Origin of the sequence: Pinibacter aurantiacus (genome assembly GCF_019130065.1) — a bacterium.
Classification (GTDB): Bacteria; Bacteroidota; Bacteroidia; order Chitinophagales; family Chitinophagaceae; genus Pinibacter; species Pinibacter aurantiacus.
Genome location: NZ_JAHSPG010000013.1, coordinates 1 through 115,343, shown reverse-complemented (window position 1 = coordinate 115,343; position 115,343 = coordinate 1). Strand labels below are relative to the sequence as shown.

75 protein-coding genes, 1 tRNA gene and 3 pseudogenes (1 of these 79 running past the window's edge) are annotated in these 115,343 nt (G+C 42.1%); 47 read left to right on the top strand and 32 right to left on the bottom strand.

What is annotated here, in order from left to right; genetic code table 11:
• The 8 genes from KTO63_RS16425 to KTO63_RS16390 all read left to right on the top strand — a co-directional run.
• Window positions 1-1,043, top strand: partial view of an SGNH/GDSL hydrolase family protein gene (locus tag KTO63_RS16425; RefSeq protein ID WP_217792476.1) — the 3' portion only. It extends 187 nt beyond the left edge of the window; only the last 1,043 of its 1,230 coding nucleotides appear in the window; its start codon lies off the left edge, out of view; it ends in the stop codon at window positions 1,041-1,043.
• A gap of 80 nt (window positions 1,044-1,123) precedes the next feature.
• Window positions 1,124-2,482 carry a glycoside hydrolase family 43 protein gene (locus KTO63_RS16420; protein ID WP_217792475.1) on the top strand — a complete coding sequence of 453 codons (1,359 nt, stop codon included), beginning with the start codon at window positions 1,124-1,126 and terminating at the stop codon, window positions 2,480-2,482.
• A 402-nt stretch (window positions 2,483-2,884) separates the two neighbouring features.
• Window positions 2,885-5,236 (top strand): glycoside hydrolase family 127 protein, encoded by a 2,352-nt coding sequence (locus tag KTO63_RS16415; protein WP_217792474.1) that lies wholly within the window; start codon window positions 2,885-2,887, stop codon window positions 5,234-5,236.
• A gap of 75 nt (window positions 5,237-5,311) precedes the next feature.
• On the top strand, window positions 5,312-6,052 hold the full coding sequence (locus KTO63_RS16410; protein ID WP_217792473.1) for an SDR family NAD(P)-dependent oxidoreductase: 741 nt from the start codon (window positions 5,312-5,314) through the stop codon (window positions 6,050-6,052).
• Between the two features lie 13 nt (window positions 6,053-6,065).
• Window positions 6,066-8,639 (top strand): glycosyl hydrolase 115 family protein, encoded by a 2,574-nt coding sequence (locus KTO63_RS16405; protein ID WP_217792472.1) that lies wholly within the window; start codon window positions 6,066-6,068, stop codon window positions 8,637-8,639.
• A gap of 99 nt (window positions 8,640-8,738) precedes the next feature.
• A complete protein-coding gene (locus KTO63_RS16400; RefSeq protein ID WP_217792471.1) occupies window positions 8,739-9,773 on the top strand; it encodes a LacI family DNA-binding transcriptional regulator in 1,035 nt (344 codons plus the stop codon).
• A 304-nt stretch (window positions 9,774-10,077) separates the two neighbouring features.
• On the top strand, window positions 10,078-17,361 hold the full coding sequence (locus tag KTO63_RS16395) for a glycoside hydrolase family 98 domain-containing protein (protein ID WP_217792470.1): 7,284 nt from the start codon (window positions 10,078-10,080) through the stop codon (window positions 17,359-17,361).
• A gap of 337 nt (window positions 17,362-17,698) precedes the next feature.
• Window positions 17,699-21,097, top strand: coding sequence for a glycoside hydrolase family 98 domain-containing protein (locus KTO63_RS16390; RefSeq protein ID WP_217792469.1), 3,399 nt, complete (start codon window positions 17,699-17,701; stop codon window positions 21,095-21,097).
• Window positions 21,098-21,166: 69 nt separating this feature from the next.
• Here KTO63_RS16390 and KTO63_RS16385 read toward each other — a convergent pair whose 3' ends face one another.
• The 3 genes from KTO63_RS16385 to KTO63_RS16375 all read right to left on the bottom strand — a co-directional run bounded on the left by KTO63_RS16385 (window position 21,167) and on the right by KTO63_RS16375 (window position 23,924).
• A complete protein-coding gene (locus tag KTO63_RS16385) occupies window positions 21,167-21,985 on the bottom strand; it encodes a helix-turn-helix domain-containing protein (RefSeq protein WP_217792468.1) in 819 nt (272 codons plus the stop codon).
• A gap of 137 nt (window positions 21,986-22,122) precedes the next feature.
• On the bottom strand, window positions 22,123-22,851 hold the full coding sequence (locus KTO63_RS16380) for an SDR family NAD(P)-dependent oxidoreductase (RefSeq protein WP_217792467.1): 729 nt from the start codon (window positions 22,849-22,851) through the stop codon (window positions 22,123-22,125).
• A gap of 80 nt (window positions 22,852-22,931) precedes the next feature.
• Entirely contained in the window at window positions 22,932-23,924 is a 993-nt protein-coding gene (locus KTO63_RS16375) for an SDR family NAD(P)-dependent oxidoreductase (protein WP_217792466.1), read from the bottom strand.
• 612 nt (window positions 23,925-24,536) lie between these two features.
• On the opposite strand from KTO63_RS16375, the gene KTO63_RS16370 reads away from it, so the two are divergent.
• The 16 genes from KTO63_RS16370 (at window position 24,537) to KTO63_RS16295 (ending at window position 55,103) form a co-directional block, all read left to right on the top strand.
• The gene (locus tag KTO63_RS16370) at window positions 24,537-24,989 is read left to right on the top strand and encodes an Hsp20/alpha crystallin family protein (RefSeq protein ID WP_217792465.1); all 453 of its coding nucleotides are present in this window, start codon (window positions 24,537-24,539) and stop codon (window positions 24,987-24,989) included.
• Between the two features lie 89 nt (window positions 24,990-25,078).
• On the top strand, window positions 25,079-25,375 hold the full coding sequence (locus tag KTO63_RS16365; protein ID WP_217792464.1) for a hypothetical protein: 297 nt from the start codon (window positions 25,079-25,081) through the stop codon (window positions 25,373-25,375).
• Window positions 25,376-25,635: 260 nt separating this feature from the next.
• Window positions 25,636-27,021, top strand: coding sequence for a TlpA family protein disulfide reductase (locus KTO63_RS16360; RefSeq protein WP_217792463.1), 1,386 nt, complete (start codon window positions 25,636-25,638; stop codon window positions 27,019-27,021).
• A gap of 296 nt (window positions 27,022-27,317) precedes the next feature.
• A complete protein-coding gene (locus tag KTO63_RS16355) occupies window positions 27,318-28,901 on the top strand; it encodes a carboxylesterase/lipase family protein (RefSeq protein ID WP_232373215.1) in 1,584 nt (527 codons plus the stop codon).
• Between the two features lie 205 nt (window positions 28,902-29,106).
• Window positions 29,107-30,975 (top strand): sialate O-acetylesterase, encoded by a 1,869-nt coding sequence (locus KTO63_RS16350; protein WP_232373214.1) that lies wholly within the window; start codon window positions 29,107-29,109, stop codon window positions 30,973-30,975.
• A 232-nt stretch (window positions 30,976-31,207) separates the two neighbouring features.
• Window positions 31,208-35,332: a two-component regulator propeller domain-containing protein gene (locus KTO63_RS16345; protein WP_217792462.1), complete on the top strand. Its 4,125-nt coding sequence runs from the start codon at window positions 31,208-31,210 to the stop codon at window positions 35,330-35,332.
• A 470-nt stretch (window positions 35,333-35,802) separates the two neighbouring features.
• On the top strand, window positions 35,803-38,976 hold the full coding sequence (locus KTO63_RS16340) for a SusC/RagA family TonB-linked outer membrane protein (protein WP_217792461.1): 3,174 nt from the start codon (window positions 35,803-35,805) through the stop codon (window positions 38,974-38,976).
• Between the two features lie 18 nt (window positions 38,977-38,994).
• On the top strand, window positions 38,995-40,569 hold the full coding sequence (locus tag KTO63_RS16335) for a RagB/SusD family nutrient uptake outer membrane protein (protein WP_217792460.1): 1,575 nt from the start codon (window positions 38,995-38,997) through the stop codon (window positions 40,567-40,569).
• 27 nt (window positions 40,570-40,596) lie between these two features.
• Window positions 40,597-42,102 carry a glycan-binding surface protein gene (locus KTO63_RS16330; protein ID WP_217792459.1) on the top strand — a complete coding sequence of 502 codons (1,506 nt, stop codon included), beginning with the start codon at window positions 40,597-40,599 and terminating at the stop codon, window positions 42,100-42,102.
• 71 nt (window positions 42,103-42,173) lie between these two features.
• Window positions 42,174-43,625: a cellulase family glycosylhydrolase gene (locus tag KTO63_RS16325; protein ID WP_217792458.1), complete on the top strand. Its 1,452-nt coding sequence runs from the start codon at window positions 42,174-42,176 to the stop codon at window positions 43,623-43,625.
• A 77-nt stretch (window positions 43,626-43,702) separates the two neighbouring features.
• The gene (locus tag KTO63_RS16320; protein ID WP_217792457.1) at window positions 43,703-45,820 is read left to right on the top strand and encodes a beta-galactosidase; all 2,118 of its coding nucleotides are present in this window, start codon (window positions 43,703-43,705) and stop codon (window positions 45,818-45,820) included.
• Window positions 45,821-45,899: 79 nt separating this feature from the next.
• Window positions 45,900-47,456: a GH39 family glycosyl hydrolase gene (locus tag KTO63_RS16315; RefSeq protein WP_232373213.1), complete on the top strand. Its 1,557-nt coding sequence runs from the start codon at window positions 45,900-45,902 to the stop codon at window positions 47,454-47,456.
• Between the two features lie 71 nt (window positions 47,457-47,527).
• Entirely contained in the window at window positions 47,528-49,135 is a 1,608-nt protein-coding gene (locus tag KTO63_RS16310; RefSeq protein WP_217792455.1) for an alpha-L-fucosidase, read from the top strand.
• Between the two features lie 9 nt (window positions 49,136-49,144).
• Window positions 49,145-51,547, top strand: a complete 2,403-nt coding sequence (locus KTO63_RS16305; RefSeq protein WP_217792454.1) for a glycoside hydrolase family 2 TIM barrel-domain containing protein — start codon at window positions 49,145-49,147, stop codon at window positions 51,545-51,547.
• Between the two features lie 18 nt (window positions 51,548-51,565).
• Entirely contained in the window at window positions 51,566-53,059 is a 1,494-nt protein-coding gene (locus KTO63_RS16300; protein WP_217792453.1) for an alpha-L-fucosidase, read from the top strand.
• Window positions 53,060-53,144: 85 nt separating this feature from the next.
• Window positions 53,145-55,103, top strand: a complete 1,959-nt coding sequence (locus tag KTO63_RS16295; RefSeq protein ID WP_217792452.1) for a glycoside hydrolase family 97 protein — start codon at window positions 53,145-53,147, stop codon at window positions 55,101-55,103.
• Window positions 55,104-55,759: 656 nt separating this feature from the next.
• Here KTO63_RS16295 and KTO63_RS16290 read toward each other — a convergent pair.
• Together KTO63_RS16290 and KTO63_RS16285 are read right to left on the bottom strand one after the other, a co-directional pair.
• Window positions 55,760-56,473, bottom strand: coding sequence for a LytR/AlgR family response regulator transcription factor (locus KTO63_RS16290; protein ID WP_217792451.1), 714 nt, complete (start codon window positions 56,471-56,473; stop codon window positions 55,760-55,762).
• Window positions 56,470-57,513, bottom strand: coding sequence for a sensor histidine kinase (locus KTO63_RS16285; protein WP_217792450.1), 1,044 nt, complete (start codon window positions 57,511-57,513; stop codon window positions 56,470-56,472). Before KTO63_RS16285 ends, KTO63_RS16290 begins: the two co-directional genes overlap by 4 nt.
• A 234-nt stretch (window positions 57,514-57,747) precedes the next feature.
• On the opposite strand from KTO63_RS16285, the gene KTO63_RS16280 reads away from it, so the two are divergent.
• The 9 genes and pseudogenes from KTO63_RS16280 to KTO63_RS26550 form a co-directional block, all read left to right on the top strand.
• Window positions 57,748-58,872 (top strand): TlpA family protein disulfide reductase, encoded by a 1,125-nt coding sequence (locus KTO63_RS16280; protein ID WP_217792449.1) that lies wholly within the window; start codon window positions 57,748-57,750, stop codon window positions 58,870-58,872.
• A 51-nt stretch (window positions 58,873-58,923) separates the two neighbouring features.
• On the top strand, window positions 58,924-59,817 hold the full coding sequence (locus KTO63_RS16275; RefSeq protein ID WP_217792448.1) for an ABC transporter ATP-binding protein: 894 nt from the start codon (window positions 58,924-58,926) through the stop codon (window positions 59,815-59,817).
• Window positions 59,818-59,823: 6 nt separating this feature from the next.
• On the top strand, window positions 59,824-60,633 hold the full coding sequence (locus KTO63_RS16270) for an ABC transporter permease (RefSeq protein WP_217792447.1): 810 nt from the start codon (window positions 59,824-59,826) through the stop codon (window positions 60,631-60,633).
• A gap of 194 nt (window positions 60,634-60,827) precedes the next feature.
• Window positions 60,828-61,430: an RNA polymerase sigma factor gene (locus KTO63_RS16265; RefSeq protein WP_217792446.1), complete on the top strand. Its 603-nt coding sequence runs from the start codon at window positions 60,828-60,830 to the stop codon at window positions 61,428-61,430.
• 72 nt (window positions 61,431-61,502) lie between these two features.
• The gene (locus tag KTO63_RS16260) at window positions 61,503-62,744 is read left to right on the top strand and encodes a FecR family protein (RefSeq protein ID WP_217792445.1); all 1,242 of its coding nucleotides are present in this window, start codon (window positions 61,503-61,505) and stop codon (window positions 62,742-62,744) included.
• Between the two features lie 112 nt (window positions 62,745-62,856).
• Window positions 62,857-66,354 carry a SusC/RagA family TonB-linked outer membrane protein gene (locus KTO63_RS16255; RefSeq protein WP_217792444.1) on the top strand — a complete coding sequence of 1,166 codons (3,498 nt, stop codon included), beginning with the start codon at window positions 62,857-62,859 and terminating at the stop codon, window positions 66,352-66,354.
• A gap of 23 nt (window positions 66,355-66,377) precedes the next feature.
• A complete protein-coding gene (locus KTO63_RS16250) occupies window positions 66,378-67,853 on the top strand; it encodes a RagB/SusD family nutrient uptake outer membrane protein (RefSeq protein ID WP_217792443.1) in 1,476 nt (491 codons plus the stop codon).
• Window positions 67,854-67,960: 107 nt separating this feature from the next.
• Window positions 67,961-69,088: a TlpA family protein disulfide reductase gene (locus KTO63_RS16245; protein WP_217792442.1), complete on the top strand. Its 1,128-nt coding sequence runs from the start codon at window positions 67,961-67,963 to the stop codon at window positions 69,086-69,088.
• 354 nt (window positions 69,089-69,442) lie between these two features.
• Window positions 69,443-69,706: pseudogene (locus KTO63_RS26550) on the top strand (response regulator); the annotation flags it as partial.
• A gap of 190 nt (window positions 69,707-69,896) precedes the next feature.
• Here the strand turns inward: KTO63_RS26550 and groL are convergent.
• From groL to KTO63_RS16215, 5 genes are all read right to left on the bottom strand, one after another.
• A complete protein-coding gene (gene groL, locus KTO63_RS16235) occupies window positions 69,897-71,519 on the bottom strand; it encodes a chaperonin GroEL (protein ID WP_217792440.1) in 1,623 nt (540 codons plus the stop codon).
• A gap of 53 nt (window positions 71,520-71,572) precedes the next feature.
• Window positions 71,573-71,857: a co-chaperone GroES gene (locus KTO63_RS16230; RefSeq protein ID WP_217792439.1), complete on the bottom strand. Its 285-nt coding sequence runs from the start codon at window positions 71,855-71,857 to the stop codon at window positions 71,573-71,575.
• A 256-nt stretch (window positions 71,858-72,113) separates the two neighbouring features.
• Window positions 72,114-73,142 carry an ABC transporter permease gene (locus tag KTO63_RS16225; RefSeq protein WP_217792438.1) on the bottom strand — a complete coding sequence of 343 codons (1,029 nt, stop codon included), beginning with the start codon at window positions 73,140-73,142 and terminating at the stop codon, window positions 72,114-72,116.
• Window positions 73,096-74,103, bottom strand: coding sequence for an ABC transporter ATP-binding protein (locus KTO63_RS16220; RefSeq protein ID WP_217792437.1), 1,008 nt, complete (start codon window positions 74,101-74,103; stop codon window positions 73,096-73,098). The genes KTO63_RS16225 and KTO63_RS16220 overlap by 47 nt, the downstream gene beginning before the upstream one ends.
• 102 nt (window positions 74,104-74,205) lie before the next feature.
• Window positions 74,206-75,072 (bottom strand): COG1470 family protein, encoded by an 867-nt coding sequence (locus tag KTO63_RS16215; RefSeq protein WP_217792436.1) that lies wholly within the window; start codon window positions 75,070-75,072, stop codon window positions 74,206-74,208.
• A 389-nt stretch (window positions 75,073-75,461) separates the two neighbouring features.
• On the opposite strand from KTO63_RS16215, the gene KTO63_RS16210 reads away from it, so the two are divergent.
• Window positions 75,462-75,914 carry an Hsp20/alpha crystallin family protein gene (locus tag KTO63_RS16210; protein WP_217792435.1) on the top strand — a complete coding sequence of 151 codons (453 nt, stop codon included), beginning with the start codon at window positions 75,462-75,464 and terminating at the stop codon, window positions 75,912-75,914.
• A gap of 87 nt (window positions 75,915-76,001) precedes the next feature.
• On the top strand, window positions 76,002-76,298 hold the full coding sequence (locus KTO63_RS16205) for a hypothetical protein (protein ID WP_217792434.1): 297 nt from the start codon (window positions 76,002-76,004) through the stop codon (window positions 76,296-76,298).
• A 121-nt stretch (window positions 76,299-76,419) separates the two neighbouring features.
• Here KTO63_RS16205 and KTO63_RS16200 read toward each other — a convergent pair whose 3' ends face one another.
• Complete coding sequence (locus KTO63_RS16200; RefSeq protein ID WP_217792433.1) at window positions 76,420-77,121, bottom strand: LytR/AlgR family response regulator transcription factor; 702 nt, start codon at window positions 77,119-77,121, stop codon at window positions 76,420-76,422.
• The gene (locus KTO63_RS16195) at window positions 77,118-78,242 is read right to left on the bottom strand and encodes a sensor histidine kinase (protein ID WP_217792432.1); all 1,125 of its coding nucleotides are present in this window, start codon (window positions 78,240-78,242) and stop codon (window positions 77,118-77,120) included. Before KTO63_RS16195 ends, KTO63_RS16200 begins: the two co-directional genes overlap by 4 nt.
• Window positions 78,243-78,440: 198 nt before the next feature.
• Between KTO63_RS16195 and KTO63_RS16190 the strand changes: the two genes are divergently transcribed.
• Together KTO63_RS16190 and KTO63_RS16185 are read left to right on the top strand one after the other, a co-directional pair.
• Entirely contained in the window at window positions 78,441-79,220 is a 780-nt protein-coding gene (locus KTO63_RS16190) for a CPBP family intramembrane glutamic endopeptidase (protein WP_217792431.1), read from the top strand.
• Window positions 79,221-79,403: 183 nt separating this feature from the next.
• Window positions 79,404-81,575 (top strand): catalase, encoded by a 2,172-nt coding sequence (locus KTO63_RS16185; RefSeq protein WP_217792430.1) that lies wholly within the window; start codon window positions 79,404-79,406, stop codon window positions 81,573-81,575.
• Window positions 81,576-81,703: 128 nt separating this feature from the next.
• Here the strand turns inward: KTO63_RS16185 and KTO63_RS16180 are convergent, their stop codons facing one another.
• The 5 genes from KTO63_RS16180 to KTO63_RS16160 form a co-directional block, all read right to left on the bottom strand.
• Window positions 81,704-82,708: an SDR family oxidoreductase gene (locus tag KTO63_RS16180; RefSeq protein WP_317195777.1), complete on the bottom strand. Its 1,005-nt coding sequence runs from the start codon at window positions 82,706-82,708 to the stop codon at window positions 81,704-81,706.
• A 241-nt stretch (window positions 82,709-82,949) separates the two neighbouring features.
• On the bottom strand, window positions 82,950-83,228 hold the full coding sequence (locus tag KTO63_RS16175; RefSeq protein ID WP_217792429.1) for a SemiSWEET family sugar transporter: 279 nt from the start codon (window positions 83,226-83,228) through the stop codon (window positions 82,950-82,952).
• Between the two features lie 5 nt (window positions 83,229-83,233).
• A complete protein-coding gene (locus tag KTO63_RS16170; protein WP_217792428.1) occupies window positions 83,234-83,722 on the bottom strand; it encodes a low affinity iron permease family protein in 489 nt (162 codons plus the stop codon).
• A gap of 19 nt (window positions 83,723-83,741) precedes the next feature.
• Entirely contained in the window at window positions 83,742-85,226 is a 1,485-nt protein-coding gene (locus KTO63_RS16165; protein ID WP_232373212.1) for an alpha-amylase, read from the bottom strand.
• Between the two features lie 264 nt (window positions 85,227-85,490).
• Window positions 85,491-85,928, bottom strand: coding sequence for a response regulator (locus KTO63_RS16160; RefSeq protein ID WP_217792427.1), 438 nt, complete (start codon window positions 85,926-85,928; stop codon window positions 85,491-85,493).
• Window positions 85,929-86,211: 283 nt separating this feature from the next.
• On the opposite strand from KTO63_RS16160, the gene KTO63_RS16155 reads away from it, so the two are divergent.
• A complete protein-coding gene (locus tag KTO63_RS16155) occupies window positions 86,212-87,414 on the top strand; it encodes an NAD(P)/FAD-dependent oxidoreductase (protein WP_217792425.1) in 1,203 nt (400 codons plus the stop codon).
• A gap of 228 nt (window positions 87,415-87,642) precedes the next feature.
• Window positions 87,643-87,882, top strand: coding sequence for a hypothetical protein (locus KTO63_RS16150; RefSeq protein ID WP_217792424.1), 240 nt, complete (start codon window positions 87,643-87,645; stop codon window positions 87,880-87,882).
• Window positions 87,883-88,011: 129 nt separating this feature from the next.
• Here the strand turns inward: KTO63_RS16150 and KTO63_RS16145 are convergent, their stop codons facing one another.
• The 3 genes from KTO63_RS16145 to KTO63_RS16135 form a co-directional block, all read right to left on the bottom strand.
• Window positions 88,012-88,209 (bottom strand): DUF6496 domain-containing protein, encoded by a 198-nt coding sequence (locus tag KTO63_RS16145; RefSeq protein ID WP_217792422.1) that lies wholly within the window; start codon window positions 88,207-88,209, stop codon window positions 88,012-88,014.
• Window positions 88,210-88,271: 62 nt separating this feature from the next.
• Entirely contained in the window at window positions 88,272-88,802 is a 531-nt protein-coding gene (locus tag KTO63_RS16140; protein ID WP_217792421.1) for an inorganic diphosphatase, read from the bottom strand.
• A 109-nt stretch (window positions 88,803-88,911) separates the two neighbouring features.
• Window positions 88,912-89,412, bottom strand: a complete 501-nt coding sequence (locus tag KTO63_RS16135; RefSeq protein ID WP_217792420.1) for a DUF421 domain-containing protein — start codon at window positions 89,410-89,412, stop codon at window positions 88,912-88,914.
• A gap of 472 nt (window positions 89,413-89,884) precedes the next feature.
• Between KTO63_RS16135 and KTO63_RS16130 the strand changes: the two genes are divergently transcribed.
• From KTO63_RS16130 to KTO63_RS16110, 5 genes are all read left to right on the top strand, one after another.
• A complete protein-coding gene (locus KTO63_RS16130) occupies window positions 89,885-90,910 on the top strand; it encodes a LacI family DNA-binding transcriptional regulator (protein WP_217792419.1) in 1,026 nt (341 codons plus the stop codon).
• A 268-nt stretch (window positions 90,911-91,178) separates the two neighbouring features.
• On the top strand, window positions 91,179-92,525 hold the full coding sequence (locus KTO63_RS16125; protein ID WP_232373211.1) for a family 43 glycosylhydrolase: 1,347 nt from the start codon (window positions 91,179-91,181) through the stop codon (window positions 92,523-92,525).
• 453 nt (window positions 92,526-92,978) lie between these two features.
• On the top strand, window positions 92,979-94,766 hold the full coding sequence (locus tag KTO63_RS16120; RefSeq protein WP_217792418.1) for a glycoside hydrolase family 97 protein: 1,788 nt from the start codon (window positions 92,979-92,981) through the stop codon (window positions 94,764-94,766).
• A gap of 197 nt (window positions 94,767-94,963) precedes the next feature.
• The gene (locus KTO63_RS16115) at window positions 94,964-97,438 is read left to right on the top strand and encodes a tetratricopeptide repeat-containing sensor histidine kinase (protein WP_217792417.1); all 2,475 of its coding nucleotides are present in this window, start codon (window positions 94,964-94,966) and stop codon (window positions 97,436-97,438) included.
• A 1-nt stretch (window position 97,439) separates the two neighbouring features.
• On the top strand, window positions 97,440-98,882 hold the full coding sequence (locus tag KTO63_RS16110; RefSeq protein ID WP_217792416.1) for a sigma-54-dependent transcriptional regulator: 1,443 nt from the start codon (window positions 97,440-97,442) through the stop codon (window positions 98,880-98,882).
• Window positions 98,883-98,979: 97 nt separating this feature from the next.
• Here the strand turns inward: KTO63_RS16110 and KTO63_RS16105 are convergent, their stop codons facing one another.
• The 12 genes and pseudogenes from KTO63_RS16105 to KTO63_RS16050 all read right to left on the bottom strand — a co-directional run bounded on the left by KTO63_RS16105 (window position 98,980) and on the right by KTO63_RS16050 (window position 109,959).
• Window positions 98,980-99,447: a DUF4142 domain-containing protein gene (locus tag KTO63_RS16105; RefSeq protein WP_217792414.1), complete on the bottom strand. Its 468-nt coding sequence runs from the start codon at window positions 99,445-99,447 to the stop codon at window positions 98,980-98,982.
• A gap of 60 nt (window positions 99,448-99,507) precedes the next feature.
• Window positions 99,508-100,098: a DUF4142 domain-containing protein gene (locus KTO63_RS16100; RefSeq protein WP_217792412.1), complete on the bottom strand. Its 591-nt coding sequence runs from the start codon at window positions 100,096-100,098 to the stop codon at window positions 99,508-99,510.
• A gap of 938 nt (window positions 100,099-101,036) precedes the next feature.
• Entirely contained in the window at window positions 101,037-102,482 is a 1,446-nt protein-coding gene (locus KTO63_RS16095; RefSeq protein WP_217792411.1) for a family 43 glycosylhydrolase, read from the bottom strand.
• 26 nt (window positions 102,483-102,508) lie between these two features.
• A complete protein-coding gene (locus tag KTO63_RS16090) occupies window positions 102,509-103,261 on the bottom strand; it encodes a hypothetical protein (protein WP_217792410.1) in 753 nt (250 codons plus the stop codon).
• A gap of 165 nt (window positions 103,262-103,426) precedes the next feature.
• Window positions 103,427-104,016 (bottom strand): annotated as a pseudogene (locus KTO63_RS26545) (chromate transporter).
• A gap of 1,302 nt (window positions 104,017-105,318) precedes the next feature.
• Window positions 105,319-105,528 carry a LuxR C-terminal-related transcriptional regulator gene (locus KTO63_RS26540; protein ID WP_217792408.1) on the bottom strand — a complete coding sequence of 70 codons (210 nt, stop codon included), beginning with the start codon at window positions 105,526-105,528 and terminating at the stop codon, window positions 105,319-105,321.
• A gap of 863 nt (window positions 105,529-106,391) precedes the next feature.
• Window positions 106,392-106,934: a PDDEXK nuclease domain-containing protein gene (locus tag KTO63_RS16070; RefSeq protein ID WP_232373208.1), complete on the bottom strand. Its 543-nt coding sequence runs from the start codon at window positions 106,932-106,934 to the stop codon at window positions 106,392-106,394.
• Window positions 106,935-106,970: 36 nt separating this feature from the next.
• A pseudogene (locus KTO63_RS26535) lies at window positions 106,971-107,027 on the bottom strand (hypothetical protein); the annotation flags it as partial.
• 20 nt (window positions 107,028-107,047) lie between these two features.
• A complete protein-coding gene (locus tag KTO63_RS26530) occupies window positions 107,048-107,344 on the bottom strand; it encodes a DUF1016 N-terminal domain-containing protein (protein ID WP_394371633.1) in 297 nt (98 codons plus the stop codon).
• An 11-nt stretch (window positions 107,345-107,355) separates the two neighbouring features.
• On the bottom strand, window positions 107,356-108,489 hold the full coding sequence (locus KTO63_RS16060; protein WP_217792405.1) for a site-specific integrase: 1,134 nt from the start codon (window positions 108,487-108,489) through the stop codon (window positions 107,356-107,358).
• Between the two features lie 433 nt (window positions 108,490-108,922).
• A tRNA-Leu gene (locus KTO63_RS16055) sits at window positions 108,923-109,004 on the bottom strand.
• Between the two features lie 148 nt (window positions 109,005-109,152).
• Window positions 109,153-109,959 carry a 2,3,4,5-tetrahydropyridine-2,6-dicarboxylate N-succinyltransferase gene (locus KTO63_RS16050; protein ID WP_217792404.1) on the bottom strand — a complete coding sequence of 269 codons (807 nt, stop codon included), beginning with the start codon at window positions 109,957-109,959 and terminating at the stop codon, window positions 109,153-109,155.
• A gap of 139 nt (window positions 109,960-110,098) precedes the next feature.
• Between KTO63_RS16050 and KTO63_RS16045 the strand changes: the two genes are divergently transcribed.
• From KTO63_RS16045 to KTO63_RS16035, 3 genes are all read left to right on the top strand, one after another.
• Entirely contained in the window at window positions 110,099-113,980 is a 3,882-nt protein-coding gene (locus tag KTO63_RS16045) for a DUF7948 domain-containing protein (RefSeq protein ID WP_217792403.1), read from the top strand.
• Between the two features lie 127 nt (window positions 113,981-114,107).
• Window positions 114,108-114,707, top strand: coding sequence for an isochorismatase family protein (locus KTO63_RS16040; RefSeq protein ID WP_217792402.1), 600 nt, complete (start codon window positions 114,108-114,110; stop codon window positions 114,705-114,707).
• An 89-nt stretch (window positions 114,708-114,796) separates the two neighbouring features.
• Window positions 114,797-115,228, top strand: a complete 432-nt coding sequence (locus KTO63_RS16035) for an SET domain-containing protein (RefSeq protein ID WP_217792401.1) — start codon at window positions 114,797-114,799, stop codon at window positions 115,226-115,228.
• Window positions 115,229-115,343 lie beyond the last annotated feature (115 nt).

The following is a 115,343-nucleotide window of genomic DNA, read 5'->3' as shown; positions in this document are numbered from 1 at the left end:
GTCAAATCGTAAGGGTCTCTGTTGGTGGCAACAAAATCCGTTTACGGGTTTCTAATATGTACAGCAAAGATTCATTGTATGTAAAGTCTGTAACTATTGCAAAGCCAACACAGGACGGGAATGTTGATGCTGTCAGTATTACATCGCTTCGTTTTAACGGGAAAAGCGGGTTTGCAATTGCCCCGGGGTCAGATATATACTGCGATCCCGCACAATTTGATCTGCAACCGAATTCATTTCTGGCAATCACCATTTGTTATGGCAATACGACCCAATCCATCACGGGCCACCCGGGATCAAGAACTACCTCTTACCTTGTACCCGGTGAACAAACGCATGACGCTGTATTCAACAACCCGGTAAAAACTGATCACTGGTATTCCATCATGAATATTGACGTGCAAGCAGAAAAGTCGTCAGCAGCCGTCGCCATCATAGGCAATTCCATTACAGACGGCCGTGGCTCGGGAACCAATAAACAGAATCGCTGGACGGACATTCTATCTCAAAGACTACTGGCAAATGACGCCACGAAAAATATCAGTGTACTGAATTTTGGCATTGGTGGCAACTGCGTAGTAAGAGGAGGGCTGGGTCCTACGGCATTGGCCCGCTTCGATTATAATATCCTGGGACAAAGCAATGTAAGATGGCTGATCATTTTGGAAGGGATCAATGACATTGGCGGAATTAAAAAGCCGGAAGATGCACCTATTCGTGCAAAAGAACTGATCGAAGCATACCAGGTAATGATTGATAAGGCACACGCAAAGGGAATTAAAGTGTACGGCGCTACGATCCTGCCTTTTGCCAAATCGTTTTATGATGCTCCATTCCGGCAGGACGCCTGGCGCACTGTGAACGATTGGATCAGGACAAGTGGAAAATTCGATGCGGTCATTGATTTTGACCAACTCATGGAAAGTGATGAAGCGGGCGTTATTCTACCGGATATGCATGATAATGACCACCTGCATCCTAACGAGGCGGGGTATAAAAGAATGGGCGATTTTATTAACCTGGATTTGTTTAAAACGAAATGAAAAAAAGCAAGGGATAAGAAATGGCCCTAAAAAATTTATCTGCTGTTCAATTTAACTGATATCAAAAAAACAACAAAGGCATGAAAAAAATAATATTGTTCATTGTGTGTTGTGTAAGTCTCGTAGGCATTTCGAGCGCTCAAAATCCTATAGTGCAGACAAATTATACAGCGGACCCAGCACCGCTGGTATATAACGGTAAACTGTATTTATATACGAGCCATGACGAAGACAATTCTACCTGGTTCGTAATGAATAACTGGAAACTTTACACCACAGAGGATATGGTTAACTGGACAGATCACGGGGCGGTGGCCTCCTATAAGATTTTTGATTGGGCCATCGGTGATGCCTGGGCCATACAGGTGGTGGAACGGCACGGGAAATTCTATTTATATGCGCCCGTGAAAATGGGTGAAAAAAGACGTTCAGCTATTGGTGTGGCTGTTGCCGACAATCCTTACGGTCCATTTATTGATCCACTGGGAAAACCACTGGTAAGTGTGAGTGCCGGAGACATCGATCCTTCTGTGTTCATTGATGAAGATGGACAGGCATACTTGTACTGGGGTAATCCGGACTGCTATTATGCCAAACTCAATGAAGATATGATTTCTTTAAATGGCGAAGCCGTACCCGTTCCCATGACGGAAGAATCTTTCGGCAAACGCGAAGGCAACGTGAAAGGCAGGCCCACTTTATATGAGGAAGGTCCATGGCTATACAAACGTAAAGACTTGTACTATCTGCTTTGGGCGGGTGGTCCCATTCCCGAGCATATCGGCTATTCGACCAGCAACAGTCCTACGGGCCCCTGGAAAAATGCGGGAACATTGATGCCAAAAGAAGGTAAGAGTTTTACAAATCATCCCGGTATCGCAGATTATAAGGGCAAAACCTATTTCTTTTACCATAATGGAGCATTGCCCGGCGGCGGTGGGTTTACGCGTTCAGTTTGCGTGCAGGAAGCAGCATTTAATAAAGACGGCACTATACTGCCCATGAAAATGACACATGGTATTGAAAAAGCGTTACAAGGTTTAAACCCTTACGAGAAAACTGAAGCTGAGACCATTGCCTGGTCGGAAGGCGTAAAAGCTTCACAGAGCAAAGAAGTGGGCGCTTTTGTAAATGTTATGCAGAACAATGCATTTATACAAGTCAAAAACGTGGATTTCTCAAAACAAGGTGCTACGAAATTCAGGGCAAGAGTAGGTACGACACACAATACAGGCGTAACAATGGAGGTTCGGCTGGACGCAAAAGATGGACCTTCCATTGCAACGTTGAACGTGCCACTGACCGGGGGAGATGACAGGTGGGCCCTGGTTCAATCAGACATAGCAAAAGTTTCCGGAGTACATGATTTGTTTTTTGTGTTTAAAGGCGATAAACCCGGAAGGCTTATGTATTTCGACTACTGGATGTTTTCAAAATAAACATTGGTACGTGCCCGATGAGACAATGAATTAAGCAAAAGAAAATACCAAATCTGTTTCAGTAAAAATAAACGAGTAGAAAAATGTGCATTTCGGCACTCTCAATGAGGCTAAACATTTGTAGCAATCATTTCATCAATTGATCTATTCAATCGACACCCGTCTTTTTACATTTAGTCTTTAGTATTCGACTTTCTTTAACCTCTATGACCCATTTTGGGTTAATGGTTTCTGTACGATGGAAAGCAAATTGAGAGGGTGTAAGAACTCTCTCAATCTTCCATGAAAACAAAGAATTGATTTGGATTTGAAAGCATTGAAGAGATGGGATGGAACGAGCATAAGAAAAAATGACAAAACTTGATTTTTCCTTAGCTGCTTTTATTTAAAACGTTTTGAGCCATGAAATATATTTTATCTGTTATTATTATAGGCCTGTTTGTACCTGTGTATTCTTGGGGCCAGTCTGCTATACTGGAAACTTTTCCACTGTCGGCCGTTCAATTGTCTGAAAGCCCGTTTAGTAAAGCTCAACAGGATGATGACGCCTATATTCTCTCCCTCGATGAGGACCGGTTGCTGGCTCCTTTTATGAAAGATGCCGGGATAACGCCACTAAAAGAAAATTACGGCAATTGGGAAAGCGATGGTCTGGATGGACATACTGGCGGCCATTATCTTAGCGCTTGTGCACAAATGTATGAGGTAACCGGCAAGGCAGTTTACCTTGAGAAATTGAATTATATGCTCGACTGGTTGCAAAAGTGCCAGAAAGCTAACGGCAATGGATATGTAGGTGGTATTCCCAATGGCAAGAAGTTGTGGGCCGAAATAGCTAAAGGAAATGTAGGTGCAATTTATAGCAGGTGGGCGCCATGGTACAATATTCATAAACTTTATTCGGGATTGGTAGATGTTTATCTGTTGACCGGTAACGAAAAAGCAAAAACAATACTTGTTGGACTCTCGCAATGGTGCTGGACATTGACGGCAGGGCTTACTGAGGCACAAATGCAGCAGATGCTCGGCAACGAACATGGTGGAATGAATGAGGTTTTTGCCAATGTTGCTTATATAACAAAAGACCCCAAATATCTTGAACTCGCAAAGCGTTTTTCTCATCAGCAGATTCTGAAACCGCTGCTGGAAAAGAAAGATTCCCTTACGGGCCTGCATGCCAATACGCAAATTCCAAAGGTAGTTGGATTCATGCGCATTGCTCAACTAACCGGTAATCAACAGTGGCAGTCTGCTGCTGATTTTTTTTGGCAAACGGTAACCCATAACCGAAGTGTTGCTTTTGGTGGAAACAGTGTTCGTGAACATTTTAATCCCGTCGACGATTTTATGCCAATGCTGGAATCAAGGGAAGGACCGGAAACATGTAATAGCTATAACATGTTGAAACTTACAAAAGAATTGTTTCTGTCAAAGCCGCTTGCCAGCTATATGGATTACTATGAAAGGACAATGTATAATCATATACTGTCGTCGGAGCATCCCGGCGGTGGGTTTGTTTATTTTACACCTATCAGGCCCAATCATTACAAAGTATATTCTTCCCCGCAACAATCATTTTGGTGTTGCGTAGGAACAGGGATGGAAAACCATGCTAAATATGGCGAATTGATTTATGCCCATAATAGCAGCGAATTATATGTAAATCTTTTTGTTGCGTCCAAACTGCAATGGAAGGAGAAAGATCTTGAACTGAAACAAGAAACCACATTTCCTTTTTCAGAGACGACACAACTTAAAATTTCTGCTCGCAAACCGGTGAAGTTAACCCTTAAAATACGCCAGCCTTCGTGGATAAGCGGCGCGATGGAAGTTACCGTAAATGGGCAACGGGCAAGTGTTATGCCTGCAAACGATGGCTATCTTTCAATTCAACGCAAGTGGAAGCAGGGAGATGTAATTACTGTAAAACTTCCCATGAAAACAACCGCTGAGATCTTGCCTGATAGCAGTCATTGGCTGGCTTTTTTACACGGGCCAATTGTACTTGCAGCGGCAACTGACAGTACCGATCTCAAGGGAATCAAAGCGGATGACAGCCGTTGGGGGCATATTGCAGGAGGGAAACTTGTCTCATTGGCTGACGCACCTTTATTGATTATTGATGATACAGCAAAAAACAGTCTGCCAACCGAAACAGATTCCGGCAAACTGGTATTTTCTGTAAAGGGATTGGTTAGCCAGGAGAAATTCAAACAGTTAAAGCTGATCCCATTCTACCAGGTACAGGACAGCCGCTATATTGTTTACTGGCCGTATGTTTCAAAAAATGAACTGCCGAAGTTTCAGGCTGCATTGCAGCAAAAGGAACTGGAGAAACAACGACTAGACGCGGCTACACTCGATGTGGTATATATGGGCGAGCAACAACCAGAAGCCGATCATAATTTTAAAGGTGAAAATACAAAAACAGGTTTTTTCCGCGAGCGACATTTTAGAAATGGTAACGGATGGTTCAGCTATGATCTAAAAAACATCGACAAGCAGGCTGGTAAACTGGCTTTGGTGCTTTACGGGGCAGATAAGGACCGGCAGGTTGAAATTTTTGCCAATGGTGAATATATTGGTCTGATTGATTTGAAAGGAGCAGATGGCAACGAGTTCGTTACAAAGTTTATAAATCTTCCTCCGAAATTTTTAAACGAACCGCGGATAACTGTTCTATTCAAAGCAAAGGCAGATAAAAGCATCCCCAATATTTACGAGCTGCGTTTGCTCAGGGAATCAACTTTTTAAAATAAGAATCCAAACTGAAATGGAACTTGCGTTGGACCTTTTTTATTTCATTAAAAATTTAACGTCAATCCACGTATGAAAAAAATTGCAATCATTACCGGAGGCGGCTCGGGCATAGGCTTGGCCATGGCTGAAAAATTTGTGACGGCATCTATCCATACAATTATTGTGGGACGAGATAAACAAAAACTGTTTGAGGCTGCACAAAGCCTGGGATCTTATTGTGAAATCATGGTTTGCGACTTAACTGATCTTTCGGTAATTCCAGAACTGGTGGATGATATTTTTCGCAAGCATGGCCGCATCGACATTTTGGTAAACAATGCCGGCATCAATCTTAAAAAAGAATTTACTGAAGTGAGTGATGCAGAATTTCAACAAATACTTCTCACCAATGTAACGGCTGCATTTTCCTTATCCCGCGAAGTTGTAAAAGCAATGCTCACCAACAATAAACCGGGATGCATCATTAATATCAGTTCCATGGCATCTCAATATGGCTTGCCTAAAGTGATCGCTTACACGGCATCGAAAGCTGCCATAGAAGGAATGACAAGGGCTATGGCGGTTGAACTTTCTCCGCAAGGCATCAGGGTTAACTGCATAGCCCCGGGTTTTATTGCTACCAATATGAGCGCAAAAGCCCTGAACAACGATCCCGAAAGAAAGCAGAAAGTAATGTCGCGTACGCCAATGGGATATTTGGGTAATCCCGCTGACATCGGCGACGCTGCTTTATTTCTGACATCAGATGCGGCACAATATATAACCGGTGTTGTTCTGCCTGTTGATGGAGGGAATTCTATTGGATTTTAATAACGAGTGCTTTATGAGAAATTATTTATTAGGAATACTGATTGGATGTTTGTTGTCCCTTCCTTCTTTTGCCCAATCGTTGGTAACAGAAAAAAATGAAGCAGGCGCATTTCCGGTGGTTACTTCATCGGCGACAACGGCCATTTATGTTGACGAAAATGATGACTGGCTTGTTCAAAAAACAGCTTCTTTATTACAACAGGACATAGCCAATGTTACCGGCAAACAGCCGGCAATCGTGCATACTCTTTCTGGTTCCTTAAAAAATGTGATCATCTTGGGAACCATCCAAAATTGTAGTGTATTAAGAGATTGGAAAATGAAAATTTCAGGCCTCAACCGATTGTCCGGACAACGGGAGGCTTTTGCGCTGCAGTCCGTAGCTCATCCTACAGCAGCAATACAACAGGCCTTTGTTATTGCAGGCAGCGACAAAAGGGGCGCGGCCTATGGCGCATTTGAACTCTCTCGCCAAATGGGTGTTTCTCCATGGTACTGGTGGGCAGATGTTCCGGTTAAAAAAAGAAAGGAAGTATACGTTAAAAAAGGAGCAGCATCCTTTGGGCCTCCTTCCATAAAATACAGGGGTATTTTTATTAATGACGAGGCGCCTGCTTTTAGCGGGTGGGCGAAAGAAAAGTTTGGTGGTGCAAACCACCTGGTCTATGAAAAAATGTTTGAATTAATGATTAGACTAAAGGCCAATTATTTGTGGCCTGCCATGTGGGGTAATGCTTTTAACGATGACGATACGCTGAATCCCGTGATAGCCGATAAATGGGGGATTGTGATGGGCACTTCTCATCACGAGCCAATGCTGAGGGCGCAGCAGGAATGGAAACGTTACGGTAAAGGTGCCTGGGACTATACCATCAATGCTACAGGGCTGGATAGTTTTTGGAAAAAGGGGATAGAAAATATGGGATCGCATGAAAGCATTGTCACTATTGGCATGCGCGGAGATGGCGATGAACCAATGACTACCGGTACGGCTACTCATTTGTTGGAAAGGATTGTGGCCAACCAGCGTAAAATTATTGAAGAGGTTACACAGAAACCCGCTTCAAAAACGCCCCAGGTCTGGGCGCTGTATAAAGAGGTGCAGGATTATTATGATAAAGGAATGCGTGTGCCCGATGACGTGACGTTGCTGTTGTGTGACGACAATTGGGGAAATATCCGGCGACTTCCTTCTCTCAAGGAGAAACAACGAGCAGGCGGATATGGCATTTATTATCATTTTGACTACGTTGGCGGTCCCAGGAATTACAAATGGCTCAACACAAATAATATTTCGAGGGTATGGGAACAAATGCATCTTGCTTATCAATACAATGCACGGCAAATCTGGATTGTGAACGTGGGTGATTTGAAGCCAATGGAATTTCCGGTTTCCTTTTTCCTGGACTATGCCTGGAATGTGAATAAGTGGAACCCTGACAACTTGCTTTCTTACTATACGCAATGGGCAACCGAGCAATTTGGTGCTCAATATGGACGCGAGATTGGCAATATTATTCAACTTTATACACAGTACAATGCGAGAAGAAAACCAGAACTGCTCAATGAAACAACTTATAGTATAGACAACTATGACGAATCAAACAGGATAAATGAACAGTGGGACCAACTACTCAAAAGAGCGGAAGGTGTATATGAAGTTATTCCTAAAGATTACCAGGACGCTTTCTTTCAACTTGTATTGCATCCAGTTAAAGCGTGTGCAAACTTACAGCACCTGTATAGTGCGGTTGCTATGAACCGGTCTTTATCCAGGGCAAAGAATGTATTGGCTAACAAATATGCAGACGATGCAAAAAAATATTTTGCGCAAGATTCTGTTATCACCCAACAGTATCATCAAATAGCAAATGGAAAATGGAATCACATGATGGACCAGACGCATATCGGTTACACTTCCTGGCAGGAGCCACGTCGTCAGAAAATGCCTGATGTGTTTTATGTGAGCACTGATTCGTTGCTTGCTGCTGGGAAAGATCCTGGAAAAAGTAAAATCTATGCGCGTGCTGAGGTTCCGGCCAAAAGCAAAGGGCGCCTTTTTTATGAGCTGGATGGTTATATAAGTATGCAGGCATCTCATTATACGCGCCAGACAGCTGCCGATGGTTTACAATACCGGATTATACCCGGCATAGGGCGTGACGGCGATGGCGTTGAATTGTTTGCTGCGAATTATTCCAGCTTCGAATCGGCAGCACAGAAGCCGGTCCTTGAATACGAGTTTTATGCTTACGACACTGGTGCTTTCAAAATTCATACATTCTTTTCTCCCACACTTAACTTTCACAACAGCCTCAACGGCCTGCAATATGAAATTACCGTGGATGAAGAAAACGCTCAAGTGGTATCGATCAATAACAATGATAGCGACGGAAGAATTTGGGGACGTTGGGTATCAGACAACATTATAGAGCAGTCGTCAAGGCATATACTATCTGGAAAAACAAAACATATTATTAGAATAAAGCTGCTCAATCCCGGAATGGTTCTGCAAAAGATACTCATAGATTTTGGCGGCTTACAGAAAAGTTATCTGGGACCCAAAGAAACATTGGTTATACACTAAGCGTGTGTGAACGATTTCGTCCGCTTCAGCTTACAATATAACGATGTACAGTAACAGCAATTGATAAAAGCAAGATACATGAACATCATTTAATCTGTTATGAAGGAAGGTAGAGAGGTGACTATTTATGACATCGCAAAGAGTTTGCACATTTCCCCGGCAACAGTTAGTCGTAGTTTGAGCAATCATCATGCTATCAGTTCCCGCACCAGGAAAAAAGTGTTGGAAGCAGCGCATGAAATGGGTTATCGTTCCAACAGTTTTGCCAGGAATCTCAGAATGCAAAAAATAAATGTCTTAGGCGTTATTGTTCCAAAAATTAACAGCCACTTTATATCTTCTGTTATAGCGGGCATGGAAGAAGTGGCCAGTGAATATGGCTACAGGATCATCATAAGCCAGTCAATGGAGTCCATGCAAATGGAAAAAGAAAGAGTCTACACAATGTTTAATAACAGGGTAGGAGGTTTGTTGGTGTCTGTGGCTTGTGACACAACAAACATGAAGCACTTTAAATTGTTTTTTGACAAGAAAATTCCTGTTGTTTTTTTTGATCGTGTGTTTGAGGGTAACGGTAATTTAAACGTCGTAATTGATAATTATCGAAATGCATATGACATTACGCGTCATTTGATCGGTCAAGGTTGTAAACGAATATTGCATATAGGTGGAAATCAAGCGCGAGCGGAATACAAAGAGAGATACAGGGGCTATAGAGATGCATTGTTGGAAGCAGGGTTGGTATGCAGTGATGAGCTCCTCCTCATTAATAAACTGGACGAGAAAGCCGGCATTGAAGCAGGTGAAAAAATACTGCGGATGGCAGAAAGACCCGATGGTGTTTTTGCGGCTAACGATATTTGCGCGGCGCATTGTCTGCAAACGATAAAGGCAGCAGGGTATAAAGTGCCGGAGGATATTTGTTTTGCAGGGTTCAATAATGATCCTGTTGCCGAAATGATAGAACCTCACCTCACTACCGTGAATTATCCGTGTTATGAAATGGGCGAAATTGCTATGCGCAGCCTCATAAATCAACTTTCGGGCAGCAGGATAATTAATGCAGCCGGTAGCATAATACTTCGATCTGGCATTATCGTAAGAGCTTCCTCGCTGCGACGGAAATCTTCTTAGAAAATAAAATCATTCCAGGTTCAGACCCTCCTTACTGCATGGATGTTTTAAGAGGACTGTTTGATGATCCTTTCGCTTTACAAATTGATATTTACATGATTGATATGTATTTCCCACCTATTGCTGCAATGAATTATTCATATAGAATTAATCAGTTGAACATTTGTGCTACGAATTAAGTTAAGTGTGACCTTCTTCTAATGTTACTTAGGATAGTTTAGAGCTCCTATTTAAAGCTGTGCTTGTTGAAATATGCCGGTAAGCTTTAATTGCCATATCTAAAATCAAAACGAACGCCATTAAAATGAAAAAGACTCTTGCCCTGTTTTTATGGGCCCTTATTGTGCAGCTTGGTGCCATCGCACAGTCTTCAAACGTTACGCTGCGTAGGCCCGTTTCTCCCAATAGCCCCATGTACCTCATGCATATTGATACATGGAACTACCCGGATCCTCAAAAGATCATTGATCTTATTCCCGCAGATATAAAGCCCTATGTGGTCATGAATATCTCACTATCCATCAGTCATGATTCTGTGGGACGCTATAATATCGTTGAATATGGATATGAAACCGCCAAATCATGGTTAAGGGTGTGCGCTGAAAACAGGATGTGGGCCACCATCCAGGTTGCCAGTGGTGGTATGACGCAAATCCGGTTCACTGAAAAAGATCTGTCTGTTTATGAAGATCTCTATAAAAATTATCCAAACCTCCTCGGCTTTAACTATGCCGAACAATTCTGGGGATTTGATGCTGGCAACGACCCTTTGTCCGTAGCCTGGACCGATCGTATAACGCATTTTGCGGATCTGCTGAAACTGAGTAATAAGTATGGTGGTTATGTGATTGCAAGCTGGTGCGGTAACCAGTACAGTCCCAACATCAATCCTATCGGCATGCTCAAACGCAATCCTGCTTTCGCCTCAGCGTGCCAACAGTACACCAGGAATTTTATCCTTTGCGAAAAATACACCACTACAGGTTATCAGAATGACATGGAAAGCATTTGTTTAGGAGCATATCTTTCCGGGTTTAGCGGTAACTATGGTATTCGTTATGACGATACGGGATGGACCGATTCTACCGGCACGCACACCCCGGGAAGTTTTACCATGGGTACTGCTGCAACGCCTGTTCTGGAACATGCCATGCTTACCGGTCAGACAGTTGTCGATGGTCCTGAATTGATCTGGACGCAGTGTTTCGAAGAGACCGGGCCGGTAACAACAAGCAATGGTTATACAGCGCGTAACTGGCACACTTTTTCCCAGTTCGATAATGTAAATATCGATCTGTTTCGCAAAGTACTGGATGGTACCGTACGCATACCAACACGCGAAGAAGTCATTAAGAGAACGAAGGTTGCTATCATCAATAATGTAAACAGCGGCCCTGTGGATTCGGTGTACAGTTCACCGCAAACACTGTTTCAGAACTTGTATCAAATGGATGGTAACTATCAGAATAACAATTCTTTTTTTAAGAAGACAGGACGGTATCCGACCATTCCCACTGTTTACCAATTGTCTGACGCACTGGCCAATTCTTTTTCGGTAAAAATAAACCGTTCTGATTATAACACGCATTGGCCAACTACCGATGCCAAATTGAATGAACTCAATAGCTTGTTTCCACAGGAATATTCGGGAGATATTTTCGCCGGTCGTCACGAAAATGCCTGGATGGTTTATAACCCTTACAAAACGGTTCGAACCGCAAGCGGACGCATTCCCTTCAAGTACAACACCGCTGACAGCCTGGAGTTAACCTTTTCGCAATACTCGGCCGGTGTAGTAAAAGAAACTGCCAACCAGCTTAAAATATATTTGAACAATTACGACAATAAGATCGACCCTGTTCTTAAAAAAGATGTCATCAAAATTTATGGAAGCAGCTCGCAGCCCACATGGTCATATACCGACAGGGCAAACCATCAGGCCAGCAGCCTTTCCGCAAATTGGTCGGGAGGTGTGTTCACTTTAACGATCATGCACAATGGGCCGTTAGACATTACCATCAATTGTTCAGGCACGGCAACAGGTCGTTTAACAACGTACACCCCTGCAACCCTTGCTGCTCCTGATCGTCCGGCTGCATACGCCGGTGCCCGCCAATACGAAGCGGAAATTTTTGAGTATAAAAATATTTCCGGCATCGTAAAAAGTGGTTACTCAGGCAGCATCCGCAATTACACAGGGCAGGGTTATCTGCAACTTGGCACAAGCGCATCTGCTGCGGTTCGCCAAACTGTGAACGTGCTGCAGCCGGGAAGTTATTTGCTGCAAACCAAATATTCTGTGACCGGCGCAGATGTTACCACGCTGGATGTATATGTCAACGATGTAAAAGTTGCATCGCCAACATTTACACAAACAACTTCTGCAAGCGATTGGAAAATCAATGCGCAGCCCGTAACACTAAGAGCAGGCGCCAACACCATTGAGCTAAGAGCAAGAGCTGCCGCTTCATCCAGCATGAATATTGACAACTTTGTACTGTCTGCCGGTTCGGTGGATATCTATCATTTCAACAGTGATACGGCGACAACAACGGCTACAAATCCCGCAGCGCTTGTTACTACCTTAAAAGCAGGAACAGCGGGCGTTGTTTCCTACACGGATGCTTTGGGCAATACCAGCAACGCGTTCAAAGCTTATTCAAACGGAAACGTTAACGGTACCGGTGTGGTAGATCTTGATCTTTTTGCTACAGCTTCTAATTACAACATTACATGGAAGGAGTTTGCAACAACAGCAGGTGGAAAAAAAGCAGTACTGTTGCGCGGCAGTGGTTCGTCCTCTTATGCTACAGGAATGAAGCAGGGTTATCTTTTCGTAACAGAAAACAATGGAGACAACACTGTTACTCTTAGACCTTATATTGTTACCTCATCAGGGATAAATGCAAAGGCAACGTACACTTCATCATTTAACGTACCTTCAAATACACCTACCTGGTGCAGAGCGACAGCTTTTGGCAACACACTGAAGTTTGAATGTTCAAAAGACAGCATCAACTGGGAAGGGGGACAAACTACAACCTTTACCGACAATACTTACGGTAGTGGTACTTCACAACTGTTATGGGGGTTAGGTGCAAACAATTTTGCGTGGGCGATTGATAACATAACATACGATGCGCCTAAACTTTCTTCCAACATCAATGCATTGGATGGATTTAGCTATGCTGAAGGCACAGGCCCATCTTCCAGTCAGCGTTTTATTATCAGTGGACAGTCTCTTAAATCAAATGTTTTATTAACTGCACCTACCGGATATGAAATTTCATTAAGCGATACATCCGCCTATGCCGGTACACTTAACCTATCGCCGGTAGCAGACTCTTTGCCTGCAACATCAGTTTACGTGCGATTGAAAGCTGGATTGTCTTCCAATATTTTTAAAGCAGCAGTGAGTGCTACGGATGGAGAAAATGTAGTGAACGTTAGCGTGAGCGGAAGTGTGACCCTGCAGAAAATTTACAGCTTTACAGATGATGCGGCCGGCACTGCGCCGACAGATCCGCCAGCTGCCAATATCACCATTGGTACTGGCAACGGGGCAACGGCAGGTGTTGTTTCACACACGGACCTGAGTGGCACGAGCAACTACCTGAAAGCTTATAGTGGTGGTGCCAGAAACGCAACAGCGGCATTGAACCTTAACTTGTTTCCTGGTGACGCGGTAAACTATTCTGTAAGCTGGAAACAGGTACTGGAAGCACCCGCTGCAGGTAAAGAATATAAAAACGGTGTATTGCTGAGAGGCACAAACCCTGAAGGCACGGCCACTACCGGCTATGTACAGGGGCTTAAACAAGGCTATCTTTTCATTGTGTACAATTCAGGTGTGGCGAATCCGCAGTTCAGGATCTATCGCTCAACCAGTGCCACTGGTCTTACCATGCTGGTGAACGCAACTGCAGGCCCTGTTCCTGTTGCCAATAAACCGATGTGGTACAGAGCAACCGCAACCGGTACCAATCCTGTTACTTTGAAACTGGAGTATTCAACTGATAGCCTTACCTGGAGCACCGGCGCACAAACTTCCGATGCCGCTTCTCCAGCTTTCACAAGTGGGTCCACACAATTTGTATGGGGCCTCGCGGCTGCCACTTATGATTTTTACATAGACAACATTACGATGAATGCAGCGCCGCAAGCTGCTGATATCTCTGTATCTGATGCCGTACTTTCAGGTTTTGGATACACTGAAGGCAGCGGCCCTTCGGCAAGCAAATCATTTACGGTGTCTGGCACTAAACTTACCGACAGCTTGGTCATTACTACCCCGGCGACCTTCGAAGTGTCAAAAGTTTCCGGCAGTGGCTACGGCAATTCGCTCACCTTATCACCAACAGCCGGCAGTCTTGCTTCTTCAACTGTCTATGTTCGTATGAAACAGGACCTGTCGGCAGCTGACTATGAAGGCAATCTCACGTTTGGTTATGCAAGCCAGCCAAGTGGGTTTGACAAGGTAATATCCCTGAAAGGATCGGTATCAAAACCAATCATTATTGCGACGGCATCTGGTGCCATCAATGATCTCGGATACGTTTTACCAGGCGGCAGTGCCGCGGTTCGTTCTTTCTTTGTATCAGGCAGCAGGCTTGCACAAAATGTTGTCGTAACCGCACCTGCAAACTTTGAAATTTCTTTAAGTGAAGGTTCTGGTTTTGGTAACGCTGTCAGCCTTGCACCAACTGACTCATCACTTGCGTCCACAAATGTGTATGTAAGATTGATTGCTGGATTGTCTGCAGGAAATTATACAGGTGCCATCAATCTTAGTTCGCAAGGAGCAGAAAGTAAAAGCCTCAGCGTAAGTGGAACAGTATCTGCAAACGCTTTTGTGAATACATCTGCAACGACCATTGGAGGTCTTGGCTACAGCACCTTTGCTGCCAACAATTCAACTGCTGTTTCCTTTATTGTATGGGGACATCCGCTAGCAGGAGATGTTACCATTTCTGCACCCGCAAACTTCGAAATTTCACGCACTTCGTCAGATAATTTTGACTCATCGATCGTTCTTGGAAGCAATAACGGTACCGTTGATTCGACGATTATTTTTGTGCGCCTTAAAACGGGCCTTGCAGAAAACAAATACCAGGGAACAATCAATATTACATCCACCAATGCAACAGATAAAACGATCGCGCTTGAAGGAAGCGTAACTTCCAACAGGATCTATACTTTCTCCCAGGACATTGCATCGACCGCTGCACAAAACCCACCGGCTGCCAATATTACCATTGGTACAGCTAACGGAGCTACGGCAGGCGTGGCTTCTTATACAGACGCGCAAGGTAGTACAAGCAATCGCTTCAGAGCGTATACCGGTGGTGCAAGAAATGGTACAGGTATTGTGAATCTGAACCTGTTTCCAACTGATGCTACAGATTATTCTGTTACCTGGAAACAAAGCATCGGCACTTCCGGCACCGATTATAAAGTGGGTTGCCTGCTCAGGGGCTCTTCTCCCGAAGGAACAGCAACAACAGGCTATGTGCAGGGAATTAAAAATGGTTATGTATTTATCGCATACAATGCAGGTACATCCCGCACCGAGTTTAGAATTTATCGTTCTACCAGTGCAACCTCGTTAAGTATGTTAGTGAACACGACGGTGGGAACACTGATTCCGGCAGTAGGTCAAAATATCTGGTATCGCGCTTCTGCAAAAGGCAACGCTCCGGTGAATCTGAAATTCGAATATTCAACCGACAGCATTAACTGGAACATAGGTTCTATTGCCACAGATGCAGCTGTGGATGCATTTACGTCCGGATCTACACAACTTGTGTGGGGACTGAGTTCTCCAGGGTTTAATTTCTACATGGACAACATTACGTACCGCTCACTCGTACCGGTGCCACAAACCGTAACGCTGGATGCTATTCCTGTTAAGACAGCAGGAGACACCGCCTTCCAGTTGCATGCTACTGCTTCATCTGGTCGTGCAGTTACATTTACGAGCAGCGATACGACGGTTGCAAAAGTCGCAGGAGATTGGGTACAGATACTAAAGAAGGGCATGGTCACGATCACCGTCAGCCAACCGGGAGATGATGTATTGCTGCCTGCTTCGGCCTCGACAATACTTACGATTCAAGGCAAGGCACAGCATATTACATTCGACAGTATTTCTCCAAAGCTGATTGGAGACACGGCCTTCCAGCTTAGTGCAACAGCAAGTGCAGGCTTGCCGGTAATTTACAGCATCACCAACACAAGCATTGCAACTATTAACAATGGTTATGTTAACATGCTTGCACCTGGAACAGATACGATCATTGCTATACAACCCGGCAATGACCAATATGCTGCGGACACCGTATCGAGAGTGTTAATAGTGAACAGTCTCAACATTGCATTACAATATAGCGATGGCGATGGAGGCAACGGTTCCAACAACGTTATTAAACCTTATTTCAAAATTGTAAACAACAGTGGCAGCCCGGTTAATTTGCAACAGCTTACGGTTCGCTACTGGTTCACACCAGAAAACTTTACCGGCACTGTTAATGGCTGGATTGATTATGCTCAAATGGGTAACAACAAAGTAACAATGCAATATGTGCCCGCTTCCCCGGTAAGAGAGGGCGGTTACGGATACATGCAATATGCCTTTGCACCATCAGCCGGTAGCATTGCAATAGCTGGAAATACAGGCGTGATTCAAACCCGTTTTGCGAACAGCGATTGGTCTTTGTTCAGTGAAGCAGATGATTATTCTTATGTAGCTGCCGGGCCGTATGCATCGAATGAAAAGATCACTGTGTATCGCAATGGAGTACTCGTGTGGGGTACGGAACCACAAGTAGCAGCGCCATCGCTTATCGTAAAAGCATACACCCAGAGTAAGTCAGGTGCAAACAATACAATGAGTAGCACTTTACAGTTGAAGAACGAAGGCAACCAGCCAATTGCTTACAGCGATTTGAAAGTTCGTTACTGGTTCACCAGAGAAAGCAGCTCAATGCTTAATTATTGGATCGATTATGCGAAAATCGGCAATGACAAAGTGAGTGCTAAATTTGTGACGTTTCCATCTACTACAGATAGCGCCGATACGTACATCGAGTTTAGTTTTTCACCGTCACTGGGCAATCTGTATCCAAAAGCGGGCACCGGTGATATCAATTACCGGATCGCTAAGCAGGACTGGAGTGCATTTGATCAGCGAAACGACTATTCTTACAGGCTGCCTTCTATCTCGCTTTCAGAAAATACGAGAGTAACGGTGTACAACGGAGCCAACCTGATTTATGGCACAGAACCTGCCAGCGGATTGCTATCCACTCAAAGCCTGATGACGCAGAAAACAATACCTGCAGTTACAGTTGCTAGTGTCTATCCAAATCCTGCAAAGCGGACATTCAATATTGTTGCTGCTTCAGGATTAGATGTAAGCCATGGGGTTGTGGTAAAGATTACAAACCTAAGCGGACAGGTAGTGTATGTTGAAAGCATCAAGGGCTATACTTCAGGACCAATTCAGGTCCATCTTACAAAAGACTTGACTCCGGGCTTGTATTTTGTTTCCATTAACAATGAACAGCCTTTGCGTCTGATGATCGAATAAACCATGAATTATAACAGGTGAGGAATTTTTCCTCACCTGTTTTTTATGTTGTACAACCAGGCAGGCATGCGAGATGAAGAGTATTCACCCGTGTCAATGCAGCTTCTATTGTTTTCACGTTCATCACGTAACCTGCGCGTAAAAATTATCTGCTATACTATCTACATCCCGTCACAAATGACGCCTGCTCAATTATGCTTAGACCCCTCAGGTAAAAGTATAGGATGTCCAATTGACTACTATAGACAAAACAATTGGCTACTGTGAAATAGTTCTTTGAAGATGCCACAATAAGAAAGCCAATGAATCATTACTTCAAAACTTAAATATTCACAAAATGCAAAAACGATTTGCGCCATCAGGAAGAATGATACCCGGTATCCATTCTTTTATTCCAGTTTTTTTGTGTGTTTTAATGCTTCAACTTGCTGCAAATGCGCAGAGCTTGCGAAGACCCATTTCACCATCAAGCCCGATGTGGCTTATCCATATCGATTCGTGGAATTATGCCGATCCGCAAAAAATAATAGACCTGGTTCCACCGGATATAAGGCCCTATGTTGTAATGAACATTTCACTTTCTATAAATCACGATGTATCAACGGGTCAATTTAAGGTGGCAGAATACGGCTACGAAACCGCAAAGTCATGGCTGCGGGTTTGTGCACAAAACCGCATGTGGGCGATGATTCAGCCTGCCAGCGGTGGAATGACCCAGTTTACTGATACTGCCCTAAGCGTTTACGAAGAATTTTTCAAAAACTATCCCAACTTTTTAGGGTTTAATTATGCAGAACAATTTTGGGGTTTTGATGATGCCAGTGATCCGGTTTCTACACCCTGGACCACACGTGTGCAACATTTCGCAGATCTATTAAATCTTAGTCATAAGTATGGAGGTTATCTTGTTGTAAGCTGGTGCGGCAACCAGTACAGTCCAAGTATTAATCCGATTGGAATGCTCAAACGCAGTGCAAATTTTGCAACCGCCAGCCAGCAGTATGCGCAAAATTTTATCCTTTGCGAAAAATATACAACCCGTTCGTATAAAAATGATATGGAAAGCCTTTGCCTCGGCGCATACCTTTCTGGATTCAGTGGGCAATACGGCATCCGCTATGACAATACGGGCTGGACAGACAGCACCAACAATAACCAGAATTTTACACTTGCCTCTGGCATTGCTCCACACCTGGAACATCTGATGCTTACAGGGCAAACAGTTATCGATGGCCCGGAAATTATCTGGCAGAATTGTTTTAAAGAAAATAATCGTACCGCTACTACAGATGGCTACAGTATGCGAAGCTGGTCAACATTCGCACACTTCGATAATATAATGACAGATATTTTCAGAAAGGTACTTGACGGAAGTGTACGCATACCAAGCCGGCAGGAGGTTATCAATAGAACAAAACTTGTTGTCGTACAAAACGTAAGTACCGGAGGCAATGATGATATTTATAGTTCGCCCGAACATTTATTTGAAGGCCTTTACAGGATGGACAGCGATGGTAATTACGCCAATAACTACAGTTTTTTCAAGAAGACCGGCCGCTATCCAACCATTCCAACAGTGTACCAGCTTGGCGATGCCCTGGCCAATACCTTTAGTGTAGTGGTGAATAAATCCGATTATGCCACCCGCTGGCCCACAATCGCCAGCAAGCAAACGGAGTTCAATAACCTGTTCCCTTCTGAATATACAGGGGATATATATGCGGGACGCCACGAGAATGGTTGGTTGGTGTACAATCCGTATAAGAATAATAAAGTAGCCACCGGCAATATTCCTTTTAAATACAATACCTGCAGCAGCATCGGCCTGTCACTTTCACAGTACACCGCGGGAGTGATAAAGGAAACGGCCAGCCAATTAAAAATTTATCTCAACAATTACCAGGACGAGTTCAATACCGGTTTAAAAACCGATGTTATTACTATTAATGGGAGCACTGCACAACCAAGCTATTCTTATACCGACCGGGCAAATCACACGGCAAGTGTTTTGTCGGCGTCCTGGTCAGGAGGTATTTACACATTAACCGTAAATCACAATGGCCCTGTAGACATTACCATTAATTGTGCGGGCTCAGGCACCGGCCGTTTAACTTCCTTTACAACGGCAACACTTAGTGCGCCATCAATGCCTGCCGTTTACCTGGGCACCCGTCAATACGAAGCTGAAATGTTTGATTATAAAAATATTGTTGGTCTTGTCACAAGTGGCGCTTCAGGTAATATACGCAACTATACAGGGCAGGGCTATCTTAGTTTTGGCACCAGTTCCACTGCAGCGGTCAGAGATACGGTTTCTGTAGAAAGCGCAGGTAGTTACCAGTTAGGTATCCGGTATACTGTTACAGGCGGCGATGTCGGAACAATTGGTTTATTTGTAAATGGCAGCCAGGTGGCAACGCCCGATTTTACAGCCACCTCCACATTAAACAACTGGGATACCCTAACACAAAACGTTACACTTAACCAGGGAACAAATGTCATAGAATTAAAGGCGCTTTCTTCAGCCCCTCAGCAATTGTACATTGACAACTTCATGTTATCGCCCGGCAATGCTGGCAATGACGTTTGGATGGAGGCTGAATGTGGCACAGTTGGTTCCCTGTTCACTTCCCCTCAAGATGCGACTGCATCAGCTGGAAGATATATTACGGTACAAGCCGGCAACAATAGCACAGCTAATCCTCCTTCCACTGCCGATGGACAAATTACCTATGACTTTAACATCTCCACGGCCGGTACTTATAATCTTTGGGCCCGTGTGAGGGCGTTTGGTCCCAATGATGATTCCTTTTGGATAAAAATGGACAATGGCAACTGGACCGCATGGAACAATATGGATACTGCGACGGTGTGGGCATGGGAGAATTTTCAATCTTATTATTTATCAGCTGGCAATCACACGCTGACACTGGGTTATAGAGAAGATGGAACACATATGGACAAGATCTATATCGGAACAGGGTTGCCGGTTGATAATGGTGGGAATGCCGTCAATTGTTATGCTGTCAGTACCCTGCAGGAAAACGAAACAGGCTTTTGCGGGGTGGACGGCACCATTGATACGAACTACAGTGGTTACACCGGCACAGGCTTCGCCAATACCAATAATTTCACCGGAGCAGGTGTCAATTGGAAAATTAACTTTGCCTCTTCCGGAACAAAAACATTCACCGTTCGTTATGCCAGTACCAATACCCGTCCGGCAAAATTGATTGTAAATGGAGTCGCCGTGGTAACGAATATCTCGTTTACATCCACCGGTTCCTGGACGACCTGGAATACGATTGACATCAACGCCGCTGTTACCAGCGGATCAAATACTGTAAGGCTTGAAGGCACAACGGCAGATGGCTTGCCCAATATAGACAATCTGCAGTTTTCTGGAGGAACGCCGGCATCATGTACTGTTTCCGGTGCTGCCGTTTCCGATACCAAAATTGTATTAGTGAATGATCAACCAGCTTCTAATAAATCCGTTGTAGTTTACCCTAATCCTGCACAGGACAATATAACGGTTAAACTGGGTAACTACTGGAAGAAAGGCGATATGCTTTTTATTTACGACAATGCAGGTGTACCACGCATTAGCAATCACGTGATAAAGCAAAATGAAGAATTATTAGACATCAGTCGTTTACCTGCCGGATTATATGTAATTAGCATTATGAATAGGGAAGGAGCAAGAGAAATTTTAAAGTTTGTAAAAATTAGATAACAGTAAAGTGAGGGCGAGAACCGCTTTGAGCGGCAAGCCCTCATTTTTATTTTTAAGGAAATGAATGTGTCAATGGCTTACACCTTTATTGATCAGATAGCTGGGTGCAAATCCGAAGTGTTTTTTAAAAGCGAACGAAAAATGTGAAAGGTTTTCAAAACCCACTTCATAACAGACGTCCAATGGTTTTTTCTTTTTTTCAGTAAGTTGGTAATGCGCCAGCTCCAGGCGCTTTTGAGTCAGCCAACGCTGTGGTGTCATGCTGAAAGCCTTCTTAAAATCTCTTTTAAAAGTCGTAAGACTTCTACCGGTAAGGTAGCCGAACTTTTCCATTGGCAGGTTGAACATGAAATTCTTTTCCATGTAGTCGACCAGGTCGATTTTACCTGGCTCCTCAAAATTTGTAAGCACACCATCAATTTCATTATCGAGTGTCCTGAGAATACTGATGGCTTCGGTAATTTTAATAGAGGCAATATCCTCCGGAATATTCTTCATGTCAAAATATGGAATGAGTGAAGCCAGGCAGCTTTCCAGCAATGGGTGATTGTTAAAGCTGTATATTTTGTGCGATTGTAACGTCTTCGGTTTTATAGTTCTGTTGGCATAAAAATTTCTGAGCCTTTCCTCTGATAGGTGCATCACTACTGTCTTGTGCGGATGACCGTCTTTGGGATAGTTGATGATAGTGGCCAATTGATTTCTGGGAATAAGGAAAATATCGCCTTTCCCGAAAAAGTAGGTGGAATCTGCCTGCACGATCTTTGTTTCGCCGGATAGAAACCATACCAGCATGTGCTGATCAAACATAATGTCCGACTTGAAAAATTTGTCTTCGTAACTGGACAGTTTTATATCTTCCGTAATGTACCGGGCTTTGTATTCCATGCTATTTTTTTTAAGGAAGCCAATAATGCAAAAATAGAAAATAGCACAAGCTTTGGTTGATTCAAAAGCTATTTTCAATAAGGAAAGGAGGTGCGCTTGTACTTCACCTTCCTTTTTATTATTGACTATTGTGATTTCTAAACAGATTGTCCGCCGTCTATTAAAAAGTTAGCACCCGTTAAGAATGATGCATCTTCTCCTGCAAGATAATGGATCATGCCGGCTACTTCTTCTGCTTTACCCATTCTTCCAAGGGGAACGCTTTGCAGCAATTGATTTTCCAGGGTTTCATTCAAGCCGATCTTATTCATAATCTCCGTAGCGATGGGGCCTGGACTTACGGCATTTACGCGTATTTTTCGGGGTGCCAGTTCAAGTGCCGCGATTTTCACCACTGCATTTATAGCTGCTTTGCCTGCGGCATACACGGAAGCGCCTTTAGGAGATATTGTTGCCGATGTTGAAGAAAGCATGATCACTGATGCCCCGTCATTCAGCAAAGGAATAAATCGGCTCAGGGTAAAGTAAGCGCCTTTGAAATTGACGTCCATCATTTCATCAAACTGGGTTTCTTCAATCTGTTCAATTGTTGAAAATTTGGTAATACCTGCGTTGACAAGCAAAATGTCTACTTTGCCGAATTGCGCTTTAACCTGTTCCACAAGGTTTACTATATCAGTTAACCTGGACTGGTCGGCAATCATGCCTGTTACACCGAGCTCAACAGAGGCCTTTTCGACAGCCTCCCTTCTTCTTCCGGTGATGATGACATTGGCGCCATTTTCTTTTAGTTTTTTGGCAGCAGCATATCCGATGCCGCTATTGCCGCCGGTAATTACAGCGACCTTGCTGTCTAAATTTTTCATTCTTGTATGTTTAATAAATCAGGTAATATGAATTGACTTGCTTCTCATTGAAAGGAAGTATTTTGAGGAGTGGATGGCTGTTATGGATTGAACTTCAAACCGATCATGTCTTCAGTCAATGTCCATAATTTTTTTGCGCTGATTTTGTCGAGAGAATAAGGATTTACACCTTTCTGACAAGAAATATCTGCACACAATTCAGCAATATCACCGTCTTCGCAATACACGCCCCCGATGTTATTTAACAATGGGCTGGTAGCGCACCAAACCGTAGTAGCCGCACCTTGCGGTATCGTCTTTAATGATGCAGCAACTTCAGGTAGTAGGTTACCGGTTGCGTCTACAAAACCCATTTTCTGAAACAATTCCAGCGGAGCCTCTCGTCCTAATTCAGTACCACCAATGGAACCTGGATGTACAGCGTACACTCTTATGTTGGATGATTGAACACGATTATCCAGCTCCATCGAAAAGAGATTTACCGCAGTCTTAGATTGTCCGTAGCCTTGTAGCGTATCGTATTCCCATTGCTGGAAATTGGGATCATCAAAATTGAAAGGTGCGAAGTGATGTCCATGTGAAGAGACATTGATCACCCTTGCGCCGTTAGCATTTTTAAGCGAAGGGTATAGTTTTGCAATGAGTTGGAACAGGGCGAAATAATTGGTGGCCAATTGCGATTCAATACCCCGGCTATCCCTGCGTAGAGGTACCCACATGATGCCTGCGTTGTTAATCAATAAATGCAACGGTCTTCCTGAAGCGATAAAGCTGTTTGCAAATGCGTCAATAGATGCCGGCGACATCAGGTCCATTGCTTCGATCTCGACATTCGTAATGCCCTCAAGGTTTTTCTTTGCTTTCTCAATGTCCCGTGCGGGTACGATAACCGTTGCTCCGGCAGCCGCGAGCGTGCGTGTTGTTTCCAGGCCAATGCCTGTGTTACCTCCGGTTACGATGGCAATTCTGCCTGTAAGGTCAATGCCTTTGATTACGTCAGCGGTGGTTGATTTTGCGTTGAAGCCGGACCCGATTGGGTGTTGCAAGGCTCCCTGGTAATTGTTCTGTTCCATTTTTCTTTTGTTTTGTTAAGACAAAAGTAGAAAGCCTTACGAGCGACGACTTTGTTTAAAGGACCTAATTTGCTTTGTTCAAAAGGCCGCATAATTGTCATGCTGATATCTTATGAAATCAGTAAGGAGAGAACGCACTTTGATGAATTGATTACAGAATAGATGTACAGAACAAATCGTTCCCTATAAGTCAAAGTCGAAGAAATGCGAAATTATACGATGAAACATTGTATAGGATTTCGTGTTTCAAACAGCTTGCAGAATGATTGTTTTTTCCTGGAAGATTCTTTTCCAATTTCCATAAAGTGTTAAAAAGGAGCACAAATTTTAGTACACGTTAAAAAAAAATTAACAAAATTCCCGGCATCAAATTATCTCGACGAATGAAGGATGTAAAACATTGTTTGATGATTTCGCGTGAACGTTGAAAGAGCAGCAAAAGAATTTTTGGCAGCACCTCTGGATATCCACTACCCCAAATTAATTGATGTTCAATTGTAATACGAAACCAGTACTCGACCGCGGCCATGCAACTGAAAATTTTTCCTGTCAAAAAATCATTTTTTGCCCTTGGCATTCCGGTTGCCTATGGCGTTTTAAAAAGGAGGAATTATGAACAGCATTATTAAAAAAGAAAATGGCCGCGTGCCAGCCTTTGGAAGTATTGTCGATCAAATCTTCCAAAACAATCTGAATCGTTTTTTTGACGATTCGTGTTTCATGAATGGTCGGCCCCGCATTCAGGTGCCTGCCAATATTCGCGAGACTGCGACCGGCTATGAACTGCACCTGGTGGCACCCGGGCTCAGGAAAGAAGATTTTAAGTTGCAGCTGAATAAGGATGTGCTAACTGTTTCCTATGAACATGCGGAAAGGGACGAACAACAAGAGGAGGAATGGATTCGCCGTGAATACAGGCAGCAAACCTTTTCAAGAAGTTTTAACCTGAATGAAGCGGTGGATAGCACCAGGATCACTGCAAGTTATAAGGACGGTGTTTTGCAGGTTGTCCTTCCTAAAAAAGAAGACAGTAAAAATGTGTCCCAAGTCATCCAGGTGCAGTAAGATTGCTGCATCCATGCATCATGTAAAAGGGCGGAAGAAAGCCTTCCGTCCTTTTACAATATTTAAATCACGAACAGCAAGTGAACGTTATGAGAACCGGATTTTATATCATCATCAATGTTAAAACCTGTGATGACGTCGAATCTTTCGGAACGTTAGAAATAGGTAAGGACCGAACCTTTGCCCGCCATTTGTTCGGATTGCTTAAAGGACGTCCTGTCAATTCGAATGAAGGCGTTATTCATCTTGACTTGATGGAAACAAAGGATGGATTGCCAATGAACCTGGAAGTCCTTTATTGCACATTTTCAGAGCTTGGGGAAAATGTCCAGATAGTAACGAAGGAGATGTTCAGGTATATAACATTGAAGGATATGCGAATATGAAAAATAAGTAAAAGTGAATTCGGGCAATGAAATATACTCCGATGTTTCAGCCGGCGCGCTGTCCAATTCTAAATTGTCTGTTTTCCTGACCTGTTTTCTGACAGTATGTGAACTTAAAAATGTTTGACCCGAACCACCCTCTTTTAGATATTCCGGATAGTATAAGGTCACAGACTTTATAAATTGGTTTTATGTTGCATTGGAGTTGGTTATGACCCGACATTGGTATTGCAAAAAAACTTATTTGGATATTTTATTTTATGAAAAAAATTAGTAAAACAAGCCTCCTCTTTTCGTTTATCGTTTTTACGATAAATGCATACTGCCAACATTCATCGTCTTTATTAGTATCCCTGCAAACATCGATCGACAAGGAAGCCATTACCAACAATGTCATGATGGAAATGATGGATGGTTTGAGTATTAACCATAACCGATCTATCCCGTTTACAGGTATACCTGTTTCAATAAAGGAAAAAGTAATGATGCAGGTTGATTTTCAACCGCCTCAGTATTATTTTGAATATTATGTAGCACATCCGGATTATGCCGTGCGTGATCTCATGAGCCAGATTGGCCCCTGGCATGCCGATACAACCCAATTAAGCAGGAAACCCATTAAACATGTGGTTTACCTTGTGTCAGGGTTGGACCACTTAGGTAACCGTGTGATTATCGTTGACGCCAACAATAACCACGATTTTAGTGACGACAAAATGATGGTATATGATTCTGCATTTTTGCGAAAGGGAGATAAGGAAATACGCGCACTCTTGCCCACTAACACCGTAAATTTTCAATACGCAAGTCACGGCCAGGTGTATGACATGACCTGTAATCTACAAGTTTCCCCCATTAGTCCAATGAGAACCAGCGATTCACTTTTTGAAAAATTTAAAGTGCAGGTGATTACAAATGAGATCAGGCAGGGCGCTTTTGTAATGGGAACAAGTAATTATTCAATTGATATTTTCTCAAGGAATAAGCCAGGTATTATTTTCGATTCAGTGAGTACTGTCGTTGATATCATCGAAAAAAATGGCAGTGGCAGAGTGATTGGTAAAGCGCGTCACATCATTGGTGATACCGTTTCACTAAACAAGAACAAATATGTTCTATCGGGCGTTTCGGTTTTCGGAGATACTTTGAAGCTTTCTTATGTTGGCAGTGGCCCTGCTACATACGGTATCGATACCGGCACAATGGCTTACAATATAGAAGCAGTAGATTTTAACGGGAATGAATTTAACCTGCAAAAACTAAGAGGGAAATTCGTGCTCATCGATTTTTGGGGATCGTGGTGCACCCCCTGTATACAATCCATACCCGACCTTGTCGACATTGCAAAAAAGTACAAAGGAGAAGTACAAGTTGTAAGCATTGCAGTAGATGTTCCGGGCAATATGCCCACGTTGAAGAAAATCATTGCTGAACAGCAAATGGAATGGCTACATATTTTTCAAAGCAGGACAGACCTGGACAAGAAAGCGATTGTAAATAAATTCCAGATTTCTGCTTTTCCCACACAAATACTCGTCGATCCTGAAGGAAAAATAATATGCAGAGAAGTTGGGACGGGGAAAGGCAGGTACGTGAACAAAGTATTAGCGGCGGCAATGGCAAAAAGAAGTAAAGCTTCAAATTAAGCGTTCGGTTCACGCAATTGCAGGGATGCAGGTAGTTGTGCCCGTCACAAAAGTTGTATTGATTTCCTTGTGAGGAAATGCAAAAAAATGGGTTATACCTTTGGCTCAAATGTTACACTTAAATATAGTGTATAAATGACGCTTATTTGTGACGAAGTGTTACGTTGTGTACCCTCTTTGAGACGTTTTCAGAAAAATGTAACATATCAACCCCTATTCTGCAACAAATAGCTAACTCACTTTTCCGCACCTGCAAATAGATTTGTATTCCCATTTAACTTAAAGCTTGTTCATATATGAAAATTCGATTGTTGCTGATGATGGCCGTGCAAAATAGTATCCATTGTACATTGATCGTTTTATTGTTATTCTCAAATACCGGAAATGCACAAATTCCGGAAAAACTGAAAACCGATAAAGGTTGGATACAAGGCGTTTCAGAAAACGGATTAACCATCTTCCGGGGGATACCTTTTGCGGCTCCTCCTGTCGGGCGGTTAAGATGGAAAGCTCCTCAAGCGGTTAGCGAATGGACAGACGTAAGATCTGCTGAACATTTTGCCGCTTCGCCAATGCAGGCCGGAAATCCGGTGGGCGGTAAAAGTGAAGACTGCTTGTACCTGAATGTGTGGTCGCCTGCAAAATCTACCCGCGATCAACTGCCTGTAATGGTTTGGATCTATGGTGGTGGTTTCAGTACGGGTTCTACTGCCGAACCCTGGTATGAAGGGAGCAAGCTGGCTCAGAAGGGTGTTGTCTTTGTTAGCATAGCTTACCGCGTTGGTCCACTGGGATTTTTGGTGCATCCCTCGCTCAATGCAGAAAGTAAAGACCATGTTTCCGGAAATTATGGGTTGCTGGATCAAATCGCGGCGCTGAAATGGATACAAAAAAACATTGCCCGGTTTGGTGGGGATCCTCGAAAAGTAACCATATTTGGCGAATCTGCAGGAGGGCTTTCCGTGAGTATGCTATGCGCGTCTCCACTTGCCAAAGGCCTCTTTCGTGGAGCAATATCGCAAAGCGGAGCATCTTTTGGCCCGGCAGGAAATATCTTCTATCCCGGAGAAAATATGAAGTTGTTGTCCACTGCAAATGAAGAAGGAGTTAAATATCTCCATAATGCAGGAGTGTCAAATATTGAAGAACTCCGAAGCCTACCGCCCGATAAGTTGCCAATGGCCTGGGGGGTAGGAAGCTCATGGCCGGTAATAGACGGCTATGTGATTCCGGATGTACAATATACATTATACAGCAATGGTAAGTATAGTGATATACCCGTGCTGATTGGCTACAATTCAGACGAAGGATTGAGTTTTTCGCCTGGAAAAACGCCAGAGGAATGTACCGAGTCTGTAAGAAAGCGTTATGGAAAATTTGCAGACGACTTACTGAAAGCATATCCTGTAGGTGATACTTCAGTCTCCCGGTCTGCCCGCAATCTCTCGCGTGATGCAGCTTTCGGCTGGCACAATTGGACTTGGGCAAAGTTACAATCGCAAACAGGGCATGCGAAAGTGTTTTATTATTTTTTCGATCAACACCCTGACTATCCCGCGTCTTCATCCATGTTTGGTTATGGCTCCCCTCATGCGCAGGATGTTTCCTACGTTTTCCAACACCTGGAAGCAAGTGATCCAAATATATCACAATCAGATGTAAGTATATCTAAAGCAATGGGAGACTACTGGATCAATTTTGTAAAGTTTGGAGATCCCAATGGCGGCGGGTTACCTCAATGGTCCCCCTTTACGAACAACAGTCCGATAGTAATGTATTTTGATAAAACACCACATCCCGGTCCGGTACCGGATATAGAGGCTTTAAAAGTGCTGGATAAATATTTTCAATGGAAAATAAGTAATAACAAAAGCAATTAAAGACAAGCGACAAAAGGTAGAAAGGGACTCATATATCTTGCCGTATAAATTTAACCAGATGGTGCCTGCCTGCTCAATTCTGGCAATTATTCAAGAAGGAAAACATACGACCAATAACAACAATATGATGATGAAATCAGTGATTACAACCCTATTATTGGTATCCATCTGCCACTGTTCTTTTTCTCAAATCACTTTACCAAAAATGTTTGGTAACGATATGGTGCTGCAAAGAGACATTCCGATTCCTGTTTGGGGTAATGCAAAACCAAATGCGACTGTCATGGTCAAACTTGCTAATGTACAGTCCGCAACAAGAGCCAATAAGGAGGGAAAGTGGTTTTTAAAGTTGCCAAAATTAAAGGCTGGCGGTCCATACACTTTGAGCATTGTTGAAAATGGTGAACAGCAAAGTAAACTGGAACTCAGCAATATTCTGATCGGCGATGTGTGGTTAGCCTCGGGTCAGTCAAACATGGAGATGCAGGTGCAGCAGTCAAAAGATGCGAAAACAGAAATCGCCAATGCAAACTATCCCAATATCCGATTGCTAATGGTAGAGCATGATAAAAAATTATCGCCGCAAACTGATATTCATGCGGGTAACTGGAAAGTTTGTGATACGAATAATGTAAAAGACTGGTCAGCTGTTGCTTATTTTTTTGCACGCAAAATTCATCGTGATCAAAACGTTCCTGTTGGCATTATTCAAAGCACCTGGGGCGGAACACCGGTAGAGGCGTGGACGAGTCGCAAAATGTTGCTTAGCTCACCCGTTACCAAAGAAAGAACACTCGGCAATGATACACTGCGCGTTGATCAGTTCGATTACGCAACCGATAGTCTGAATTGGGTACACATTTGGAATCTTGTATACAATCCTCAGAATAATGCTGATAAAATAATTCCTGCGCGGGATTATAATGATGCGGATTGGACCACAGTGGAAATGCCGGGAGTGTTAAAAGATTTTGGAATCGGGTCTTACGACGGAATGATCTGGCTAAGAAAGAAGATCATACTGCCTGAATCTTTGAGCCGGAAAGAGGTGGTCATTAATCTGGGACATCCTGAAATGAATTATTCACTTTACTTCAATGGCGAAGAAATATGCAAGAACATCTGGAATTCGAATGCTACCCATTCATTTACAATTCCGGCACGCCTTGCGCAGCAGGGAGAAAATACGATAGCAGTAAGAGTGGCCATGTTGTGGGGTGGTGGTGGTTTGAATCCGCCGTCAGAGGACCTTTATATTACCGATGGCGTTTCTAAAATTTCTTTGGCGGGAAAATGGGTATATAAAAAAGATCTGGAAACCGCATTTCCCAAAATACTCAACTATCAATACCGTCCAACAGTGCTCTTTAATGCAATGATACACCCGCTGATCCCTTATGGTATCAAAGGGTTCATCTGGTACCAGGGCGAGTCCAACGCCTGGGAAGCTTATAATTATCGCACCATGTTTCCGATGCTGATTAACGACTGGCGGCAAAGATGGCAACAGGGAAATGTTCCTTTTTTGTTTGTACAGCTTGCCAATTTCATGAAAACAAAATCTCTTCCATCAGAAAGTGAATGGGCAGAATTAAGAGAAGCGCAATCCATGACATTGTCTCTGTCTAATACTGCAATGGCCTCCGCCATTGACGTTGGCGAGTCAAATGATATTCACCCTAAAAATAAACAAGAGGTCGGTAGAAGGCTGGCGCTTGAAGCAGAAAAAATAGCATACAAACAAAACATCGTTTCCACCGGACCTGTAATAAAAAGTACCAGGATAACCGGGAATACAATAACCATCGATTTCGGTAATGCTGGTACAGGACTTACCACTAAGGATGCTCAGCCTGTTATGGGATTTGCAATTGCCGGTGATGATAAAAAATTCTATTGGGCAGACGCCACAATAAAAGGGAATAGTGTAATTGTACATTCAAAAAATGTTTTAAAACCAATCGCAATAAGATATGGCTGGGCGGATAATCCTGCCTGTAATCTAACAAACAAAGAAGGATTGCCGGCTGTGCCCTTTAGAACGGATAGTTGGAAAGGAATTACTCAAAAATGAAAAATCAGTAGTAAACAATCGCGTAAGCACGAACGCAAACATTAATATTGCCAATAGCCCGGATGAGGGCAACATTGAGACTGAACGGTTTTGTACACTGTTCAATTTATTATCGCGTCGAATAGGAGAACGGAAATGTAGAGGTATTCAATTCATTTTGTTAACTTGATTCCGATATAAGAATGTAGAGGGATGTTCGCAAAGACAACGGTTTTTAAAAAAAATAATTTTGATGCGTTTTCTTTTTTTTATTCTTTTCGGATTTCAGGCAGTTTTGAGTTTTGCACAAAGTGAAAATTATAACTTTTACAAACTTGATAATTATACCGGCTTATCGCATAATCAGGTCACTGCTATATTAAAAGACAGTGATGGTTTTTTATGGTTTGGCACTTTGTCCGGCCTCAACCGGTATGATGGATATTCCTGCCGGGTATTTCGTAAAAATTTTTCTGATACAACCTCTCTAGTTGATAACAGCGTTCAATCGCTTTATGAGCTTCCGGATGGAAGGATTTGGGTGGTAACAACGAGCGGACCGTGTATCTATGATCAGCATACGGAAAAATTCACAGCCGATTCATATAGCTATTTAAGGTCAATTGGTTTGCCGGGTGGCGCAATTAGCAATATCGTAAAAGGCACCCATGGAAGATACTGGGTTCTTTACAACAACTTCGATTTTTACTTGTATGAAGCCGAAACTAAAAAGGTAAGTTCTTACAAACAACAGCTTAATGATAATAATTCGGACAAGATTACATCTGTGGCAGAAACGAAAGATGGTAAATTATGGCTGCTATATCAGAGTGGGTTGTTAAAACTGTATGATATCAGTGTAGAGAAGGTTGTTTTTTCAAGCGACGTTTTTCGAAAAAGAAAAATTGGGAACATTCCTTATAATCTTTTTATTGATAGTGATGGTGACATCTGGTTGTGGTCTTTCAACAGCGGTGTTTTTCTTTTCCAACCAAAAAACAATTCAGTCAGGCTATTTAGTGAAAGTTCTTTTCCTTCAAAACTAAATTCAAATCTTGTTACTCAAATTGTTCAGGATAATAAAGGGGTGATATGGGTTGCTACAGATCACGGCGGGGTAAATCTTATAGATAAAAAAAACGACTTCAATACCAGTTATCTTCTGAATGATCCCAAGAATCCCCGCAGCCTTGCCCAGAACAGTATTATGGCAATGTATAAGGATGATAATGAAATAATCTGGCTGGGAACCTATAAGCAGGGAGTTAATTATCTAAACAATAATATAGTGCTGTTTCCGCTTTACCGGCATAAGGACTCGGATAGTAAAAGCCTTCCGTATGATGATGTTAACCGGTTTGTTGAAGATAAGGTGGGTAATATCTGGATTGGAACCAACGGTGGCGGATTGATCTATTTCGACAGGAAACAAAACACATTTAAGCAATACCTTCACAGACCGGGCGACGAGAACAGTCTTTGCAGCAATGTAATAGTAAGCCTTTGTATTGATAGAAGCGGTGTACTGTGGATAGGAACTTACTATGGGGGACTTAACAGTTTTGATGGAAAAAAGTTCGTGAACTATAAGCACAATGAGGTTGACACTTCAAGTTTGTCGAGTGACAATGTGTGGGAAATTTTTGAAGACAGGAACAACAATTTATGGATCGGTACGTTGGGCGGCGGCCTGGACTTGTTAGACAGAGCGACCGGTAAGTTCAGCCATCTTCAATACAAAGGATCACCACACGATCCCTTACCCTCCAACTATATTTCAACCATCATGCAGGATACAAAAGGGAACTTGTGGGTTGTTTCGACCGGAGGTATTTCCGTGTTTGATGCAAACAAAAACTTCAGGCTTCCTGAATTTTTTAATAAGGAAAACAACACGCTGAGCCGCAACGATGTGTTCTGCCTTTACCAGGACAGTGAGGAGAGAATATGGGCAGGAACAAGAGAGGGATTGAATTTATATGATGCGAAAACGAAACAGTTCCGCAGGTTCACCATGGCTGACGGGTTACCTGATAATCTGATACTAAATATTCTAGAGGATGATCATCGTACTCTTTGGATTTCCACACCAAATGGATTGTGCAATGTGATTCCGAGGCAGGAAAAAAATGGTGTTGCCCTTTCCATTATTGGTTATGATGAGACGAACAACTTACAAAACCGCGAGTTCAATGACAATGCGGCCCTTAAAACGCGAAAAGGAGAATTGATTTTTGGTGGGCCTTCAGGGTTCAACATTATTGATCCGGATAAAATTCCAAAACCTGTTTTCCGGCCGCAAATTATTTTCACAGGATTGCAGATACTAAGCAATAAGGTTGAGCCGGGTGAACTGGTCAATGATCGCGTATTGCTCAAACAATCGCTATCGCGCCTTGACGGGATAAGTTTGAAGTATAAGGAAAATGATTTCTCTGTCGAGTTCGCATCACTCGATTTTAGGCATAGCGCCGGTAATAAGTTTGCTTACATGCTGGAAGGGTTTAGCCCCGATTGGCTGTATACGGAAGTGGGACAACGAAGGGTTACTTATACGAACTTAAATCCCGGACATTATACACTGAAGGTAAAAGTGCCGAACAAAGACGGATTGTGGAGTGGTATTAAGTCGTTGAAAATAACCATTGATCCGCCCTTCTGGCGAACTGCTACAGCGTATATTATTTATGCGATACTGGCAGCAGGATTGTTTTTATTTGCGAGGCGCATTACTTTGGACAGGATACATATGCGCTATGAAGTGCAGCACCAGCGCAGAGAAGCAGAGCGTGCGCATGCACTCGACCAGTTGAAGACGAAGTTTTTTACAAATGTGAGCCATGAGTTTCGGACCCCTTTAACGCTGATTATTTCTCCGCTGGATAAAATCATCCGGCAGGCAACTGATGAAGAGCAGAAGAAACAACTGGGACTGGTACAGCGAAATGCCAGACGATTGCTGAGCCTGGTAAACCAACTGCTTGATTTCAGGAAAATAGAAGTGCAGGAGATAAAGTTGCATCCTGCCATCGGCGACATTATCGACTTTTGCAAAGACGCCAGCCATTCGTTTGTAGACATTGCGGAAAAGAAGCATATACAATTTTCATTTGCTTCCAATGTTGACAATCTTGAAATCTATTTTGACAGGGATAAGATAGAAAAGATTTTATTCAACCTGCTTTCCAATGCGTTTAAATACACGCATGAAAATGGGAAAGTGACTATCAACCTTAGCTATACGACTCCAGAGGCAAAAGAAGAGGAGGGAAAACTGTACATAGAAGTGGAAGATACCGGCATTGGAATTCCGGAAGGAATGCAGGATAAAATATTTGAACGATTTTTCCAGACTGACGTGCCTGACACCATGGTGAACCAGGGAACAGGTATTGGGCTCGCTATCACAAAAGAGTTTGTAAAGCTGCATAATGGCATTATCACTGTAAAAAGCCAGGTAGGAAAAGGTTCGCGGTTTACAGTTGTGCTTCCTGCCAAAAAAATCTATGATCTACCCACCCGTTCTGCGACTCAACCAACTGAGACTGAAGATGGGGAAATGCTTTTACAGGAAACTAGCCAAAAAAGCAGCAGGAAGAAAACAATACTGGTGGTGGATGACAATGAAGATATCCGCTTTTATCTGAAAGACAATCTGAAAGAACTGTATAAGATAGAAGAAGCAACTAATGGAAAAGAAGGTTGGGAAAATATAAAACAATTGATTCCGGACCTGGTGGTCAGCGATATTATGATGCCTTTAATGGATGGTGTGGAACTGGCGCGGAAAATTAAAACAGAAACAGCAACGGCCCATATTCCGGTTATTTTACTGACAGCCATGGGCAATGAAGAAAAACAGCTGGAAGGATTGAAAGCGGGCGTCAACGACTATGTTACCAAACCGTTCACATTTGAAATTCTGGCTTCCAGGATCAGGAACCTGCTGGCCCAGCAGGAACTATTGCAAAAAAGATTTCAGAAGCAAATTGAGGTTAATCCCGGGGAAATAACCATCAACCCTGTTGACGAAAAGTTCCTGAAGCAGGCGTTGGAAGTAGTAGAAAAAAACATGGACAACCCGGAGTTTTCGGTGGAAGATTTTAGCCGGGACATGTTTATGAACAGGGTAACGCTGTATAGAAAAATTCTTTCGATTACCGGCAAAACACCGATTGAGTTTATCAGGTCCATCCGGCTAAAAAGAGCGGCTCAGTTCCTGGAACAAAGCGGAATGTCCATTGCCGAAATAGCATATGAAGTTGGGTTCAACAACCCAAAAAATTTCACAAAAGCATTTAAAGAAGAATTTAAAATCCTGCCTTCGCAATATGCGGCCAATAAGGGGGGTAAAAGCAATCAGGCGGGGGATATTTAAATAAGCACCTTTGAAAATCATGTGTTTGCAACATTTTATACCCTAGTCTGCAACATCAGGCTACCCCTCTTTACACAAGTCAATATTAGCTTTACAGTATTCATTCAACTGAACGATTGCTGTATATGAGAATAAAACTGCTGCTTCACGGTTTGCTTTTTCTCCTCTGTATTGGTGACTTATTGGCAGAGCAACCTTTCCACATTCAAACGGCGAAGGGAATCGTCGTTTTTATCAACTGCACCTCGATCGCTGTAAAGCCAGGGGGGACTCCATATCATATTAAAAAGACATCCTCTTCGTTAGGAATAGTGCATCACCACTCTTCAGAAAAAACATTTGATACAATCACGCTAAACGTTTTATCTCACCCTTAAAATAAAAACGTATTTCGACCCGGGACATAAAAACAAGTACCCACAATGGAAAAAACTGCTCATAAAACTTAGTCTAGTTCTAAACACTCAAATATGAAATCATCCAAAACGACTCGCTTGCCATTTGTGCTGCTATTGGGAATGATTCTGCTTACGCAGCTATCCACCCATGTTTTTGCTCAGACAGCAAAACTTAGCGGCACCATTATCAATCAAAGTTCATCTGCACCCGTCTCAGGTGCATCGGTCACAGTAAAAAATACCAACCGCTTTGCTGTTTCTGATGATAATGGAAATTTTACTATTGAAGCTTCAGCAGGTAATACATTAATCATCACAAGGGTAGGGTTTCAACGGGCCGAGATTCGCGTTGAAAACAATAATAAGATCCGTGTCAGTCTTACGGAAACCGTGCTACAACTGAACGATGTAGTGGTAGTTGGATATGGAAAAGTGAAAAGGAAAGATCTTACCGGGGCCATTTCATCTGTTACGGGAGAAGAATTAAGGAAAACACTTCCCACAACATTTGACCAGGCGCTGCAGGGAAAAGTTGCCGGCGTAATGGTGCAGCAGGTTTCAGGGCAACCTGGGGGCGGTGTATCGGTGCAGATTCGCGGGGTATCATCCATTAGTGGAAACAGTGCACCTTTATACGTATTGGATGGAGTAATCATTCCATCCCCCAGCGATCCCGGAAGTGGTTCCAATCCTTTAAATACAATCAACCCAAGTGAAATTGAATCTGTGGATGTATTAAAAGATGCTTCGGCTACGGCTATTTATGGTTCCCAGGCGACTAATGGCGTAATCGTTATTACGACAAAAAGAGGCAAAGCAGGGGCCCCCTCGGTTTCCTACGATGGATATTTTGGAATGCAGGAATTGCCAAAAAAACTGCCCACAGTAAACCTGCCGGAGCTGGCAACAGTGCTTAACGACAGAGCTACTGTATGGGGCTTTGATGCAAGGCCGGAATATGCAAACCCCAAATATCTGGGCAACGGTACAGATTGGCAAGCTGAGTTGTTCAGAAAGGCACCCATGCAAAATCATTCCGTTGCGGTGAGCGGTGGTGATGCTCGTACGCAATATCTATTGTCCGTTACCTATTTTGATCAAGAGGGTATTGCCCTTGGCTCTGATTTTAAAAGATATTCGGTAAGACTAAATTTAGACAACAAAACAACCAACTGGCTCAAGATTGGTACAAGCCTGCAACTCGCACACGTAGATGAAAATGTGAATGCCACTACGTCGAGCGTTATATACAACGCATTGAGCTTAACACCTGACATCCCTGTAAAAAATCCGGATGGTTCATGGGGCGGCATTACCAATACGTCAGGTTGGGTTACATCTGTTCCCAATCCTGTTGGCCTGGCGCTCCTGAATTCCCGCACCAGGGAAAGATACCAGGTATTTGGAAATGTGTATGCAGACATCCTGTTTACAAAGGATCTTTCACTAAGAAGTGAATTGTCGGGAAACTTTGATTTTAGTAAAGAAAATACTTTCAATCCAACTTATAACTTCGGAAAAGTTGTAAATAATACCAACTCCGCTTCGTCTGCATCCGGCCAAAATGTATATACAGTAGTCAGAAACTTTTTAACGTATAACCATTCATTTTCAAAATGGAATTTGAATGTATTGGCGGGGCATGAAGCACAATTGAGCTCTTTTGAAAATGTATCCGCAGCAAGACAAAACTTTCCGTCTAACATGGTGCAGTCGGTAAGTGCTGGTGATGCGAATACTGCAAGCAACAGTGGTGTAAAGGGATCGGGACCCGCGCTTGAGTCTTACTTCGGCAGAATAAATTTTGGATGGCAGGACAGGTACCTTCTTACTGCCAACATGCGCGCCGATGGCTCTTCCAATTTTGCTGAAGGCAACCGCTGGGTAAATACGTATTCAGGCGCACTAGCGTGGAAAATCAACAACGAAAAGTTTTTTAGGGGTGTCAGATTTGTGAATGACCTTAAGTTGAGAGTAGGATATGGTGCCACCAATAACCAGGGTATTCCCGGCAATACATTTGTTACAATGCTTACCTCAGTTAATAATGGACTGTCAGGCTCGGCACAGTTTCAGTCAAACCTTGCTAACCCGTATGTATCGTGGGAAAAAACAAAATATTCCAATGTGGGTATTGATGGTACATTCCTGAATTGGCGCATCAGTTTCTCCTTCGATATTTATAACAGGGAAACAGACGGGCTATTACTGAAGTTGCCCCTGCCATTATTTTCAGGAACCACCACAGGATGGTCACCCGGCGCCATGCAGGCACCTTATGTGAATGTGGGCGCTGTTAGCAACAAAGGATTTGATTTCAGGATCAGCACCACGAATATTACTGGGAAAGATTTAACATGGAAAACAGATTTTACTTACTCGCGAAATGTCAATAAAGTAATCAGTTTAGGGGCCGGTGGCGATGCAGCTAATCTATCGCAAACGTACAACGGGTATGTTTTTGCAAAAACAGTTCCCGGACGCGCCATGGGTAGTTTTTACGGGTATGTGTTTGATGGCGTTTTTGCCACTCCTGAAGACTTTACAAAGCACGCCTTGCCGGTTAATCAAAGTGGTGTGCCTTATCCTGTTTCCAAAGATGGAGGTGCGATATGGTATGGTGACAGAAAATACAAGGACCTGAATGGGGATGGTGTTATTGATACAAAGGACCAGACTTTTCTCGGCTCTCCATTGCCTAAAGCCCAGTTTGGGTTGAACAATACATTCACTTATAAAAATTTTGATTTCAACTTTTTCTTCACCTCAAGCATCGGCAACAAAGTTTTTAATCAGTTATTGATCTCACAAACGAACCCACAGAATAATACCAATTATTTCAAATCAGTTTTGGATTACGCCCAGGTGGTATATAAGGACCCCAACGGATCTCCCTCTAATATTTACAACGCCTTTGTAAAAAATCCAAACACAAAGATCGTTGGATTAAGAAATGATAATACAAATGAAAACAGCCGTCCATCAGACTTATATATTGAAGACGGTTCGTTCATCAGGTGTAAAAATATAACGCTTGGATACAGACTTCCCGCGCGTCTATTATCAAAGGCCCACATCAATGCACTCAGGGTGTATGGAACAGTTACCAATGCATTCATCATTACCAACTATTCCGGTATGGATCCGGAGATTGGCTCCTGGAACCCATTGCAGGCAGGCTGGGATGGAGGGTATTATCCTCAGCCACGCACATTTACAGTGGGCCTCAACCTTAATCTGAATTAATCATAAATTTTTATTGTAATGAAATACATAAATAAAATATTACTTACTGCAGTTGTACTGGTATGCGGTGTTGCATGTAAGAAAAGCTTTCTGGACCGGCCTTCCCAATCCCAGATCAGCTCTGAAAATTTTTACAAAACCACAGATGAATTACGATTGGCTACAGCGAGCCTGTATGGTGGATCACCATGGGGTGTCTGGCACCATGAAGCTTATCTGCCTTTGGGAGATATTTTAAGCGGCAACGCGTTCTTCGCATGGTCGGGTGATTGGGTGCAACTGTATGCGCGTACCATCACTGCAGGAAACAGCGTGATGCAGGGCGGTTGGAAAGGATTGTATAACCTGATAGGACAGTGCAACACTGTGATTAATTCTATCGATAAAAATGCAGGCAGCACCATCAGTCTTTCCGATAAGAATGCAGCACTTGCTGAAGCAAGATTTATCAGGGGCACTGCCTATTATTATCTTGCTATGTTGTGGGGATCCGTGCCTATAATAGAAGACAACAGCAAGCTCATTAAGGACCCCCTTCTACAGCGTAATATTGTTGCTGATGTGTATAAATTTATTGAAAATGATTTACACTTTGCATCTTTGAATCTTCCTTCAATAGACGCAAAAGGAAGAGTTACAAAATGGTCCGCACAGGGAATGTTGGCGAAGGTTTACCTGACAATGGCTGGACTGGGGCAAACCAATGGCGCACGAAATCAACAATATTTAGACAGTACCATAAAATATGCGGGGAATGTTTGTAATAACAGTGGATTGAATTTATTAAATAATTACGCAAACCTTTTCAAAGCCCAATACAACGACAATTCTGAAGTGCTGTTTGCATTGCAGTGGGCCACCGGTCCCAGTGTATCGTGGGAAGAAGGCAATCTGCTGTTGACCTATTCACCTTCCAACGATATCAATCCTCAGAAAAATGGTGCATGGACCCCTTTGGCGCCTACTTACGATTTGTATTTAAATTATTCCACCCAGGATTCAGTCAGAAGGAAAGCTTCCTTTATGATGAATGGAGATATTTATCCCGAATTGAATGCAGCCAATGGTGGTTATAAGTCTACCGGTCAGGCGATGAAGAAACATATCATCGGCAATGAAAAGGATAATAATTCTCCTTCCATGACTTATACGGCCTCTATCGAACACGATGCATTGCTTCGCCTGGCCGACGTTTACCTTGTATACGCAGAAGCCTTGTTAGGAAATAACACAACGACCAGTAATGCAGAGGCGTTAAAGTTTTTTAATAAAGTCAGGACCAGAGCCGGTGTAGATCCAGTGTCTACAATAGACATGGATGTACTGCTTAAGGAAAGACGCATTGAGTTTGCATTTGAAGGACAGTTTTGGTTGGACCTGGTTCGCTTGTCTTACTGGAATCCCACAAAAGCTGTTTCCCTAATTAACGATCAGCAACGCACCACTTTTAGTTACACCAATGGCGTAGCTACACCTGACCCAAGCAACGTAGTAATTGTGCCTGCAACAATTGCAGCATTTACCATGCAATTGCCTGCATCAGAACTCTCCGCTGATCCTAAGCTGGCAGATGCACCTGTGCCTTACTATTAATTTTTATGAAGCCAAAATTTAAAAATTATGAACCTTAGTAATTCAAACATAAAATGGTTTTCATCTTTTTTCGCCATTCTGCTGGCAGTGTTAATATTGTCAGCTTGTAAAAAAGATAAGGTGGGTGGTACCCCGCAAATAACGTCCATACGAAACTATTCAGCCGCACCTGGTGATACGCTTGTAACAAGCATTACGGCGGGTCAATGGATCGTTATTCATGGCTCCAATTTAAAAGATGCTGTTGAAATACTTTTTGATGGTGTGCCTGCCCAATTCAACTACGGCTTGTTTTCAAACGACATGGCTGTCGTGCAAATACCTGCCACCATTCCATTCAATACCGTTCCTGCAGAGCTTCTGAATACAGTGAGATATACTACCGTAACAGGAAGTACATTGTTTTCTTTCAACTACAGTTATCCAATGCCCGTGATTACCGGAATTGGTAATGAAACCTTCTTTCCAGGTGATTCAGTATACATTCAGGGATCCGGCTTCTTCCTGGTACAAAGCGTAAACTTTGCAGGCGGCGTTATTAAAAACTTTGCTGTTGATTCGCTTGGGACCTTTATCAGGTTTATATGTCCGCCTCTGGCAGAGGTGCCCGGAGGTCCCATCAAAGTGGTGGCCCAGGCGGGTACGGCAATAACATCAAAAATATATACAGTAGGAAAGCCCAGTATTATTTCCATCTCAAATGAAAATCCTTCCGCAGGAGATTCTGTTTACATCTATGGCGCTGCTTTCAAGGATGTGCAGACCGTTAATTTTGGAGGCGTTACTATCGCAACTTATAATACATCGCCGGATTTCTCCTATATCGCATTCAAATGCCCGCCATTAAATTCTTCAGGAGTAGTTACGGTAACTACATCGTATGGCTCAGCCTCTACTACATTTAAGGTGAATGATGTCTTAACGGGTATGATAGGTAACATGGAATGGGGCGATCTGTTTGGATGGCAATGGTGGGGAGGCGCTTCATTACAAAGTGGTGATCCGAATTCGGGCTGGCCCCCTTATGATCCTTTATTTGCGGGCAATCCAAGTATGTTTATGTCCCTTATCAATTCTCCATTAAATAGTGGAGATGGTAACAATGGAAGCACAGCAATACGATTAGGCGATGCACAGTGGATGCCTGCCGGTAATATATCCGACGCCCCTGAAAATTGGGCGGTAAAGTTTGAAATGAATGTACCGAAGGCATGGAACGGCGCTTCGCTTTGTATCCAGGGTGGTGTATCAAACAATATTATGTATCGCTACGAACCATGGAGTACAGCTACAGGTGCTGAGGACTTTAAAACGAAAGGATGGGTTACCGTTACCATTCCGCTCTCATCTTTCAGAACCAATAGTGCCACACTCGGCGATGGCCGCGGAAACGCCATTACAACGCTTACAAGTTTGGTAGGTAATTCTGGTAAAACCGGCATGAACCTGTATATGCACAACTATAGTGCAGCAACCAACCCCACAGGATATTATGCAGCCTTTGATAATATACGTGTAGTAAAAATTAAATAAAACAGCCATCATCTGATGAACGACACGGGGTTTCTACCTCGTGTCCTCTCTTAAAACAAACGAAAATGACAATGAAAAATATTCAAATGATTATAGCCGCAATAATTTTCGTGGCACCCATTTCTTTGGCTTCCTGCAAAAAATCAGGTCAGGATGCTCAGCTCTCCCTTGCCAACCAAACGGACAGTGTTGCTGCCTGGGGAGGAACAAAATCTTTAATGTTCAACTGCAATAGTTCCTGGGGCATAGACACAACCGGATTGAATTGGGTAAAACTGAGCCAGGTGTCCGGAGACGCGGGTAATGCCACCATCCAGGTTGCTGTTTCCGATACAAACTATACCGGTGCTGCTCGTTCAAAGGTTATATTGCTCAATTCGGCAAATGGCCTCACAAGGAGAATAAATGTATATCAGTTCCCGTACGTTTTTCCGAATTACAATACTTCACCCAAGGCACCGGACGCTACCGGAATGAGCAGCACTGCTGCGCAACTGATCACTAAGATCAAACTGGGAGTAAACCTGGGTAATACATTGGAACTGGTAAACATTAACCCCGGCCCAACAGAAAATTATTTTAAACTGTTAAAACAAACAGGATTCAATGCAGTGCGCATTCCTGCAGGCTGGTATTTACATGGAGGCGATAATGCAACTGCCCAAATACCGCAGGAGTGGATGGATTCTGTAAAGAAAGTGGTGCAGATGTGTGTTGACAATGACATGTATGTTTTGCTGAATATACATTGGGATGGCGGATGGCTGGAAGGCGCCGGTAATGCAGCCGACAGCAAAAAGGACATGGTTATTGCACGGCAAACAGCTTACTGGCAGCAAATAGCAACTGCCATGCGCGATTTTGATGAGCATGTGCTATTTGCAAGTGCCAATGAACCCTTCAATGTTTCCAATGATGCAGAAGCAAAAAATTTAGTGGCATACCATCAGGCATGTATAAACGCTGTTCGTTCAACAGGAGGGAAAAATGCATACAGAACCATTGCCATTCAGGGTTCTGAAGAATTTATACAACCAGGAAGGTATTTCCCTACTGATGCTACGCCTAACCGCTTACTGTTTGAGTTTCATAATTACACACCAAGCAATTTCGCAATATTGGACGCTGATCCCTCCGAAGGTGGCTGGGGAAATATTTTTTACTATTGGGGAGCTGGCAATCATTCTACTATTGATGATCCCTTCCGCAATGCGACTTATGGCGAAGAAGCTGACCAGTTAGCTTTCTTTAAAAAAATGAAGACCGAATATATTGACAAGGGCGTACCGTTGATAATGGGTGAATACTCCACCAACAGGAGAAAAGCTACAGATCCTATACATGTTCCCCGCGATATGGCAAAGCATAATGCGTCTGTAAATGCATGGTACACCTATCTTACAAAGCAATGCCTGGCCATAGGTGCCAAACCATTTGTATGGGAAACAGGAGGCGTTTTCGACAGGGTAAATGATACCATAAAAGATCAGCAAACAGTAGACGCCATAAAGGCAGCATTATAAAAAAAGAAGGGTGATGTCGATGCAAGGCACAGGGTACAGCTTTTCGTTAGGACATTGTCCCTGTCAGATTTTTATAAATGAAAACAGAAGATAAAAAGAGAAGTTTTATGATCAGAGTGGCGCTATTAGTGGTTGTTTTTTTTATGTTACTGCTCCCGGGCAGATCCCAGGAAAAGCCAAACACATTCTTCCCAGACAGCAGCCTTGTGACAACCGGCATTTACTACTACCCTGAACACTGGCCCGAAAGCCAGTGGGAAAGGGATATTAAGAAGATGTCGGAAATGGGATTCGAGTTTGTTCACCTGGCGGAGTTTGCCTGGTTTAAGATGGAACCTGAAGAAGATAAGTTCAATTTTGCATGGCTCGATAAAGTAGTAAGCCTTTGTGCAAAATATAAACTGAAAGTGCTCATGTGTACACCCTCTGCAACCACTCCCACATGGATGCGAATACATTATCCGGAAACTTTTATCATGGACGGACATTATATCCGCGCAGAAAATGGAACAAGAGGATTGGGGTCAATCGTAAATAAAAAGTACCGTCAATCTGTACACAGAATAGTAACTGAAATGGCTAAACGCTATGGCAAGAATGAGAACATAACTGGTTGGCAAATAGATAATGAGCCCGGTGCCATTCCTGACTATAGCCCCGCATCACAAGATGCATTCAGGACATGGCTGAAAAATAAATACCATACTATAGACGCGCTGAATGCAGCCTGGGGTGCTGCTTTCTGGAGCCAGTGGTTCAATAATTTCAGCCAGGTAATAATCCCCAATACAAATTTAGTAGGCTGGTGGGGAAATAATCCTCATGCATTACTGGATTTCAAGAGATACGCTGCGGATGCGCAGGCTGAGTTTCTGGATTATCAGGCCGCTACGCTGAGAGCTTTTATTTCAAAGCATCAGTACATCACAACCAACTATACCGCAGTTTCAACCGGCTCCGATGTTATGCGCACAAAGAACCTTGACTTTGCTACTTACACGGCTTATCCCAATGGCGGTAGCGACAATATTGGCAACCAGGGTTTCAGGCTGGGCAATAGCAAGGTAATTTTGTTTGCAGCAGATTATTTCAAATCATTAAGTGGCATATCGGGAGTCATGGAGATTCAGCCCGGGCCCGTTAATTGGGGAAGTTATAATCCGCTGCTGTTGCCAGGTACCGTACGCATGTGGCTGTACCACACATTTGCCGCCGGCGGAAAAATTGCCTGCTCTTATCGTTATCGCCAGATCAATTACAGTACTGAGCAATACCACGCGGGCATTATGCTGACAGACGGCGTAACCCCTTCACAAGGGGGAGAAGAGTACGTCCGGTTTATGAAAGAAATCAGAGGGCTGCGCAAACAGTTTAAACCAGGCGCTAAAATGCCTGAAGAATTGAAGGCAAGGTCAACCGCCATTGTTTGGAACCTGGAGAATTATTGGAGCATAGACAGGCAAAAGCAGACATACCAATGGGATACATGGAACTACCCGGTAAAGTTTGTAGAAATAGCAAAATCATTGGGCGCACCGGTAGACATTGTTCCGGAAACTGCGGATTTGTCGAAATTCAAGTTTGTTATTGTACCTGCCTATGAAATGGCAGATACTGCTTTGATAAAAAAATGGAGCGACTATGTTGCCAACGGCGGACATCTGATCATCACCTGCCGCACGGCTACCAAAAATCGCAGCGGGCATTTCTGGGAAGGTGCCATGGCAGATCCCATCACATCGCTCATTGGTGCCCGGTTGAAAGCGACAGATATGCTTTCTTATAGCGCACAGGGCGATATTGTAATGAACACAACACACTATAGCTGGAACAACTGGGCCGACCTACTTGTTCCAGGTGAAAATACAGAGACAGTTGCTGTTTACGATAACCAGTTTTACAAAGGAACAGCGGCGGTAGTAAAAAGAAACCTGGGCAGGGGCACCGTAACTTATATCGGTGTCAATACGGATGATTCGAAATTGGAAAAAGATGTTTTGCGCGATGCTTTCAAAGCGGCAAATGCAAGTGCCGCAAACTATCCGGATGGCATTTATGTGTATTGGCGGGATGGGTTTTACGTTGCTGTAAACTATTCTTCCGAAAACTACACAATGAGCATTCCTGCATCAGCTAAAATATTAATCGGAGACAAAACAATGAAACCGGCCGGTGTTCTGGTTTGGAGTGAATAATTGCGAAGTGGTGAAACAATAGCAGACGAAGTGGTTATGAACCATCAATTGCAGATTCAATTAAAATCAAATTATGCAGATGAGAAAGGAAGTTTTTTTATGGTGCGCGTTGCAAGCAATTTCATTATTGACGATAGCACAAAGAACGATTACTGTTGACTACAATAAAGTATCTGGCAAACTTAACACGACGTTTAATGAATGCGTGGGAGCGGGCAGGGCGAATGAGGGCCTTCGCGCAGACTGGCAGCAACAACTGGCCTATGTAAGGAAACAATGCGGGTTTCGCTACATCCGCATGCACGGGTTGCTTACCGATGACATGGCCGTTTATACGGAAGATAGCAAAGGCAATCCCGTTTATAACTATATGTATGTAGATGCACTTTTCGATTATTTACAAAGTATAGGCATGAAGCCTTTTGTGGAGTTGGGGTTTATGCCCAACGCATTGGCGAGCGGCCACCAGACCATTTTTTGGTGGAGGGGAAATGTAACACCCCCAAAGGATTATGATAAGTGGGCAGGATTGATTAAAAGCCTCGTAACCCATTTTACAGAAAGATATGGAGAAGAAGAAGTAAAGACCTGGTATTTTGAAGTCTGGAACGAACCTAATTTGTCGCCGGGTTTCTGGAGCAGTACACAGGAGGAATATTTCAAACTCTATAAGTACACTGCAGAAGCGGTGAAAGCTGTAAACCCCGCTTACAGGGTAGGTGGTCCCGCCACTGCCGGCGCAGCATGGGAAAGCGAAACGATTGATTACTGTGCAAAGAATAATGTGCCCATTGATTTTATCAGCACACATGCTTATGGCGTAAATCAAGGCTTCCTGGATGAGTATGGCAATGGAGGAACAGTGCTAAGCAAAGACACCATGACTGTTAGCGGTGATGTGTTGCAATCCAGAAAAGAAATCAATGCTTCATCTAAGCCCAACCTCGAATTACATTATACAGAATGGAGTTCATCGTATACACCCGCTGATCCGCTTCACGACAGTTACCATGAAGCCGCTTTTATCTTAGAAAAATTAAAACAAGTGGGCAATCATGCAAACTCCATGTCGTATTGGACGTTCACCGACATTTTTGAAGAGCCCGGCCCGCGCTTCACGCCGTATCATGGAGGCTTCGGATTGCTCACGATACAAGGCATCGCTAAACCTGCTTTTTTTGCCTATCAATTTTTAAATAAATTAGGAAAAACAGAATTGCAAAATAACGATGCCCGTTCCTGGGTCACAAAAAATGATCGGGGTGATGTACAAATGTTGCTATGGGATTTCACCTACACATTGCCAGACTCAACCAACAATCAAAACTATTACAACAAGGACCTTCCGGCAAAGCCAAAAGGTAAAGTAAAAATAAGTTTGTCGCATTTGCCGGCTGGTAACTATACAATGGAAATTTATAAATGCGGCTACCGTGAAAATGATTCCTATACCAGTTATGTAGACATGGGGCGGCCCGGCCGATTGAACAGGCAACAGGTTGAAAAGCTAAAAAGCCAGAGTAGTGGCAAGCCTTCAGCGATATATCAAATTACAATCAAAGCCAACACCGCATTGTCAAAAGTGATCGATATCCGGGAAAATGATGTAGTAATGATCAACCTGGTGAAACGTTGATGAAATAAGTGTCAAAAAAACATTCATTGCAAAAAGATCTTAAATTCAGCCCTTAAAATAATTCTTATAGTATGAAACGTTTAACAAGCAGTTTCTTTTTAATAGCTTTCTTACAGCTGTCGTTGTTTTCGCAGGAAAAACAAATGATACAGGTTTCAACAACTGCCGAACCGATTGATGCCGGCAAATTTTCACCTACCTGGCAATCACTCAGTCAGTACGAAGTTCCCGAATGGTTCCGGAATGCAAAGTTTGGAATATGGGCCCACTGGGGGCCGCAATGCCAGCCTGAAATGGGCGATTGGTATGCCCGCGGCATGTATGAAGAAAATAGCTGGCAATACAAATCGCACCTGGAGAAGTATGGACATCCCTCAAAGTCTGGTTTCAAAGATATCATACACGAATGGAAGGCCGAGAATTGGGAGCCTGAAAAATTAGTCGCATTGTATAAACGCACAGGCGCCCAGTATTTTTTTGCGATGGCCAATCACCATGATAACCTCGACATGTGGGATAGCAAATACCAGGAGTGGAACACAACACGTGTGGGTCCTAAAAAAAATATTATTGATGGCTGGGCAAAAGCAGCAAAAAAATATAAGCTTCCCTTCGGTTTAAGTGTTCATGCGTCGCATGCATGGATGTGGTATGAAACGGCACAGAGAGCAGATACTGCAGGGCCGTACAAAGGCATTCCATATGATGGCAAACTTACAAAAGCCGATGGTAAAGGTACCTGGTGGGAGGGCCTCGATCCGCAGGAACTATATGCCCAAAATCACCCGCTCAGCACTGGCTGGGGATGGGAATGGAACAACGGTACCACTCCACCTTCGCAGGCGTATTGCCAAAAATTCTTCAACCGCACCATGGATCTGATAAACCAGTACAACCCCGATTTGCTTTACTTCGATGACTCCGTACTGCCTCTCTATCCTCTGAGTGATGCGGGTTTGAAATTGGCGGCACATTACTATAATCATAACATGGCTACACATAGCGGTAAGTTGCAGGGCGTATTGTTTGGAAAGATTTTATCCGATGAACAAAAAAAGTGCATGGTATGGGACGTAGAACGTGGCGCGCCTGATAAACTGCAACCCCTGGCCTGGCAAACCTGCAGCTGTATTGGTGATTGGCATTACAACCGCGGCAGGTTTACAAATAATAGCTACAAGTCAGCAAAAGAAGTGATTTTGATGTTGGTAGATATAGTAAGCAAGAACGGCAACTTATTGCTGAATATTCCCGTGCGTGGTGATGGAACCATTGATGAAAGAGAGATAGAAACATTGAACGGCATTGCAGCATGGATGAATATTAACAAGGAAAGCATTTTCAATACAAGGCCATGGAGAATTTTTGGAGAAGGCCCCACTGCCGATGCTGCGAATCCAATAGACAATGCGGGGTTCAACGAAGGCAAAACAAAATTTTCAGAAAAAGATATTCGCTTCGCCCAAAACAAAAATATTTTATACGCAACGGTGATGGGTGCCCCAACGGATGCGATAAAAATAACAGCGTTGGGAAATGAAAAAATAAAAACGATCAACCTCCTTGGAAGTAGCGAAGCAATAAAATGGAAAAAAACAGATGGAATGTTAGTGATTGAAAAACCAAAAACAATTCCAAACAACATTGCTACCGTTTTTAAAATTGTTAAACAGAATTAAGTAACGCTAATGAAAGGAATTGTTTTATTTCTATGTTGTGCGTTCATTGTTCATACAAATGCTTCAGCGCAAAAAAAAGTTGAAGGTAGAAAACAATTATTCGATTATGACTGGACCTTTTTCCCAGGTGAAGCCCAGGGCGCACAGGAGATTACATTTAATGATGCTAAGTGGAGGAGACTTGACCTGCCACATGACTGGAGTATTGAAGGAACTGTAAGTGCTGATAACCCGTCAAAGGGTGCCGGTGGTTATTTTCCCAATGGCATCGGCTGGTATCGAAAATCTTTCTTTGTTCCAAATGATTGGGCAGCAAAAAAGGTAGCCGTTTATTTTGAAGGCGTCTACATGAATGCTGAAGTGTTCATCAACGGCAAATCGCTCGGTATGCATCCTTATGGATATACTTCTTTTTACCATGATCTTTCTCCGTACCTGATGCAGGGAAAAGAAAACGTTATTGCAGTAAGGGTGGATAACTCGCAGGAGATAAATTCGAGGTGGTACAGTGGTTCAGGTATTTACCGGCATGTGTGGATGATGGTTACGGAACGGCTGCACGTAGCTCAATGGGGCGTTACTGTTGCAGCCAGGGATGTTGCCGCCAAACAAGCTACTGTGGAGGTAAGAACTCTTGTAAAAAATGAAACTTCGTCTGCACAAAAAATAACTATAGGCACAATCCTTCATAGCAGCAACTCAGATAAAGCGGGCAGCGATAAAATCAATATTACCCTTGGGGCAAACAGTGAACAAGAGATTGTTCAAAACATCATTATAAAACAGCCACAACTTTGGTCCCCGCAACATCCTTTTTTGTATGCAGCCAATGTTTCCCTCTCGCAATCAGGAAAGATAACTGATGAAACAAAAACAGATTTTGGGATCCGCACCATTGAGTTTTCAGCAAAAAACGGTTTTGTATTAAATGGCAAAGCAATAAAAATATCAGGAGGTTGTGTGCATCATGATAACGGATGCCTTGGTGCTGTGGCGTATGATCGTGCGGAAGAACGTAAAGTGGAGTTGCTGAAGCAGGCAGGTTTTAATGCTGTTCGCACGTCTCACAATCCGCCATCAGAAGCCTTCCTGGAGGCGTGCGACAGGTTGGGACTGTTGGTAATGGAAGAATCCTTTGACTGTTGGCAAAAAGGAAAAAATATAAACGATTATGGAAAATATTTTGACGACTGGTGGCGGAAAGACATGGAAGCAATGATTGTGAGGGACAGGAATCATCCGTCGGTTTTTATGTGGAGCATTGGCAACGAAATTGTAGAAAGAGGAGAACCGAAAGCTATTTCTACGGCGGAGATGCTGCTGCGCACAATTAAAAAGCTGGATACAACCAGGCCGGTTACTTCTGCCGTCGTTAATTTCAATAAATGGGAAAACCTTGATTCGTTGTTTGCTGTACATGACGTTGCCGGGTATAACTATCATCTGAACGCTGCACCGGCGGACCATCTTCGAGCTCCTGATCGCATCGTTGTACAAACAGAGTCTTACCCTAAAGATGCTTTTGCCAATTGGAAACTGGTGCAGGATCATAACTTTATTATTGGCGACTTTGTTTGGACCGCTATCGATTACCTTGGCGAAGCCGGCATAGGCCGCAACTATTATTCAGGAGAAACGCCCGGCGAAAACTGGGAAAATGATATGTTCCCCTGGCATGGCGCTTATTGCGGCGACATTGATTTAATTGGAAACCGTAAGCCAATATCCTATTACCGGAGCATGTTGTATAATGATCGTGAAAAGTTATACATGGCCGTTCGTGAGCCTGCTCCCGAACCTCTGAAAATAAAGGAAACATGGTGGTCCGTTTTCCCATCGTGGGAAAGCTGGAACTGGCCGGGGTTTGAAGAAAAACCCTTGCAGGTTGAACTATTTTCAAAATATCCTCTGGTAAGGCTTTACCTGGATGATAAATTAGTCGGTGAGAAAAATATGTCACGGGCGCAAGAGTTCAAAGCAGTGTTTTCAGTTCCATTCGTAGCAGGACGATTAAAAGCAGTTGGTGTAGAAAATGACAAAGAGGTGGAAACAAAAGTACTGCAAACAGCAGGCGAGCCTGCAAAGATCAAACTTGCCCCTGATAGAAACACATTGATCTCAAACGGACAGGACCTGTCTTTTATAACCGTCGATATTACAGATAAGGATGGCATATTACAACCCAACGCCAATAGTTTGTTGCATTTTAAAATAGAAGGGGCCGGTAGTATTGTTGGCGTTGCCAATGCAGATATGAAAGATTGCGGGAGCTATATCGGCCATTCACGCAAAGCCTGGCATGGCAAAGCTTTGGTGATAATTAAAAGTAGTCGCCAGGCAGGCGAAATCAAATTGACGGCAACAGCGGATCAGCTGCAAACAGCAGAAACAACGATCCTAGCGGTTAACTAAAATTATTATAAGTAAACGATGAAAAAATTCCTTACCCTTGGCGCCTGCTTGCTGATTTTTTTGCAGGCATTTTCACAAACAAAGGCGAAAAAAGTATCGGGCATTCACCCATTACCTGCTCGTATTCCGCAAAGCGAATATGGCATTGTGCAACAATCAAACGAGAAAGTGAAATGGCTTCTGAACGCTCGCTTTGGCATGTTTATTCATTGGGGATTGTATGCAGGCCCTGCAAAAGGCGAATGGTACATGGAGAATAGCGCAGTGCCTGTTGAAGCATACAGGAAGCTGGCCTATCCGGAAAGTGGCGATGAATATTTTTCGGCCGATAAATTCAATGCAGATGAATGGGCCGCATTGGCGAAAGCTGCCGGTATGAAATATATGTGCCTTACTGCCATGCACCATGATGGCTTTGCATTGTTCGACAGCCGGTACATTAATTCATTTACCAGCAAACAAACACTCAATCGTGATTTTGTAAAGGAGTACACAAATGCTTGTCGCAAAGCCGGGTTGAAAGTGGGATTATATAAAACGATGATCAACTGGCGCTATCCCGGTTATTATGATGCGAGCGGAATGGGTGCTAAAAAAAATAATTGGGGCTATGGTACCGATATAGCGCATAAAGAAAATGCGCGTGAGATGAAAGAAGGACTGTACTATGATGTAAAAAAATTAATGACCGATTATGGAAAGATTGATTTGATATTTTGGGATGGCGGCTGGCTTGGGCAACAAGGCACTGATGCAGACGCAGCTTACTTTTGGGAGCCCGGAAAATATCTTGATACGACGAATCAATGGCCCATTAATAAATTTTTCCAGGATACAGATGCAGAAACCGGTAAGCCACTGGGCATTATGGGAGTAGTTAGAAAATATCAACCCGATATAGTTGTCAATCCCCGTTCTTCCTGGATGGGTGACTTTATGAGTGAAGAAGGCGGTGCGCCAATAACAGGGCCCATTCGTTCAAAAGAGATTTGGCAGAAATGCATGACCCTTGGCGGTGCATGGGGGTATACAGCTGCAATGGAAGACAGTACAAAAATGATTTCGTTCAATCAACTAAAACGTATGCTGGCCGATGTGGTGATTAGAAATATGTCGTTGTTGTTGAATGTTGGTCCGGATAGGCACGGTGTGATCAGCCGGCCTGTTACACATTTGTTACAACAAACCGGCAATTGGTTACATGGAAGAGAAGAAGCTGTTTACGGCACTTTCGGCGGCCCATGGAATCCCAAAGACGGACAGTATGGGTTTGCTTACAGGGATAGTACGATCTATGTTTTTCTCCTGGACAATTTTAAAAGTAATGCTATAACCCTGCCGGCAATTAATAAAGGGCAGCGTATTATGAAAGTCTATGAAGTGGGCAGAGATTCGAAACTGCGTTTTTCACAAAATAAAAATCGCGAAATAACGATCCACTTTCCCAATGCAGATGATAATGTCAGAATTTTTGCGGTAAGGTTAAATGAAGAAGTATTGAATAATGAATAGTGAATATTAATAACACTGCAACGATTAAGTGACAAATAAAAAATTGTAATTGCTAATTACCTGATTTTTTAATAATAAAACACAAATGCGAATAAAACCCTTATTGTTGTGTGTAATCATTTTTTGTATAACGATTGATTTGCATGCACAGGAAATTTTTTCTCCCAACGGGAAAATAAAAGTTGTGGTGAGCTTGCCCAATAAAACTGCTAACGAAATTTATTTTACAACATTTTACAAAGTCAATAACGGATTTATAGAAGCAATGCCTGCATCGCCATTAGGCATAAACCGCGCCGACGAACAATTTGTAAACAACCTTCAATTGACTAAAGAATCGAAATCAATTTCCATTCACGACAGATACCAAATAGTTTGCGGCAAGCGCCTGCTATGCGAAAATTTTGGAACAGAAAAAACATTCAGTTTTCAAAATTCGAATCATCAACCTATTAATATTGTTTTCAGGGTATATAATGATGGCGTTGCTTTTCGATACGAATTCCCCGATCGTTCATTTACGGCGAAAAATATTCTTGACGAAGCAACAACCTACAATTTTCCGGATAACACAAACCGCTGGATGCAACCTTTCGAGGCGGCTTATGAAAATTTTTATCCGTTAAATAAAACAGGAATTGGAGAGGGTAAAAGCAGGCAGGAGTGGGGTTTTCCGGCATTGTACCAGGTAAATGATCAACCGGTCTATGTTTTGATCTCAGAAGCAAATATTAGTGAAAACAATTGTGCCGCTAAACTCAGCAACCTTCAAAATAAAAACCAATACAAAGTAGTGTATCCGGAGCAGAGAAAAGAATTCCCGCATACCGGCGTTGTTACCACACTGCCCTGGAGTTCGCAGTGGCATACGTTAATTATTGGTAAGCTGAGTGACATTGTTGAGTCTACCTTAATAACTGATGTCAGCAAATCAAATCAATTAAAAGAAACAAACTGGATAAAACCCGGAGCTGTTTCATGGATATATTGGGCTAATAACAATGGATCGAAAGACTATAAAAAAGTGGTAGAATATGTTGATGGGGCCGCTGCGATGCGCTGGCCCTATGTTTTAATAGATTGGCAATGGGATATAATGAGCAACGGCGGAAATATCATTGATGCGGTTAATTATGCAAAGAGCAAAAACATTAAGCCATTGGTTTGGTATAATTCTTCCACCAATGCAATCGATACTTCCAATAATTCGAATGATTGGTTTAAATATGCTACCCCTTTATTTCGCCTGAATACTCCCGAAAAAAGAGCGCAAGAATTTTCATGGCTGCGCAAAATTGGCGTGTATGGAATTAAAGTTGATTTTTTTGCTGGTGATCAACAAGACATGATGAAGTATTACATTGATATTTTGAAAGATGCTGCAAAATACCAGTTGATGGTAAACTTTCATGGTGCCACTGTGCCACGCGGCTGGCAGCGGACTTATCCCAATTTGATGACAACAGAGGCTGTTTATGGGGCGGAATGGTACAATAATGGTCCCACGTTAACCAACAAAGCTGCTGCACATAATACAACATTGCCGTTTACCAGGAATGTCGTTGGCGCCATGGATTATACGCCTGTTACGTTTTCAAATTCACAGTTCCCACACATTACAAGCTATGCACACGAGTTGGCACTGGCTGTTGTGTTCGAGTCGGGCTGGCAACACTTCGCGGACAAACCGGATGCCTATCATTCATTACCTGAAGACGAAAAAAACTTTCTTCAAAATTTTCCAACGGCATGGGAGGACACTAAACTGATAGATGGTTATCCTGCGGAAAAAGTAATAATGGCCCGTAAGAAAAATGGGATTTGGTATGTGGGTGGATTGAACGGGAAAGATGAGAGGCAAACATTGGTTTTGAACGTCAACTTCTTAAAGGATGGAAACTATGAACTCCAATTAATAAAAGATGGACACGATGATAAATCGTTTTTATCAGAAAAAATAAAAGTCAAAAAAGGGGATACTATAAAAGTTGAATGCCTTGCCCGGGGCGGCTTTGCCGGGGTAATTAAAAAAATGAAAGAATAAAAATAAGATATCTTCCTCAAGAAAATATTATAGGTGATTAGTTTTCTTACAACCGGTAGCCTTCCTTTTCATTTGGCATTCAGTATATAAAAAGGAAGGCTATCTGTTTTGGATTGTCAAACGGTAGGCAATGTTTTGTGTTTCACAGTTACTGGGTTTATTAATGGCCAGGTTATAAATGCATGGCGAACATAGGAATTGGTTTTTTAGACATGAGCGGTTTCAAAGAAGCGTAAGCGCCAGCGTCAAGATTTTATTAAAAAATAAAAGGTAATATAATGTATGTATCGTACCTGGTCGATAAATTAAATCGTATTCAATAGTATTAAATTGAAATATTGAATGCTAAAGTAGAAGCCATTCATGCTTGTAAAATCACTTAACATTGCGATAGTCAATAATTTTTCGAAATGCAGGTAAGCGGTGATGAAATTGTATCGGTGTTATAATTGGCCTGGGTCCTACGTTACCTCGACAAAATTATTGTTGCGATAATGAGAGGCCAGCGGAATGTATTTGCAGTGATTTGAGACATAATTAAGTCTAGCAAGTTTTTAACAGCCGGTTTTTATTAGCCTTGCTTTGCCCTGTAACTTTGAATTTAAGAATATGTCCAAAACCGAAAGCAGGCGCTGTACGACAGTTATTGCTTTTTATTATTTCTTGTTATTTGCAATGACCAATTGTTTAAATTCTTCGCGATATTTACTGCCAATCGGAATTTCGTTGTCTGCAATTTTTATGGTGTTATTGTCGTAGGCATGTACATAGTTCTTGTTAACGATGTAAGATTTGCTTACCCTTATAAAGGTGTCACCTGGCAGATTACCGTGAATTGTTTTAAGATTCATGTTGGTAATGATACGGCTTTGGCGAAGATGAATGATAACGTAATCCTTGAGGCCTTCGATAAATAAAATGTTTTTATGCTCCACCTTTACAAACTGTCTTTCTGCTCTGACAAGAATGTAATCTGCAGAAAAATTCAGTGAAGGTGCATTGTTAGCTTGTTTCAACAAGTTAAGATAATCAAAGGCCTTTCGGATGGCTTTATGGAACCTGTCGTTATGTATGGGTTTAACCAGGTAATCAATAGCATCCACTTCATAACTCTCCGTTGCATACTCAGGATGGGCCGTTATGAAAATGAGCATTGTTTGCGATGGTAGTACGCGGGCGAGTTCAATACCCGACATGCCATTCATCTCAATATCCAGCAGGATTAAATCAACCTGGTTTGTTTGAAGAAATGTGAGCACTGTTTTTGCCTGGTTAAAGCTTCCCACTACTTCAACATCAGAATATTCCTGCAGTAGTTGATTAATGCCCATTCTCGCGATCGGCTCATCATCCACAATTATGCACTTCATAGTTTTATATTTAAGATTACGTGAAAGGTGTTTTCTCCTTCACTGATATCAAGGGTATGTTTTCCCGGATATAGAAGTTCCAGCCGGCGTTTCACCGTTGGTAGTCCCAGTCCTCCAACTTTATGGGTTTTGTGTTTGTTTACAGGATTTGTGCAAATAAAAACCAGGTGGTGGTTGTTGGTAGAAAAGGAGACATAGACATTTGCCTCTTTGCTATCAACGTTGTGTTTGACTGCATTCTCGACAAACGGAATGAAGAGCAATGGAGGGACTTCTATCAGTTCGCTATTTTTCGAATGATTTTCAACAGTAAAGCGAAAATGATCACGTCTTATTTTTTCCATTTCAAGAAAGTGTATGAGAAATTCAATGTCGGCGTGCAAAAAAACTTTTTCTTGCTGACTATCGTATAATTGATACCTGATAAAATCGGATAACTCGATCACAAGTTTTCTTGCCTTCTTTGGTTCAGCGCCAATCAGAACATCAATATTGTTAAGCATATTAAAAAGGAAATGCGGGCTGATATTTGTTTTCAGCAGATCTAACTCTGTCTTGTAAAAACTGTTCTCCAATTGCATTAACCGGTATGTGTCATTCACCCATCTTTGGAATAATTTGACGGCAGAAGTAGCGGCAATCAATGTGCCGTAAAAAAGCAGGTAAAAAATAAAAGCAACTGCAAAAGCTCCTGCGTTAAAAGGTGTTTCATCCGATGGTTTTACGAATCCTAGTTTGGAAAAAGAGGTTAACAGTGTATAGAATACTAACAGGGACAAGATGAGAACAATTGCATATGCTTTGTACCTCGCTTTAAAAAGATACTGCGGTAGAAAAAAGTAAAGGTTGAACAGGATAGGTGCTGCCAGCAAAACGAAAGTGCCCGGTGCAAACCACCAGTGAACCTGTTTAATGTTTTTTGTAGCAATGCTTAAACCGATAGTGATTACTAATAGGAAACTAAAAAGTATAGCTCGACGATATTTGCTGTACTTTGTATCTACGAGGTAGTTTATAAATATTTCCTTTGATTCTTTCAATTTTTTAGTTTGATTGTAGGGGTGAATTATTTTCCCGAGTCTAATATTCTGGCTTTTTCATTTTTAAGATTTTGAAATTCTACGAAATTGCATTTTTCTTCTACAAAAGTGAGTAGCGTTTTTCTAAGTATAGAATTACTGCTTCTTCGTCTAGTATCGTCTTATTCATTTTTACCTGCCATTACTTTTGAGATGATTTAAATAAATTATTAAAAGGTAATAAATATAATGAACATGGAATATTTAAAGAGAACAGCGTTAGCAGTCGCACTTTTCACGAGTGTATTTGTTCTGGGGCCTACTGACGGAACGGCTCAGTTCAATTCAAATGTTACGTTAAAAATTGGTGACGCTGCACCTGCTTTGAAAGTGGAAGGATGGGCTAAGGGCAGACCTTTAACCGGATTTAAAAAGAGTAACGTATATGTTATCGACTTCTGGGCCACCTGGTGCGGCGGTTGCATCGCTTCATTTCCCCAGATCAGCGCGATAGAAGAGAAGTACAAAGGAAAGGTGCAGTTTGCGTCTATCGATAGCTATGAAGATATCGGCGATAATAAAGGAAAAGATGCCGTGACCATCGTAAAGGAGTTTTTAAAAACGCCCAAAGGACAAACCCTGAAATTGAATGTCGCAGTGGATGGCAAGGCAAATAGCATGTACAATAGCTGGATTAAACCGTTGCGTCGACAGGGATTTCCGACAACGTTTATTATTGACGGGGAAGGCAAGATTGCATGGGTCGATGTTAACCTTGACCAGCTTGATTGGGCGCTGGAACAGGTGCTTGCGGGAACCTGGGATAAACAAAAAGCAGCACAAATAATGAAGGGCAAGGATGATTTGGAAGATCAATTGATAAAGGGATTCCAGGACACGGCAAATAAGAAATCTATAATGCGTGCCATGAAATCGCATACCGAGCAACTTGAAAAACAATTCCCTGACAGAAGAGATGCGTTTGCATTTTATAAACTGTTTGCACTGTTGGAGGTTGACATGAGTGGAGTGCCTGCTGTGTTGGAACAAATGGCTGCAGATCCGTTATCGAGGTATTTGAACTTGTCTGATGCGGTTGGATTGACTTTGCAGAAACCAAACCTTTCAAAGGAAACTTATATGGCATGTGCAAAGATCCAGGAACGCCTGCTGCAATATCAATTCAAGGAGAAAGGGTATGGCGGAAAAAGCGTAAAAGCCTACCAGGAGCTGGCAGATACCTATTATCATGCTGGTAACTACAAGCTTGCCCTTAGTAATATTCAGGAAGCGATACAATTGGCTCAGAAAGAAAAGGTTTCTGCCGAAAAAATAGAGGAATTGCAAAAAATGTATGGCAAGTATCAGCAGAAAGGGTAGTAATCGATCAAGTTAGTAAACCCTTTCCTCAACTCTTAATAATAAAACACAATGAAGGTTTTAGAGCTAAATAATATTCACAAATCTTACGGGGCTACAAAAGCTTTGAATGGCGTAAGTTTTAGCGTGCCAAAGGGTTCTATCTTCGGGATACTTGGACCCAACGGAAGTGGCAAGACTACATTACTCAGCATCATACTAGATGTGTTAAAAGCAAACGATGGAAGTTATACATGGCTTAGTGAAACGCCTTCTGCCATGCAACGGCAGAGCATAGGCACGCTATTGGAAACACCGAATTTCTATCACTATTTATCCGCTTCACGCAATCTTGAAATCACCCGGCAGATCAGCGGTCGTGGTAGCGCCGGAGATATCGACATAGCACTAAAAAAGGTAAAGCTTTATGATCGACGCGGCAGCAAGTTCAGCACTTATAGTTTGGGTATGAAACAAAGACTGGCCATTGGTGCAGCGCTGTTAGGATTGCCTTCTATTTTGGTATTAGATGAACCTACCAACGGACTCGATCCCGTGGGTATTGTTGAAATTCGTGAATTAATCCTGGAACTGAATGCAAACGGCCACACTATTATAATTGCTTCTCATTTACTCGATGAAGTAGAGAAGATTTGTACGCACGTCGCCATTATGAAGTTTGGGAACCTGCTGACCTGCGGTCCTGTTGATGAAGTGATGGCAAATGATGACTGTGTGGAAGTGGGCGCCGATAATTCCGAAGCGCTGCTTATAGTGATGGGAAAATATCCTGGTGTTTTAAACATCAGCACTGAAAAGGATCTCGTTGTTGTCGGTCTTCAAAAAGGCACTGCAGATCTCGAAGAGATTAATAGGTTCTGTTTCAATAGTGGCATTGTTTTAAATCATTTGTACATGCGCAAACAAAAACTGGAGACTCGCTTCTTTGAACTCACTCAAAACTAATTTCCTATGACAAATCTTTTGAAAATAGAATGGTTAAAAATAAAAGCATATCCGGCCTTTTGGTGGGTACTGGTAATAACTGCTATTTCTTATCCCGCGGTGAATTATACTATGTCCATCGCATATCACCATTTTCTGGACGATCCCAAAATGGCGGCGCTAAAACTGATGATCGGCAACCCTTTTGCATTTAACGAAGTGTGGCACACGGTGGCTTATTTTTCTTCATGGTTCGTACTGTTTCCTGCAATCATTGTGATCATGTTGATCACCAATGAATATACTTTTAAAACCTACAGGCAAAACGTCATTGACGGCTGGAGCAGGAATCAATTCTTATTGGCAAAGCTGTTGAATGTTTTTGTTATATCCATTATTATTACGGGGTTGTACCTGGTTGTTTGTTTATTGATAGGAATGAAAAATACAACAGCTTCTGATAAGGCAGGACCGAGCGGCACATATTTCATCGCCTATTTTTTTCTGCAAACATTTTCCCAGTTGTCCATTGCATTTATCATAGGATTCTTTTCGCGAAAGTCATTTATTGCGTTGAGTGTATTTCTTTTTCTGTTTCTTATCCTGGAACCAATTCTTACAAAGATGTTTGAGATAAAAGATATTGCTGTTGGACATTTTCTTCCCTTTGAAATATCTGATCGCATGATTCCTCCGCCTGCATTCTTTGGCCGCATGGATCCGGCAGCATACGATCTGGCAATGAAGAATGCGAGTCATCATTTTCTATATACCCTTGTTTTTACAATGTTTGTTTGGATAGGTTGTTTTAGGTTTAATAGGATGAAAGATCTTTAATCCCTTGGCTTTTCCATTTAGTTACAATTTAGTTACAAGCTCGGGCCGGCACCGTTTAAGTGCTGGCTCTTGCCATTGGTGGGCAAGACTTTCAGGAGCTTGTAAAGCAGCAAGTTGTCAAAAAAAACACCCCAAAACTTTTTTTCGACTTGCTTTTTTTATTGTAGTTTGCGCCTATCGCTTAAATTTCTCCCTTGACAAAACAACTGCCCTATACTGACACTGAATTGGCAGAACTGATTAGAAACGGTGACGCAGAAGCCTTTCGTTTGTTATTTGAAAGGTTCATTCGTGCATTGGTATATTTCGGTGTCAAGCTTACAGGAGACCAGGAAGAATCAGAAGACGCAGCAAGTGAGGCGCTTCAAAAGCTCTGGCAGAAAAAAGAGGACATGAAAGGGTACCCGGAAATGAGGGCTTATCTTTTTTCAATAGTACATAACCGTTCCGTAAATTTTCTAAAGCGTCGAAGCATGATCAAAACGGCGCATCAGGCCATCCAGGCAGAAGAAGAGTCGCACTCAGACAGTTCAATCACCACAAGAATAATACAGGCTGAAACAATGGTGGCTATTTACGGCGCCATCGATAAGTTACCCCAACACCACCGCGACCTGTTGTATAAGATTTATATAGAAGAACTATCTACTTCCGACCTCGCTAAAAACCTTGGAACCACACCTGCCCACATCCGCACTGCAAAAGCAAGGGCACTGGCTTCATTGCGTGAGATTTTGTCGGATGAAACGTTGCTCAAAAGCTGTATTATTTTCTTCTTTTTATTTTCTGCAAAATAATTTTAAAGAAATTGTTACGCTTTTGTTACTTGATTGTTCTACTATAAGAACGAAACATTCTTTAGCATTCACATGATAGAAGATCAAATAAAAAATATACTGCTTAAAAAGGTGAGACGTGTCAACTTATCTATGGATGAGCAGCGCCAGCTTGATGACTGGCTGAGTGTTTCGGACGATAACAAAGCTATCCTGTCGCAGATATTGGATGAGCGCCAGCTTGCGGCAGAGCTGATGATCTTGCAAAATATTTCGACCGATACAATCTGGGAAAAGCTGCGCGACGATTTGCAGTTGCAGGGAGCGATGGTAACGTCGATTAATAACAAGCCACGCATGCGCCGCTATTGGATGTATGCGGCAGCGGCGGCTGTTCTACTTGCAATCGCAATTCCTGTTTACCGTTGGCAAACCGGTGCTGAAAAATCACAACTTGCTCAAAAAGATTTTTCCAAAAAGTTTGATTTGCCACCGGCGTCCAACAAAGCAACACTTACACTTGCTGATGGTTCTGTCATTGTTTTGAGTGATTCTGTACATGGTGTTATAGGCCAGCAGCCGGGAAGTACGATTAATGTAAAGGGCAATGGTGAAGTGGCTTATACACCTTCGGGTAATAACACTGCGGGAAATGACTTCAATACGATTCGTACTCCAAAGGGTGGCCAAATTCATTTGGTATTACCAGACGAAACGCATGTATGGTTAAACGCCGCTTCATCTATCACTTATCCTACTGCATTTACAGGAAAAGAAAGACGCGTAACCATAACGGGAGAGGGCTACTTTGAAGTAGCATCTAATAAAGACAAACCATTCTTTGTGCAAACAAATAAATGTGTGGTGCAGGTTTTGGGAACGCATTTCAATGTAGATACTTATGAAGATGACGAAGATTCGAGAATAACTTTATTGGAAGGAAAAATCCGGTTAAAAGCGGATGTGAAAAACGGTAGTGTTGGCAATATGAAGGATGTTGATCTCAGTCCCGGCGAGCAGGCTGTAATGGCCAACGAAGGCGGCAACAATACTATGAATGTAATTGCGCACGCGGATATTGATAAAGCAATGGATTGGAGAAATGGACTGTTTAATTTTGATGGAGTGCATTTGCGTGCATTGATGCGTGAGTTGTCACGCTGGTATGATCTGGATGTAGACTATGAAAAAGATGTTCCGGATATCCAGTTTGGTGGAGGTATGAGCAGGTCAGTGCCGTTATCGGAAGTGTTGAAAGGACTTGAAAAAATGGGTGTTCATTTTAGAATAGAATCGGAGAGAAAATTGATTGTAATAAACCAACCGGCTAAATAAATAATTTTTAAACACGGCTGTTGATACCAAAAGCAAATGGGGTCGCGACCTGTTTGGAGGGTATGTATTGCTTGATTTTTATCACTTGTATAACCAAAACTATTTTAAACTTATGCGACATAAACGTTTTCCCGGCTATGGGATGCATGGAAGATTATTACGCATTGTAGCAGTATTTGTAATGCTGTCCACACAGGTCTTTGCAAAGAGCATTGCACAGCGTATTACCTACTCGGGTAAGGATGTCTCACTTACGCAGATTTTTTCCGTTATAAAAAAGCAAACCGGCTATGTAACGTTTTATTCTACAGAGCTGATTAAAAATACAAAACCCGTTAGTGTTTCAGCAAAGGATCTTGCATTGAGCGATTTTTTGACAATGGTTCTAAAGGACCAGGACCTGGATTTTTCGCTAAGTGACAAGACTATTATGTTGTCTAAGCGAGTGAAGCAAAATACTTCTGCGCCATTAGTACAACCAAATGATCCTACACCCGCAACATTGAAAGGAACTGTGTTCTGTAAAGAGGGTCCCATTGCTGGCGCCGCAGTAATGTTAAAACCTATTGGCATTGGTATGGCTACAAATACCAGGGGGGAATTTTCTCTTGCCAATGTTCCGCAGGGCGAATACACACTCGAGATTACCAGTATTGGTTACAAGGCTTATTCAAAAAAAATCACCATTGGCACATCTGTTCCAAAGGTGAATGTAACCATGGAGCCTGAAATGCAGGTGCAGGAAGAAATTGTTGTCTCTACGGGTTACAGCTCAAAGAAGCCTGGTGAGATCACTGGTTCTGTTCAGAAAATTTCAGGTGACGAACTTAGAAAAGGCATTACGACATCTGATCCTACTTCTCTTCTTAAAGGAAGAGTTACCGGTTTGTATATATCAGAACAAAATGCAGGCGATCCAACAAGCACTGGTGGCCAGATCTTCATGCGTGGTCAAAGCAGTATCGTTGGCGTGGGACTTGACCAGGCAAATGAATATGTAATTCCAACGATCAACTATGGACCATTGATCGTGCTTGATGGTGTGATCATGCCGAATCAAAATCTGAAAGAATTAGTAAGTCCAAATGAGATACAGGAAATTACTACGCTTAAAGATGCCGCAGCCACAGCCGTGTATGGCTCTAGAGCTGCGGGTGGTGTATTGGTGGTAACAACAAAGAAAGGCAGAGATGCAAAACCTCGTGTTAGTGCTGAATTGAAGTACGGTGTCAACAAACCAAACCAGGGGACGATAAAATATATGAATGGCCAGGAACTGTATAATTATCAGAAGGATTATTTCACGGCAGATTACAGTGTCAACGGAGGAAGCCTGGCAAGTATGTTTCCAACAGTAGAAGACTACCTGAATTACAAATTGCCCACACAGCAAGCAGTGGCTAACTCGTATGACTGGACAAAATTTGTATTTGTAACCAGCAATACGATGGAAGCAAACCTATCTGCAAGTGGTGGCAATGACAGGTCGAAATATTATTTTGGTGGTACTTATTATAACGAACAATCAACTGGTGTACAGAATGGTCTTACAAGGGGGAATTTCAGATTGAATTTGGATTCAAGGCTTACCAGCAGACTTTCTCTGAATGTTTCTTTAAATGGTATTATTAACAGTGGTAAGCGTGACCCGAATGCAAATACTGATTTTTTTGGCCAATTGATTCCATGGGCGAACCCTTACGATTCAAACGGCAACATTACCCAAACCCTTAACTATAAATTTAACGGTATCCCGGTAGTAAAAGGTAATCCTCTTTTTGACAAACAATATAATTTTAACAAACTTCAATCGCAACTCTTCTTTGGATCTGTAAGACTGGAATACAGAATTACCGACTGGTTGAGTTTATCAAGTACAAATTCCGGCAACCTGAATTATAACAAGGACCAAACTTATATTGATGTAAGAACCTATAATGGTGGAACGATCTATTATGCCCCACAAGGTTACCTCGGAACCAATACCAGCAACTTGTCCAATTTTCTTACCTCCAACCAGTTAACGTTTAGGAAAAAGTATGACAGGCATGCCATCAGGGCCTTGGCTGCGATGGAGTACGGGGAAACAACCAGGGACTATTCAACTGTAAATGTCAACCATGTAAGGGCTGGATATCCTCAAATTTCAATGGGTAGCCAGGTTGGTCCCTCATATGATTTTTCGATATTTGGCATTCCTACTACAAAAGCGGGAAACATAGAAGGTGGAACTGATAAGCGTGCACAGTTTTCTGCCTTTGGAGAGGCGGGCTATACCTACAACGATCGTTATACTGTTAGCGGATCGATCCGAACAGATGCATCCAGTAGTTTCGGCGCTGATAACCGCTATGGAACATTCTACTCAACAGGTGCTGCGTGGATCGTGAACAATGAAGACTTCATGAAGAATGTAAAATGGGTTAATAATCTTAAAGTCCGTGCCAGCTACGGTACCACAGGATCACAATTAGGAGATAATTTTCTTACCAAAACCTTGTACAATCCTACATTGCAGTATAGCGGTCAAAACGCTGCAGTTGTAGCTGTCCTTGCCAATCCGAATTTAAAATGGGAGATTACCAAAACCTTCAATGGTGGCATGGATTTCACCTTGTTTAAAAATCTTGATGTGACACTGGATGCTTATTCCAGACGCTCCGAGGATTTGCTTCAAAAAGTAGCATTGCCCCCAACTTATGGATTTCCTACGCAATGGCAGAACGTTGCAGACGTGCAAAATCATGGTGTAGAATTGATGCTGAACTGGAGAGCAGTGAATAAAAAAGATTTTCAGTGGACCACTTCATTTAACTTAAGTTACAACAAAAACAAAATTATTGCGGTAGCAAACGATTCGCTGGTGCAAGGTTGGAACCAACAAGCATACTATTTATACCCGGGAGAAGATATCAATACGCTAAAAGCGGTAAAATGGGCAGGCGTGGATCCGCAAACCGGCAAACCACAATATGAGAAATTGATTTTTGATGCAAGCGGAAAAAAGACAGGCGTTGAATTAGTAAACTCTGTTGCAGAAGTAGGCGCTGCAACCGATCAACGTCAAAACCAAACCATCGGGTCCTTCCAGCCGAAGTTCTATGGGGGATTTACCAACACTTTTTCTTACAAGCAATTTTCTTTAAACGTGTTGATCACTTATGCATTGAAATATGTGATGAACGATGCAGCCGCACGAGCATACCAGGGAACGTCTCCAATGCTGTATAACCAGATAAAGTATAAAAGCAACCAGGTACCGTGGACTACTCCAGGTCAGACAAATGCAACCGAGCCCTGGATATATTACCAGGGAACCGGATACAGAGATTACTTTGGTTCCAGTAAGTATATGCATGATGCCAGCAATGCATCTTTGCGCAGTGTTCGGTTAAGCTATGATCTTGCCCCTTCAGTGTTGACGAAACTCAGGTTGTCGACATGTAGCTTCTATGTTAGTGGGGACAACCTATATACGCTTTACTCAAAATCAATCATCGCCGCAAACCCGGAAGGACCATCCGTTGGACAGGCGCAGGGTTTTGGTCAATCTGCTTATGGTCTTGGAATTCCAAGACGTTACCTATTTGGCGTGCAATTAACTTTCTAGTTGAACCTTAAAGTTTTTACAAAATGAAAAAATCATTCATCATATTCTTCTCATCACTAACAATCATTGCCTGTAACAAGCAAATAGATGCCATCAAGCCGCTCACACAGATAGACGCGGAAGGAGAGCTGTCTTCAGTTGCAGGCATTGTAGAAGCAACTACAGGAAACTATTCACTGCTGCAAGGTTATTCCTTTATTACTCCTTACGATGCCCCCATGATAAACATTGGGGAAGGAAGAGGCAATAATGTAACGCTTCAGCAATTTGGCCCCCCCACTAAACAAACGGACGCCTTCTTTTTCCAGAACAGTAGCGGGCAGTCAACCGGGTATAGTTCTGATTTTTATCGAGGTTCCTACCAGGTGATTGTTGGCGCTAATTTAGTTCTGGAAGGCATTGCGAACATGGAGAAAAATGGATTTGCTTCTTTGCCGGCTGCCGATAAAAACAAGTTTCTATATGCTAAAGGAGAGAATCTTTTCCTACGCGGTTTTACATATTTTAACCTGATCAGGAACTATGGTAAACCATATTACCAGGACGCCGCTACAAGCACTGGCGTGCCGCTTAAAAAAACAAGCAGTGTAAAAGACAATCCACCACCATCCACCGTTAAAGAAACGTATGATTTTATCATTAGTGATTTGCAGCAGGCTGCACAATTAATGAAAGTGCCGGTTTCAAAATCAAATGCCTTTTCAAATACGGCTGCTGCATGGTCTCTTTTATCAAGAGTGTACTTGTATATGGGAGGAAGCGTTGCAAGTCCGGATGCTAATAGCAATCGCCTGGCTGTTACTTACTCAGACAGTGTAACCAACCAAACCGGTGGGAAATATGCGTTGCTACAAGGGCAAGACTATTACAAAATGTTTGGCGATGATTCTGACGGCAGCCTTGGCAAAACAAATTTTTCTGGTAACAAAGAAATCATGTTCGCACATGATAATGCTACCGGAAGCAGTGCAGGCAGCTACATTGGAATGATCTTTAACACTGATGTCATCAATGGATCAACTGCTACTTATATTCCTTCTTCTGATTTTAAATCGTTAATCGTTGCCAATGATATCAGAGGGTCATTTCTAAAGAAGAATGAAAACACAGGTTATGTTGAATCAACCAAGTACCTGAGCGTAACCTATCAAACCATTACTTATGCACCGCAGATATATTTCAGGCTGGGAGAGGTTTATCTCAACCGTGCAGAAGCCAATGCGAAACTTGGTAATTATGCAGCAGCAAAAGATGACCTCAAAGCCATTCACACGCGAGCCGGCTTACCTGCCTCGGATATTGATAATGTTTCCAATCAAAATTTGCTTGCAGCGATATTAAAAGAAAGACGCATAGAGCTGGCCTTTGAAGGACATGCCAGCTATGACTATTTTCGCAATGGGCTGCCAATGACGAGAACCGCTGCAGATAACAATGGACAGGCAGTTACTATTCAGCCGGATGATCCAAAAGTTGTATTTACCATCCCTAATTTTTAAGTGTATTCGATGGAGCGATCAGGAAATGATCACTGTAATAAACATTCACGCCAAAGTATTAATTCAAAACTGAGTTGAGTTTTTAACTAACAAAAAACAGCATTATTATGAAATATGTAAAGGGTAAAATTGCCCTACTCGCAGTGCTATGTCTACTGGGAAACAAACTTTTTGCACAAGACGTAGCCATTAGATTAGGTGATAAAGCACCTGCATTAAAGTATAGTAAATGGTTAAAAGGAACGCCGATTAAGGAGTACCAGAAAGGTCGTTTGTATTTGTTTGAGTTCTGGGCAACCTGGTGCGGACCTTGCATTGGATCAATGCCTCACTTATCTGAGTTGTCTAAAAAATACAAAAATGAAATCACCATTGTAGGAGTAAACATCTGGGAAGGTTCACATGGCGATACCTCAAAACCTTATAGCTCTTATTTGCCTAAAGTATCAAAGTTTGTTAACCAAATGGGTGATAAGCTTGCTTACAACGTTGTGATGGACAATGATGCGCAATTCATGGGCAATAAATGGATGAAAGCCGCGGGACAAAGTGGTATTCCATGCACATTCGTCGTGAGGGATGGTCAGATACTTTGGATCGGACATCCTATCCAACTCGACTCATTAATCCAGGTTATTCTTAAAGGGCAATATGATGTAGCGACAGCAAAGAAAAACTTTGAGAAGAAAGAAGCCGAGTCAGATTCAGCAATGGCCCCATTTACAGCGCTCTACGCAGCGTACGAAAAGGCAGTTAAAGACGGCCAATATGATAAAGCAATAAAACTGTGCGATTCTGGGATCACGTCTATGCCCAACGTTGCAGGTACATTCGGATTCTTTAAATTTCAGACACTACTCGATCATTTCCGCGAAGATTCAGCACTGGCATTTGCGAAAAGATGGCAAAGCACAAAACCCGGCTATGTGGGTTCGACTGCCGCCGTTATTTCAAGAAAGGAGGGATTATCGAAAGATTCTTATTTGTATGCCATTGATTTGAGTAAACAGCTCATGGCTGAAAATGCCAATATGCCTCCATCTATTTGCTACAACGAAATGGCAGGTGCCTATGCGCACATGGGCGATTACAAAACCGCAGTAGAAACACAACAGCTGGCCATCGACAGTGCAAAGCAATCTTTAAAAGAAGGAAAATTTGCAGGCTTTATTCTTCAGTCAACTGTGGATGAATATGAAAAAACATTAGCCAACTACAAGAAGAATTTGAAATAGTCTCCCGTAGATTCTTTTCTCTCTTTAGGTATACGGAAGGGCAGGGGAAACCTTGCCTTTCTTTTTTGATGCAAGAACTGGAGCGCTATGGAAAAATCATTGAAACTACTGTGTCTCTTTCTTTTGTTTGTAGTAATGAATGGAACGTTGTACGCACAAACTATTGTGTAGTATCCGATCACTCCAAGACTGAGCTATGCAGGCGGTCTCAAAGAAGATTAGGGCATACAACAAATGGAGGATATTGACCCTCTCAACAAGAAATAAGTCGTTTAAAATATTCAAAAGTATAGAATGCGATATCTGTGTGTCCGGTGAGCTGCACTGTGACGAGGATATTTCTTTAGTGATCCTGAAATAGCAATGCGCAGGATTGAAGACGAAGGGCTAAAGTTCGATGTTGTCTTTGTTGATTTGAACATGCCAAAGATGAATGGTTTTCAATTCCTTGAAATGGCAAAGAATATCGACTCTCTTAGTCGAACACCCATTTATGTATTGACCAACGTCTCTAGTCCGGAAATAAATAAAAAGGCGGCAGAACTAGGCGCGGCGCAATTAATAACTAAATTTTCCTCTATCGAACCGTTGATGAAATTGTTATCAAATTTTGTTTAAGTCGTCGCTTTGAAAGACGATTTCACAGTTAGGTGTGTAGAAGGAGAGACTGCACTTGTGATTTTGCACAACTCTTTTTTTGCGGTTTTTTATCAATATATTTTGTGCCATTGACAATAAACTATCAAAAGAAAACACCGCTTGAAAAAGCGGTGTTCCTGTGCAATGCCAGCATCAATACCATTGTTTGTTAGTAGTCCAACCCTGCGGCGGCCATGGCTGGTTGAGATTCTTTTTTTGGTTTGTCCGCCACCACGCATTCGGTGGTGAGTAACATACCAGCAATGGAAGCTGCATTTTCAATCGCAATGCGTGCTACTTTGGTAGGATCGATTACTCCTGCTTCCAGCAATGGTTCATATTGTTCAGTCCGGGCGTTGTAGCCGAAGTCGGCATCGCCGTCTTTCACTTTTTGAACAACAATACTGCCCTCAAGCCCGCTATTGGCCACGATCTGCCTGAGTGGCTCTTCCAGGGCTCGTCTAACGATAGCTATCCCCGTATTTTCGTCTTCACTCGTGCCCTTGATATTTTCCAATGTCTCGGCAGCCCTGATAAAGGCAATGCCACCACCCGGTATAATGCCTTCTTCAACTGCCGCCCGCGTCGCATGCAATGCATCATCCACCCGATCCTTTTTTTCTTTCATTTCTACCTCGGTTGCGGCGCCAACATAAAGAACAGCAACGCCACCGCTTAACTTGGCCAAACGCTCCTGTAATTTTTCTTTATCGTAGTCGGATGTGGTGTTTTCTATTTGTGCTTTGATCTGGCTGATGCGGGCGGCGATATTTTCCTTTTGCCCATGGCCCCCAACAATAGTCGTATTGTCCTTATCAATCACTATTGATTCAGCAGAGCCAAGATGAGTAAGATCGCAGTTGTCTAGTTTGTAGCCCTGCTCCTCGCTGATTACAGTGGCACCGGTAAGGACGGCAATATCCTGCAGCATTTCCTTGCGCCTGTCGCCAAAACCGGGCGCTTTCACGGCTGCTACTTTCAAAACGCCGCGAATTTTGTTAACGACCAGTGTAGCCAGCGCTTCGCCATCCAGGTCTTCCGAAATTATAAGCAGTGGACGCCCGCTTTGTGCCGTTTTTTCCAATACACCCAGCATATCTTTCATAGAAGATATTTTCTTATCGCAGAGCAGGATGTAAGGACGCTCAAGTTCTGCCTGCATTTTGTCTGTATTGGTAACAAAATAAGGCGAGATATAGCCGCGGTCAAACTGCATACCTTCCACTACGTCCACGGTAGTGTCGGTTCCCTTAGCTTCCTCCACGGTGATCACCCCTTCTTTACCCACTTTATTAAATGCTTCAGCAATCAGTTTGCCTATTGCATCATCATTATTTGCTGAGATGGTTGCTACCTGCCTGATCTTATCACTGTTGTTTCCAACTGTTTGAGAATGATGCTGTAAATGTTGCACAACGCTGCTAACTGCTTTGTCGATCCCTCTTTTAAGATCCATCGGGTTTGCGCCTGCTGCAACATTTTTTAATCCTTCATTAATAATAGCCTGCGCAAGTACAGTGGCTGTTGTAGTCCCATCCCCCGCGATGTCCGCTGTTTTGGAGGCTACTTGTTTTACCATTTGGGCGCCCATATTTTCAACTGGGTCTTCCAGCTCAATTTCCTTGGCAACACTTACGCCGTCTTTTGTGACAGATGGAGCGCCAAATTTTTTTTCTATGACTACATTGCGGCCCTTCGGTCCTAAGGTGACTTTTACAGCATTGGCTAAAACGTCCACGCCTTTTTTCATTTTGTTGCGTGCATCAAGTTCGAAGAAAAGTTGTTTTGACATACATTTACTTTTTGCAGTTTAACAATAAATAAAAATCGATTACAATAAGGTGGCTAGCTTAATACGGCGAGGATATCAGTCTCGCGCATGATGAGTAATTCCTGGCCATCAATCTGAATTTCGGTACCCGCATATTTTCCATATAGAACGGTATCTCCCTGCTTTACCGTAACGGGTTCATCTTTCTTGCCCGGTCCGGCGGCAACAACGATACCTTGCTGCGGTTTTTCTTTAGCGGTGTCTGGGATGATAATTCCTCCTGCAGTCTTTTGCTCTGCGGGTGCAGGCTTAATAATTACACGGTCGTGTAGTGGAGTAGCAGAAACATTGTTTGTCATAATAAATGATTTTGGTGATTAAACAAATTCATTGATATGCATTGCAATTCTCTGGCAATGATCAGCAAGCTTTTTTACAAGTGTTGTGCCAATGGTAAATAATGTAAATTTTGACATCTCATTTTGTCACTGGAAGTGAAGATTTGACATTTGTAGCCTGCATTATTTACACTTGAAAATTTTCATTTTGTGGAATAAAAAAACCTTACAGGCGAGGGCTTCGCGTGTAAGGTTTGAATGGACAGGTCGTATTGGTTTAACTTCTTATTTCCCTACGCATAAAAAGATAATAGCATAGTGCAAAACATGCCACTGTTGCGGCTAATAGGCCACTTAACTGCGGCCAGACGATCATCAGGCTTTCTTTAAATGGCAAGGGGGCCGGCACCGCACCAGCCATCTGTTCCATGGTAATGGGCCCGAGGCTTCGAACGGAAGGCATTAGCAATGTGGTGGTGGCATCTGTATAGAGCTGGTTGGGCGCTATGCGCAGGATATTTAAAATTATATCATTATAAGAAATAATCTCAGCCTGATTAAGCAAGTTCGGATCAGGCAAGAAAGCACGTACGATGAGATTCACTACCATTTGGTAAAAAACAGTAAAAAATATCCATACACCAATAGCCGTTAAGGCAGAGGTTGCTGCCTGCCTGAACCTGACAGACATCAAAATGGCAAGGCTTAGCCAAAAACCAACATATAGAATTGTTATTGCACCAAAGGCAAGTATTCGCACCAACTCTTGTGGTTCGATCCGCACCCCTGTCAAAAGAAGTCCTCCGCCCATCATCAATAAGACGAGGGTGATAAACAAGGTGCTCACTACCACTAAGCCACCGACGAATTTTGCCAACAACAGGTTGTCACGATACACAGGCTGCGCCAGTATTCTTGTAAGTGTCCCACTGTTTTGTTCGCTGTTAATGGCATCGAATCCCAGGGCAATTCCCAGCAGCGGACCTAAAAAGCTCAGAAACACATGAAAAGGAGGGATGGTGTTATCTGTGGTGGTCAACAGTTTCAGGTATAAAAAAACATGGTCCGGATCGTTTGTATTATTGATCGCTGCTCCAATGTTACTGAGTGATACATACATGGAAGCAATAAACGTAAGCGTGATCAGTACAATAAGTACCACGAAGCGCCAACTGCGTATATGATCCGCAATTTCCTTATTTACCATTACCTGAAATGGTGAGGTTGGAATGCGCATTTTGGGTTCGTTGACGGCAATTTTATTTTTTAAAGAAAGATCTTTGAAAAAAGCTAACTGACTTTTCATTGGTGATATTTTCAGTTGAATTGTTCTCAAAATATTGTTGATAGATATCGTCCAGTCCATATTCTTTTTTATGCACACTCATAATGTCGTAACCTTTTTGAACAAGAAAGCGCACAATGGCTGGTGTCATGTCTTGGAAGCAGGACACTTCTATGGCGTTGTTGTCAACGGCAACCTGTTTGATATTTCCTAATGCCTGCAATGCCATCTCGTGTTCCCACGGCTGTGCAAGTGATTCGCTGAGCGTGATGCGGGTCGTATATCCTTCTTTGTTAAAAAGGTTGCCGGATAACGTGTTAATATTCCCCTCGACCAGTAATTTCCCGGTCACAAAAATGCCGACACGATCACATACCTGTTGGACGTGATGTAAATGGTGAGACGACAGGAGTACGGTTAAGCCTTGTTGTTTGCTTAATTGTTTGATGAGTATCAAAAAATCTTTCACGCCTGCAGGATCGATGCCAAGTGTTGGTTCATCCAAAATAATAACATCCGGGCGCTTGATCAGTACGTCGGCAAGCCCAAGTCGTTGTTTCATCCCCCTTGAATAGGCGGATGTTTTTTTATGCATATCATTTTCAAGACCCACTTGCTTCATGGTTGCTATGGCACGGGAACTTATTTCATCTTCGGGCATGCCATTTAATTTTGCTATGTACATTAGATTTTCCAGGGCCGTCATATTATCGTAGAACCCTACACTGTCTGGCATGTATCCGACTTTTCTTTTAACGGCAATAGGATTGCTGGTGGAGTCGTAGCCGCAAACCTGCACGGTACCTGACGTTGGATCCGTGAGTCCAAGCATCATCAGTATGGTAGTTGTCTTGCCCGCTCCATTGGGTCCCAATAGTCCAAATATTTCTCCTTTGTTGATGGTGAGGTCGAGCTGATCAACCGCTTTAAAAGTTCCATAGCATTTGGAGAGTCCCTTCAATTGTATGATAGGATCGTTCATCGCTGGTTTTGTTTTGATCTGGTGGTATGGAAAACTGAAAGAGAGGCCTGCGTATTGCAGACCTCAGTTCATTATAAATTAGTTGTCCGGGCACTGCTGCTATTATCTTCTTCCGTATTTACGAATGAGATAATAGACGAGCCCGATGGCCAGCAATATTACAAGTATGCCGATCCAACCTGAAAGCAAGGAGGTTTTTACAATGATTCTGAATGCTGCTTGCGCATTGGTGTTTGCATTCCTTATGGTAAACGTGGATGCATAATCCCCGGCAATGGTTTTATCCGGCACATTTAGCCTAGCGATGATGTCGACTGATTTTCCCGGCTCGAGTTGTTGGATCTTCGCCGGTTCAAAACTGCATTCCCATTTGGGAGGAAGTTGGGAGGAGAGTTCTATATCATTGAGCACAAGTGTTCCGGAATTTTTTGCCACCAGGTGAATTTCTTCGTGGCTGCCCGACGTAACTTCTTCGCTTAGTCTGCCGGTTGTCGTGGTTAACTCGAGCCCATACGACCCTTTTACTACCGCTTCAATTTCAAGTAGTAAAGTATCTGTGCCAGAGACGGCTTTTACCGGGATCTTATATTTGCCTGGCTTTGCGTTAACGGCAGCATTGATCTCAATGGAAATATCCTGCGATTTGGCAGCATCAAGATTAAGCGATGTAATGCGGTTGCCATCCACTTTGTAAGCGACCATCCAACCATCAGGCATAGTGGCTGTCAATTCATACACAACAGTTTTGGCTGAGCCATTGTGCAAGGTCGCATTGTACCGGAATGTTTCATTGGTGGCTGCTTCAATGTTCATGAGTCTTACCGTGAAGCTGGATTTTCCATTTGGCAGAGCCGGTGGCTGCTGGGCTGTCAGGGCATGACAAGACGAGAAGAAGAGAAAAAATAAAACTACAAAAAACTGCAATGGGCGCGAAGGGCGCAATCGGGTAAATAAGGATACTGTTAACATAATCTAACACTAAAATTGGTTAAAATGATAGTTCAAAAAATGTTTATTAAATGCTTTTATCGTTACGTTTGATGAGGAGCGAAAATATAAAAGGAGAATAAATTTTGGTACACGTTAAAAAAAAATTAACAAAATTCCCCGCATCAAATTAGATCGAACGAATGAAGGAGGTAAAAATATTGTTTGATGAATTCGCGTGTCCGTTGAAAGAGCAGTAAAAGAATTTTTGACAGCCCCAGGATATCCGCAATCCAAAATTATTTGATGTTCAATGGTAACATAAAAATCAGCCTCAGTTGCAGTGATGGACTGAAAAATTTTCCTGTCAAAAAATCATTTTTTACCCTTGGCATTCCGGTTGCTTATGGCATTTTTAAAAAGGAGGAATTATGAACAACATTATTAAAAAAGAAAACGGCCGCGTGCCAGCCTTTGGAAGTATTGTCGATCAAATCTTCCAAAACAATCTGAGTCGTTTTTTTGACGACTCGTCTTTGATGAATGAAAGTTCCCGTATTCAAGTGCCTGCTAATATCCGCGAGACCGCGACCGGCTATGAATTGCATCTGATTGCACCCGGGCTCAGGAAAGAAGATTTTAAGCTGCAGCTGAATAAGGATGTGCTAACTATTTCCTATGAGCATGTGGAAGCGGACGAACAACAGGAGGATGCATGGATTCGCCGTGAATACAGGCAGCAAACCTTTTCAAGAAGCTTTAACCTGAATGAGGCGGTGGATAGCACCAGGATTACTGCAAGTTATAAGGACGGTATATTGCAGGTAGTCCTGCCAAAAAAAGAAGGTAGTAAAAATGTGTCGCAAGTCATCCAGGTGCAGTAAGCGTTGCAGAATCCATCATGTAAAAAGGGCGGAAGAAAGCCTTCCGTCCTTTTATCCTATTTAAATCACGAACAACAAGTGAAAGTTATGAGAACCGGATTTTATATCATCATCAATGTCAAAACCTGCGACGACGTCGAGTCTTTCGGTACATTGGAAATAGGTAAGGACCGGACCTTTGCCCGCCATTTGTTCGGGTTACTTAAAGGACGCCCTGTCAATTCGAATGAAGGCCTTATTCATCTTGACTTAATGGAAACAAAGGATGGATTGCCAATGAACCTGGAAGTGCTATATTGCACACTTTCAGAGCTTGGGGAAAATGTGCAAATAGTAACGAAGGAAATGTTTAAGTATATAACGTTGAAGGATATGCGAATATAAAAATTAAGCCGAAGAATTTTGCTGGCTTTCTTATTGCTGCCTCCAATAATAAGAAAGGACCCATCGTCGCAACCCGAGAGATTGTTATTTCAAAAAGAAATCAGTTTTCCTGAGGAGGATATTACAAACCCAATCTTTCCATGAGTTGTTTTTTATAGATAGCACCGATTGGTACCTCCTGGTGTGGAAGTTCAATCATGTTGCCTTTAATGGCGATTATTTTATCCAGGTTTATGATGTAGGATCTATGAACCCGGTGGAATAAGCGAACAGGTAATGTGTCTTCGAACATCTTGAGGTGCATACTTGCCAAAATCTTTTTTTCGTCCAGGTATACGGAGCAAAAATCTTTTTCGGCCTCTATATAATGAATATTGCTATGTTTTATCCGCAGCAGTTTCTCATTATGCTTTATAAATAAGTAATCAACAGTTTCCGCAGGTGCGTTTGTCTTTTTGCTTTCATTATATCTATCCTTCAACTTTTGCACAGCCTGGCAGAACCTTTCGAATGTGATCGGCTTGACCAGGTAATCAATGGCATTTAGTTCAAATCCTTCTACTGCGAAGTTGGGAAACGCGGTTGTGAATACAACCATTGGCGTTTTTTTTAGGGACCGCATAAAGTCAATTCCCGTGATCGTAGGCATCTGAATATCCAAAAATATAATATCGACGGAATGGGCATACATGCTTTCGTAAGCTTCTGTGGCGTTTTTGCAGCTATTTACTAGTACCAATTCTGGCAACCGGGCAAGATAATTCTCAAGAATACTGCGTGCGATTGGCTCGTCGTCAACAATCAGGCAATTCATTTTATTCATATTTCGATACTTAAATTTACCAGATATATCTCGTCATTTACATGAACTGCATACTCATATTTGTCGTGGTAATACAGCTCCATTCGTTTTCTGAAATTATTAAGTCCGATACCGCTCGCTTGTGAAGACAACCGGTTTGAATCGATGGAATTTTCCATTTTGCATCGTAACCTGCCATTTGCTATTTCCAAAAAAATACTGATAAATGAATCTTTATTGTCGCCACTGAACTTAAAAGTATTCTCGATCAACGGCATCAACAAGAGTGGCGCGATAGCGTAACCATTGTGATCCATGGTATATTGAAACCGAATACTCGTTTCATTGAGCCTGACTTTTTCCAGTTCAATATAGTCCTGTATCATCTGTATTTCCCGGGTGAGTGGCATGATATCCTCGTTGGAGTCATATAATGTATATCTGAGTAATTCGGAGAGCCGCGCAACAAGCGCAGCAGACTGTTCTTTTTCTCCATTTATGATTAGTCCATAAATATTGTTCATGGTATTGAAGAGAAAATGAGGATTGAGTTGTGCTTTCAGAAAATTAAACTCAAGTTCCAGGTTGTCCCGTGCCATTTGCACCGCCTTTAATTTTTCGCGATAAGATTGTAGCGCAAGTTTTAAACTCAATGGGATGCATAGCGCACAGGCTAAAAAAAGGGGTGTGCCCAGCGAGAAGAGCCGGGTGAAAACGATGTTGATCAATCCACGATGAAGGTAAGTGCCATACACCGCATTGTATTTATCCAGTGCCAATTGGCAGGCAGTACACTGTTTGATAAAGTGTAATTCCAGGAACGCGTCAATAGTAGTATAAGCTGTAAGGAGCCCAAGTATCAAAAACACACTTAAAAAGTAACGCTTCGGAATAATAAAACGTGGCGTGATCCAATACACTAAAATGTAATAAGCCGCAGCCAGTAGCAGCGTATTGAAGAAAGCTAAAGATATAAACGCAGCTGGGGGAAATCCCTCGTAAACATTGAACGAAATAACGGTGATATATAATCTCACCGCAAACAGCAATAACCAAAACAGCCCGTGCATGCTTCGGCGCAGGTGTGGTTGTCCATGTATCTTTTCAATCAGTGAAGGCAAAATCATACTATAAAAATGCATCTTAAAGTTGCTACCGCAAAAAATAACCAACGAAGAGTCCTCAGTGGGCAACCAAACTCACGATTTGAGCAACCAGAACTTCCTAATCGACATTGATTTTAGTTCGTTGCTTTTTTTTCTGCCTTGATAGAAAATTGTTGGAAGCCGGTCGATCTTAATTGTATCGCTCATTAAAAATGACTCACTTTGAAAAAAAACATGAAAAAAGTATGGAATGTATTACCGGCATGGCTTAAGGTATTCATCTATTTTATTGTACTCAGCATTGCTACTTTGATTGCGGGAGTAGTACCTATGCTCAATGATTTGACTTTCTTCTTTGTTATCAGTTTAGCCATGAGTTGGCTTTTTTTACGGGCAGAATGCCTTTCTCTGTCGACATTACGATGCTGGCCCAATAACAGGAAAAACTGGCGACAATTTTTTGCGGGCATCGGTATTGGTGCGTTAATGTTGATTTGTACAGCTATCATCACGTTTTCACTGTCTGGCGACGCATGGCATTTTAACCGGCATATCGATCCCTTATTCATTGTAATGGGTTTTTTGTTTAATCTTTGGTCGGCTTATGTCCAGGAATTTGTGTTTCGCGGCTATCCGTTCCAGGTATTACTGCGAAGCTACAAGCCATGGATAGCACAACTTATCATCGCAATACCATTTGGGTTAATGCATGTTCATAAAGCTATGAGCCCTTCGGATATCATAGTCACTATGCTGACTACCGGTATCGGTTCGCTGCTCTTTGGTCTGGCCTACCTGAAAACGAAGAGCCTGATGCTTCCCCTCGGCATACATTTGGGCTGGAACTTTTTACAATACCTTGTGCCCCGCACAGCAGGCGGTATCGATAAAGGGTTGATCATTGTTGCTGAAAGTAATATTGTTTACGGATTCAGTGTTGTAGTATTACCTTATTTTGTCATAATGATAATTGCATTTGCACTGTTATTCCAATGCTCGAAATATTGGTTATAAAGTGGTGATGAAAATAACTCTGTCGGGTTTGTTCAGCTTTGCCAGATGAAATATGATGAGTGCATGACTGACGTATTTCACATCTGAATTTTGGGTCATGCCTGTTCTGCTCTTTATCCGATATTATGGCGGCATAATAATTTAGGCTGCAATCAATTATTATTTATCCATAAAATAATTGTTATGCCAATCAAAAAGAAATCCCCCGATACAAGCAAGGTTGAAAATACCAAAACCCAAGACCTGGCGCGGGATATAGAGAGCAGCCAGAACGAGAACCTCAATACGAACCAGGGAGTAAAAATAAATGATGATCAAAATTCGCTCAAAGCCGGTAACAGGGGCGGAACATTGATGGAAGATTTTATTCTTCGTGAAAAGATCACGCATTTTGATCATGAGCGCATACCGGAAAGAGTGGTGCATGCTCGTGGCGCAGGAGCGCATGGGACGTTTCAATTGTATAAGTCACTGGCAAAATATACCAAGGCAAATTTTCTGACAGATACATCAATGGAGACGCCTGTATTTGTGCGGTTTTCCACGGTTGCGGGCTCCAGGGGATCTACTGATCTTGCACGTGATGTAAGAGGTTTTGCGGTGAAGTTCTATACGCAGGAAGGCAATTTTGATTTGGTGGGCAACAATATGCCGGTGTTTTTTATACAGGATGCGATTAAGTTTCCGGATCTTATTCACGCCGTGAAACCGGAACCTCACAATGAGATCCCGCAGGCTGCATCGGCGCACGATACCTTCTGGGATTTTATTTCGCTCATGCCGGAATCGGCACACATGATCATGTGGGTCATGAGTGACAGGGCCATTCCACGCAGTTTAAGGATGATGGAAGGGTTTGGTGTGCACACTTTCCGGTTGATCAATAAAAAGGGAGAATCCCACTTTGTAAAATTTCACTGGAAGCCGCTACTCGGCGTGCATTCCGTGGCCTGGGACGAGGCGCAAAATATTTCCGGTAAAGATCCTGATTTCCATCGTCGTGATTTATGGGAAGCGATAGAAAACGGCGCTTTCCCTGAATGGGAGTTGGGGGTGCAAATTATACCGGAAGCAGATGAGCACAAGTATCCATTTGATTTGCTTGATCCTACCAAACTAATTCCGGAAGAGATGGTGCCGGTACAACGTGTCGGAAAATTAACACTTAACAGGAACCCGGATAATTTTTTTGCAGAAACAGAACAAGTGGCCTTCCATATTGGTAACGTTGTTCCGGGTATTGACTTTACCAACGATCCTTTATTGCAGGGCCGCCTGTTTTCTTATACTGATACACAACTGATCAGGCTGGGCGGTCCCAACTTTCACGAGATACCCATTAACCGCCCGGTGGTGCCGGTTCACAATAACCAGCGCGATGGTTTTATGCGCCAACAGATCAATAGCGGAAGGACGAGTTATCATCCCAATTCACTCGGTGGTGGTTGTCCATTCCAGGCTGGAATGATGAAGGGCGGCTTTACTTCCTATGCGGAGAAAATTGACGCCAGCAAAGTAAGGGAAAGAAGCGAAAGCTTCCGCGATCATTTTAGCCAGGCCACTTTGTTTTATAACAGTCAATCGCAGCCTGAAAAAAATCACATTGTGAATGCGCTCTCATTTGAGCTTGGAAAGGTACAGACGGTAGCCATCAGGCAGCGTATGCTGGGCATATTATCGCTGATAGATAAGGACCTTGCCGGCCAAGTGGGATTCAAACTGGGACTTGCGGTGCCAAAGCCGGAAAGGCCCATTAATAAAAGCATCCCGGCTGATGCACCGGTGGAGCAATACGAATCGAAAATAGTAAAACCGCCTCTTGATAAATCCGCTGCATTGAGTATGGCGGGTACGGTAAAGGATACCATCAAAACAAGAACCATAGCAGTGCTCGCGGCGGACGGAGTAAATGATGTTACGCTCTACACTATGAAAAAAGCATTGTTGAACGAAGGTGCAATGGTTCATATCATCGCGCCACATTTAGGAAATATCACTGGTGCAACAAAAGAACAAATACCCGTTGATCAAAGTCTCTTAACGGCTGCATCCGTGTTATATGACGCCGTATATGTGCCGGGTGGAAAAGGAAGCGTGGCTTCTTTACAAAATGATGCCGATGCTATTCATTTTTTAAATGAGGCCTATAAACATTGCAAAGCCATTGCTGCAGATGCAGATGCGGGGGCGGTGTTAGAAAAAACTTATTTTGGTAAAAATTTAGCTGATAAAAAGGCAATGACGGATGGGGTACTAATGATGAGTGATATCAAAAAGCTAAGCAGGGAATTTATAAGTGCTATTGCATCGCACAGGTTTTGGGAAAGAGAAGCGGAGCGTAAGGTTCCTGCGTGAATATGATGTAACAGCAAAAGGTCGTTGTTTCCATAAATTAAAAGGATAGTAGAATGACATGGTTGAGGCAAAGTTTTATACTTTAACTCAACCATTTTTTTTATACAGCAAAAAATCACTGATTTAATTTAAGGTTGTCCCGCACCGCCTGACGAGCCATAGATTTGGCCAGTAGCATAACTTGCGTCACTTACAGCCAGCTGAACATATATTGATGCCAGCTCGGCCGGTTGTCCAGGTCTGCCCAGGGGTGTTTGTCCTCCAAATTGTTGGAGCTTTTGTTGGGTAGCACCACCCGATACTTGCAACGGTGTCCAGATAGGACCGGGCGCCACTCCGTTCACACGAATACCTTTTGGCGCTAGTTGCTTCGCCAGCGATTTGACATAGTTCATCGTCGCCGCTTTCGTTTGTGCGTAATCATATAAATCAGGAGATGGGTCATACGCTTGTTCGGAAGCAGTGGCCACAATGGTCGACCCCGGCTGCAAGTGCGGAAGTGCAGCTTTCAATATCCAGAAAGGTGCATAAATATTTGTCTTCATTGTCCAGTCAAATTGTTCTGTGCTGATGTCAAGGATAGACGCATGGGTTTGTTGCCTCGCGGCGTTACAAACAACAATATCCAACCCTCCCAGTCCTTCTACGGCGCTGGCCACTAGTCGCTGGCAAAATGATTCATCCCGCAGATCGCCAGGTATCGCAATACCTTTGCGTCCTTCGGCTTTGATCAAAGCAATGACTTCTTTACCATCTTCTTCTTCAGTGGGAAAATAATTGATGGCAACATCTGCCCCTTCTCTTGCATAAGCAATAGCAGCAGCTCTTCCCATGCCCGAATCTCCGCCGGTGATCAAAGCCTTGCGACCTAGAAGTCTTCCCGAACCTTTGTAGGTTTTTTCACCGTGATCCGGTCTTGGTTTCATATGACTGGCAAGGCCCGGCCAGGGTTGCGACTGGCTTTCAAAAGGAGGTTTGGGATATTTGGTGGTGGGATCTTCCAGTTCCGGGCTGCTTTCAAAAGAAGATGCTATATTGTTGGCGGAAGAAGATAGCGGCATGATGGCGGCAGAGGCGAGCCCAAGGCCCATGCCACCAATGATCTGGCGACGATGTAAAGTATTTTTTGACATAATGAAATTTTTAGGAATGTGGTAATAGGATTTTTTAATTTTCTGTTGACATGTTGCCATTGACTGTTTGTTGGCATTACAACAACCGCAGGAAAATACATGCCATACAAAAACACCTAACGAGCGTTCTACAATGCCTGTGGAGCACGCGCCAATTGTGCAACAGTTTACTCAATGCCATCCACATTTTTAACACATCGATCCAATAATGCTGACCAAATGGGAACAGGTTAGCCATCCGCTATAACCTGCTATGCGTACCAGTTTTACCGTTTTTATATTTTATGGAAAACACGATCATCAGCCCATTGATAATGACAGCAAAAACATTGGTACAGATTATAGGGTAATCTTTTTTTAGGACACCATACCATATCCAGCCACACAAGCCTGTTATTAGAATAAACAGCATGAAAAAAGAAATGTCATTCGCTTTCTTCTCTTTTAGGATCTTTAAAAGCTGTGGCACGAGGGATATACAAGTGCATATGCCGGCTATGATTCCAATATATTTCTCCATCAATTCTATTTTCCTAAATTCTTTTTTACATCCTCTTCAATATCTTTTTTCAACTCATGGATCTCTGCTGCTTCATCAATAGAATGCGACTGTTGTAAGTTCTCTTCGCTCTTGGTAAACTCGCTGAGTTTGGAATAATATTTCTGGATCACTTTTAACTCATCCTCGGTCATGTTTTCTACGTTCACCAAACGATTGCTGGCAAATTCATGCGCCGCCACGAGTTCATTTAATTTTAACTGGATCGCCAGTGAGTCTTTGTTCTGCGACTTTTGAATAAGGAACACCATTAGAAAGGTGATGATGGTAGTGCCTGTATTGATGACCAGCTGCCAGTTTTCTGAATAATGGAAAATGGGTCCGCAAATGGCCCAAACGATAACAATCAAAAAAGCGGCAATAAATGCTATCGTACTGCCGGCGGCTTTATTTACCTTATTGGCAAATTTTTCAAAGAAGCCTGAAGTGTTTTGTGTATTTATATTGTTTTTCATTACTTGTGATTTAATGTGATTATTGTGATGAGATCCATACTGAGACAGATCCTGGTGAAACATGAAACTCTCCCCATCCATTTTCATCGATTGTAACAGTGGCAGGATGTTGTTTAAGTAAGTCATTAAATGTTTTGCCTGCATGTTGTTTTCCTATTTCCATGTGTTTAAAACCTTCATCGCCGTTTGAAAGTAATATTGCGCAACCTGAATTTTCCACTTCACTAATTCCTTCTCGTGTCCAGCCGATACAATTGGCGTGATCAAAATAATCCCTCTGAAGGCCGTAAGCATATAATTTCCGGGCAAGAAGCAATTCATCGATATGGGGACACTTATCCAGGAAGATTTCGTGGTCATTACCATCATTCCCCTTGTCTACATAATGCGCGCCATACAGGTCCGGATGAAAAATGCAGGGATAGCCCGCTTCACGCAACAGAATGAGTGCATAGGCGAGGGGCTTGAACCATTTCTCTACAGGCGCTTCCAAGGCTTGCAAAGGTTGTGTGTCATGATTGTCTACGACGGTGACAGCCAGTGCCGGGTCTGCCTGTACCAGGCTATTGTCCAGTATTTTCCTCAGGTCAAAATTGTTTCCTTCGTTGGACGCATGATAAAAATTATGGTGGAGTGAGGCGTCAAATAAAGACATGCGTCTTTGCGTCGCATCAATATATTTCTGAAGAAGTGGCAGTTCGCCAGGTGCCCAATATTCACCTACCGCAAACAAGTCGTCTTTGATGGACCGCATATGATCCAGCCATTCATTGTAAAAAGCGGGTGTAATATGTTTAACGGCGTCCAGGCGCACGCCATCAAACCCGATCTCCTTCAAATACCATTCACCCCATCGTTTAAGTTCCTCCCTAACGCTTGAATTGCGAAACTCAACATCCGCAAACATCAGGAAATCATAATTTCCTTTTTCGCTATCAATCACTTCCTGCCAGCCGTCTCCGTACTCATTGGCGATACTAAAAATCGCTGTCTCTTCTTTATCTTTTGCATAATCCACGTCACTAAAGCACCGGAAGTCCCAGACAAATTGAGAGTACTGTCCCTGCCTGCCAGGGAACGTGAACTTGGTAAAAGCCTCGATCTCAAAAGCGTCGCTGATGAAATTGTTCCGGTTTTCGGGATCAACTTTTCTAACCGTCACTTTTTCGGTTTCATCTCCGCCTCCTCTATGGTTTAAAACAATATCCACATACACTTGAATGCCCGCTTTATGCAGTGATTCTACCGCTTCTTTATACTGCTGCTTCGTGCCGAACTTGGTTCTTACAGATCCCTTTTGATCAAATTCGCCCAGGTCATAAATATCATACACATCGTAGCCACTTGACATGCCGCCTTGCGTGCCCTTGTAGGCAGGTGGCAGCCAAACAGAATTCACTCCAAGGTTAGCCAGGTTTTGAGCATTCGTCTTTACATCTTCCCAAAGACTTCCATCTGCAGGATAGTACCAGCTGAAGTACTGAAACATTGTTCCATTCAACATAAAAGATCGTTTATTATTTGTAAAAGTGTAATAGTGCAACTAGTAGTTTACGTAATAATATTTTTATGCCATCGTGTGATTGAACTGCTAATTGTGCCAGAGTAGTACTGTTCGAAAGTTGAAGCTAAAAAAGGGCGAGGCGTTTCAGCATGGATAAAGTGGTCAGATTTATTTCACCAGGCGAAGCGTGAAAACTTTTGGTCTCTAACTCAACGATTTTTTTATACCACAAGAATTAATCATTTAGATTTAACGTTACCCACACTATTCAAAATAAAGATCGTCGGAAGTATCGGAAATCAGATTGCGTGATTTTAAATGGGCGCATATTTCTTTGGCAAGATTTCCATACTCCGCCAAAGAAAACGGTTTTATAAAATATGCAACTGCTCCTTCGCTAAAACATGCACGTATGTGATCGGCATTACTGGAACAACTCCAAATAATTTTGGGTATGTTACGAAGGTTTGGGTTATTTTTTAGAAGGGATAAAACTTCAGGGCCAGTTGTGGGAGGCATGTTATAATCCAGCACAATCAAGCTTGGATATTGAAGTGTCAAAGCGTGTAAAAGCTCATTGCTGTTGCGAAAGGTTTGGATAACGAGGTAAGGATTGTGGTTCATAATGGCCTCCTCCAATAGACTCAAGTCTTCCATATCGTCGTCGGCAATAAAAATGGTTGATGTTGTCGGAGTCGCCATTGGAAAGGTATTTAATCAGGTAAAAATACACGGTTCATTTGTGGTTTGTCATTTTTTTTTCTCCTGATGCTAAACGGTATTCAGGTAATAGGTGGTTATTATGGTTATTATTAACTAATTCTGTATGAGCGAGGGTTGCACAAGAAACGGCGCTTTGTCCAGACTTATATCGAACTTATTATAATTTGATTGTGACGAATAAGTAATGGCACAAACCTTTCAACATATAAATATGAAAAATCAAGCATTGCACTAAGCTTTCATTTTCATTAAACTAAATAAAATGAACCTTCACACAAACTATCCTTATTGGTTATTGAACAGCGGTATCATTAAGAGTTATCCTTCTTTGTTATCCAATGCTCATGCAGAGGTTATAGTGATGGGTGCAGGCATAAGCGGTGCGTTGTCTGCATGGCACTTATGCAATGCCGGATATAAGGTGGTCGTCCTTGAAAAAAGGCACGCCGGCATGGGCAGCACTGCTGCCAGCACGGCGTTGTTGCAATATGAAATTGATACGCCCTTGCATGAATTGATACCAAAGATTGGTCAAAAAAAAGCCGTTGCCAGTTACCTGCTTTGTATGGAAGCGATACATGAGTTGAAGAAAATTTGTACTGGATTAAAACAGGTAACAAGTTTTCAATACAAGCCCAGCCTGCAGTATGCTTCGTATAAAAAAGATGTTCAATCGCTCGAAACCGAGTATTTACTTCGCAAGCAGGCTGGAATAGATGTACGCCTGATAGGCCAATCGGAGATAGAATCGAAATTTGGTTTTACAAAAGACGCAGCTTTATTATCGGCAGTCGGTGCGGAAGTAGATGCATACGAGCTAACGCATGCGCTGCTGCATAACTGTATACATAAAGGTGCACAGGTGTATGATAATACAACCGTCGAAACAATTGATCATCAAAAAAGAGGCGTATCTGTGATCACCAGTGAAGGATATAAAATTACAGCACGTAAGCTTGTCATCGCATGCGGTTATGAATCAGAAAAATACTTACCCTTCCGAATCCAGGATGTACACACCACCTATGCGATGGTCAGTGAACCTCTGGACAAACAATATTTTTGGTACAAAAATGCACTGATCTGGGAAACAGCGCGACCATACCTGTACCTGCGAACAACAACAGATCATCGTATATTGATAGGAGGAAAGGATAGTGATTTTTCCGCGGGTACGCGCCGTGACGAGGTATTGCCTGCAAAAGCGAAAGCCTTGCAGAAAAGCTTTGCAGCCCTATTTCCCGGTATCCGGTTTAAACCAGATTTTGTGTGGGCCGGCTCATTTGCCGGTACAAAAGATGGACTACCGTATATCGGAAAAATTCCACAACGTTCACATACCTATTTTGCTTTAGGTTTTGGTGGAAATGGCATTACTTTTAGCTTGCTTGCCGCTCAACTTATTACTAGTATGATTGAAGGTAAATCAAATAAATACAAAGAAATATTTTCATTCGACCGGTAAGAGTTACAGAACGCTAAACCTGTTGCAATCAATTTGTTCGATGTTAGTTTCTCCATACAATGAAAATAACAAAGAATGGTAATTTAATACGGCATCTCCATTGCTGTGGCATGGTCTAATTTTTGAATTACATAAAGCGTAAAACAGCCTTTATTCTGGGATCGTGTTTTTTTTCATATCTTGATCTGAAGGTATTTTAAACAATTGTTCTTGTTTAAACACAAGGTTATGATAAACTACTATTTGGTAATGTATAAGGTTACGAATAACGGTAATCTTATAGAAGATGCAACATATTTTATTAAATCACCCGAAGTTTTGGACAGACCGCAAGTCAAAGAGGTTATTAAAAAGAAAGAAAACTATACCACAGAAAATATTGTAATTTCCAACTTAATAAAAATCGAGGAAGAAATGTTTAAGGGACTCGCCGAAAACAAAAATGATTGTTGTTTTAAAATAGTTTAGCTAATCGTCATAAGCTAACATGTGTAATATTTACAAATTTCAACTTAGTTGTATCAAATAAATTAAGATAAAGATTTTAGATCTTCCTCATAAAAAACTCCTGTTAACTATATAAATTTCGCATTCCGTCTATGGTAGATTATTTCTAGCTGTTTTCCTGGCGGGAACTTTGGCTCCCTTTTCCCTGGCTTCAGATAAACCGATAGCGATTGCCTGGGCGCGACTGGTTACTTTTTTACCGCTTCTGCCACTTTTAAGCGTGCCCTGTTTTTTTTCATGCATCACTTTCTCTACTTTTTCTCCAGCTTTTTTTGAATACTTAGCCATATTACTAGTTTTAGGTTAGTAAATATTTTGTCGACAGAAAAAATTATTCCATTGTGCCGTGTTCATTTTTGTGAACCGGCAGTTTGCAAACCTTCTTCAATTAGATCCCATGCTTTTTTAGAACCCGACCACCTGATGGGTCGAAATTCTCTTTGTTCACTCTTGTTGTAATCAATAAAAAAGTCTTCAATCTGGTTGATGAAGTTTTCATTCAGCTCCTTCATGCTGGTGATGCCTTTGAAAAGGATAGAAGCATTCGCGATAGCCACGATGCGATCGTTGCGAATTGGTTTCCCCCCTTTTTCAGTTTGTTCTGCTTCGAGGATACCTATTATCCTGCAATCAATCAGGCAGCCTGGAAAAGATGCTTCTTCCATTATTATAAGAACATCCAGCGGATCGCCGTCTTCCCCTTTTGTTCCGGGCACAAAGCCAAAATCAAAGGGAAACGTACTACCTAAAGGCAGGGTCTTTTTAAGCTTAAAAACTTTGTACTCAAAATCAAAATCGTATTTATGTTGAGAGCCCTTTGGCGTTTCAACAACTACCTTCAATAGGTTGTGTTCTTTATAGGGGATCTTGTCAATTTTCATAAGACCTTTACTTTTAAATGAATAAATACAGAGAGAGCTCTTTCGAGAAGTTTGATAATAAAAGGTTGGAAGGACGTCAAACGCCAGCTACTTTTTGTTTTAATAGTTTCTACTCTTTTTTGTGCTGTTGAACAATAATGCTAATCGATCCATCCCTTTCTGCATAAATTTTTTTTATGTTATCGAACGACTCCTGGTTAAGTTTCTTTCTAATAGTTTCCTGCATATCATCTACGCTAATTTGAGATTTTTTCATATTGCCTTGCAGGAAACTGCCATTGTCAAACAAGATGGTTCGTTCTCCTTTGACCCATTTGCTAAAGAGGGACGGTTTTATTGTTAACCGCCCAATGATGCGATGCATAATTACCAAGGTTGCAGAAGCCGCGACTGTTGGCAAAAAATCGGAGGCTCCAACTACGACTCGACTTAGTACAGCCCCCAACATTATTGTCACAACATTATCAAAACTCGAATGTTTGCCAAAAGCACGGATTCCTGCCAGGCGAATGAGTATTAACGCTATTATAAAGACAACCAATGAGCGCATAGACATTTGCAAGCTTGACAGGTCCTTTCCTTCCCCGAAGAGTTCCAATAATATATGCATGATCCAATTAAATAAAATTTACAATAACCACGAGTATTTTCTATCACTTAGCTGCTTTAGCCATATAAATTGTGGAGTGTTTTTCTCAATGAATTTTTTGATAAAAAATGATACCACTTGCTTAAAGAAGGTAGAATTTGCAACCCAGCATTAGTTACAATGAAACATTATAAGAATCAAAGCGGTGCACGATGCTCTGGACGAATTTAAAGATCAGGTTGTTTTTGTGGGTATATGTGAAGGAGCTAGAGGACGGTGGGCGAACAGTTGGTTTCTGCAATTTTGGGTAAAACGTACCGATTAGATTTATAATTCTCTTGAATATCATTTATTTATGAAAACCGGTAGCCACAAATGTTTTGTGACAACAAAACATTTGTATCCTTCTTTTCAACAAATAAGCTATCCGGTCTTTTGCCATCTTTTTACATTTGGCTTAGTCGGGATTTCGCAAACGATACCCACTTGCCGTATGAAAGAAGACAAAGAGATAACCATATATGATATCGCAAGGCGTCTCAATATTTCCGCGGCTACGGTCAGCAGGAGTTTAAAGGAGCACCAATCCATCAGTACCGCCACCAGGAAAAAGGTGCATGCCATGGCCAAAGAAATGGGATATCGTACCAACAGTTTTGCCAGGAACCTGCGCACCCAACAAACACACACACTTGGGCTTATTGTTCCCCGTCTTAATAGTTATGTCGTTTCTTCCATTATTGCTGGTATTGAAAATATAGCCAGTGAATATGGGTATAATATTATCATTAGCCAATCGTTGGGGTCAGCCAAAAAAGAAACGTCCAATATTAACATGATGTTTGACAGCCGTGTAGATGGCTTGCTTGTTTCCCTCGCTTATAATGCGAAAAACATGGACAAATTCAAGATGTTTTTTGACAAAAACATTCCAGTTGTCTTCTTCGATCGCGGTTGTGAAGATCCTCGCAGCCTCAACGTTGTAATTGATAATTACCGAAATGCCTACGATGTCACGCGGCATTTGGCAGAACAGGGATGCAGTCGTATCATGCACATAACGGGCGACCTTTCAACCAACATATATGAAGAGAGGTTCCGTGGGTATAAAGCAGCTCTGCGGGATTCGGGACTTTCTTTTAGTGATGATCTGCTGCTGGTGAGCGATTTGACGGAAAAAGCAGGTGTTGACGCTGGTAATCACATTTTGCAAATGACCAATAAGCCAGATGGTGTATTTGCTGCGAATGATAATTGCGCTGCTTATTGTTTACAAACGCTGAAGGAGGCAGGTGTAAAAATTCCACAGGAAATTGCGTTTGCGGGTTTCAATAACGATCCTGTTAGCAGAATCATTGAACCGAATCTTACGACGGTAAATTATCCTTGTCATGAAATGGGTGAGGTTGCAGCCAAATGTCTAATCGACCATCTTTCAGGAACACGAACAGTCGATAATGCCAATACCGTTGTCCTTCGATCAGAAATTATTGCGAGGGCGTCGTCGTTAAGAAAATGAAAGAATGCCCAATTACTACTTATAACCCAAGTCACTTCTTTAGGCGATTTTCTTTTTACTATGGTAATGTGGCTTTATCCATAACCGTTATTATCAAATCTCAGTTTGAAAAATAATTTATAAAAACACGTCAGGACATCTATCCTTAATTCCGGTCGCATTTGTTTCCCTTAGGGAAATATATCAATAGAAATAAGCATTAACAATCCCTTGCCCGTAGCGCATTAATATGAAGCAATGTTTTTTAACTAAAATGGTAACTATAATAATGTCAAAATATTTTAAACGGATTTTGCTCATGGCATCGGCAGTTGTTGCTGTTGAATGTTTGCCTGCGCAAAATCCATTGATCACAAATCAATACAGCGCGGACCCCTCTGCCAGGGTGTTTGGAGACAAAGTGTACATTTTCACTTCGCATGATATTCTGGCAACTCAAAACAGAGGGCGAGTGGGTTGGTTCTGTATGGAAGACTACCATGTATTTTCTTCATCCGATCTTACCACCTGGAAAGATAATGGTGTTATTGTAACGCAAAACAAAGTGCCGTGGGTAAAGCCGGATAGCTATAGCATGTGGGCTCCGGATTGCATTAACCGCAATGGAAAATATTATTTCTATTTTCCTTCAACACCTAAGGACACCAACATAAACGGCAAAGGTTTTACAGTGGGAGTTGCAATTGCTGATAAACCAGAAGGACCATACACGCCGCAAGTAGAGCCAATCAAAGGCGTTCGTGGCATTGACCCGAATGTTTTTATAGACAAAGACGGACAGGCTTATCTGTATTGGTCTCAGGGAAATATTTACGCCGCCAAGCTAAAAGAAAGCATGCTCGAGTTGGCTTCGGAACCCCAGGTGCTCACAGAATTGCCTGATAAAGGTTTAAAAGAGGGACCGTACATGTTTGAAAGAAATGGCATCTACTATTTAACCTATCCGCATGTTGCAAACAAAATTGAAAGATTGGAATATGCCGTGGGTAAAAGTCCGCTTGGGCCATTTACTGTTACAGGCGTGATCATGGATGAATCGCCCACCGGTTGCTGGACGAATCATCATTCTATCATTGAATTTAAAAATCAATGGTATTTATTTTATCACCACAATGATCTTTCACCGGCGTTTGATAAAGCCAGATCAATACGTTCGGATAGTCTCTTTTTTAATAAAGACGGTACCATCCGCAAAGTTATTCCAACGTTGCGCGGAATTGGTGTAACGCAGGCCACATCACAAATACAAATGGACAGGTACAGCGTCATCAGCAATGACGCGGCGATTGATTTTCTCGACACTGCAAACAGGTTTAAAGGATGGAAAGTAACGTTCAGCAAACCTGCAGCGTGGGTGCAATACAACAGTGTTGAATTTGGAAAACAATCCCCTAAAGCCATAAACCTTAGAGCTAAAAGCAGCGAAGGCGGAACACTTGAAGTCAGGCTCGATGATGCAAACGGACCTGTTGTTATTCAAGTTCAAATTCCGAAAAACAAAGAATGGGAATTGACGCAATCATCTTTAAAACGAAAAATAACCGGAAGGCATCATCTCATTGCCAGGTTAAAAGAAGGCAGTGACGTGGCCCTTGATTGGATACAATTTGAATAAGCTAAAAAGACAGAACGCCCGCCTGGATGATCTTTAGTCGGGCAGGCAGATTATCAAGATTGTCATGATTAAAAATGATTTGAAAATGGAGGTCATTTAAATAACAACTTTTCAATTTTTTGATATCCGGAATGACAGGCAACTTTCTTTTGGTTCTTCAAACAGATTAACAAAACGGAATTGAGTTTAAATTTCAAATAGGAATCATCACAAATCACGACAATCAGCAAAATCAATGTTCCATTCTCTCGGTATACTGTGGACAGCTATCCCTTGGTGTGATATCTGTCGCTGCATTTTTAACTCCAAACCTGGAATATGGTGATGGATAATGGGATCTCTTTTAAAAGGCATGCTCTCAGAAAAAAGTAATAAATTTCTCATAGCAAAATGAAAAATGTTTTGAACAAGATTTTACTCATATGTTTTTTGTGCACGGTAAAATGTTTTGCAGTGCTATACGGCCAATCGGTTAAACATAGTGTTACCATAACCTCTCCTGACAAAAAATTGAAAATAGCCGTTAACGAATCAGATGACAATGTGGTGTACAGTTTTACTGCAAATGGACAGCAATTGATTAAGCCGTCTGTTATCGGCTTAGATAGTGTTGGAAAATTCCACTGGCTGCAATCGTCATTAAACCATGTTAAGCAAACGTGGAAGCCTGTGTGGGGAAAGAGAGCCGCCGTACCCGACGAATACGATGAAGTGCTTATTGATGGGGCCGCATATAAAATAAGAATAAGAGTTTACAATGATGGATTTGCTTTCAAGTATGAGGGAGCCAACGCGGAGAAAGAATTGAGCCAGTTTAATTTTGCTGATAACTACACCGCCTGGTATTACAATGGAGAAAATAAGAACATAGGTCCCGAGAAATTGAAAGACGCCAATGGAATTCGCATGCCAGTAATGACCATTAGAGCAGATTCCAATCATTACATGGCAATACATGAAGCAAGCCTGGAATCAGGCGAGCCTTTGCTACTCAAGTCAAATCAGGGAACAACAAATTTTACCGTCGCTTCCAAAAGAGCAAAAGCATGGCGTGTGGTGTTGTTTGGCAGTACGCCGGGTAAAATGGTAGATTCTCACTTAATAGAATTGCTAAACCCTGAGCCTGCAAAGGGCCTGGATTTTTCGTGGGTTAAACCTGGGGTAGCTGTTTGGGACTGGCGCATTAACGGTGCAGAAGCAAAAGGATTTAAATATGATATGTCTTTGCCTTCATGGAAAAGAATGGTTGATTTTGCTGCGGGTAATAACATCAATACCCTCGTGCTGGATGCTGACTGGTATGGCCCTGAGTTTAATAAAGATTCTGATCCACTAAAAGGTGGCAAAATAGAACAGGTGCACCAGTTGCTTAATTATGCGCAGGCAAAGGGCATAGGCATTTGGTTGTATCTGAACGATGTTGGTGGTAAAACTTATCCGTTGGATCAAACCATTAAGCAGTATGGTCAATGGGGAGCGGTGGGCGTAAAATATGGATTTATGAATGGGAGCCCTGAAGAGAAAAACAAACATACACAGGTCATCACAAAACTTTGTGCTGAGAATAAATTACTGGTGGATTTCCACGACGGTCCCGTTCATCCTTACGGACAAATGCGTACATGGCCAAACGCTGTTACAAGAGAATACTGCCACTCACAGCTGGATGCTCATCGCGTGTTTCAGCCATCTACATTTGTGACTGCTGTTTATGTAAACATGCTGGCCGGCCCCCTGGATATGGACAACGGAGTGGTAGATATGATTCAAAAAGGCCGGGTAGATAACCCCACACCTGTCCCTTCAACCATTACTGCGGAAGCAGCCAGAACACTGATTGTATTTTCCGGAACAACCATCATACCGGATATTCCTGAAAACTATTTGAAACATCCGCAAATCTTAAAGTTCATCAGTGCAGAACAAATGCCATGGAAAGAAAGTAAAACCATAAGTGGAGAAATTGGCGAGTACATCGTAATGGCAAGAAAGTCTTCAGATTACAAATGGTTGATTGCAGCCGCAACAAACGAGAATGCAAGAACACTGTCAATTCCTCTATCAATACTTGATAAGGGAGAATACAAAGCAACCATCATTGAAGATGGAAAGGATGCAGACTTTAGAACCAACAAGGAAAGTTACGCAGTATCAACTTTGACTGTTTCATATGGTCAGAAAATAACGGTGCATCTGGCTCCCGGAGGAGGCGCTTGTGTTCTGTTGGAAAAGACTAAATAGAGAAGAGTGTTTGCACATGCCGATCTTTTTGAAATAGAGGGACTGCGTACATCAACTGGCTTGAGTAATAACGGCAACCTTGATCACGCGGAAACTTTTATAAGTCTGTTATTCATGCAGCGTTAATACTATTGCGGATCAATTGTTGCTAAAGCCGGCAATTATGCATTTTCGAACTTTTTGCTTAATTTATAGGCATGTTTAAAGCATGCCTTTTTGGATTGATCCTGGCCAGCTTTTTAATGACTCAATCCTTTGCTCAACAACCAAACTTCAACATGCAACAGCAACGACTGTTGATGGAAATGTCGGCAGCTTTCAAATTAGCTTCAAAAGAATTCAACATTGACTTTGACAGTGCCTTAGTAGAAACTTCAAGGTATAATGGCATGAACAGGATTTTTCTAATCGGTGAAGGATTTTATGATCATCCTGAACTGATTAAGAAAATATGGCCCGATCAGGAAAATATTGATTTACTTAAACGGAATTTACAATCAGTTGGAGCAACACAAAGATTAAATGACCTTGTATTGATTGGTGCATTTTATGCGTTTAAACCTGGAAGCGAGCACAAAAATATTGACAGCGCATGCAATTATCTTTTGAAGGCAAAGCAGGAAGCAGAAGGTGCCGGGCAACTTTCTCTGGCAAATCACTCACTTATCTTATTGGGAAAATGCTATCTCAAAAAACAGCAGTTCGATACGGCTACTATTTACTTTAAACAAGCCATCAATTCATCACAAAAGCTTGGCGACAAGGCAACAGAAGCAAAAGCATGGTTTTATTGGGGGCTTTATCATCCTTTTGATATGACTTCGTTTGTTGAACGAATTGGTTATCTAACAAAAGCGTATGAACTATACCTGCAATTGAACGACTTTGAAAAGCAGTCCGCCTGTCAATATTATATCGGTGGGCTTCAATATATGATAGGCAGATTTAAGGAGAGCAAGGATGGTTTTGAGCATTCATTGCGATTGGCAGAAAAAATTAAATTCCCGTATACGCAATATACCAGCTACTACACAAGCCTGGCTACGCGGGCTTTGGGTAATTACCCGCAAGCAGTAACGTTGGCGCTTGATGCTTTAAAAGCAGCAGAGTCGACAAAAGACAGTACATGTTTGGGTGAAATTTACCAGCTTCTTGGTAATTTATACGAAATAACATCGCTGAATAATGAAGACAAAACGTTTTGGTTTAGAAAGGCACTTAAAGAATACATTAAATTTAATGAGCCATCTATGTATTTGAGTGCAAGTGCGATCGCCAAAACAATGAATGATCAAAACCGGAGCCAGGAAGCATTGAAGCTAGTGTTGGACATGCTGAAAGAAAGACCAACTGATAACCCTGCCAATATCCAAAATATAGCGTTGGCGCTTGGCGATACATATGCAAAGCTTGGAAATTACAACGTGGCTGAAAAGCAATTTCTGTTAGCCGAACAGATGGAAGAAAAAGCACAGCAGACGAGAGGTGACGTAAGCAAATGGTTTTTGTATGAAAATATTGGATGGTTTTACCTCGGAGCAAAACAATACGAGAAGAGCCGAAAGTACTATGTCAAGGCTTTAACAGTGTTAGGACTCGACCGGGATCCGAAAAATTATTCCCGCGTACAAAATTCTCTTTATAAAATTGATTCTGCTACCGGGCATTATTTGGATGCTTTGAATCATTACAGGGAGTATCGAAGAATAGAAGACTCTTTGTTCAGTGTGAAGACGCATGTGCAAATGGATGAACTGGCGTTCAAATACAATGCGGAAAAAAAAGACAACGATATCAAATTGCTTACCAAACAAGGAGAACTGAAGGAGACGCAGCTTAAGCAATCTAAGATGAATACAAGAATCATGATTGGTGGAATCGTCCTCCTGGCTTTGTTATCTGCGCTTTTGTATAATCGTTACCGATTTAAACAAAAGAGTAATCAAAAACTTGAGGCCAAACAAAATGAAATCAATCAAAAGAATGCAGAGCTGATGCGCCTTTTGGAAGACAAGGAGTGGTTGATCAGGGAAATACATCACAGGGTAAAAAACAACCTGCAGATCGTTATTAGTCTATTAAACACACAATCTAAATACCTGGATAACCGGGAGGCCCTTCATGCTGTAAATGATAGCCGGCGCAGAATGCAGGCCATGTCATTGATCCATCAAAAATTGTATCAAACAGATAACGTGGCATTCGTAAACATGCAGACCTATATACGAGAATTGGTTGATTACCTGGAAGCGAGTTTTAATGATGGCGGGAAGATTTATTACGAGTTGATCATTGACCCCATAGAATTGGATGTCGTACAGGCAATACCTGTGGGTTTAATTTTGAATGAAGCAATTACCAATTCTATTAAATATGCTTTTGTAAATAAAAAAAATGGTTGCATAATGGTTAGCATGAAAACTATGACAAATAAGTCTGATGTGCGACTAGAAGTGAAAGATAATGGTATCGGGCTGCCTACAGGCTTTGATGTGGCACACCGCGAATCAATGGGGATAAGGCTTATAAAAGGTTTGGCCAGGCAGATTGGAGGTGAATTGAACATTGAAAATGACAATGGAACCAGCATTCAATTAAAGTTTTGTGCCGATAATAACCTCAAATCTATAAGCACCAAGGAATTGTTGAAAGCATCTATAAACATCGCATGATATGAACAAGAGTATTTTAATTGTAGAAGATGAGTTTGTTGTAGCTGATGATCTTCAATTGACACTTGAGCGGGAAGGCTATTCTGTCACCGGTATAGCCACCTCTGTCCGGGAAGCAAGGGAGATGGTTAAAAGGAAAAAGCCCGGTTTGGTTTTGTTGGATATTTATTTAAGAGGACCTGTATCTGGTATTGAATATGCCAATGAATTGAGGGAATCGGGTATTGCCTTTGTTTATCTCTCTGCCAATTCGAGTAAGCAAATACTAGAAGCAGCGAAAGCCACAGAGCCTTATGGATTTCTTGTAAAACCATACCGGGAAAGGGATTTGATAGTTACACTGGATATTGCTTTTTACAGGCACGAGCATAGCAAGGATGTAAGGTCGCAGGTAGAAGTGCACACGAATATCTCTAAAAAAGAAATAAAAAATAATACCCCTTTGGAAGGTATTGTTGGCAGTAGCCCTTCATTACTAACCATGCTTGATCTGGCATCTATTGTGGCGCCACAAGATACCTCTGTACTGATATTAGGTGAAAGCGGAACCGGAAAAGAGAAGTTCGCAGATTACATTCATCAAAAATCTCCGCGCCACCATCAGTCTTTTATAAAAATAAATTGTACAACACTTCCGCCAACGCTGATTGAAAGTGAATTGTTCGGTCATGAAAAGGGAGCTTTTACCGGTGCGATGGAAAAGAAGATTGGAAAATTTGAGTTGGCTGATAAAGGCACTATTTTCTTAGATGAGATCGGCGAAATGCCACTCAGTCTGCAGGTGAAATTATTAAGGGTATTGCAGGAAAAAGAGATTGAACGCATAGGTGGCAAGCAAACTATTAAGGTGGACGTGAGAATAATAGCCGCAACCAATCGTATCCTGGAATGTGAAATAGCAGAGGGAAGGTTTAGACTGGATTTGTATTATAGGTTGAATGTTTTTCCAATCACACTTCCGCCGCTTAGAGAACGCAGGGAAGATATCCTTCCTTTGGCTATGTCTTTTGCCGAAAAATTCAGCAAAAAATTCAACAAACCATTCGAAGGAATAAGTGACCATATGATCGCTGAGCTTCAAAACTACGATTGGCCCGGCAATATAAGGGAGCTTGAAAATGTAATAGAGCAATCTATGATTTTGCACGATGCGGGCGCAAGGTTAAATTTTCGAAAGCCATTTTCTCAGAGCAATTTATTAAAAAATTTAAAAGATCAGAATGTTACTCAGTCTGCTGGTTTGGCTGAAAACAAAATGTCCACAAATGTGCCTGTCAATGAAAGCACACTGGAGGAGAATGAACGTAACTACATTCTGCAAATACTAAAGAAAACAAATGGAAGAATAAGAGGTGCAGGAGGAGCAGCCGAGATTCTGAAAATTCCACCAACTACCTTGCATTCAAAAATGAAAAAGCTTGGCATCACCAGAACGCATCAATGAGGACAATCTTCCTTAAATGATATATCTATCATTCTTACAATGATAAAACCTGGAATAAATACATATTCCAGGTTGAAAACTACTCCAAGCTAAATGCCTACGCCGTTAATTCACCATAGATTCTTTTACTCATTGCTACGTGTTCTTTGAATGCATATAATGCAACTTTTGCCAGATGCTTTGTTTCTTTCTCTGATGCAGATGTAGTTTCGTCTGTGCTGCTAAGATAATCTTGTGCAAGGTCGCGTAAGAACTCATGGTTGGACAACTCGGCCTGCATATATGTTTTATCGAATTCATCACCTTCCAGTTCTTTTAATTTCATCAGAAATGCCTGACTTTCCTGGCTCAACGGTGGTGTTGGCGTGCCCACATCTTTCAAAACATCAATTACAGTGATGGCTTCCATTAATTCAAATCCTGCGAATTCTTTTGCGTTTTTTTGTGTCGCTTTATCAACAGCAAGCTGGCTTGCCATCATAGAAAGTTGTGCTCGTGGCATTACACCAGACCTGAATTCCTGTGCAGTTACTGAGGAGGATATCTCTCTTGTATCGGTTTGCATATTATTTATGTTTTATGGTTTTTATAATGTAGATGTGGAAAGCTGAAAATGGAGCAGCCATTACGCTGTTAAGTCGCCATAAATTCTTTTACTTAAACCCACATGCTCAGTAAAAGCAAAGAGCGCCAGGTTGGCAAGGTGAATCGTTTCTATATCGCTGCCTGATGAATTGCCGTTTGACCCGTTCAGGTAGGTTTTAGCAAGGTCGCGTAAGAACTCATGGTTGGACAACTCCGCCTGCATATATGTTTTGTCGAATTCATTGCCGCTTAGTCCTTTCAGCTTTGTAAGAAAATCCTGCCCTTCCTTACTCAAGGCGGCTTCCGGGGTTCCCAGATCCTTCAACACATTAATTACTGCAATCGCTTCCATAAGTTCCCAGCCCGCAAATTCTTTTGCGTCTTTTTGTGTTGCTTTGTCAACCGCCAGTTTGCTGGCTTGCATGGAAAGTTGCGCACGAGGCATCACTCCCGCGCGAAAATCTTTTGCAGTAACAGGTGAATTTGTTGCTGCAGGAGAGTGGTCTTCATCTTTACCTGCAAATGATTGCAGCATAGTTCCTGCTGTTGTAAGTCCAGCACTCATCGCGATGGCGCCGGTTAACGATTTCTTTATGAAATCTCTTCTTGGTTCGTTTGAGTTGCTTTGCATAATTGGTAATTTAAAATTTCAGCTCCGTTATTGAAGCCTGTCAATAAATTTCAAGTACCGAGCCACTTTGCCAATCATTTATTATCAACAACTTAAGATTTGCATGTTCTGTCCTTCAACTTTAGTTCGTAAATGATCTAGTCGAAAGACGAAATATCGGCTTTTGAATATGAGGTGAGATGTAGATACTGAACCGAAACAATCTCACTAAAATAATCGTTTTTAAAGATTCTGTAGCCTTGATTCGATAAGGGTAATGTGTCTGCCAGAAAGAGAGTCCTAATTGGTTTTGGAGAGGGAAAGAGCTAAGATAATTCTTTTGCTTCTCGTGTGCTTATTAACACGATCTTCAACAATACTGTTTATTGTAAACTACCGCCTCCGCTCTTCTCTTAAATTTAATTTATCCTTATCGTTATTTATTTTTTTCGGATAAATATCTGGGTCACCAAAAAATCCATTACTAATAACGAAATACCGTCAATGAAAAATGCCGGAAGACATCAAAGTTGAGTGATACATGAACACTAAATAGCGCTAGGATTTAGAGGTAAATAAAAATTCTGAATACGTCTTTTAAGCTAATGATCGAAAATGCCAAATTTTCATATGTCCGAAAAGCATTATGCTTATCAGCAAATTGATGCTGAGTAAAATACACTGTGGCTCGGAGAGCTAAAATTTTCCTTTTTTTAATTTTGATGATCTTCGAGCATGCCTGATGACCTTATCTTCAAGGCTAAATAAAGTCACTGTTGACTGGTTGAAGTTTAGCACAAGATTGTTGTCGAATGGATTTTTTAGAGTTAGGAGTGAAGCCGTGATAATTAAAGATTCATCATCTTTATAGGAAGCAGGGAACCTCAGGGCTTCAGCTCCCGTAAAAATGCACACGAAAGACCCGATGTTGACCAGTAAACTTTAAGTGAACATTATTATTAATGCGTCCTGAGATCCCATTTACAGTTATCGCTATTCATATCAAACTTGGCTAATGTCGGCGAACTGTCCGCAAAGGATACCAGTGCTAACTGCTCTTTCGAGTTGGGAACTACTTTAGGCATGATACGGTATGTTCCATCGGTCAATTGATCTATCATCCATAATTGCTCAGGCCCGCCGGTAAATTCAGGTACCGTTATCACTTCTGCGTCTGCAGTAGCCGCTAATGCTCTACCTGTTCCTGCTATCGTTATTTTATAATAAGGTGCTCCGAAGTGGCCGCCCACCCCGGGAACGGCAGTAATGGCCCATTTCTGATGCGGGCGGAACATATAGTCGCCTATTGTTACACCAATATTCCCGGTTGGCCAATTCTTTATTACGTCCGCCAACTCCTGTGAGGGAATAGGTTTTACCGGCTCATCGTTATTGCGGTTAAAGCCGCGCGCTACGCCTGCCATCCGGGTAAAATCAACGTCTATTTGTAGGGCATATCCCCGTCTTTCAGATGCTATTTCGTATGTTCCTTCTTTGAGGTTATCGCCCGCAACAGGCCATCCGTTTTTCCACAGCAAGGGGCGGATGCCAAGCACACTTCGGCCACCCTGGTCCAGGTCGGCTTCATAATGGCAGGACATTTTTTCAATTCCGTCTCCCAAAACTGTACGCCCGAAATGACCGGGGCCAATAAGCCTGTCACCGGCCGCCACAACCAGTCTACCACCGCCTTTTAACATCTCCCTGTCGATGTTATCAACATAAGGGCCGGTCACTTTTTTGGAGCGCCCGACAACAATATTATACGTGGAGTTCGGCCCGTCACAGCAAGTACCATGTGTGCCTAACAGGTAGTACCATCCATCGCGGTAGATCAGGTCTGTGGCTTCACAATCAATGGCGATATTCAAGGCTTTATTGCCCTCTACCCGCTTACCTGTTTTGGGATCAAGTTCCACCAGGCGGATGTATCCAAAATAGGTACCGTAAGTTAACCATAACTTTCCAGTGGCCGGGTCGAGAAGAAGGCTGGGGTCGATCGCATCATTATCTTCGATGCCATCGGATGAAGCAACTACTATAGGGTCCGAATATTTGAAATCGGGCGACTTTGGGTCAAGCGTTTTATTCCACATGGTCAATATCTTTCCATTATGCCCCCCGAACAGCCCGCCGCCGGTCGCACCATAAACAATAAGATAGCGGTCGCCAATTTTTAATATATCGGGTGCGGCCCCGCCGCCCGGGCGCACGGCGCCGTCGTTCCATGTCCAGCCATCATCGGATATCAGGCCGCCACCGCCCGTACCAAAGGTGTAATATTTCCCATCCGATTGTGCGATGGTAGAAGGGTCATGTATAAATGGTTTGCCAATTTGTGCAACGGCTGCCCCGCCGGCATATATCGAAAGCGCAGCTATGACGCTTACTATTTTAATCATCATGCTTAATATTAATTGTAGTAATGGTATTAATTTGTAGTAATGGTGAGGTCCTTTACCGGCGCTCCGTTCTCGTCCAGGAAGCGAACGCAAAAATCGCTTAATCCCGGGCCGTTGATCACCGCCCCGCGTAGTATATTTTCCCCTTTATGAAGTGTCAGGCGCGCAGAAGCGCCATCATCCATTACCATGCGCCTGTCGCCGTCGAGTATAACTGCTTGTGTTCCGTTCAGCCACCATATTGACCCTCCATTGGATCCTACTGCTAACCGCACATTTTTCATTTCGCGCGGGCTATTCACTATAGTTACCGCCCAAAACAATACCGAGTAGTTTTGCTTGTGAAGGCCGTAGGCGAAACGGAATAATTTCATATTGAAAGTCGGGCTTTCCAGGGCGTGCCATGCTAGTTCCTGCCCGCCCACCTTTACCTTTTCGCCATCTTTAGGGATAACGGTGAACTGGTCCGGGAAATAGCTAGTGTCAAACGCCTTCTTCAAGTAGTCAACCGTAAAAACAATATTGCTGCGTATTGACTTACTGATCGGTTCCAGTAACAACCAACGCTGGATAAATCCGTCGGCATCTGGTGTTTTTTTTGCCGTCGTTGCCGGTTTAAAAAATGGCGCGATACTGCGTATGCTATCGAGCTCTGTGATAGAGTCTATTCTCATGCCACGCGGAGGTCCGGCAGGAGGGGCAGTTTGCGCGTATGCGCCGGATACCAGCACGATGACCATGCTGATCGCAGTCAACCATATTTTAGGTGCAAATCTTATCATATGACAAACAGGTTATAATTACTGTCTAAAATACAATTATTATCACAAATCATTAAAAAAGGAGACTGCTTTGTACACCTCCCAATAATACTTGTTTCAATAACCTGGCAATAGTAAAATCAGCCTTAGGAGATTTTAAATTCTTATTGATGTAGTATTCATCTTCTAAAATTGAAACTTGTTCTTTAGTCTGCGTGGCATGGAGCCAGGATGGTTGATCGCTTTTACAATCAGTCCCAGAAAGATCGTTGCAATGATAGTTTTCAGTAAAGAAATATTAAAAAAGAAAATGCATACAAAGGCGACCTTAGCTACAACAATATGAATCGTTCCATGCAATGCTTTTTTGCCAATCTTAAATAGTGCTATAATAATGGGCGCTATCTCTGCTGGTTTTAGTCCATTGAACATGCTATTGATCAACGGTATGTTTCCGTATAGAACATACATTATACACAATGCAATTAAATAAGCGTAGCTGCTAGTACAAATAAAATACCCGCAATCAATCTCCCTTTTTTTTCATGCAGCAGGCGACCAATATAGATTGCCAATTGCTGCGCTTCTGGACCGGGCAATAACATACAAATGCTCAGCGCATGAAAAAGACGACTGCTACTTATCCATTTTCTTTTATCAACCAAATAATCATGCATCAAGGCGATATGGCCTGCTGTGCCTCCAAAGCTTATCCAGCCAAGTTTTATCCAAAACTTTAGAGCATCTATAAATGACGGTTCGTCCTGATTGTTCATATTATTCATGCAGATAAATGGGCCGGGGAATGAATAGGGAATGAAATCATCTATAAAGAAAGAGGGATTCTGCGAAAGTTTTTCGTATTCCTGATACGCTACAGCATCCAGCCACACGGTTTCGGCCATTTGTCTTCCGGTTATTGAAACCTGCATAAATGTAGTGTTTGCACTGGCTCCGTGACAATGAGGAATATTGGGCTGGCACCTTATGGTATCGCCCTTTTGCCGTATCTGTTTCAGCTTTCCTTTTTCCTGGTAATAACTTACACTACAATTGACCAATAAGATTTGCCCCGCTGGAATGCATATGCCATTTACTTGATGCTCCAGGTTCAAAAGTTACATTCCTACCGATATGCTGTTAAGGTTATTTGTTGGCGTTATGCAGTTAAGTTCTCTAGTTTTAATTTGGGGCCAATAGGATACTCCGTTTTCAGATTTTTAAAAATTGGTTTGAAGGCCTCCGGCGTCAAAAAGACATTATCAGATTAGATGCTCGAAAAAGAAAAACTGCCGATCAAAGTCTCAGCACATGATATGCTGTTTTTGCATGTAAATTTTTGCGAGGACCTTTAATGATCACTCTTGAAGATTTGGTTTGCCATTTGCTCTATTTCTGATATAGTCAAAGCGCTTCGTTCCCTGCTTTTATTTAATTCCAAGTACTGGTCAAACAATTCGCAAAATGCCATTGCCTGTTCAGTTCCCAATATGCCAAGTACACATTCAATATCATCAATTGTAAAAGAGCCGTCTTTGAGTTTTTGCCTGATTATGTCTGGGTCGAAATCTAGCATTTGAGATTGAGTTAATTTACATTTAAGTAATATGATCCAGAAGCATTGTTATCTTAAAGTCTATTAATATTATAGAATATATAGATATTATCTACAATAGTAAGCAGGATAGAAGGTTCTTGCAATACCACGAATCGGGTATTGCAAAAACTGATAAGCGTTGTAACTATTTTTGATTAGATTGATCTACGTCGGATGAGTAGGCGCCAAAGGATTATATTAAGGAATTGAGCTGGCCCTCCACCAATCAGAAAGTTCTGTTTTTAAATTCAATAACATTTGTAAACTATAATGAACCCGAAGGCATGACTGTGATAACAAATTGTACTGAGATCTACTCCAATTCTGGATTAATGAAAGCCTGATTTCAAAAATAGCGCATTGCCCAGTTTGCCATGTGCTTTAATAGCATCCTTCTGAAAATCTGTTATTCTTTTATACAGAGAATGAACAATTCCATTCGGAAGAAAAGTGATGAAATAGAATAGGAGCGTGTAGCATGCTATTTATCTTCAATTTTAAAGGAGGACATTAAACGTGACAATGTAAGGGTACTATAAACGCTTAGCTTTTCAAATATCCGGCGCTTGTAAGTGTTAGCAGTGGAGTATTGAATATTAAGGTCTGTACAAATTTGAGGTAAGGATTTACCTTTGTTGATGAGCATGGCGATTTCCAGTCCACATGTAGATAGTTTATTGAATGGTTTCAATGTGACATCGTTTACCTCGGGACAAGATAATAATCTCTCGAGTGCATCCGAAGGGTAGACGCCACCGTCTAAAATTTTTTCTTATTGCCAGCATAATCTCGGGATTAGTGTCTGTTTTATGCAGGTATTCTTTTGCACCCAGTTGAAAACTGCGCCGTCCAAAAATGTCCTCTGTGTGCATGGCAAAAATAAGGATAGCCGTGTGTGGAGTCGTCGCCCGCAACCAATCCATCAGATTGCTAAAATCCGACCCAGGAAAGTTAATATCATTAGGCAGATTGATGTTTTGAAAATTCAAGGAATACAGCCTAAGTAAATCCTTATAGAATAGTTCGAATCTTATGGTACCGACAGAAAAACAAAAGTTTATTACACGCAAATTAGACGCAATAGCTAAATGGCGCAGTTGATTTAGGATTGAGAGTTTACGAAATAGGAATTAGGAGTTAACGTAGTAAAGCATTTCTGCAAAGCGAATATGTGTTTAACTCCTTAAACTCATTTGTTTTTTGGGATGGTTACTTCTAGAGCTACTCTTTTGTTTCCGGTGTTACATGTCAATTTTTTTTAGCGAACATGTATATTCATCTGTCAGGAAGTTTCTTATTGTTTGAATGTGTTATTCGCTTCATCAGTCGAACTAACAAATCATTGCAGTTCGCAAGTATCGAAGGCGGCAAAGGAACTTTAAAACTTATATAAAAGCAGTGCAAAAGTACACCTACAATACTATCCGAATTTTTCGAATCATCTAGTCTCTATGGCTTTGGTTATTTTTATTTCTTATTTTTGTTTTATTAATTTTTGCCAGTAGTTGCCAAAACTGGCGGATAAACGGCGGACAATACAGATAAAGCCTTGATTCATAGCGTGAGTTCGAATCTCCTCTTCCGCACATTCACTATATCGATTCTGAACTGAAGCCTTCTTGGGAATTTCGCTACGGTATCATTTTTGTTTGCATGTAGCAATATTCCAATAGCATTTTTTCCTATAGTGATTTCTTTAATTCTATCATAATAGTAAAAGCACATCTGTAATCGGGTAAGATGCTGATGTATAAATTTATTAATCTTGATTTCGATTATCACAAAACAACGCAAAAGAAGATTATAACAAACCGGGTCAATAAAAAAATCATCTCCTTCAATATGAATTCTTTTTTGTCTTGCAATAAAAGAAAATCCATGACCTAGCTCCAGTAGAAATTCTTGCAGGTGGATAATGATTGCATTCTCCAGATCTTTTTCATAATAGGAGATTTCCCTTTTTAAACCGGGAAACTCAAGAAACATTGGTTCTTTAATAATTTCTATTGCGTCAGAGGGGAGTTTTTCTTTATTCGCCACGGCGAGCAAACTTTCCTTGTCACAGCTAGCTAAAAGACGCTCATACAACCTGCTCAAAATTTGTCGATCTAATTGCCGAACGGTCCAATTGTTTTTGATTATTTCGGCGATATAAAACTGTCTTGAGTGCTGATTTTCAATCCTTAGCAAAATTTTATATCAACTTCAGCTCAATTGCGAATACACTGTATTCGCAATTGAAAATGTTCGATAAAACTAGCGATATAATTCAATTTGTCTTTTGAAAAACCCAGTTCCATATTCAGGTACCAATTGGTCAGAGACGAATTTTGTAATGGAGTGCCATAATCTGCGCGGTCCTTTCCCTGTTGTTCTTTTTCGAAAATTCGCTTTCCGATATGCCAATACATTAGGGTTCTTTGACGATCAACCGCTCGAATGGCATTTTCCCTCGAGGTTAGAATAATATCCTTGATATCGTTTATAATCGATTTGCTAAATTCCATCATCTGAATGTTTAATAAATAGGATTAATAGTTGTAGAATCTTTCTTCCAATTGTCCTTGTGAGGTAAAGTCATTATTGCCTCCATTGGCTGATGAGGTCGATGGCGTTTATATGTTCTTTGGACCTGTTCCGTTGTTGTGTGCCCCATCAAATAGGCAACTGTCGCGTCATCGACCCTTTTATCTTGTAATAGAATAGAGAAACTCAACCTGGCACATGACCATGTAATGTGTTTATTAATGCCTGCGGCAATAATCCAATTTTGTAAAGTCTTATTGGAACCGTCTTGAGAGGGTAATTGAAATACCAATTTCTTCTGCCTATCAGGTTCGTGAACTAAATCCATATTATTTAAAGCAGCTTGCTCGTTCAAAATATCCTCGGCAATTGGATGTAATGTTAGAACCACCGGTCTGCCTGTTTTCTTTTGAATAATTCTGGTGACCAAATTATTTCCTTTAAGTTGTTGCCACCGCAATGTTTTGACATCCACCCATCGAAGGCCGGTATAACAGGAAAACAAGAAGGCTGTCTTAATTTGCTGATTTACACACGGCGATTTCAAAAGTTTCAAATATTCATCGGCTTCCAGGTTTTCTTTTAATGAAGCGCTCGGGTTTGATTGTGCCGCAATCTCTTTAGTTGGAGCTTCTTTAAAATATCCATCACTTTTAGCGGCATCCACTACCCACTTAAACCGTGCAAAATAATTAAGCGGCGTTTCTCCATTAAAATTGTCCAATAAGTAGCGCCTAAAAGATTTGCAGAAATTTTCTGAAATTTCAATGGGGGAAATGAATTTCCTATTGATAAATGTCTTGAAATGCTTCAAACTGTTTTGGAGATGTCGATTGCGTTTACGCTTATGGGTTTGAACATATTCTTCATAGTAATCCAAAAAATTAGCTTTGAATTTGTGCGAGGGTATATAGCCAGTTCCAGTTGCTTGTTGGTCAATTATTGCCTGGCCTCGCTTTACTTCAAGAATTGCAATTGTTTCTTTGTTATGATTTCTTTGCAGGGCATCTTTAGGTTTAACGTAAGTAAACAGGCCCAGTGAGCCACGTTGTCCTTTTCCGCGCCCGTTGTCAAAGAAGTAAAGTATTTTGTCACCTTTATTATTTAGTCTTTCTCCTATATTCATAGCTGCGTGCTTTAAGGTTAAAAAAAATAGGGCACAAGGTGCGTGCCTGATAAGTTGGCAATAGAACTGCTAAACTGTGAATGGAAAAAAGCGATAGGAACCGGAAGAAAGAATTTTTAATGGTTTTTGACTTGCAATTTGTCAGTGTCAATTTTTTCTGCCAATTTTTCTGATTGACATAATTGCCAGGAGGGTTTAAATCCTGGGTGACTTGTTTGAATGCAGGAAGATAGGGTGTTTCGTGTGTTACCCACCGTGATTTTTTTGCGCAAGTGTGCTGATCGAATAGGCCAAGTGTGCCAGCAAAACCGTGTGTCATTTCGTGTGTCATTCGTGTGTCGTTAGAAGTGAAAAAAAGCGTGAAAAAGAGGACAAAAACGACATTGATGACAAAAAAATAGGTTGAGAATCAATGATCCTCAACCTAACAATGTGCCCAGGACTGGATTCGAACCAGCACACCTCGCGGCGCCGCCACCTGAAGACGGTGCGTCTACCAATTTCGCCACCTGGGCATCCTTTAACAGGGGTGCAAATATATGAAGTTGAATGAAATAAGTGATAAGTTTTCTGAAAAAGTTTTGAGTGGTGAGTTATGAGTTTTAAGTACTAATAAAAGCTAAGCACAAAAACTCATAACCCAACTCTCAACTTTCAATTCTTTTACACTGCTACATTAAAGTCGCGCAAAGCATCATTCAAACTTGTTTTCAAGTCTGTGCTTGGTTTACGCTGACCAATGATCAGGGCGCAGCTTACATTATATTCGCCAGCGGGGAATTTTTTTGCATATGTACCAGGAATAACAACACTTCTTGCCGGTACGCGTCCTTTGTATTCAATCGGCTCTGCGCCGCTTACGTCGATAATTTTTGTGCTTTGCGTCAGTACTACGTTTGCACCCAATACCGCTTCTTTTTCTACACGAACACCTTCTACCACAATACATCTTGAACCTACAAATACACCGTCTTCAATAATTACAGGAGAAGCCTGCAATGGTTCCAGCACTCCGCCGATACCTACACCACCGCTGAGGTGAACGCCTTTGCCTATTTGAGCACAGCTGCCTACGGTTGCCCATGTGTCAACCATTGTACCTTCGTCAACAAAAGCACCAATGTTTACGTAGCTTGGCATTAATACCACGTTTTTGGCGATGTATGCTCCATATCTTGCCACTGCGTGTGGAACCGCACGTACGCCCAGTGAAGCGTAGTCTTTCTTCAGTTCCATTTTATCGTAAAACTCAAACGGAGGTAATGACATGGTTTTCATTTGCTGAATACCGAAGTACATCAGAATGGCTTGTTTCACCCATTCGTTCACTTCCCAGCCACTTTCTACGGGAGCAGCAACTCTCAGTCTTCCTTTATCCACTTCTTCAATCACCGCTCTTACGGCATCGGCATATTTCGCGTCTTTCAACAACTCGCGGTTTGCAAATGCTGATGTGATCAATTCTTTCATGCTTGAAAATTTTTTGCAAACATAAAGGAATCGAAAAAAATAAAGGAAAAAACCTGCAAACGGGCCGGATATTCTATTTTTGACCTAACTCTAAATGATTCATAACCCTTTCAGGCGAGTCGCATTCGCTCTAACCCGTATGAAAAAAATTGCATTACTGTTGTGTTGCCTGATGCTCGTTAAAATTGGACATGCACAGAATCAACCTTCTCTGGACAAGGCCATACCCAAGAACGGTTTTTTGCGCAACGTAGGCCAGGTCCGCGATCAGGATAATAAACCCGTCCCATCCGTATACTACCAGGCCAATATAGGCAATGAGCAGTTTTTTATAACCAGATATGGGCTTTCAATTGTTTTTGCACATAGAAACACACTTCAAAAGCGAAGGGCGGTGCAGGAACGCAAAAAAATGACAGCAACGAATGAAAGGGATTCGATATACACTGCTTCTTACAGGATTGAAAGAGTGGATATCGTTTTGAAAAACGCCTTCATCGATCCGGCTCAAATAGCAGAAACATCTCTGGCGGGCTCTCCGGTTTACAATATGTACACCGATTCACTCGGCATCATGCCCCAAAGCCTGCAGTTGAAAAGTGAAATTCTAATTAAGAATGTATATCCTGGTATTGACTGGAAAATATATATTAAAGAGGTAGATGGCCGTCAAATTGTTAAGTACGATTTCATTGTACATCCGGGCGCCGATCCTGATCAAATAAAACTTCAATACTCGCGCAATGCCCGCATGAAGATGGCGAATAATGAAATAGCCGGAGAAACAAACATAGGACAGGTTCGCGAGGGAAAGCCTTTTTCTTATTTGCAGAAAAATAAAAAAGAAGTACAAACTTCTTATACTCTAAAGAATAATCAAATCGGTTTTAAAGTCAACAATTATGACAAGGGCCAAACGCTTGTGATTGATCCATCTATTTTTTGGCTCACTTACCTTTCTACTTCGGATAAGAATGTCCTGGCCGTTGTTGCCGCCACCGATGTAGAAACGGATAAGCAGGGAAATATTTTTGTTCAACTTTCAATAAGTGCCAATACTCCTTTTATTACTAAGGATCCGGGAAATGGAGCGTATTATCAGAATGTAACTACCGCGCCAAACGGTTCTATGGTAATAATGAAATTTACTCCAGAGGGACAATTGTTGTGGTCAACTTTTTTTGGAGCGGAAAAAGCTATAAACAGTTCAGTGATGACAGTTGATAAATTTGACAACATCGTTGCGCTTGGCTATTTTCCAGAGTATCAAAGTAAAATTCCATTACTGGACAATGGAGGTTTTTTTGATCGGAACCAGAAGAAGTATTTTATCACCAAATTTTCAAACGATGGCAAGTTGATATGGAGTTCCTTTTATGCAAATTTCAGCACTTATCCGATGGATATGTCGTACGATATAAATGGAAATGTATACGTAACAGGGTGGTCCGAGTCCGCGGATTTTCCTTTGACGGATCCTGGAAATGGCGCCTATTTTGAAACCGCTTCTGGTATCGGCGCTGAGCAATTGTTGTTTATTTCCCAATTTGATGCGAGCAATCGCCTTACATGGTCCACGCGGTTCTATGGAGAAAATGATGATTACAACGCGAGGATATGCACCGATAAAATTGGAAATATTTACATCGGCGGCAATGTCCGTTCGGCTAAATACCTGATGGTGGATAACGGCGGGTATTTTAATCCGAAAGGATGGGGAGCCATCATTACAAAATTTAATGCGGCAAGAAAGATGACCTGGTCTACTTTCTTGCCTACTTACCTGAACGTAGGGGATATAACGGTTGATGACAGCTGCAATATTTATATTACACAGTCTCAGTATGTCCTTAAGTTTGACAGTCTCAACAAATTCGTGTTTCAAAAAAATGTCAATACCACAAGAATGCACTTTTGGGAGAAAATCAATTACGATAAGTATCATGACCAGGTGCAGCTCCTGGGGGTAATGAATGATCCCTACTGGGATTTTCCCTCAAAAAACACTAATTGCGGGAGTTTTTATAAAGAGTCGGGGTCAATGTTTAAATACCCCACCTACACAATGCCCATATTTGCAACCCTTGATCATAACGGAGCATTTACTTATTTGACACTCGCAGACTGGCCATATGAATACTATGACTACAATGAGATGGCTGTGGATCCTTCAGGAAATATGGTCTACGTATTTGGCCATCAAAAAGGCGGTTCTTTTAATCCAAATCCTCAACTAACAGACCCCGGCAATGGTGCTTATTTTAATAGTCAGTGTTGCTCATACGTAAACTCTCAGGCAGGATTGTCCTCTCTTTTAATGAAATTAACCTACAACAATGAACTTTTCGTGACCCCAAAGATCGCCGCACCTACTACCTGTGGCTGCAATGGTACAGCTGAACTGTCAGTTACCTGCGGGGCCGACCCTTACAAATACGAATGGAGCAATGGTGCAACAACCGCTGCTGTGACAGGGTTGTGTTCTGGCACGTATATGGTAAAGGTTACAGACGCCAACGGCTTGTCGGTCAAAAAGAGCATTGTTGTTCCCAATCCTCCGGGAAGTATTACAGCTGCGCGGTTAACAACCACTCCTGAAAATTGTGACAAAGCAAACGCAATGATATTTGTTAATGATGTAACCGGGGGTACAGCACCTTTCACATACGCCGCGGACGAATCTCTTTATCAGGCAACTCCAAAATTTACAGGATTGGATTCCGGTACACACATATTGCATATAAAGGACGCAAACGGGTGCTCATATCACGATACACTTTTGTTGGCAAGGATACCGGGGCCTCAGTCTTTTGCATCTGATAAAACAAGCAGCACCTGCAAAAGCAATGATGGCACACTTCGTATTTCAAACATCAGCGGAGGCGAAACGCCGTACACATTTATTTTGGAAAATGCTGGCACAAACCACACCGGTATATTCAATACACTCGCTCCCGCAGATTATCAGATAAAAATTATAGACAACGCAGGCTGCGAGCTTTTATCAAAAATTTCAATAGACAAAACGTTGCCTCCTTCAGATGCCGTAATTTCTGTAACAGATGACCATTGCGATAGCAAGATCGGTTCTCTTACTGTTACAAATGTTGCGGGAGGAAAATCGCCGTTTTCGTTTTCTGCCGATAATGTAGTTTTTACATCGGGAAGTATTTCAAACTTAAATGCCGGAACATACAAAGTCTACATTAAAGATGACAATGGCTGTGTGCTTAGCAAGGAATCTGTTGTTTTGAAAAACCAGCCCGGGCCGGCAGCTGTCAATATTGATATTGAAAATGCGTACTGCGGAAAAACAAGCGGCGGGCTTAACGTTGCTTCGGTTACAGGTGGTATATCTCCTTATATTTATGCAATCGACGCCGGAGAATTTGGTACTGCAGAAAAATTTTCTGATGTAGCTCCGGGAGGCCACAGGTTTTCTGTAAAGGATAAATTTAATTGTGCTTACACAAAAGATTTTGAAATAAAATACAGACCTCTGGCCAAAATTTCAATATCGCCTGAAGATACCACTGTTTGTTATGAAGAAACGCTGCAATTGTATCTTGAAGGAGACAAGTCTAAAGTAAAGAACATTAACTGGAGCATTCCAGCCTCAGGATCTTCGGCTTTTATAAAAGTGCGAAACAATCAACGTGTGACCGCTGCCGCAATTGATGAGAATGATTGTCCAATTACAGCAAACGCAATAATAAATGTAAAGGCTTGCAGCACACCTGAAAACTGTCTCCATATACCGAATGCATTTACGCCTAATAGTGATGGCAAAAATGAAACAATAGGGCCGGTAACCCTTGGCTGTCAAATTACGGACCTAGCCTTTCAAATCTATAGCAGGTGGGGAGAAGTGGTGTTTGAAACAAATGACAAGAATAAACGGTGGGATGGCTACTATAAAGGATTGATACAGCCGGGTGGTGTTTACATATACACCTGCAGTTACATTACAGATGATGGCGTGAAAAGATTTCAGAAAGGAGCCATAATATTGATAAGGTGATTTTATACGCGAAAATATAAAGAGGTCCGGGTGAGAACTTGTTCAATGCAGGCTGGTACAAATTTTACAGTGCGATAATAATGGCGGCCAGGCCACGTATCGTAACTTTAAAACAAAAAACTTATTTATGATCACTGCACTTGACAAAAACACCGCTCTTGTTTTGATTGATCTCCAGAAAGGAACCTTGAGCGCTCAGCTGGCTCATCCTGCCAAAGCTGTATTGGCAAACGCCGCAAGGCTGCTGGATGCTTTTAGAAATGCGAGTCTGCCAGTTGTGATCGTGCATGTAAACCCTGTAGGCGCGCCGTGGACGAAGACCCGGAAGCAAGTAAGTATGATTCCTGCAGACGCCGAAGGACAAAAAGCTGCGGAGGCTAAGATGCAGGAAGAGGGGTTCTTTACGATAGTGCCTGAAATTATGCTGCAGCCGGGCGACCTGCTGGTAACGAAAAAAACATGGAACGCTTTCTACGAAACAGGGTTGCATGACGAGCTGCAAAAAAGAAATGTTACCGGAATTGTACTGGGCGGCGTTTCTACAAGCGTGGGCGTGGAAGGCACGGCCAGGGCTGCGAGTGAACTGGGATATAACATTACATTGGCCTCTGATGCAACTACCGACAGGATAGCCTCAGCTTACGAACACAGCGTGAACACTATCTTTCCCCGGATCAGCGAAGTAGATACTACAGACGCTATCATCAAAACGCTGAATGGAAAATAATTGTCAAAAAGTTATTTATTAATCGGGCAGCATTACAAACGAATGTCGAAAACAATTATCTTGCCTCAAATAAGTTCATAACATTTTATATGGCATTACTTGAAGAACACTTAGTAGTAAAAAAATCCGGGTTACCCAACGCCGGTAAAGGTTTATACACCAGGAAGCCTATCCCCAAAGGCACCCTCATCGTAGAATACAAAGGCAAATTCACTACCTGGAAGGAGGTCGATCATGATGAAGGCAGCAACGGTTATATATTTTTTGTCAACCGCAATCATGTGATCGATGCCCGTGAAACGCCCGAAGAACTTGCACGCTATGCCAACGACGCAAAGGGTTTGCAACGTGTAAAAGGCATCAGCAATAACAGCGAATATGAAAAACAGGGAAAACTTGTTTTTATAAAATCACTAAAAGATATTCCCGCTGGCAGCGAAATCTTCGTGTCCTATGGAAAAGAATATTGGGACACAGTGAAAGAGAACATGAAGATTGATAAGGTGAATGGGAAGAAGTAGGGGGAAATTAATAATTAAGAATTAAGAATTAATAGGTGTAGCACGGTGTGGTAATAGCATAGTCTGCTCTACATACAACAGGGCCGCATTCTTGAACGAATGCGGCCCTGTTAAT

Bases quoted from the DNA above. Each gene is read 5' to 3' on its own strand.
- KTO63_RS16420 (WP_217792475.1), top strand. From the start codon at position 1,124: ATGAAAAAAATAATATTGTTCATTGTGTGTTGTGTAAGTCTCGTAGGC.
- KTO63_RS16415 (WP_217792474.1), top strand. From the start codon at position 2,885: ATGAAATATATTTTATCTGTTATTATTATAGGCCTGTTTGTACCTGTG.
- KTO63_RS16410 (WP_217792473.1), top strand. From the start codon at position 5,312: ATGAAAAAAATTGCAATCATTACCGGAGGCGGCTCGGGCATAGGCTTG.
- KTO63_RS16405 (WP_217792472.1), top strand. From the start codon at position 6,066: ATGAGAAATTATTTATTAGGAATACTGATTGGATGTTTGTTGTCCCTT.
- KTO63_RS16400 (WP_217792471.1), top strand. From the start codon at position 8,739: ATGAAGGAAGGTAGAGAGGTGACTATTTATGACATCGCAAAGAGTTTG.
- KTO63_RS16395 (WP_217792470.1), top strand. From the start codon at position 10,078: ATGAAAAAGACTCTTGCCCTGTTTTTATGGGCCCTTATTGTGCAGCTT.
- KTO63_RS16390 (WP_217792469.1), top strand. From the start codon at position 17,699: ATGCAAAAACGATTTGCGCCATCAGGAAGAATGATACCCGGTATCCAT.
- KTO63_RS16385 (WP_217792468.1), bottom strand. From the start codon at position 21,985: ATGGAATACAAAGCCCGGTACATTACGGAAGATATAAAACTGTCCAGT.
- KTO63_RS16380 (WP_217792467.1), bottom strand. From the start codon at position 22,851: ATGAAAAATTTAGACAGCAAGGTCGCTGTAATTACCGGCGGCAATAGC.
- KTO63_RS16375 (WP_217792466.1), bottom strand. From the start codon at position 23,924: ATGGAACAGAACAATTACCAGGGAGCCTTGCAACACCCAATCGGGTCC.
- KTO63_RS16370 (WP_217792465.1), top strand. From the start codon at position 24,537: ATGAACAGCATTATTAAAAAAGAAAATGGCCGCGTGCCAGCCTTTGGA.
- KTO63_RS16365 (WP_217792464.1), top strand. From the start codon at position 25,079: ATGAGAACCGGATTTTATATCATCATCAATGTTAAAACCTGTGATGAC.
- KTO63_RS16360 (WP_217792463.1), top strand. From the start codon at position 25,636: ATGAAAAAAATTAGTAAAACAAGCCTCCTCTTTTCGTTTATCGTTTTT.
- KTO63_RS16355 (WP_232373215.1), top strand. From the start codon at position 27,318: ATGAAAATTCGATTGTTGCTGATGATGGCCGTGCAAAATAGTATCCAT.
- KTO63_RS16350 (WP_232373214.1), top strand. From the start codon at position 29,107: ATGTTTGGTAACGATATGGTGCTGCAAAGAGACATTCCGATTCCTGTT.
- KTO63_RS16345 (WP_217792462.1), top strand. From the start codon at position 31,208: ATGCGTTTTCTTTTTTTTATTCTTTTCGGATTTCAGGCAGTTTTGAGT.
- KTO63_RS16340 (WP_217792461.1), top strand. From the start codon at position 35,803: ATGAAATCATCCAAAACGACTCGCTTGCCATTTGTGCTGCTATTGGGA.
- KTO63_RS16335 (WP_217792460.1), top strand. From the start codon at position 38,995: ATGAAATACATAAATAAAATATTACTTACTGCAGTTGTACTGGTATGC.
- KTO63_RS16330 (WP_217792459.1), top strand. From the start codon at position 40,597: ATGAACCTTAGTAATTCAAACATAAAATGGTTTTCATCTTTTTTCGCC.
- KTO63_RS16325 (WP_217792458.1), top strand. From the start codon at position 42,174: ATGAAAAATATTCAAATGATTATAGCCGCAATAATTTTCGTGGCACCC.
- KTO63_RS16320 (WP_217792457.1), top strand. From the start codon at position 43,703: ATGAAAACAGAAGATAAAAAGAGAAGTTTTATGATCAGAGTGGCGCTA.
- KTO63_RS16315 (WP_232373213.1), top strand. From the start codon at position 45,900: ATGAGAAAGGAAGTTTTTTTATGGTGCGCGTTGCAAGCAATTTCATTA.
- KTO63_RS16310 (WP_217792455.1), top strand. From the start codon at position 47,528: ATGAAACGTTTAACAAGCAGTTTCTTTTTAATAGCTTTCTTACAGCTG.
- KTO63_RS16305 (WP_217792454.1), top strand. From the start codon at position 49,145: ATGAAAGGAATTGTTTTATTTCTATGTTGTGCGTTCATTGTTCATACA.
- KTO63_RS16300 (WP_217792453.1), top strand. From the start codon at position 51,566: ATGAAAAAATTCCTTACCCTTGGCGCCTGCTTGCTGATTTTTTTGCAG.
- KTO63_RS16295 (WP_217792452.1), top strand. From the start codon at position 53,145: ATGCGAATAAAACCCTTATTGTTGTGTGTAATCATTTTTTGTATAACG.
- KTO63_RS16290 (WP_217792451.1), bottom strand. From the start codon at position 56,473: ATGAAGTGCATAATTGTGGATGATGAGCCGATCGCGAGAATGGGCATT.
- KTO63_RS16280 (WP_217792449.1), top strand. From the start codon at position 57,748: ATGGAATATTTAAAGAGAACAGCGTTAGCAGTCGCACTTTTCACGAGT.
- KTO63_RS16275 (WP_217792448.1), top strand. From the start codon at position 58,924: ATGAAGGTTTTAGAGCTAAATAATATTCACAAATCTTACGGGGCTACA.
- KTO63_RS16270 (WP_217792447.1), top strand. From the start codon at position 59,824: ATGACAAATCTTTTGAAAATAGAATGGTTAAAAATAAAAGCATATCCG.
- KTO63_RS16260 (WP_217792445.1), top strand. From the start codon at position 61,503: ATGATAGAAGATCAAATAAAAAATATACTGCTTAAAAAGGTGAGACGT.
- KTO63_RS16255 (WP_217792444.1), top strand. From the start codon at position 62,857: ATGCGACATAAACGTTTTCCCGGCTATGGGATGCATGGAAGATTATTA.
- KTO63_RS16250 (WP_217792443.1), top strand. From the start codon at position 66,378: ATGAAAAAATCATTCATCATATTCTTCTCATCACTAACAATCATTGCC.
- KTO63_RS16245 (WP_217792442.1), top strand. From the start codon at position 67,961: ATGAAATATGTAAAGGGTAAAATTGCCCTACTCGCAGTGCTATGTCTA.
- groL (WP_217792440.1), bottom strand. From the start codon at position 71,519: ATGTCAAAACAACTTTTCTTCGAACTTGATGCACGCAACAAAATGAAA.
- KTO63_RS16230 (WP_217792439.1), bottom strand. From the start codon at position 71,857: ATGACAAACAATGTTTCTGCTACTCCACTACACGACCGTGTAATTATT.
- KTO63_RS16225 (WP_217792438.1), bottom strand. From the start codon at position 73,142: ATGAAAAGTCAGTTAGCTTTTTTCAAAGATCTTTCTTTAAAAAATAAA.
- KTO63_RS16220 (WP_217792437.1), bottom strand. From the start codon at position 74,103: ATGAACGATCCTATCATACAATTGAAGGGACTCTCCAAATGCTATGGA.
- KTO63_RS16215 (WP_217792436.1), bottom strand. From the start codon at position 75,072: ATGTTAACAGTATCCTTATTTACCCGATTGCGCCCTTCGCGCCCATTG.
- KTO63_RS16210 (WP_217792435.1), top strand. From the start codon at position 75,462: ATGAACAACATTATTAAAAAAGAAAACGGCCGCGTGCCAGCCTTTGGA.
- KTO63_RS16205 (WP_217792434.1), top strand. From the start codon at position 76,002: ATGAGAACCGGATTTTATATCATCATCAATGTCAAAACCTGCGACGAC.
- KTO63_RS16200 (WP_217792433.1), bottom strand. From the start codon at position 77,121: ATGAATAAAATGAATTGCCTGATTGTTGACGACGAGCCAATCGCACGC.
- KTO63_RS16195 (WP_217792432.1), bottom strand. From the start codon at position 78,242: ATGCATTTTTATAGTATGATTTTGCCTTCACTGATTGAAAAGATACAT.
- KTO63_RS16190 (WP_217792431.1), top strand. From the start codon at position 78,441: ATGAAAAAAGTATGGAATGTATTACCGGCATGGCTTAAGGTATTCATC.
- KTO63_RS16185 (WP_217792430.1), top strand. From the start codon at position 79,404: ATGCCAATCAAAAAGAAATCCCCCGATACAAGCAAGGTTGAAAATACC.
- KTO63_RS16180 (WP_317195777.1), bottom strand. From the start codon at position 82,708: ATGTCAAAAAATACTTTACATCGTCGCCAGATCATTGGTGGCATGGGC.
- KTO63_RS16175 (WP_217792429.1), bottom strand. From the start codon at position 83,228: ATGGAGAAATATATTGGAATCATAGCCGGCATATGCACTTGTATATCC.
- KTO63_RS16170 (WP_217792428.1), bottom strand. From the start codon at position 83,722: ATGAAAAACAATATAAATACACAAAACACTTCAGGCTTCTTTGAAAAA.
- KTO63_RS16165 (WP_232373212.1), bottom strand. From the start codon at position 85,226: ATGTTGAATGGAACAATGTTTCAGTACTTCAGCTGGTACTATCCTGCA.
- KTO63_RS16160 (WP_217792427.1), bottom strand. From the start codon at position 85,928: ATGGCGACTCCGACAACATCAACCATTTTTATTGCCGACGACGATATG.
- KTO63_RS16155 (WP_217792425.1), top strand. From the start codon at position 86,212: ATGAACCTTCACACAAACTATCCTTATTGGTTATTGAACAGCGGTATC.
- KTO63_RS16150 (WP_217792424.1), top strand. From the start codon at position 87,643: ATGATAAACTACTATTTGGTAATGTATAAGGTTACGAATAACGGTAAT.
- KTO63_RS16145 (WP_217792422.1), bottom strand. From the start codon at position 88,209: ATGGCTAAGTATTCAAAAAAAGCTGGAGAAAAAGTAGAGAAAGTGATG.
- KTO63_RS16140 (WP_217792421.1), bottom strand. From the start codon at position 88,802: ATGAAAATTGACAAGATCCCCTATAAAGAACACAACCTATTGAAGGTA.
- KTO63_RS16135 (WP_217792420.1), bottom strand. From the start codon at position 89,412: ATGCATATATTATTGGAACTCTTCGGGGAAGGAAAGGACCTGTCAAGC.
- KTO63_RS16130 (WP_217792419.1), top strand. From the start codon at position 89,885: ATGAAAGAAGACAAAGAGATAACCATATATGATATCGCAAGGCGTCTC.
- KTO63_RS16125 (WP_232373211.1), top strand. From the start codon at position 91,179: ATGTCAAAATATTTTAAACGGATTTTGCTCATGGCATCGGCAGTTGTT.
- KTO63_RS16115 (WP_217792417.1), top strand. From the start codon at position 94,964: ATGTTTAAAGCATGCCTTTTTGGATTGATCCTGGCCAGCTTTTTAATG.
- KTO63_RS16110 (WP_217792416.1), top strand. From the start codon at position 97,440: ATGAACAAGAGTATTTTAATTGTAGAAGATGAGTTTGTTGTAGCTGAT.
- KTO63_RS16105 (WP_217792414.1), bottom strand. From the start codon at position 99,447: ATGCAAACCGATACAAGAGAGATATCCTCCTCAGTAACTGCACAGGAA.
- KTO63_RS16100 (WP_217792412.1), bottom strand. From the start codon at position 100,098: ATGCAAAGCAACTCAAACGAACCAAGAAGAGATTTCATAAAGAAATCG.
- KTO63_RS16095 (WP_217792411.1), bottom strand. From the start codon at position 102,482: ATGATGATTAAAATAGTAAGCGTCATAGCTGCGCTTTCGATATATGCC.
- KTO63_RS16090 (WP_217792410.1), bottom strand. From the start codon at position 103,261: ATGATAAGATTTGCACCTAAAATATGGTTGACTGCGATCAGCATGGTC.
- KTO63_RS26530 (WP_394371633.1), bottom strand. From the start codon at position 107,344: ATGGAATTTAGCAAATCGATTATAAACGATATCAAGGATATTATTCTA.
- KTO63_RS16060 (WP_217792405.1), bottom strand. From the start codon at position 108,489: ATGAATATAGGAGAAAGACTAAATAATAAAGGTGACAAAATACTTTAC.
- KTO63_RS16050 (WP_217792404.1), bottom strand. From the start codon at position 109,959: ATGAAAGAATTGATCACATCAGCATTTGCAAACCGCGAGTTGTTGAAA.
- KTO63_RS16045 (WP_217792403.1), top strand. From the start codon at position 110,099: ATGAAAAAAATTGCATTACTGTTGTGTTGCCTGATGCTCGTTAAAATT.
- KTO63_RS16040 (WP_217792402.1), top strand. From the start codon at position 114,108: ATGATCACTGCACTTGACAAAAACACCGCTCTTGTTTTGATTGATCTC.
- KTO63_RS16035 (WP_217792401.1), top strand. From the start codon at position 114,797: ATGGCATTACTTGAAGAACACTTAGTAGTAAAAAAATCCGGGTTACCC.